Source organism: Streptomyces aquilus (assembly GCF_003955715.1).
Lineage (GTDB): Bacteria > Actinomycetota > Actinomycetes > Streptomycetales > Streptomycetaceae > Streptomyces > Streptomyces aquilus.
In genome coordinates this window covers 568025-683367 of record NZ_CP034463.1, presented here as the reverse complement: position 1 = coordinate 683367, position 115343 = coordinate 568025, and the positions used below count along the sequence as shown (strand labels likewise).

97 protein-coding genes and 7 pseudogenes (2 of these 104 running past the window's edge) are annotated in these 115343 nt (G+C 70.8%); 58 read left to right on the top strand and 46 right to left on the bottom strand.

Annotated elements, in window-relative coordinates; translation table 11 throughout:
* Positions 1-167 carry the 5' end (the start) of a catalase/peroxidase HPI gene (katG, locus tag EJC51_RS03295; protein WP_126269595.1) on the bottom strand. Its footprint begins 2026 nt before the window's first position, so 167 of the gene's 2193 nt are visible here — the first part of the coding sequence; the start codon lies at positions 165-167; the stop codon falls past the left edge of the window.
* A 134-nt stretch (positions 168-301) separates the two neighbouring features.
* Positions 302-952, bottom strand: coding sequence for a TetR/AcrR family transcriptional regulator (locus tag EJC51_RS03290; protein WP_126276785.1), 651 nt, complete (start codon positions 950-952; stop codon positions 302-304).
* Between the two features lie 183 nt (positions 953-1135).
* Between EJC51_RS03290 and EJC51_RS03285 the strand changes: the two genes are divergently transcribed.
* From EJC51_RS03285 to EJC51_RS03270, 4 genes are all read left to right on the top strand, one after another.
* The gene (locus tag EJC51_RS03285; RefSeq protein WP_126269594.1) at positions 1136-2596 is read left to right on the top strand and encodes an MFS transporter; all 1461 of its coding nucleotides are present in this window, start codon (positions 1136-1138) and stop codon (positions 2594-2596) included.
* Positions 2597-2679: 83 nt separating this feature from the next.
* Positions 2680-3324, top strand: a complete 645-nt coding sequence (locus EJC51_RS03280) for a TetR/AcrR family transcriptional regulator (RefSeq protein ID WP_126269593.1) — start codon at positions 2680-2682, stop codon at positions 3322-3324.
* Positions 3325-3331: 7 nt separating this feature from the next.
* On the top strand, positions 3332-4129 hold the full coding sequence (locus EJC51_RS03275) for an SDR family NAD(P)-dependent oxidoreductase (protein ID WP_126269592.1): 798 nt from the start codon (positions 3332-3334) through the stop codon (positions 4127-4129).
* Between the two features lie 19 nt (positions 4130-4148).
* Positions 4149-5189, top strand: coding sequence for an NAD(P)-dependent alcohol dehydrogenase (locus tag EJC51_RS03270; protein ID WP_126269591.1), 1041 nt, complete (start codon positions 4149-4151; stop codon positions 5187-5189).
* 42 nt (positions 5190-5231) lie between these two features.
* Here EJC51_RS03270 and EJC51_RS03265 read toward each other — a convergent pair whose 3' ends face one another.
* Positions 5232-5639: a RidA family protein gene (locus tag EJC51_RS03265; protein WP_126269590.1), complete on the bottom strand. Its 408-nt coding sequence runs from the start codon at positions 5637-5639 to the stop codon at positions 5232-5234.
* Between the two features lie 120 nt (positions 5640-5759).
* Between EJC51_RS03265 and EJC51_RS03260 the strand changes: the two genes are divergently transcribed.
* Both EJC51_RS03260 and EJC51_RS03255 read left to right on the top strand, forming a co-directional pair.
* Complete coding sequence (locus EJC51_RS03260; RefSeq protein WP_097259568.1) at positions 5760-6140, top strand: winged helix-turn-helix transcriptional regulator; 381 nt, start codon at positions 5760-5762, stop codon at positions 6138-6140.
* Positions 6141-6258: 118 nt separating this feature from the next.
* On the top strand, positions 6259-7770 hold the full coding sequence (locus EJC51_RS03255; protein ID WP_244363346.1) for an MFS transporter: 1512 nt from the start codon (positions 6259-6261) through the stop codon (positions 7768-7770).
* Positions 7771-7801: 31 nt separating this feature from the next.
* Here EJC51_RS03255 and EJC51_RS03250 read toward each other — a convergent pair whose 3' ends face one another.
* The 6 genes from EJC51_RS03250 to EJC51_RS03220 all read right to left on the bottom strand — a co-directional run bounded on the left by EJC51_RS03250 (position 7802) and on the right by EJC51_RS03220 (position 15004).
* Positions 7802-8602 carry an SDR family NAD(P)-dependent oxidoreductase gene (locus tag EJC51_RS03250; RefSeq protein ID WP_126269589.1) on the bottom strand — a complete coding sequence of 267 codons (801 nt, stop codon included), beginning with the start codon at positions 8600-8602 and terminating at the stop codon, positions 7802-7804.
* A gap of 58 nt (positions 8603-8660) precedes the next feature.
* A complete protein-coding gene (locus tag EJC51_RS03245) occupies positions 8661-9476 on the bottom strand; it encodes a GntR family transcriptional regulator (RefSeq protein WP_126269588.1) in 816 nt (271 codons plus the stop codon).
* Positions 9466-10464, bottom strand: a complete 999-nt coding sequence (locus tag EJC51_RS03240; protein ID WP_126269587.1) for a phosphotransferase enzyme family protein — start codon at positions 10462-10464, stop codon at positions 9466-9468. Before EJC51_RS03240 ends, EJC51_RS03245 begins: the two co-directional genes overlap by 11 nt.
* Positions 10457-11722 (bottom strand): class-III pyridoxal-phosphate-dependent aminotransferase, encoded by a 1266-nt coding sequence (locus EJC51_RS03235; RefSeq protein WP_244362450.1) that lies wholly within the window; start codon positions 11720-11722, stop codon positions 10457-10459. Before EJC51_RS03235 ends, EJC51_RS03240 begins: the two co-directional genes overlap by 8 nt.
* Positions 11723-12843: 1121 nt before the next feature.
* The gene (locus tag EJC51_RS03225) at positions 12844-14337 is read right to left on the bottom strand and encodes a sensor histidine kinase (protein ID WP_126269586.1); all 1494 of its coding nucleotides are present in this window, start codon (positions 14335-14337) and stop codon (positions 12844-12846) included.
* Positions 14324-15004 (bottom strand): response regulator transcription factor, encoded by a 681-nt coding sequence (locus EJC51_RS03220; RefSeq protein ID WP_126269585.1) that lies wholly within the window; start codon positions 15002-15004, stop codon positions 14324-14326. The genes EJC51_RS03225 and EJC51_RS03220 overlap by 14 nt, the downstream gene beginning before the upstream one ends.
* Positions 15005-15131: 127 nt before the next feature.
* Between EJC51_RS03220 and EJC51_RS03215 the strand changes: the two genes are divergently transcribed.
* Complete coding sequence (locus EJC51_RS03215) at positions 15132-16634, top strand: glycosyltransferase family 39 protein (protein ID WP_126269584.1); 1503 nt, start codon at positions 15132-15134, stop codon at positions 16632-16634.
* On the opposite strand, the gene EJC51_RS03210 is transcribed toward EJC51_RS03215, so the two are convergent.
* The 3 genes and pseudogenes from EJC51_RS03210 to EJC51_RS03200 form a co-directional block, all read right to left on the bottom strand.
* Positions 16631-17509 (bottom strand): LysR family transcriptional regulator, encoded by an 879-nt coding sequence (locus tag EJC51_RS03210; RefSeq protein WP_126269583.1) that lies wholly within the window; start codon positions 17507-17509, stop codon positions 16631-16633. The two genes, EJC51_RS03215 and EJC51_RS03210, sit on opposite strands and share 4 nt — an antisense overlap.
* 212 nt (positions 17510-17721) lie before the next feature.
* A complete protein-coding gene (locus EJC51_RS03205; protein WP_126269582.1) occupies positions 17722-18582 on the bottom strand; it encodes an NAD-dependent epimerase/dehydratase family protein in 861 nt (286 codons plus the stop codon).
* Between the two features lie 203 nt (positions 18583-18785).
* Positions 18786-19615: pseudogene (locus tag EJC51_RS03200) on the bottom strand (IS5 family transposase).
* Positions 19616-19770: 155 nt separating this feature from the next.
* On the opposite strand from EJC51_RS03200, the pseudogene EJC51_RS03195 reads away from it, so the two are divergent.
* Positions 19771-20129: pseudogene (locus EJC51_RS03195) on the top strand (site-specific integrase); the annotation flags it as partial.
* A gap of 54 nt (positions 20130-20183) precedes the next feature.
* On the opposite strand, the gene EJC51_RS03190 reads toward EJC51_RS03195, so the two are convergent.
* The 6 genes and pseudogenes from EJC51_RS03190 to EJC51_RS03165 form a co-directional block, all read right to left on the bottom strand.
* Entirely contained in the window at positions 20184-20528 is a 345-nt protein-coding gene (locus tag EJC51_RS03190; RefSeq protein WP_208870681.1) for a hypothetical protein, read from the bottom strand.
* Between the two features lie 26 nt (positions 20529-20554).
* Positions 20555-21073, bottom strand: a complete 519-nt coding sequence (locus EJC51_RS03185) for a GbsR/MarR family transcriptional regulator (protein ID WP_126269581.1) — start codon at positions 21071-21073, stop codon at positions 20555-20557.
* 133 nt (positions 21074-21206) lie between these two features.
* Positions 21207-21728: a hypothetical protein gene (locus EJC51_RS03180; protein WP_126269580.1), complete on the bottom strand. Its 522-nt coding sequence runs from the start codon at positions 21726-21728 to the stop codon at positions 21207-21209.
* A gap of 102 nt (positions 21729-21830) precedes the next feature.
* On the bottom strand, positions 21831-23792 hold the full coding sequence (locus EJC51_RS03175; RefSeq protein ID WP_126269579.1) for an APC family permease: 1962 nt from the start codon (positions 23790-23792) through the stop codon (positions 21831-21833).
* Between the two features lie 237 nt (positions 23793-24029).
* Positions 24030-24809 carry a GNAT family N-acetyltransferase gene (locus EJC51_RS03170; protein WP_126269578.1) on the bottom strand — a complete coding sequence of 260 codons (780 nt, stop codon included), beginning with the start codon at positions 24807-24809 and terminating at the stop codon, positions 24030-24032.
* A gap of 97 nt (positions 24810-24906) precedes the next feature.
* Positions 24907-25724, bottom strand: a pseudogene (locus tag EJC51_RS03165) (SDR family NAD(P)-dependent oxidoreductase).
* Positions 25725-26407: 683 nt separating this feature from the next.
* On the opposite strand from EJC51_RS03165, the gene EJC51_RS03160 reads away from it, so the two are divergent.
* Positions 26408-27808 carry a hypothetical protein gene (locus EJC51_RS03160; RefSeq protein WP_126269577.1) on the top strand — a complete coding sequence of 467 codons (1401 nt, stop codon included), beginning with the start codon at positions 26408-26410 and terminating at the stop codon, positions 27806-27808.
* 7 nt (positions 27809-27815) lie between these two features.
* On the opposite strand, the gene EJC51_RS03155 is transcribed toward EJC51_RS03160, so the two are convergent.
* Entirely contained in the window at positions 27816-29381 is a 1566-nt protein-coding gene (locus tag EJC51_RS03155) for a Na+/H+ antiporter (RefSeq protein ID WP_126276781.1), read from the bottom strand.
* A gap of 240 nt (positions 29382-29621) precedes the next feature.
* On the opposite strand from EJC51_RS03155, the gene EJC51_RS03150 reads away from it, so the two are divergent.
* Positions 29622-32129, top strand: a complete 2508-nt coding sequence (locus EJC51_RS03150; RefSeq protein ID WP_126269576.1) for a sensor histidine kinase — start codon at positions 29622-29624, stop codon at positions 32127-32129.
* A 10-nt stretch (positions 32130-32139) separates the two neighbouring features.
* Positions 32140-32886: a DUF4118 domain-containing protein gene (locus tag EJC51_RS03145; protein WP_244362448.1), complete on the top strand. Its 747-nt coding sequence runs from the start codon at positions 32140-32142 to the stop codon at positions 32884-32886.
* 12 nt (positions 32887-32898) lie between these two features.
* Here the strand turns inward: EJC51_RS03145 and EJC51_RS03140 are convergent, their stop codons facing one another.
* Positions 32899-33429, bottom strand: a complete 531-nt coding sequence (locus EJC51_RS03140) for a hypothetical protein (protein ID WP_126269575.1) — start codon at positions 33427-33429, stop codon at positions 32899-32901.
* A 222-nt stretch (positions 33430-33651) separates the two neighbouring features.
* Here EJC51_RS03140 and EJC51_RS03135 point away from each other — a divergent pair, with 222 nt between their 5' ends.
* The 7 genes from EJC51_RS03135 (at position 33652) to EJC51_RS03105 (ending at position 43626) form a co-directional block, all read left to right on the top strand.
* Positions 33652-35493, top strand: a complete 1842-nt coding sequence (locus tag EJC51_RS03135; protein ID WP_126269574.1) for an APC family permease — start codon at positions 33652-33654, stop codon at positions 35491-35493.
* Between the two features lie 225 nt (positions 35494-35718).
* Positions 35719-35808 (top strand): K(+)-transporting ATPase subunit F, encoded by a 90-nt coding sequence (gene kdpF / locus EJC51_RS03130; protein ID WP_016434100.1) that lies wholly within the window; start codon positions 35719-35721, stop codon positions 35806-35808.
* 8 nt (positions 35809-35816) lie between these two features.
* The gene (gene kdpA, locus EJC51_RS03125) at positions 35817-37481 is read left to right on the top strand and encodes a potassium-transporting ATPase subunit KdpA (protein WP_126269573.1); all 1665 of its coding nucleotides are present in this window, start codon (positions 35817-35819) and stop codon (positions 37479-37481) included.
* Positions 37478-39610 (top strand): potassium-transporting ATPase subunit KdpB, encoded by a 2133-nt coding sequence (gene kdpB / locus EJC51_RS03120; protein ID WP_208870680.1) that lies wholly within the window; start codon positions 37478-37480, stop codon positions 39608-39610. The genes kdpA and kdpB overlap by 4 nt, the downstream gene beginning before the upstream one ends.
* A gap of 5 nt (positions 39611-39615) precedes the next feature.
* Positions 39616-40284 (top strand): potassium-transporting ATPase subunit C, encoded by a 669-nt coding sequence (locus tag EJC51_RS03115; protein WP_126269572.1) that lies wholly within the window; start codon positions 39616-39618, stop codon positions 40282-40284.
* 112 nt (positions 40285-40396) lie between these two features.
* Positions 40397-41080: a response regulator gene (locus EJC51_RS03110; protein ID WP_126269571.1), complete on the top strand. Its 684-nt coding sequence runs from the start codon at positions 40397-40399 to the stop codon at positions 41078-41080.
* A gap of 2 nt (positions 41081-41082) precedes the next feature.
* The gene (locus EJC51_RS03105; RefSeq protein WP_126276778.1) at positions 41083-43626 is read left to right on the top strand and encodes a sensor histidine kinase; all 2544 of its coding nucleotides are present in this window, start codon (positions 41083-41085) and stop codon (positions 43624-43626) included.
* A gap of 205 nt (positions 43627-43831) precedes the next feature.
* Here the strand turns inward: EJC51_RS03105 and EJC51_RS03100 are convergent, their stop codons facing one another.
* Positions 43832-44401, bottom strand: a complete 570-nt coding sequence (locus EJC51_RS03100) for a universal stress protein (protein ID WP_126276777.1) — start codon at positions 44399-44401, stop codon at positions 43832-43834.
* Positions 44402-44669: 268 nt separating this feature from the next.
* Between EJC51_RS03100 and EJC51_RS03095 the strand changes: the two genes are divergently transcribed.
* The 3 genes from EJC51_RS03095 (at position 44670) to EJC51_RS03085 (ending at position 47840) form a co-directional block, all read left to right on the top strand.
* Positions 44670-45008, top strand: coding sequence for an SAV_915 family protein (locus EJC51_RS03095; RefSeq protein WP_126269570.1), 339 nt, complete (start codon positions 44670-44672; stop codon positions 45006-45008).
* A gap of 13 nt (positions 45009-45021) precedes the next feature.
* Positions 45022-46347, top strand: a complete 1326-nt coding sequence (lysA, locus tag EJC51_RS03090) for a diaminopimelate decarboxylase (RefSeq protein ID WP_126269569.1) — start codon at positions 45022-45024, stop codon at positions 46345-46347.
* A gap of 176 nt (positions 46348-46523) precedes the next feature.
* Positions 46524-47840, top strand: a complete 1317-nt coding sequence (locus tag EJC51_RS03085; RefSeq protein ID WP_126269568.1) for an aminotransferase class I/II-fold pyridoxal phosphate-dependent enzyme — start codon at positions 46524-46526, stop codon at positions 47838-47840.
* Between the two features lie 21 nt (positions 47841-47861).
* On the opposite strand, the gene EJC51_RS03080 is transcribed toward EJC51_RS03085, so the two are convergent.
* Together EJC51_RS03080 and EJC51_RS48565 are read right to left on the bottom strand one after the other, a co-directional pair.
* Positions 47862-48962: a magnesium and cobalt transport protein CorA gene (locus EJC51_RS03080; RefSeq protein ID WP_126269567.1), complete on the bottom strand. Its 1101-nt coding sequence runs from the start codon at positions 48960-48962 to the stop codon at positions 47862-47864.
* 77 nt (positions 48963-49039) lie between these two features.
* Positions 49040-50065 (bottom strand): annotated as a pseudogene (locus EJC51_RS48565) (magnesium and cobalt transport protein CorA).
* Positions 50066-50126: 61 nt separating this feature from the next.
* Between EJC51_RS48565 and EJC51_RS03065 the strand changes: the two are divergent.
* Positions 50127-50549 carry an ArsR/SmtB family transcription factor gene (locus tag EJC51_RS03065; RefSeq protein WP_126269564.1) on the top strand — a complete coding sequence of 141 codons (423 nt, stop codon included), beginning with the start codon at positions 50127-50129 and terminating at the stop codon, positions 50547-50549.
* Positions 50550-50587: 38 nt separating this feature from the next.
* Here the strand turns inward: EJC51_RS03065 and EJC51_RS03060 are convergent, their stop codons facing one another.
* From EJC51_RS03060 to EJC51_RS03045, 4 genes are all read right to left on the bottom strand, one after another.
* Positions 50588-51919, bottom strand: a complete 1332-nt coding sequence (locus EJC51_RS03060) for an ABC transporter ATP-binding protein (RefSeq protein WP_126269563.1) — start codon at positions 51917-51919, stop codon at positions 50588-50590.
* Between the two features lie 45 nt (positions 51920-51964).
* On the bottom strand, positions 51965-53725 hold the full coding sequence (locus EJC51_RS03055; RefSeq protein WP_126269562.1) for an ABC transporter permease: 1761 nt from the start codon (positions 53723-53725) through the stop codon (positions 51965-51967).
* A gap of 1072 nt (positions 53726-54797) precedes the next feature.
* Positions 54798-55613, bottom strand: coding sequence for a hypothetical protein (locus EJC51_RS03050; RefSeq protein ID WP_126269561.1), 816 nt, complete (start codon positions 55611-55613; stop codon positions 54798-54800).
* 5 nt (positions 55614-55618) lie between these two features.
* Complete coding sequence (locus EJC51_RS03045; RefSeq protein WP_126269560.1) at positions 55619-56008, bottom strand: hypothetical protein; 390 nt, start codon at positions 56006-56008, stop codon at positions 55619-55621.
* A 66-nt stretch (positions 56009-56074) separates the two neighbouring features.
* Here EJC51_RS03045 and EJC51_RS03040 point away from each other — a divergent pair, with 66 nt between their 5' ends.
* The 4 genes from EJC51_RS03040 to EJC51_RS03025 all read left to right on the top strand — a co-directional run bounded on the left by EJC51_RS03040 (position 56075) and on the right by EJC51_RS03025 (position 66315).
* A complete protein-coding gene (locus EJC51_RS03040; RefSeq protein WP_126269559.1) occupies positions 56075-60520 on the top strand; it encodes a CHAT domain-containing protein in 4446 nt (1481 codons plus the stop codon).
* A gap of 94 nt (positions 60521-60614) precedes the next feature.
* Positions 60615-61277: a DUF7019 family protein gene (locus EJC51_RS03035; protein ID WP_126269558.1), complete on the top strand. Its 663-nt coding sequence runs from the start codon at positions 60615-60617 to the stop codon at positions 61275-61277.
* Positions 61278-61282: 5 nt separating this feature from the next.
* Positions 61283-65602 (top strand): protein kinase domain-containing protein, encoded by a 4320-nt coding sequence (locus EJC51_RS03030; protein WP_126269557.1) that lies wholly within the window; start codon positions 61283-61285, stop codon positions 65600-65602.
* Positions 65599-66315: a hypothetical protein gene (locus EJC51_RS03025; protein WP_126269556.1), complete on the top strand. Its 717-nt coding sequence runs from the start codon at positions 65599-65601 to the stop codon at positions 66313-66315. The genes EJC51_RS03030 and EJC51_RS03025 overlap by 4 nt, the downstream gene beginning before the upstream one ends.
* Positions 66316-66398: 83 nt before the next feature.
* Here the strand turns inward: EJC51_RS03025 and EJC51_RS03020 are convergent, their stop codons facing one another.
* Entirely contained in the window at positions 66399-68639 is a 2241-nt protein-coding gene (locus EJC51_RS03020; protein ID WP_126269555.1) for a tetratricopeptide repeat protein, read from the bottom strand.
* Positions 68640-68951: 312 nt separating this feature from the next.
* Here EJC51_RS03020 and EJC51_RS03015 point away from each other — a divergent pair, with 312 nt between their 5' ends.
* The 6 genes and pseudogenes from EJC51_RS03015 to EJC51_RS02990 all read left to right on the top strand — a co-directional run bounded on the left by EJC51_RS03015 (position 68952) and on the right by EJC51_RS02990 (position 73830).
* A complete protein-coding gene (locus EJC51_RS03015; protein WP_126269554.1) occupies positions 68952-69665 on the top strand; it encodes a hypothetical protein in 714 nt (237 codons plus the stop codon).
* A 225-nt stretch (positions 69666-69890) separates the two neighbouring features.
* Complete coding sequence (locus EJC51_RS03010) at positions 69891-70493, top strand: sigma-70 family RNA polymerase sigma factor (protein ID WP_126269553.1); 603 nt, start codon at positions 69891-69893, stop codon at positions 70491-70493.
* Positions 70494-70643: 150 nt separating this feature from the next.
* Positions 70644-70807, top strand: a pseudogene (locus tag EJC51_RS03005) (AMP-binding enzyme); the annotation flags it as partial.
* A gap of 142 nt (positions 70808-70949) precedes the next feature.
* Positions 70950-71987, top strand: coding sequence for an ABC transporter substrate-binding protein (locus EJC51_RS03000; RefSeq protein ID WP_126269552.1), 1038 nt, complete (start codon positions 70950-70952; stop codon positions 71985-71987).
* 56 nt (positions 71988-72043) lie between these two features.
* Positions 72044-73009, top strand: coding sequence for a FecCD family ABC transporter permease (locus EJC51_RS02995; protein WP_126269551.1), 966 nt, complete (start codon positions 72044-72046; stop codon positions 73007-73009).
* Positions 73010-73014: 5 nt separating this feature from the next.
* A complete protein-coding gene (locus tag EJC51_RS02990) occupies positions 73015-73830 on the top strand; it encodes an ABC transporter ATP-binding protein (RefSeq protein WP_126269550.1) in 816 nt (271 codons plus the stop codon).
* A 114-nt stretch (positions 73831-73944) separates the two neighbouring features.
* On the opposite strand, the gene EJC51_RS02985 is transcribed toward EJC51_RS02990, so the two are convergent.
* Together EJC51_RS02985 and EJC51_RS02980 are read right to left on the bottom strand one after the other, a co-directional pair.
* Positions 73945-74478, bottom strand: coding sequence for a cupin domain-containing protein (locus tag EJC51_RS02985; protein ID WP_126269549.1), 534 nt, complete (start codon positions 74476-74478; stop codon positions 73945-73947).
* Positions 74479-74639: 161 nt separating this feature from the next.
* Positions 74640-75089: a GNAT family N-acetyltransferase gene (locus tag EJC51_RS02980; protein WP_126269548.1), complete on the bottom strand. Its 450-nt coding sequence runs from the start codon at positions 75087-75089 to the stop codon at positions 74640-74642.
* 205 nt (positions 75090-75294) lie between these two features.
* On the opposite strand from EJC51_RS02980, the gene EJC51_RS02975 reads away from it, so the two are divergent.
* Positions 75295-75687: an NUDIX hydrolase gene (locus EJC51_RS02975; RefSeq protein ID WP_126269547.1), complete on the top strand. Its 393-nt coding sequence runs from the start codon at positions 75295-75297 to the stop codon at positions 75685-75687.
* Between the two features lie 202 nt (positions 75688-75889).
* Here EJC51_RS02975 and EJC51_RS47615 read toward each other — a convergent pair whose 3' ends face one another.
* Complete coding sequence (locus EJC51_RS47615) at positions 75890-76726, bottom strand: SCO2400 family protein (RefSeq protein ID WP_425276779.1); 837 nt, start codon at positions 76724-76726, stop codon at positions 75890-75892.
* A gap of 549 nt (positions 76727-77275) precedes the next feature.
* On the opposite strand from EJC51_RS47615, the gene EJC51_RS02965 reads away from it, so the two are divergent.
* On the top strand, positions 77276-78511 hold the full coding sequence (locus tag EJC51_RS02965; protein WP_126269545.1) for a protein kinase domain-containing protein: 1236 nt from the start codon (positions 77276-77278) through the stop codon (positions 78509-78511).
* 32 nt (positions 78512-78543) lie between these two features.
* Here EJC51_RS02965 and EJC51_RS02960 read toward each other — a convergent pair whose 3' ends face one another.
* Both EJC51_RS02960 and EJC51_RS02955 read right to left on the bottom strand, forming a co-directional pair.
* Positions 78544-78954, bottom strand: a complete 411-nt coding sequence (locus tag EJC51_RS02960; protein ID WP_126269544.1) for a hypothetical protein — start codon at positions 78952-78954, stop codon at positions 78544-78546.
* A gap of 58 nt (positions 78955-79012) precedes the next feature.
* Positions 79013-80587: a carboxylesterase/lipase family protein gene (locus EJC51_RS02955; protein ID WP_166682815.1), complete on the bottom strand. Its 1575-nt coding sequence runs from the start codon at positions 80585-80587 to the stop codon at positions 79013-79015.
* Between the two features lie 147 nt (positions 80588-80734).
* On the opposite strand from EJC51_RS02955, the gene EJC51_RS02950 reads away from it, so the two are divergent.
* Positions 80735-81328 (top strand): TetR/AcrR family transcriptional regulator, encoded by a 594-nt coding sequence (locus EJC51_RS02950; RefSeq protein ID WP_126269542.1) that lies wholly within the window; start codon positions 80735-80737, stop codon positions 81326-81328.
* A gap of 55 nt (positions 81329-81383) precedes the next feature.
* Here EJC51_RS02950 and EJC51_RS02945 read toward each other — a convergent pair whose 3' ends face one another.
* Positions 81384-81845, bottom strand: coding sequence for a hypothetical protein (locus EJC51_RS02945; protein ID WP_126269541.1), 462 nt, complete (start codon positions 81843-81845; stop codon positions 81384-81386).
* Positions 81846-82241: 396 nt separating this feature from the next.
* Between EJC51_RS02945 and EJC51_RS02940 the strand changes: the two are divergent.
* The 13 genes and pseudogenes from EJC51_RS02940 to EJC51_RS02880 all read left to right on the top strand — a co-directional run.
* A pseudogene (locus EJC51_RS02940) lies at positions 82242-82985 on the top strand (class I SAM-dependent methyltransferase); the annotation flags it as partial.
* A gap of 249 nt (positions 82986-83234) precedes the next feature.
* Positions 83235-84509 carry an ArgE/DapE family deacylase gene (locus EJC51_RS02935; protein ID WP_425276835.1) on the top strand — a complete coding sequence of 425 codons (1275 nt, stop codon included), beginning with the start codon at positions 83235-83237 and terminating at the stop codon, positions 84507-84509.
* A 126-nt stretch (positions 84510-84635) separates the two neighbouring features.
* Positions 84636-85184, top strand: coding sequence for a hypothetical protein (locus EJC51_RS02930; protein ID WP_166682814.1), 549 nt, complete (start codon positions 84636-84638; stop codon positions 85182-85184).
* A gap of 154 nt (positions 85185-85338) precedes the next feature.
* Positions 85339-85644: an MSMEG_0570 family nitrogen starvation response protein gene (locus tag EJC51_RS02925; protein ID WP_126269539.1), complete on the top strand. Its 306-nt coding sequence runs from the start codon at positions 85339-85341 to the stop codon at positions 85642-85644.
* Positions 85641-86996 carry an MSMEG_0569 family flavin-dependent oxidoreductase gene (locus EJC51_RS02920; RefSeq protein ID WP_244362446.1) on the top strand — a complete coding sequence of 452 codons (1356 nt, stop codon included), beginning with the start codon at positions 85641-85643 and terminating at the stop codon, positions 86994-86996. Before EJC51_RS02925 ends, EJC51_RS02920 begins: the two co-directional genes overlap by 4 nt.
* A gap of 119 nt (positions 86997-87115) precedes the next feature.
* Positions 87116-87931 carry an amidohydrolase family protein gene (locus tag EJC51_RS02915; RefSeq protein WP_126269538.1) on the top strand — a complete coding sequence of 272 codons (816 nt, stop codon included), beginning with the start codon at positions 87116-87118 and terminating at the stop codon, positions 87929-87931.
* A gap of 51 nt (positions 87932-87982) precedes the next feature.
* Positions 87983-88513: an MSMEG_0572/Sll0783 family nitrogen starvation response protein gene (locus EJC51_RS02910; RefSeq protein WP_097259534.1), complete on the top strand. Its 531-nt coding sequence runs from the start codon at positions 87983-87985 to the stop codon at positions 88511-88513.
* 10 nt (positions 88514-88523) lie between these two features.
* Positions 88524-89615, top strand: a complete 1092-nt coding sequence (locus tag EJC51_RS02905; protein WP_244362443.1) for an MSMEG_0568 family radical SAM protein — start codon at positions 88524-88526, stop codon at positions 89613-89615.
* Entirely contained in the window at positions 89612-91051 is a 1440-nt protein-coding gene (locus EJC51_RS02900) for an MSMEG_0567/sll0787 family protein (RefSeq protein WP_244362440.1), read from the top strand. Before EJC51_RS02905 ends, EJC51_RS02900 begins: the two co-directional genes overlap by 4 nt.
* The gene (locus EJC51_RS02895; RefSeq protein ID WP_126269537.1) at positions 91048-91899 is read left to right on the top strand and encodes a carbon-nitrogen hydrolase family protein; all 852 of its coding nucleotides are present in this window, start codon (positions 91048-91050) and stop codon (positions 91897-91899) included. Before EJC51_RS02900 ends, EJC51_RS02895 begins: the two co-directional genes overlap by 4 nt.
* A complete protein-coding gene (locus EJC51_RS02890) occupies positions 91896-92732 on the top strand; it encodes a carbon-nitrogen hydrolase family protein (protein WP_126269536.1) in 837 nt (278 codons plus the stop codon). The genes EJC51_RS02895 and EJC51_RS02890 overlap by 4 nt, the downstream gene beginning before the upstream one ends.
* A complete protein-coding gene (locus EJC51_RS02885) occupies positions 92729-93841 on the top strand; it encodes an MSMEG_0565 family glycosyltransferase (protein WP_126269535.1) in 1113 nt (370 codons plus the stop codon). The genes EJC51_RS02890 and EJC51_RS02885 overlap by 4 nt, the downstream gene beginning before the upstream one ends.
* A 54-nt stretch (positions 93842-93895) precedes the next feature.
* Positions 93896-94285, top strand: a complete 390-nt coding sequence (locus EJC51_RS02880; protein WP_126269534.1) for a VOC family protein — start codon at positions 93896-93898, stop codon at positions 94283-94285.
* On the opposite strand, the gene EJC51_RS02875 is transcribed toward EJC51_RS02880, so the two are convergent.
* A complete protein-coding gene (locus tag EJC51_RS02875; protein WP_126269533.1) occupies positions 94227-95429 on the bottom strand; it encodes a sensor histidine kinase in 1203 nt (400 codons plus the stop codon). The genes EJC51_RS02880 and EJC51_RS02875 overlap by 59 nt on opposite strands.
* Positions 95430-95682: 253 nt before the next feature.
* On the opposite strand from EJC51_RS02875, the gene EJC51_RS02870 reads away from it, so the two are divergent.
* On the top strand, positions 95683-96024 hold the full coding sequence (locus tag EJC51_RS02870; protein ID WP_126269532.1) for an ArsR/SmtB family transcription factor: 342 nt from the start codon (positions 95683-95685) through the stop codon (positions 96022-96024).
* A 128-nt stretch (positions 96025-96152) separates the two neighbouring features.
* Here EJC51_RS02870 and EJC51_RS02865 read toward each other — a convergent pair whose 3' ends face one another.
* Positions 96153-96833 (bottom strand): NAD(P)H oxidoreductase, encoded by a 681-nt coding sequence (locus tag EJC51_RS02865; RefSeq protein ID WP_126269531.1) that lies wholly within the window; start codon positions 96831-96833, stop codon positions 96153-96155.
* A 112-nt stretch (positions 96834-96945) separates the two neighbouring features.
* Between EJC51_RS02865 and EJC51_RS02860 the strand changes: the two genes are divergently transcribed.
* The 5 genes and pseudogenes from EJC51_RS02860 (at position 96946) to EJC51_RS02840 (ending at position 101237) form a co-directional block, all read left to right on the top strand.
* Complete coding sequence (locus EJC51_RS02860; RefSeq protein WP_126269530.1) at positions 96946-97878, top strand: AraC family transcriptional regulator; 933 nt, start codon at positions 96946-96948, stop codon at positions 97876-97878.
* A gap of 160 nt (positions 97879-98038) precedes the next feature.
* A pseudogene (locus tag EJC51_RS02855) lies at positions 98039-98122 on the top strand (IS5/IS1182 family transposase); the annotation flags it as partial.
* A 221-nt stretch (positions 98123-98343) separates the two neighbouring features.
* The gene (locus tag EJC51_RS02850) at positions 98344-99297 is read left to right on the top strand and encodes an LLM class flavin-dependent oxidoreductase (protein ID WP_244362437.1); all 954 of its coding nucleotides are present in this window, start codon (positions 98344-98346) and stop codon (positions 99295-99297) included.
* 412 nt (positions 99298-99709) lie between these two features.
* Positions 99710-100219, top strand: a complete 510-nt coding sequence (locus EJC51_RS02845; RefSeq protein WP_244362434.1) for a hypothetical protein — start codon at positions 99710-99712, stop codon at positions 100217-100219.
* A gap of 166 nt (positions 100220-100385) precedes the next feature.
* Positions 100386-101237, top strand: coding sequence for an SCO6745 family protein (locus EJC51_RS02840; RefSeq protein WP_244362431.1), 852 nt, complete (start codon positions 100386-100388; stop codon positions 101235-101237).
* 322 nt (positions 101238-101559) lie between these two features.
* On the opposite strand, the gene EJC51_RS49525 is transcribed toward EJC51_RS02840, so the two are convergent.
* The 3 genes from EJC51_RS49525 to EJC51_RS02825 all read right to left on the bottom strand — a co-directional run bounded on the left by EJC51_RS49525 (position 101560) and on the right by EJC51_RS02825 (position 104174).
* Entirely contained in the window at positions 101560-102102 is a 543-nt protein-coding gene (locus tag EJC51_RS49525; RefSeq protein ID WP_126269529.1) for a helix-turn-helix domain-containing protein, read from the bottom strand.
* Positions 102103-102430: 328 nt separating this feature from the next.
* Complete coding sequence (locus tag EJC51_RS02830) at positions 102431-103312, bottom strand: helix-turn-helix transcriptional regulator (protein ID WP_126269528.1); 882 nt, start codon at positions 103310-103312, stop codon at positions 102431-102433.
* A 70-nt stretch (positions 103313-103382) separates the two neighbouring features.
* Positions 103383-104174 carry an SDR family NAD(P)-dependent oxidoreductase gene (locus tag EJC51_RS02825; RefSeq protein WP_126269527.1) on the bottom strand — a complete coding sequence of 264 codons (792 nt, stop codon included), beginning with the start codon at positions 104172-104174 and terminating at the stop codon, positions 103383-103385.
* A 304-nt stretch (positions 104175-104478) separates the two neighbouring features.
* Between EJC51_RS02825 and EJC51_RS02820 the strand changes: the two genes are divergently transcribed.
* On the top strand, positions 104479-105873 hold the full coding sequence (locus tag EJC51_RS02820) for a cytochrome P450 (RefSeq protein WP_126269526.1): 1395 nt from the start codon (positions 104479-104481) through the stop codon (positions 105871-105873).
* A gap of 718 nt (positions 105874-106591) precedes the next feature.
* Here EJC51_RS02820 and EJC51_RS02815 read toward each other — a convergent pair.
* A complete protein-coding gene (locus EJC51_RS02815) occupies positions 106592-107461 on the bottom strand; it encodes an MBL fold metallo-hydrolase (RefSeq protein WP_126269525.1) in 870 nt (289 codons plus the stop codon).
* A 222-nt stretch (positions 107462-107683) separates the two neighbouring features.
* Positions 107684-109177 carry an FG-GAP-like repeat-containing protein gene (locus EJC51_RS02810; protein WP_126269524.1) on the bottom strand — a complete coding sequence of 498 codons (1494 nt, stop codon included), beginning with the start codon at positions 109175-109177 and terminating at the stop codon, positions 107684-107686.
* A gap of 607 nt (positions 109178-109784) precedes the next feature.
* On the opposite strand from EJC51_RS02810, the gene EJC51_RS02805 reads away from it, so the two are divergent.
* Positions 109785-110423, top strand: coding sequence for a LysE family translocator (locus EJC51_RS02805; protein WP_208870804.1), 639 nt, complete (start codon positions 109785-109787; stop codon positions 110421-110423).
* Here the strand turns inward: EJC51_RS02805 and EJC51_RS49520 are convergent.
* A complete protein-coding gene (locus EJC51_RS49520; RefSeq protein WP_208870679.1) occupies positions 110392-110664 on the bottom strand; it encodes a hypothetical protein in 273 nt (90 codons plus the stop codon). The two genes, EJC51_RS02805 and EJC51_RS49520, sit on opposite strands and share 32 nt — an antisense overlap.
* A 124-nt stretch (positions 110665-110788) precedes the next feature.
* Positions 110789-111202 (bottom strand): VOC family protein, encoded by a 414-nt coding sequence (locus EJC51_RS02795; protein WP_126269523.1) that lies wholly within the window; start codon positions 111200-111202, stop codon positions 110789-110791.
* 53 nt (positions 111203-111255) lie between these two features.
* Between EJC51_RS02795 and EJC51_RS02790 the strand changes: the two genes are divergently transcribed.
* Entirely contained in the window at positions 111256-111867 is a 612-nt protein-coding gene (locus tag EJC51_RS02790) for a TetR/AcrR family transcriptional regulator (RefSeq protein WP_126269522.1), read from the top strand.
* A gap of 23 nt (positions 111868-111890) precedes the next feature.
* Here EJC51_RS02790 and EJC51_RS02785 read toward each other — a convergent pair.
* Positions 111891-112708, bottom strand: a protein-coding gene (locus EJC51_RS02785) for an IS5 family transposase (protein WP_126269521.1) whose coding sequence is annotated in 2 segments (ribosomal slippage) — positions 111891-112366 and positions 112366-112708 — 819 coding nt in all. Because the reading frame shifts where the segments join, the coding sequence is not laid out codon by codon here.
* 197 nt (positions 112709-112905) lie between these two features.
* Here EJC51_RS02785 and EJC51_RS02780 point away from each other — a divergent pair.
* Positions 112906-113046: an LPXTG cell wall anchor domain-containing protein gene (locus EJC51_RS02780; protein ID WP_244362428.1), complete on the top strand. Its 141-nt coding sequence runs from the start codon at positions 112906-112908 to the stop codon at positions 113044-113046.
* Between the two features lie 192 nt (positions 113047-113238).
* Here the strand turns inward: EJC51_RS02780 and EJC51_RS02775 are convergent, their stop codons facing one another.
* The gene (locus tag EJC51_RS02775) at positions 113239-113538 is read right to left on the bottom strand and encodes a hypothetical protein (RefSeq protein ID WP_244362425.1); all 300 of its coding nucleotides are present in this window, start codon (positions 113536-113538) and stop codon (positions 113239-113241) included.
* A gap of 432 nt (positions 113539-113970) precedes the next feature.
* On the bottom strand, positions 113971-115343 hold the 3' portion of the coding sequence (locus EJC51_RS02765; RefSeq protein ID WP_126269520.1) for a cellulase family glycosylhydrolase. The gene runs 382 nt beyond the window's last position; the window shows 1373 of its 1755 coding nt (coding positions 383-1755); its start codon lies beyond the right edge, outside the window; the stop codon is at positions 113971-113973.

Genomic DNA, 115343 nt, shown 5'->3' with positions numbered 1-115343 from the left:
TCCTTGGCGTAGTCGAAGCCCTCGTCCAGCGGGTTCGCTCGCTCGGAATGCTGATGGAGGACCTGAAGGTCCAGCTGATCCGGCCACCAGTCGCGGTTCGTCCGGGGCCGATGCGCCGTGGGGGTGGGGGAGGGGATCGCCGGGTTCTCGCTCTCGCTGGCGGACATGCGCGCAACCTGCTTCCTGGTCGGATGTGTCCTGTTGCTGCTTGTTCCTCCTGACGTTGTTCGCTTTACCGGAACGGGGCAATCCGACACGCACACGGACGGAGCCATGGCGCTCACAGGGGGGAAATCAGGCGTCAGGGAGTTTCCGCCTGGAGGCGCAGGCCCGCCAGGGTCAGTTCCAGCGCGGCGAGGAACTGGTCCCTGTCGTCGTGCTCGGCGAAGTCGTCGGCGATCTCGTGCACGAAGGGGAATTGCGCGGCATCCAGCTTCCGCCAGGTCTCGGCGTAGCGGCTGAGGTACTCCACGCGGTTCATCTCGCCGCTGAGCACCTCCTGCGGGAGTTCCGCGCCGAGGTCGGCGGCGGTGCCGACCACGACGCCCACGATCGCCGAGACGGCGTGGAAGCGCTGCCGTGGTGTGAGGTCGAGGCGCAGGGTCTGCTGGCCGAGCTTCTCGTACAGCCGCAGTGAGTGGCCCTGGACGTCGGTGTTGCGCATGAAGTAGGCCGCCAGCCAGGGCCGGTCCATCATCGCGTCGAACAGGGTGATGGCCATCTCGCGCAGATCGGCGATCGGGTCGTCGCTCAGCGGCTGTTCCTCGACGGCGGTCAGGATGGCGCCGACCGCGTGGTCGGTGGCGCGGTCGAGCAGTTCGTCCTTGCTGGAGACGTACCAGTAGATGGTCCCGACGCCCGTGCCGAGCCGGGCGGCGAGGGCGCGGAAGGTCAGGGCCGACTGGCCCGCCTCGTCGAGCAGGGCCACGGCCGCGGTGAGGACGGCCTCCAGGGAGTGTGAGGCCCGTTGGCGGCCCCGGGGCGAGGTCTCGGTGGCGGTACGCGGTCGCGGGCGTGGCATGCGGCCATCCAATCACAGACTTGCGTCTTCATCGAACGACGTTCTACTCTCGAACATCGTTCCAGTATCGAACGCCGTTCGTTAATCGAATCCCGTTCCGTCAGGAGGCCGGCCATGACCGCGACCACCACCACCGAGTCAGCTTCAACCCGTACCTACTCATCCCTGCGCGCGGCCTGGATTCCGCTGGCCGCGCTCTGCCTGGCCTTCTTCGTCGAGATGGTCGACAACACCCTGCTCTCGATCGCGCTGCCGACCATCGGCCGCGACCTCGGCGGCGGCACCACCGCCCTGCAGTGGGTCACCGGCGCCTACTCGCTCACGTTCGGCGGTCTCCTGCTGACGGCCGGCTCCCTGGCCGACCGCGCCGGACGCCGACGCGTGCTGCTGATCGGCCTCGCCGTGTTCGGCCTGCTGAGCCTGTGCGTCATCGCCGTCGACTCAGCCGGGCAGCTCATAGCCCTGCGTGCCGGACTCGGCGTTGCCGCCGCCGCCATGGCGCCCATCACCAACTCGCTCGTCTTCCGGCTGTTCGACGAGCAGGCGCTGCGGATGCGCGCGATGACCCTGATGATCGTCGTCGGCATGTCCGGGTTCGTGCTCGGACCGCTGCTGGGCGGTACGGCGCTCGCCCACGTGAGCTGGCAGTGGCTCCTGCTGATCAACGCGCCGATCGCGCTCATCGCCGCCATCGGAGTACGGCTCGGGGTCGCCGCCGACCGTCCTCAGGACCTGACGAACGACCGGCTCGACCTGCCGGGCGCCGTCCTGAGCGTCCTCGCCATCGGCCTGGCCTGCTACGCGCTGACCAGCGGCGTCGAGCACGGCTGGCTCTCCGCGATCACGCTCGCATCGATCGCCGGAGCCGTGGCCGCGGGCATCGGGTTCGTACGGCACGAGCGCCGCAGCGCGGCGCCCATGCTGGACCTCACCGTCTTCTCCAGCGGGACCGTCCGCGGCGCCGCCATCGCCCAGATCGGAACGTCCATCGCGATGGCCGGCGTGATGTTCGGGCTCATCCTCCACTTCCAGTACGCCTACGGTTGGAGCCCCGTACGAGCCGGCCTGGCGAACCTGCCGATCATCCTGACGATGATCGTCGCGACCCCCGTGTCGGAAGGGCTCGCCAAGAAGTTCGGCCACCGCATCGCCTGTCTGGTCGGCGCGGCCTGCCTGGCCGGTGCGCTCGCCGGGCTCGCCTGGGGCGTCGACCACGGGTACGCCGCCATCGCCGCGGCCATGGTCGTGATGACCATCGGGCTGCGCACCGTCATGACGATCTGCGCCATCGCGCTGGTCGACGCGATGCCGGACAACCGCACCTCGGTCGCCGCGGCGCTCAACGACACCGCCCAGGAAGTCGGCACCAGCGTCGGCACCGCTGTCGTCGGCACGTTGATCGCGGCCCTGGTCACCACCCAGCTGCCCGCGGGCACCTGGAGCAGCGACCTCGTGCGGTCCTTCTTCCACGGCGAGCGGATCATCTACGGCGTCCTGGCGGTCCTCGTCGGCCTGATCGCGGCAGCCGGCGCCCTCACCCTGACCGACTCGCACACGGTCGAGGAACCGGCCTGAGGCACCCCGGCCCAAGCTGCCGGACAGAGATGTCCCAATGGGTCAGATGTCCCATTGGGACATCAGGGTGTACCGTTGAGGACATGACTGAGGACCGGCGCCGACGCAAGGCACGACAGACCAGGAACGCCATGGCCGTCGCCGCCGTCGACCTGATCCTGGAACGCGGCCTCGCGCACACCACCGTCGAGGCGATCGCCGAGCGCGCGGACGTCACCCGCCGCACCTTCAGCCGGCATTTCACCGGCAAGGAGGACGCCGCCCTGGACTTCGTGCGCGGGGACGGCGACCGCATCAACGCGCTGCTGCGGGACCGCCCCGCGAGCGAGCCGCCCCTGCTGGCCTATCGGCGGGCCGTGCGCGCCTGGCTCGCCGACGAAGACAACCCGGCCCACCATCTGCGCCCCAGGATGCGCGCCCTGATGGCACTGGTCGACCGCGAGCCCGCCCTGTTCGCCGCGTACGAACGCATCCGCGTCGACGCCCAGGAGGACTCGATCCGCATCCTCGCCGAACGGCTCGGTACCGACGACGTGCGGGACCTGCGCCCCGCCGTCGTCGTCGACGCCGCCGCCGGCGTCCTCACGGCAGCGCTGCGTGTCTGGGCACGGCGCGCCGCCGACCCCGACTCGGGAGCCGCAGACCTCGCCGCCCTGGTGGAACAGGCCTACGACGCCCTGATCGCGGAGGCCGCGTCCGCGGCCCCCGACAGCACTGCCGAAGAGTGAGATCACCATGAGCACCACCACCGAAAACGCGACGGAGACCACGACCGACTACGCCGCGGAGTTCGCCGGGCGGACCGCCCTCGTCACCGGCGCCGCCTCCGGCATCGGCCTCGCGACCGCCCGCCGACTGGGCGCGGGCGGCGCCAACGTCGTCATCGCCGACTACAACGCCGAGGGCGCCGAGCAGGCCGCCGCCGCACTGCGCGCCGAGGGCATCAAGGCCGCCGCGGTCGAACTCGACGTCACCCGCCCGGACTCCGTCGAGGCGGCCGTCGCCTTCGTCGTCGAGACCTACGGCGGCCTCGACCTGGCCGTGAACAACGCCGGCATCGGCGGTCCGAGCGCCCCGACGGGCGCGTACGACATCGCCGCCTACGACCGCGTGGTCCGCACCAACCTCGACGGCGTCTTCTACTCCCTGCGCTACGAGCTCCCCGCGATCGAGTCCACGGGCCGCGGCGGCGCCATCGTCAACGTGGCCTCCATCCTCGGCTCGGTCGGCTTCGCCGGTTCCCCCGCCTACGTGGCCGCCAAGCACGGCGTGGTCGGCCTGACCAAGACCACCGCCGCCGAGTACGCCGCGAAGGGCATCCGCGTCAACGCGGTCGGCCCCGGCTTCATCGAGACTCCGCTGCTGACGGGCATGGACCAGGCCGCCTACGACGGACTCGTGGGCCTGCACCCGGCCGGCCGGCTGGGCCGCCCCGACGAGGTCGCAGAACTGATCGCCTTCCTGCTGTCCGACCGGGCCTCCTTCGTGGCCGGCAGCTACCACCTGGTCGACGGCGCCTACACGGCCGTCTGAGTCGCAGAGGAGTCCGGTCATGAAGGCACTTCAGTACCGCACCATCGGCGCACCGCCCGAGGTCGTCACCGTCCCCGACCCCGAACCCGGCCCCGGCCAGGTCCTGTTGAAGGTCACCGCCGCCGGTGTGTGCCACTCCGACATCGCCGTGATGAGCTGGCCCGCCGAAGGATTCCCCTACGAGCTTCCGCTCACCCTCGGCCACGAAGGCGTCGGTACCGTCGCCGCGCTCGGCGCGGGCGTCAGCGGCGTACGGGAGGGCGACTCGGTCGCCGTCTACGGGCCCTGGGGCTGCGGGACCTGCGCCAAGTGCGCCGAGGGCAAGGAGAACTACTGTCTGCGCGCCGACGAGCTGGGCATCCGCCCGCCCGGCCTCGGGGCGCCGGGCGCCATGGCGGAGTACCTGCTCGTGGACGACCCGCGCCACCTGGTACCGCTCGACGGGCTCGACCCCGTCGCCGCCGTGCCGCTGACCGACGCCGGGCTCACCCCGTACCACGCGATCAAGCGGTCGCTGCCCAAGCTGGTGCCGGGCTCGACGGCCGTGGTCATCGGTGCGGGCGGACTCGGGCATGTCGCCATCCAGCTGCTGCGCGCGCTGACGCCGGCCCGGGTGATCGCGCTCGATGTCGGCGACGACAAGCTGCGCCTCGCCCGTGAGGTCGGCGCGCACGAGGCGGTCCTGTCGGACGCCGGGGCCGCGGGCGCGGTCCGCCGGCTCACCGGAGGTCTCGGCGCGGAGGCGGTCTTCGACTTCGTCGGTGCCGAGCCGACCGTACGCACCGCGGGCGCCGTGGCCGCCGTGGAAGCCGACGTGACCATCGTCGGCATCGGCGGCGGGACGCTGCCCGTCGGGTTCGGACACCTGCCGTTCGAGGTGTCCGTCACCGCGCCCTACTGGGGCAGCCGCGGCGAACTCATCGAGGTCCTCGGGCTGGCCCGGGCCGGTGCGGTGTCGGTGCACACCGAGACGTTCTCGCTGGACGAGGCACCGCTGGCCTACGAGCGCCTGCACGCCGGGAAGATCAACGGACGGGCGGTGATCCTGCCGCACGGCTGACGCGGACGCAGGCTCCGGGCCGAGTGGGCGAAGGGCAGCCGTTCAGTCGAGGACCGCGGTGGCTTCGATCTCGACCAGATGGTCGGGGACGTCCAGGGCCGCGACACCCAGCAGCGTGGCCGGCGGGACCGGGGTGATGCCCAGCTTCGCGGACGCCCGGGAGATGCCCTCCAGGAGCGGGGGCATCTTGTCGGGGGTCCAGTCGACGACGTAGAAGGTCAGCTTCGCCACGTCGTCGAAGGAGCCGCCGGCCTCGGCCAGAGCGGTGCCGATATTGAGGTAGCACTGCTCGACCTGCGCGGCGAGGTCGCCTTCGCCGACGGTGATCCCTTCGGCGTCCCAGGCGACCTGGCCCGCGATGAAGACGAGCTTCGACCCCGTTGCGATGGACACCTGCCGGTAGACGTCGATCGTGGGCAAGCCGGTCGGGTTGACGAGGTTGATGGCCATGCTGCGTGTCTCCTGTCTTGGGCGCCCGCGGGTGCCGGCGCTCTCTTGTGGTTACTCAGAAACCGTAGGAGAGTGAACGCTGACATGGAAGAACGCACTTTTCAGTGACTGGGGAACCTCATGGTGACCAAACAGATCAAGGGCCCGAACGAGGACGCAGACCTCAGGCGCGCGGACTCGTTGGCGCGAGAGATCTTCTCCGAAGTTGCCAACAAGTGGGCGTTCCTGATCATCGAGACTCTCGGTGAACGCACCTTGCGCTTCAGCGAACTGCGGACTGAGATCGAGGGCATCAGCCACAAGATGCTCACCCAGAACCTGCGCATGCTGGAGCGCAACGGCCTGGTCGAGAGAGACGTGCACCCCACCGTCCCGCCGCGTGTCGAGTACACCCTCACCGAGCCGGGCCAGGGCCTACGCGCCACCGTCGACGGAATGTGCGACTGGACGCACCGCTACTTCGGCCACATCGAGGCCGCCCGCCACCGCTTCGACGCCTGAGCACGCAGTCTGGTGGGAACTGGCCGCCCACGACCGGCGGTCACCCGGGTGTGTGCGGGAGCGTGGGAGGGAACCCGTTCCCTGATCGTGGAGCGGTGGAAGGGGACCTGTGGCAGCGGTGTCGGAGTCGGATGCGAACGGACCGCGCGCAGGCGGTGACGAGACCGGGGACACCCCGGATCCGAACCGGTGGCATGCGCTGTGGGTGACCCTCGTCGCCGGATTCATGAGCCTGCTCGACGTGACGATCGTGGCGGTGGCCCTGCCCACCATCCAACGTGGTCTGGGCGCCACACCCGCCCAGGTGCAGTGGGTGGTCTCCGGTTACGCGCTGTCCTTCGCTCTGGCCCTGGTCACCGCCGGACGGCTCGGCGACGCGCTCGATCGACGCCGCATCTTCCTGCTGGCCCTGAGCGCGTTCACCCTCTTCAGCGCCGCATGCGGCGCGGCCCCCGACATTGCTCTGCTGGTGGCGGCCCGGCTGGCCCAGGGCCTGGCCGCCGGCTTCATGGCCCCGCAGAACTCCGCTCTCATCCAGCAGATGTTCCGCGGCGCCGAACGGGGCCGCGCCTTCGGCTTCTTCGGCGCCACCGTGGGCATCTCCTCCGCCGCCGGGCCCCTGACCGGCGGGGCCATCCTCGCTCTCGCCGGCTCGGCCGACGGCTGGCGGTGGATCTTCTTCGTCAACGTCCCGATCGGCGTCCTCGCCGTCCTGCTCGGTCTGCGCCTGCTGCCACGCGTCGAACGCTCCGGACGAGGATCGGTGGACGTCCCCGGCATCGTCCTGCTCGGCCTGGGAGTCCTGGCGGTCATGTACCCCCTGGTGCAGGCGGACGCCGGCGGTCTCGGGCGCCTGTGGTGGCTCTTTCCCGTGGGTGGGGTGTTCCTCGCGCTCTTCGTCCGGCGCCAGTTCCGCCTCGTCGCACGCGGCGCCCAGCCCCTCCTGGACCCGCGCCTGTTCTCCACCGTGCGCGGCTACGCCGTCGGCGCGGGCGTCGGCACGCTCTACTTCATCGGCTTCAGCGGGGTGTGGCTCGTCTTCGCCCTCTTCTTCCAGCGGGGGCTGGACTTCACCCCGCTGGAGTCCGGGCTGGCGGTCACTCCCTTCGCGCTCGGATCGGCCGCCGCCGCGGTGACGGCCGGCCGCCTCGTGGACCGCTTCGGGCGCCTGCTCACCGTGTGCGGGCTGAGCGCGGTCATCCTCGGTCTGGGCACCACCGCGCTGCTGCTGTGGCTCGTGTCGGACGACGCGGCGCGCTGGGCGGCCGCGCCGGCGCTCTTCGCCGCCGGCATCGGCGGAGGCTTCGTGGTCTCCCCGAACATCACCATGACCCTGCGCGAGGTCCCCGTCCGTATGGCCGGGGCGGCGGGCGGCGCCCTCCAGACCGGCCAGCGCCTCGGAGCCGCCGTGGGCACGGCGGCGCTACCGGGCATCTGTTACCTCGTCCTGGGCGACACCGACCACTACCGCACGGCCCTGCTGGCCGCCCTCGCGGTGGCCCTCGTCGGCATGACCGCCTCACTGGCGCTGGCCGTGACCGACTGGCTGCGTGATCGCGGCGCCGAGGCCTCGCGCCGCCGCTGCCCGGACGAAGTCGCCAACAGCCCGGTCCACTCCCGTCAGAGCTGAGCGGACGATGATCGCGGGCGTTGGCGAAGGCTCAGCCCCCCGCCCCCGTGACCGGCAGTACCGCCTCCGGTGACTCGGGCAACGTCTGACCGCCGTCCACGGTGACGACCTGTCCCGTGATGAACGACGCCCGTTCGCCGGCGAGGAACTCGACCGCGTCGGCGATCTCCTGGGGCCGCGCCAGGCGGCCGAGCGGGATCGTCGCCGTCATCTGCGCGAGGTACTCCTCGCCCATGCCGTCCAGCCCCTCGGTCGCCACGTTCCCGGGGGCCACCGCGTTGACGGTGATCCCGAAGGGGGCGAGTTCCAGGGCCGCCGTGCGCATGAAGCCCAACTGGGCGGCCTTGCTCGCGCCGTAGTGGCTCCAGCCCGGGAAGCCGGTGACGGGTCCGGTGATCGACGAGGTGAGGACGACCCGTCCCGCCGCCGACTCCCACAGCAGCGGCAGACACGCGGCGACGGCCAGCATCTGGCTCTCCACGTTCACCGCGAACACCTCACGGACATCGGCGTACGTCAGCTCCGCCAGCGGCTTGTTCGGGAAGATCCCGGCGTTGAGGCACAGCACGTCCAGGCCGCCGAGCAGCGAGGAGGCGGCCCCGGCGAGCCGCTCGGCCGAGTCCGGTGCGGCGGCGTCGAGGGCGAGCGCCTCGACGCGCTGGCCCTCCCGCGCCGCTTCGGTACGGAACTTCTCCAGGACGACCTGAGGGACGTTCCGACCGGTCAGCAGGACGTCGTGTCCGGCGCGGACGAAGGTGGAGGTGACGGCGGCGCCGATCCCGCGGGTGCCGCCGACGACGGCGACCTTCCTGGTCTGGGGCTGTGAGTTCATGTCGCTTCCTTGATCGGGGAGTTGGAGGGGGCCGGCCGTCACCGGGTGGTTCCGGATGTCATGGGAGTACCTCCGGGTGGTCCGGCGGGCGGTTCGTCGAGGAGACGTGGAGCTCGGTGCGGTCAGCCCGGAAGAGGTCGTAGGAGAACTCCAGTGGCTCGCCGTACTGGTCGTGGGACGTACGGGTGATCGCCAGCAGGGGCTGGCCGACCGACACGTCGAGGTGGTGGGTGTGGTGGCTCTCGGCGAGGCGGACGCGGATCCGCTCGGACACCTCGCACGCCGTGACGCCGTAGACGTCGCGGAACACCTGGGAGAGGGAGCCGGTCAGGTCCTGGTCCAGGAGGCGGGGGAAGCGTTCGGCCGACACGAACAGCCGCTCCCACGACAGCGGCACCCCGTCGGCGAGCCGCACCCGCTCGATCGCCACCGTGACCGCCCCCTCCCGCAGACCGAGCCCGGCGCAGACCTCCGGATCGCCGCGCCGCAGCCCGGTGGACACGACCCGGGTCGCTTCGGTGAAGTCCTGGTGACGCAGGAGCGCGGGGACGCTCACGTCGATGCCCGGCTGCCGCGCCACCAGCCGGTCGCGGCCGTGTGCGAGCCGACTCCAGCTGTACACGGGCCAGTTGGGGTTGGGGCGCAGCGCGAAGGTGCCGCCGGCCTTCCCGCGCACCCTGAGCACCTCGCCCTCCGCTTCGAGCCAGGCCAGCGCCCGCCGGACGGACTCCCGGCTGGCGCCGAAGATCTCCGTCAGCCGGCGCTCGGGAGGCAGCCGGCCTCCCATGCGCACCTCACCGCGCCCGATCATCGCCAGCACACCGGCCGCGACCCGGCCCGCGGCCGGGCCGAGCGGGCTCCGCTCAGTGGTCATGGGGTACGGCGGTGAGGTAGCCGTCGGCCAGGTAGTGGCGGGCGAGGTCGACGGACTGTGCCGCGAACGCGGGCCGGAGCGAGGCGGCGAAGGGCGTGTCCCCGCGCTTGTGCACCCAGGCGACGAGCATCAGCCGGCGCAGCATCACCAGCGCGGGAATGGCCCGTACGTCCTTCTCCCGCAGCGGCCGGCGCGCCTGGTAGCCGCGCAGCCACGCGGCCACCCAGTGCGCAGCCCGCGGATCGTGCTCGACGAACGACAGGGAGCACGCCAGGTCGTACAGGAACCAGCCGTGGCCGCAGTCGTCGAAGTCGATGAGCCGTACGGCGTCGGAGGCGACGAGGAGATTGGCGGCGCGCAGGTCGCCGTGGATGAGTCCGAACTCGGCCGCGCCGCTGCCGTAGGCGTCGAGTTCGCGGGTCAGTTTCTCCTCGGCCCGGGCGAGGACCTCGACGCCGCCCGGGGGCACATCGGGGTTGTCCCGCCAGCGACCCCACAGCGAGGCGGCGCCGATCAGGTTGTCGAGGTCCCAGTCGGGCCGGGTGAAGACGTCCGGTCGCTGCCATCGCGCCGCGTGCTCGTGCAGGGCCGCGGTCTCCCGCCCGACGACCTCCATGACGTTCGCGAAGTCGGTGGTGTCGGGTTCGGCGCCGGGCGCGAACTCGAAGAGCGCCGCGTGCTGGAGCGCCCCGCCCGCACCGGGGAAGCTCGCCGCGGCTTCGCCCGCCGGGGTCGGTACGACGGCGGGTGTGGCGACCGCGCCGTCCGCACGCAGCCGCTCGGTCCACATCAGCTCGCTGCGGATCTGCGGCAGCGTGCGGAACCCGGGCCGGTGCAGGCGCAGGACGAGCGGGGCGGGGGAGTCGGTGAAGGTGCAGAGGTAGGTGGCGTTCTCCGAGAGGCTCAGCAACCGGGCGCCGGACAGGGTGGTGGCACGGCCGTACGCGGTGAGCGCGGCGGTGATCTGCCCGTCCCAGGTGTCAGACATGGGAACCGGCCACCTTCCGTACGGCGTCCCGCAGGCGGGTGAGGATCTCGGCCGTCTCCTGCTCGGTGAGCAGCAGACCGGGCTTGAACTGGAGGACGGCCGGGTCGAGCGTGGAGAAGATCGCCCACACGCCCTGCCGGTAGAGCTCCGTCATGACCTGCTTCGCGCCGATGGCACCGAATTCCAGACCGATGACCAGGCCCTTCTGGCGGATCCCGGTGAGGGCGTGGGGCAGTTCGGCGCGCAGGTCCGCGAGGCCCTCGGTGACCTGGTCGATGCGCCGGTGGACGTTGGCACGGGTCTCGGGCCGCTGGGTGATCTCCAGGACCTTCGCGGCCACGGCACAGCCGAGTTCGGCGCCGCCGAAGGTCGCCATGTGGGCGAAGCCGTCGCGCTCCAGCCAGCCGCTCACCGCCGGGCCGAGGAGGGCGGCGCTGACCGGGTAGAGGCCGCCGCCGAGGCCCTTGCCGGTCACCAGGACGTCCGGGGTGACGCCTTCGCCGTACACGCCCCACAGCTCGCCGGTCCGGCCGAGGCCGGTCTGGACCTCGTCCGCGATGTAGAGGGTGCCGGTGTCCTCGCAGGCCTGTTTGACGGCGGCCAGATAGCCGGGCTCGGGCATCGGGAAGCCGTAGGTCGCCGGGATCGTCTCCATGATGACGGCGGCGGTGTCCTGGCCCGATAGGGTCGCCGTCATCGCGTCGAGGTCGTTGAACGGGACCTGGACGAACTCGGCGGGGTTGTCCGAGCGGAAGAGCTGCGAGAACCGCGAGTCGCCCGTGGCGACGGCCAGCCCGGTGTGCCCGTGGTACGCCTTCACGACCGACACGATCTTCCGCCGGCCGGTGGCGTACCGGGCGCTCTTCAACGCGACATCCACCGCTTCCCCGCCGCTGGACCCGAAGACGACCTTGTCCGCACCCGGCGTCGCCTCGACCAGCCGACGGGCCAGGGCGGCGCGGCCCGGGGTGGGGAAGTGGTGGTTGCCGATGTCGAGATGCCGGACGGCATGGGTGAGGGTGGCCACCAGTTCGGGGTTGCGATGCCCGAGGTTGTAGGTACCGCCGTTGAGATGGACGTCGATCACCTCGTGCCCGTCGACGTCGGTGAGGCGGTACCCGGACCGGTCCCCGACGACGAGCGGAACGCCCTCGTCCTGCCAGAACGTGGTCTTGTCCGGGTTCCAGTACCGCCGCGCGTCGGCGAGCACCTCCGCCTTCGACGCGTACCCGTACATGGACAACTGCTCGATCCCCAACGCCCGGCCTCCTCAAGAGCGGTTCTCCGTGAACGACTCCACGGTCGGCCGGGCTTTTTGCGTCCTGGTGTGGCGGCTGGATCGGACGCGTAACGCTTGAGGTCCGGTTGTGGTCCGCTGGACACCAGGCATGAATACAGGTGCCCGGGGTTCGTGGCTCAGGGATGGGTTCGTGACCATGTGTTCGAGGCCACGGGCAGCCCCAGCCGATGACCAGGTTGTAGTCGGCGAACGGGCGCAGCAGCAGCGCGGTGTGCAGGAAAGTGGCTGTCCGGGCGGAGGTGTCCTCGTGGTAGAGCCGGCCTCGTTCGCGCTCGAAGTTGTGGCGCTCGGCCATGAAACCGAGCGCTCCCCAGTCGGCGATGGGGATGTTGAGAGGGGCGAGCGATGCCTGGAGTTGCAGCACCCAGCCGACGTCGACGCGAATGATCGGGCGCGGCGGCCCGGTCGCGCAGCCGCGCCATTTCAGTTCGGCACGGCCTCGCCCCGGGCGCCGTGGTGTACGGGGCATCCGACGGGGGTAAGCAGCGGGCAACGGAGAGAGCTCAAGGGGGATTGCATGGCTGATGTGACGCCAACGGCGTCACCGGCATGCCGAACCCGGTGACAGCCACCCCGATCGGGGCCGAGTCGAGTGATCTCCTGACCGTAACGTCAGCGTCTCGCTCAGACGGCACGCCCCTCGGCACGCCCCTGGCTGGGTCTCGCGCGGACCTCGCCCCCCTGCGTTCCCGGAAGGCCGAGTGCCTGTGCTGCCCGTTCTCTCGGAGGCCCCTTCGTGGGCTGCCATCTGCCTCGTCGCCCTCACCACCCTCACCGGTGCGCTCGTTGCCGTGGCACGCCTCGTTGTCCGGGCGCTGCCGCAGGCATCGGCGGATCGGTTGGAGTGGTGGCGCGTCGTCCTCAACCACCGCCTCATGTCCCGTCAGTTGAAAGCCCGCCGCGGGCGGGGCCCAGCGCCGGCTGACCAGCAGCCGCCCGCAGTGCCTGGCGGTGTGGACCTCGGATTGGCAGCCATAGCGTCCGTGGAACGGGAGCGCGGAACCTCTGCTTCGGGCGCCAGGGGCAAGCGGTCGTACGCGGAGGCGTCCGAGCCGGGCGGGCTGTCGTGGTCGAGCGGGTCACTTCTCGGTCGGGGTGGGGGATCGGGGGAGGCGTAGCTCGAAGCAGGCCCCCAGGGTCCGCGGGGTGAGGGTGAGGGTGCCGTGGTGGCGGTGGGCCAGGTCGCGGGCGATGGCGAGGCCCAGGCCGGTGCCGCCGTGGTCTCGGGAGCGGGCGTCGTCGAGTCGGACGAAGCGTTCGAAGACGCGCTCGGTGTGCTCGGTGGGGATGCCGGGGCCGTCGTCGTGCACCGTGAGGACGACCCGGTCAGCCTCATCTCGGACGGTGATCTGGACGCGGTGCGTGGCGTGGCGGACGGCGTTGTCGACGAGGTTGCGCAGGAGGCGTTCGTATTCGTCGGGGTTTCCGCGTACGCAGGCGGGGGCGGTGCTGTCGCAGGTGAGGGTCAACGGCCGTTCGGCGAGGGGGTATTGCTCGGCCAGCCGGGAGGCGAGGGCTGTCAGGTCGACGGGGTCGAGGTCGGTCGTGGGGGTTCGGGTGTCGAGGCGGGCGAGGAGCAGCAGGTCTTCGGCGAGGGCCTGGAGGCGGCGGGTCTGTCGTGCGGCGGTGGTGGCCGCGGCGGGCCAGTCGGTGCGTTCCGGGTAGGCGAGCGCGACTTCCAGGCTGGTGAGGAGTGTGGTGAGGGGGCTGCGCAGTTCGTGGGCGGCGTCCGCGACGAAGCGGCGCTGCTGGGCTGCGGCGGTGTCGAGGCGTTGGAGGGTGGCGTTGATGGTGGTGGCCAGGGCGGAGATCTCGTGGCCGGTGGCGGGGACGGTGACGCGTTCGCGAGGGTCGTTCGGGGTGACCGAGGCGGTGAGGACGCGGATGGCCTCCACCGGCCGCAGCGCGATGCGGACGGTGAAGTATGCGGCGGCGGCGATCAGTACGAGGCCGATGAGCCCGGCGCGCAGCAGCAGGCCGTCGGTGGTCCGGGTGATGGCCTCGGCCGTGTCGGGAAGCACCACCACATAGGCCCGTAGCGTGGCGTCGGCGGAGACGCCCAGAGCGGCGGCTTTGTCACTGCTCAGTTCGGCGGCCCGGACATCGGCGTACAGGACCGGGTAGGTCCCGCCGGCCAGGTCGAATCCGCTCCCGGGGTCGTAGTCGCGGCGCACCGGTATGCGGAGGGGGCGGACCGTGTAGGACCAGGACGCGGTGTCGTCCGTCGGGGCGTAGGGACCGGATGGGGTCGGCAGCACATGGCGGGTGCCGGAAGCGAAGTCGTCCATGCCTCCGCCGGCGGCGACGGCGGAGCGTCGACCGGTCGCGACGACCTCGTACGGCACGGCGCTTCGGCGTACGGGAACCACCCCGTCGTTCAACTGGTCGACGAGGGCGAGGAGATGCTTGCGGGCTTGCTCCTCGGCGATCTGCGTGCTCTGGCGGTAGACCTCGCGGTGTACCCACCAGCCGATGCCGGTGAGGATCACGGCGGCGGTGACGGCGGCGGCCAGGGCCGCGCGGGCGCGTACCGAACGCGGCCACCAGCGACGCCGCGGCTCAGTCGCGTTCACGGTCGTCCACCAGCCGGTAACCGATACCGCGCACGGTCTGCAGGGACTGCCGGTGGAAGGCGGCGTCCACCTTCTTGCGCAGGGCGCTGACCCGCGCCTCCACCAGGTTGGGATCCCAGGCTTCGTCGGGCCACGCGTGGTACAGCAGATCCGCTTTGGAGACCGCCTGGCCCGCCCGGCGCGCCAGCAGTTCCAGCACGGCGAACTCCCGGGGGGTGAGTTCCACCCGGACTCCGGCCCGGCGACAGATCCGGCCGGCGACGTCCAGCGAGAGGTCGCCCACGGCGAGGACGGTCGGGGCGACCGTGGCGGCTCGTCTGACCAGGGCGCGCAGGCGTGCGACGAGCACCACGTAGGAGAAGGGTTTGGCCAGGTAGTCGTCGGCCCCCGTGTCCAGGGCCTCGGCCTGATCCCAGTCGCCGTCCTTGGCGGTCAGTACCAGGATGGGAGTGGAGTTGCCCTCCCGGCGCAGTTGGGCGCAGACCTTGTAGCCGTTGAGCCCGGGCAGCATCAAGTCCAGGACGACCAGGGCGTATTCGCCGGTGCGGGCCATCCACAGTCCCTGCCGGCCGTCATGTGCGAGGTCGACGCTGTAGCCCTCGGCGCTCAGGCCGGTGTGCAGGGTGTGGGCAAGGTCCACTTCGTCTTCGACGACCAGGATGCGCATGCCGTGCAGCCTCGCACAGCACCTGACCGCGTTCCTGATCGGCCGGTCAGGTTGGGTCAGCATCGCGTCAACGAGGTCCCTGCACGCTGACGGGGTTTTTCGCTCCCGCTGAAAGGACCCGTCGTCGATGTCCGTTGCCGCACGCGGCCCCGCCCTGGCCGGAACGGTTCCCCTTCCCGTACGTCGACCATCACCGAGCCGGGCCACAGCAGTTGTCGTCATCGCCCCGTTGTCACTGGCCATGGTGCTGGGGCTGTGGGGTGTCCGCAGGCAGAACACCCTGTGGGGGGACGAGGCCGTCACGTATCAGCTCGCGCACCGCGACCTTTCGCAGATCTGGCACACCGCCCAGCATGTCGACCTGGTCCACGCCGTCTATTACGCCGTCATGCACGAGGTCTTCGCTCTCTTCGGCGGTGGGCTGCTGACCCTGCGGCTGCCGTCCGTGCTGGCAACATGCCTCGCTGCGAGCGGAGTCGGGCTCGTGGGGCTACGCCTGGCGGGACCCCGCGTCGGGCTGCTGGCAGGGCTGGTGTTTCCGCTCCTTCCCCAGGTACAGAAGTACGCGCAGGAAGGCCGCTCCTATGCCATGGTCTGCGCCCTGGTCACCTGGGCCACCTATGCGCTGGTGACCGGCGTCGCGCACCGCACCCGGTGGCGGTGGGCGGTCTATGCCTTCACCATGGTCGTGGCCTGCCTGCTGCACGAGTTCGCGGTCCTCGCCCTGGCCGCACACGGCGTCACGCTCGTCGTCTCCCGCGTCCCACGGCCGGTGCTCGCGGCATGGAGCGTCGCGGCCGTCGGCGTGGTGGCCGGCCTGTTGCCGCTGGCGATGCGCAGCATGGGGCAGTCGGGGCAACTGTCCTGGATGGGCGGGCCGGTGCGGCCCGGCTACTTCCTGGTCGTCGCGGTCGTGGGCGTGGCGTGCACCCGGGCGCCGCTGGCGAGCAGAAGGCCGGTGCGGCTCTCGGCGCTGGCGGTGCCGATCCTTGTGCTTCCGGGCCTTGTGCTGCTGATCGCCTCGTTGGTCAAACCCCTTTTCGTCGACCGGTACGTGCTCTACGGCAACATCGGATTCGCCTTGCTGCTGGGTGCCTTGATCGACTGCTTCCACCGGCGTCAGCGGTTTCGTCGCACGGCGTGGATCGCGGCCGTTGCCGTACTGGTCGCGCTCGTCCCGCAGAGCCTGGCGCTGAGAACACCCCAGGCCCGGAGCAACGACGCCACCGCCGTCGCCGCCGCCGTACGCAAGGCAGGCCGCCCTGGCGACGGACTGCTCTACCTCTCCGGTCAACACCGGATCCTGACCGCGGCCCACCCCTCGGACACCCGTCACCTGACGGACCTGGCCCTCGCACAGGACCCTGTTTCGTCGAACACGCTGGCAGGTGTCGAGCTACCCGCTCAGGAGATCGAGGCGCGCATGCTGGAGTTCGACCGCATCGTCGCCATCCGCGGGACGGGTGCCCACTCGCCGACCAGCCCGCAGGAGGCAGCGAAGACAAGCACCCTGCGGCGCTACTTCCGCGAGTCCGGGACAACCCGGGTCAACGGGGCGCGGGTCACTGTGTATGTGCGTGACCAGGACGCGTCTGCGGAAAGGGGGGACTCGGCGTTCCGGGGCCGTTAGCGGGGTCGGGTTCGGCCCAGGGTTTTCGCGGCTGCCTCGGCGAAGTCGTGGATGAGCGGGGAGCGGCGTGACGCCACCCACGCCAGGGCCACTTCGTTCGGGCCGATGTCCTCCACGGGCAGCGCGATCACGTCGGGGCGGGTGTAGAACGTGGCGGTGGACAAGGGGAGTACGCAGATTCCGGCGCCGGAGGCGACCAGTTCCAGTTTCTCCTCCACCTGGTGGATCGCCGGGACCTCGGGGCGTCGCCTGTCACGCAGTTCCAGCGCCACGTCCCGCCACTCGGGTACGGCATCGGGGTCCTGGAGCAGGTGCTCGCCGGCGAGGTCGCGGACGGTCACCGACACCCGGTCCGCCAGACGGTGTTCCGCCGGCAGCATGACGAGCCGGGGCTCCGTGAAGAGGGGCCGCACCTGGAGGCCGTGCTGGTCGATGGGCAGTCGTACGACCCCGATGTCCGCCCGGCCGTCCAGCAGTACGTCCACCTGGTCGTCCCAACTCGTGCGCAGCAGGCGTACGTTGACGCCGGGTCGGACGGTGGAGAAGGCAGCCGTGGCCGGGGTGAGGGTGATGCCCGGCATGAAGCCGATGGTCAGCGTGGGGGTGTCCTGCCCTGCCGCCTTCGCCCGCCGCAGCAGCGCCCGCGCCGAGGCCAGCAGCGGGACGGCGTCCTGCAGCAACTGCTCACCGGCCGGGGTGAGCAGCGTGCCGCGCCGGTCACGGTCGAAGACCTCGACACCCAGCTCGTCCTCCAGGCTGCGGATCTGCCGGGACAGCACCGGCTGCGCGATGTGCAGCCGCTCGGCGGCGCGTCCGAAGTGGAGCTCCTCGGCGACGGCCACGAAGTACCGGAGCTTTCGCAGGTCAAGATCCACCCGGACTCACCGCTCCCTTCCTCTGCGTCTCCAGGGCGACGGCTCGCCGAGGGCGGCCCGCCGTCCTGGGACGACTTCTCCATCGCCCCTGCGGGACTGAAACGAGCATCGCCCCTGCGGGACCGTGAAACGAGCGGGGCAGTCGGCCACCAATCTACCGATATGGGCGCCCGTGGCCCGTCACCGCCGGCACCGCCCCTCTCCTTGCTCGCTCACTCGCCGCCGGCGAGGACGGCCAGCGGGTCGGTGTGCTCTGGGATCCACCCCAGCTCGGCCCCGGCGCGCGCCGGGGTGAGCTGCTGGTCCAGGGCGAAGGCGTCCGCGATCGGGCCCATCTGCTCACGGGCCCGCTCCAGCGTGAGGGAGACGACCTTGCCGTCGAGGCCGGCAGAGCGTGCGACGGCCAGCGAGCACTCCTTGGCGGTCGGGTTCACCCCGCCCACACCCACGTACACCGAGCCGGGCTTCGCCTTCAGAGCGGCGACGTACAGCGTCGCGATGTCGTCGACGTGCACCAGAGCCCAGCGATTGGCGCCGTCGTCGATGTAGGGGACGGCGCCGGCTGCCCTGCCCGGAACGCCGTAGAACATGTCGATCAGACGGTTCTCGCCGCCGTACAGCAGCCCGGGCCGCACCACGACCGGCCGGCCGCCCTCCCGCGCGCGTCGCAGTACGGCGTCCTCGACGGGCTTGCGCCAGGCGACCACGGGCGGGGGGTTCCAGGGGGCGGTCTCGTCCACGACCCCGTCGGTGTCGCCGTAGACCCAGGTGCCGCCGGTGTGCACATACGGGCCGGTGCCGATGCCGTCCTGCATGGCGGTGGCTGCCGCGAGGTCCTCGTCGCCGGTCCCGGCCTGCGCCAGGTGGATGACCGCTTCGGCGCGGGCCGCGGCCGCGTTCAGCACCCCGAGATCGGCCAACCCGCCGCGCACCGGCGTCGCCCCGAGGGAGCCGACGGTCTCGGCGGCCCGGTCGTTGCGGGCCAGCGCCTCCACGGTGTGGCCGTCGCGGAGCAGCGCGCTGAGTGTGGCCTTGCCGAGGTATCCGGACCCGCCGGTGAGGAAGATCTTCATGGTGGTGGCTCCTGTCATTCGTGGGCTGGCGCCTTCGCCGACCAGCCTGAATCCAGGAGCGGCTCCTCGTCCAAGACCTCTTTCGACGCCGCTGATACCCGAAGGGCATCAGCGAGCCCGGGCGCAGCAGGGGAACACCGATGGCGAAGGCGGTCTGGGAAAGTCACCCCGGAAGTGACGGCGCTAGGTTCTGTCGTCAAATGTCACGCCCACATCAGCAGGGCTGCGAGGGTGACGGCTGCCTGGAAGGACTCGGTGGTCTTGTCGTACCGGGTGGCGATGCCGCGCCACTGCTTCAGCTTGTTGAAGCATCGCTCCACCACGTTGCGTCGCTTGTAGGTATTGCGGTCGAAGGCCGGGGGCCGTCCACCGCGGCTGCCGCGGTTCCGCCGGTTGCGGACCTGGTCGGCTCGCTCGGGAATGGTGTGACTGATGCCGCGCCGACGCAGCCAGGTGCGGATAGCTCTGGAGCTGTAGCCCTTGTCACCGAGGACGTGCGAGGGCCGCACCCGGGGCCGTCCCGGGCCGGTGCGGGGCACGCGGATCGCCTCCATCACGGCGGTGAACTGGGTGCAGTCGTTGGTGTTGCCGCCCGTGACGATGAAGGCGAGCGGGCGGCCGGCACCGTCGCAGGCCAGGTGAATCTTGCTGGTCAGGCCGCCCCGGGAGCGTCCGAGAGCCGGGCTGCGGAGCCCCCTTTTCGAGCACCGGCGGCATGCTGGTGGGCGCGGACGATGGTGGAGTCGACCGACACCAGCCAGTCGATGTCGCCGGCTGCATCCGCACGGGACTGGGCGGCGCGGAGCATCCGATCGAACGTGCCGTCCGCCGCCCACCGGCGGAAACGGGTGTGCAGCGTGGCCCATGGCCCGTACCGCTCCGGCACATCCCGCCAGGCCGTCCCGGTACGGAACTTCCACACGATCCCGTTGAGGACCCTGCGGTCATCCAGCCGTTTGCGTCCACGCAACGACACTGGCAGCAACGGCCGGACGAACTCCCACTCGGCATCGGACAGTTCATGGCGACGTATCACCCGACCATGATCCACCACTCAAGATCATTTGAAGACACTGCCTAGGGCAACCGGATAGCTTCTGACCTGTGCATGCGTGAAGCGAGCGTTGGACGGAAGGCCGCCCCTGCAGGAGCACACGGGGGCAGGACTCAGCGGCGACCGAACAACTCAGCAACCCGTGCCGCATCGAGGGCGCCGGCAAGGAGGAGGCCGATGAGCGCCCCACGGCGACCATCGAGCAGGCCTTCGACCTGGCCGATGCCATGGGCCCGCGCGGCGTCTGATGGTCCCGCTGGGCGCCTTCGCCTCTCTCCGTCCGGAGGAGTCGGCCGAACTGCGCCGTCACGATGCCGATCTCGACGAAGGCTCCCTGCGCGTCACACACGCGTCTCCCGAGCTGACGAACGGGCGGTGCGTCACCGGTGATCCCAAGTCGCGTGCGGGCAAGCGCACTGTGCATCTACCCGACTTCCTGCTTCCGGCGCTGCGCCGCCACCTGCAATGGTTCGTGGAGAAGGAAGCGAGCGGCCGGACGTCGGTCCGCCGGGCGTGACCGTGTGGTCCGTGAGTGGTTTCGGTGAGGTCAGTCGCCGACGAGTTCCGCGAGCTGTTCGGCGGCCGTGGCGTTGCCCCGGTCCGCCAGCCGCCGTAGCTCCTCCAAGTTGTCCTGCTCGGTGGCCAGTTGGATCAACTCGTCGGTGGCTGTGGCGTTGCCGCCGTCGGAGAGCCGCCGGAGTTCTTGGAGGTCGCCCTGCTCCGAGGCGAGTTGGATGAGCTCGTCGGTGGCATCGGAGTTGCCCGTCGCCGCGAGGCGGCGCAGTTCGTCCACGTCACCGTGTTCCGCGGCGAGTTGGACGAGTTCGTCGGTGGCGTCGCTGTCACCGTTCCCGGCGCGTTCCCGCAGTTCGGACAAGTCGGGTTCGGACATGGTGGGCATCCTTTCCACGGTGATGGTCATGAGCCGGCCGACCCGGCTGTTCGCCTGGGCCGACCAAGTCGTCCCGAGGCGCGCAGGTCGTCACGGTGCGCGTGCCACTCGTCCACCAGCTTGGGCAGGCGTTCCGCCAGGAACTCGGCCAGCGCGATCATTTCCTCCAGCGCCGCACGGCGTTCCGGCGGAGCGTCGGAGAGGAGGGCCAGGCCCTCCCGGAACAGTGCGGCGTGTTCCTGGTGGACCGCCGCGTCGAAGTTCTGCGGCTGCTGGCTGTCCGGGTCCAGGCTCACCCGGTCCATGCGCTCACCGGCGGCGCGGGTGCGCCGGGCGATGCCGTAGTTCTCCAGCAGTTTGACCGCGCCGGTGATGGCACTGCGGCTGGCCAGCAGGGCCTCGGTCAGCTCGTCGATGGTCTGCTGGGGCGGATCGCACACGAGGAGGTGGCCGAGCAGCCGCCCGGCCATGGGCGGGAAGCCGTACTGCCGGGCGTAGAAGCGGCCCACGTGATCGGCGAAGAGTAGCTGCGCGTCGTTCGGCACAGCCCCAACCGTAGCAGTTTTAGCTGAGATAACGAATATTTCTGTCATCTCAGCCAAGTGTCATCTCAGCCAAGTGTTATCTCGGCCATGTGGAATCTCTTGCTCGGTCAGGATGGCGGGACAGGCGAACCAGTCAGGAAAGTCCAGACGCCCTGAGCACCGCCCGAGCGGTCTCGTCGTCGATGCCGTGGCCGAGCTGCTCCAGGACGTCCCCGCCGCGCAACAGGATGCCGCGTTCGACGGAACGCCGTACGCCGGTGTCGAGCTCGTGCCAGATGAGAGGATTGGCGGTGAGGACACGGGGGTCCAGTTCCAAGCGTTGTCCGTAGGCGTCCCGCAGGACCAGGAGGGACGAGACGCCGTCGTGGCACCGTACGGTCGTCAGCGCGTCCGTGCGCACCATCTGCCGCCGCCACGGGCCCCGCACCGCCAGCCAGCCGGTACCCGCCGTCACCCGGGGCGGTAGCAGGACGACGAACAGGGCGGCCGACAGGCCGAGCCACAGCACGGCGCGCAGGGGCGACAGGCTGTCCGCGTCCCAGTCGACCAGCAGGGACATGGCGCCGAACAGCGCGGCGCAGCCCGTCGCGAGCCTGGCGCCGCCACGCCAGTGGCGATCACCGGTCCGGGTCCACCGGTCGTAGGGACGTCGCATGTCGTTGACGCTAGGCGTCCCTGCGGGCTCCGCGGCTGTCACTGACGGGGTCCTGACGCCGTATGGGCGAATCCTGACGCGTTCCTTACGCGGGAATCGGATTCAGCCGGTGTGGACGCGGGGGCGGCGGGCCCGGTCCGGTTCCGCCTCGCGCAGGACCTCTCGGGTGACGGGGGCCACCTCGCCCTGGCCGAAGAGGAAGAAGCGGAGGAAGTTGGCGAAGGGGTTGCCCTCGGTCCACTCGAAGTACATGTGCGGCGTGCAGCCCGTTGTGTCGCGGGCGTGGAGGAGGAGGGCCGCCAGCGCGTTGGGGATGGAGGAGGACTCCAGGGTCAGCACGCGGTAGCGGTTGTGCAGGACCTCGCCGTGGACCGACAGGCTCGCCTCGAACTCGGACGGGTCGAGGACCGTGACCTCGACGAAGACGAAGTCCTCGCCGGGGATGTCGTTGTCCGCGCGGATCTGCTCGATCTTCTCGCGGTACTCGGCCTTGTCCCGCTTGTCGGGCTCGTTGGCGATGAAGCGGATCTTGCGGCTCGACATGTCCCGGATGAATCGTTCCGCCATGTCGTCGAGCGTCACGCTCGTCACGCGGAGCTCGAAGGCGCGGGCCAGCCGGGAGAGGAGGGAGACCAGGATGATGCCGGCGATGAAGCAGGCGCCGATCTTCACGCCGTCGGGGCGCTCGATGACGTTGACGACGGTGACGTAGAGCAGGACGGCCGAGATGGTCGCGAAGATGACGGTCCACTTGCCTTCCGACGCCCGGCGCGCGGCGATCGTCACCGCGATGGCCGCCGAGGACATCAGCACCAGGACACCAGTGGCGTACGCGCCGCCCTGGGCGTCGACGTCGGCGTCGAAGATCCAGGTGACCAGGAAGCCGATCAGGGTGAAGACGATGACCATGGGGCGTACGGCGCGGGCCCAGTGCGGGGCCATGCCGTAGCGGGGGAGGTAGCGCGGCATCAGGTTGAGCAGGCCAGCCATCGCGGAGGCGCCGGCGAACCACAGGATGGCGATGGTCGAGACGTCGTAGACCGTGCCGAAGGCACCGCCCAGGTAGTCGTGCGCCAGGTACGCCAGGGCGCGTCCGTTGGCCGGGCCGCCGGCCTCGAAGTCCTTCTCGGGGATCAGGAGAGTGGTGATGAAGCTGGTGGCGATCAGGAAGACGCTCATGATCAGGGCGGCCGTGGTGAGCAGCTTCTTGGTGTCCCGGATGCGGCCCTTGGGGCTCTCCTCGGTGTCTCCCGGGTCGCCCTTCACATGGGGCATCACCGCGACGCCGGTCTCGAAGCCGGACATGCCGAGCGCCAGCTTCGGGAAGACGATCAGGGACACGCCGATCATCACGAAGATGTTGCCGTGCTCGGCCGTGAGGGCGTTCGACCAGTCGGTGACGACATGGCCCTCGGTGACGACGTGCCAGAAGCCGACGATCACGACGACGACGTTGAGCGAGAGATAGACCACCACCAGGGCGACCGCGACCCCGATCGCCTCCAGGAAGCCCTTCAGGAACACCGCGCCGAGCAGCGCCACCAGGATCAGGGTGATCAGCATCTGCTTGTCGTGCAGGGCGCTGTTGAGGTGCGGGTTCTCGACGAGGTGGGTCGAGGCGTCCGCGGCGGACAGGGTGATGGTGATCAGGAAGTCGGTGGCCGCGAAGCCCAGCAGCGTGAGGACGAACAGCTTGCCCTTCCAGAAGGTGAGCAGCCGCTCCAGCATGGCGATCGAGCCCTCGCCGTGCGGGCTCTCCTCGGCCACACGGCGGTACACCGGCAGGGCGCCCGCCAGGGTGACGATCACCAGCACGATCGTCGCGATGGGGGAGAGGAGGCCGGCCGCGAGGGCCGCGATGCCCGGCTGGTAGCCGAGGGTCGAGAAGTAGTCGACGCCCGTCAGGCACATCACCCGGTACCAGGGCTGGCCCTCGTGCTCCAGCCTGGATTCCTGCGGCTGGGTCGGTCGGGCCGGCTGGCTGTGACCCTTGCCCATGTCGGACAGCCCCTCCAGCATCCAGGCGCGCAGGCGACTGGGCGGGGGATGTTCGGTCGTGGCCATCGAGGGCTCCAGGTGTGCGGCTCGGTGTGCGGTGCGGCGTGCGGTTCCGGCCGTCACACGGACGGCGGGATCAGGGTAAGCAGAGCGTCACGTCAGGGCCCACGGATGGCTCACACGACCGCGTCAAGCTTGCGTTAAGACGGGTCGTCGGAGCACTTGTGGCACATCAGGGTGTGCGTGCTTCGGCCGCACGGACACGGGTTGGGCCGTACGGGGGGCCGACCGCCTCGGTGCTTCCTACGCGCTGAGCCGGCGATCGCGCGCCATGGGGCTGCCGACCGCGTAGTGGACGTGCTCGCGGACCAGACGGAAGCCGGCTGTCCAGGCGAGGAGGCGACTGGCGCGGTTGTGGACCGAGCAGTTCCAGCTGGGGAGGTGGCCCCGGGCCGTGATGTCCGCACAGAGCGAGGTGACGCAGGCGAGGGCGAGGCGGTGGCGTCTGCGGCCGGGGACGGTGTGGACGGCCACGTCCTCGTGGCGGGTGCCGCGGAAGTAGGAGCATGCCACCGCGAGGATCCGGCCGGTCCGGCCGACGGCCGCCCACGCGTGTCCCGAGGCGGCGAGTCCGGCCGGGCCGCCCCAGCTCGCCGAGAGCCAGGAGGCGTCCGGGCCCAGCGCGTGCACCGCCTCGGTGTCCGCGGCCTCCAGGTGCCTCACGGTCACGCCCATGGGGAGCGTGGCGGTCAGCGGTCCGGCCTGGAGGGTCCAGGTGATGCGCTCCCACGGTGTGAGGCGTTCGAAGGCGGAGCCCAGCGCCGGGAGGAAGCGGGACGGTGCGTCGATGCGACAACCGGCCAGGGGCGCGAGCGTCTCGGGTGTCGGTGCGTCGGGTACGCCGCGCAGTACCACGTGACCGGTGCACGACACGGCGACGGAATGCGGCAGGACGGCTCGGTCGGCCCACCAGCGGCCGTTGCCCGTGGCCAGCACGTGTTCGCCGACCGTGCCGGGGCCGGGGGACCCCGTGGGGAAACACCGGCTGAGGGCGGGCAGGTCACGGGGGTCTATCTCGATCATCGACGCCTCAGGGGGAATCTCGGGGTGGAGTGGGGTGCGGGAGAGAGCGGGCGGACGAGGCTTGTCCCTCCTCGTCGCCCGCCCTGGTCGTGCTCGGTCAACGCTGTCCGGCCCTGCGGCCGACCAGCGGGTCGGCGAGCTTGTTGAGGCGCCGGACCGTGCGGTCCTCCGTGGCGGCCGGGGCCGGGTCCACGCGCTCGGCGCGGTCGTAGTAGGCGCCGTTGACGATCTCGACGGCCGGGTCGCACAGCCGGACCACGTGGGCCGCGCCGTCGGCGGGGGTGCCGCCTTCGTGGGAGTACAGCGGGAGCATGGCGGTGTCGCAGACTCCGGGATGCACGGAGACGGCGGTGACGCGCGGGTCGGCGGCGAAGACCGTCAGGGCCAGCTGGGACTGGGCGTACGCGGCGAGCCGGGAGTAGCGGCGGGCGCGGTTGGGGTCGGCCCAGGAGATCGACGCCGTGCGGTGCAGCGAGGAGGACACGTTGACCACCCGGCCGCCGGGATCGCTGGTGAGGGCCGGCTCCAGCAGACAGGTCAGCAGGTAGTGGGCGAGGAAGTTGACCTGGAAGGCGATCTCGTTGCCGTCGGCGTGACGGTGTGCCGCTCGGGCGCCGCCATGCCGGCGTTGTTGACGAGGACGTCCAGGCGCGGGTGCTCGCCGACGACCTTGTGGGCGAGGCTCTCCACCTCGTCCAGACGCGTGAAGTCCGCGCCGTACGTGCACAGTCGGTCGGCGTCGACGCCCGCCTCGGCGACGAGCCGGTCGGCGGCGGCGCGGGCCTCTTCGGCGGTGCGGCCGTGCAACAGGACCGTCGTGCCGCGCTCGGCGAGCTGCCGGGCGGTTTCGTAGCCGATGCCGGAGGTGGCGCCGGTGACCAGGACGGTACGGGAGGGGAGAGGTGAAGTGGGCATGGTTCCTTCAGAGTTGCGGGCACGCTGACGCGCGGCTCCTGCGCGGGGCGGCGCGGGCGTGCGAGGGCAAAGGACGAGGGGCGCCGGACGGGGATCACGGCGCCCCTCGGGTCGCGGAGCGCGCGTCAGCGGGACGCGGGTGCTTGCGGACAGCGCGGCGCACGACGGGGCGGCCGAGCAGGACTCGGCGGCCGGTCGAAGAGGAGCCAGGCGCTGTTCACGGGAACCATCGAAGCCGTCCCGCAGGGCCCGGGCAAGCTCAAGTCCCCTTCTCTGACGGGTCCCTGATGGGGGGATACGGGGCCTTGACACGGTGTATCCGGAGCCCAAGCGGGCGAGGCCGCACACGGACGCGGGTGGAATTCCGCGGCACCCGTACGGCCGTCGCGGCGACGCCGTCAGAGTCCCGTCAAACCGACCTGAGAAAGCGTCAGAGGAGCGTCAATACCGGCCGCCGGTGACCGAATCCCGCCGCAGACTGGCCGACAACGGGGGCGGGCGACCGTCCGTGGCGTGATGTTGGAGGAACCGTGACGATCACGGCCGGCACGGCGCAGACACCGCGGGAGCCTGACGCACGGCCGACAGCGGTGCCCCCGCCGGACGGCGGCTCCGGACCCGGGAGTGGGGGATCGCGGACGGGCGATCCGGGTCCGGGACGGCCGCACCCGAGACAGCAGGCCGTGGCCGCGCGGGCCGCTCTGCGCCGCCGCCCGCCGGCCACCGTGCCCGCGCGGCTGCGCCTTCTGCGTGCGGCCACGGTCCTGCTCACCGCCGCCCTCGCCGTGCTGCTCCTGCTGGCCGGACTCGCCGTGAACGGCACCTGGGACGGCGTCGCCGACCGGGACGCACCCCGCACCACCAGCGCCGCCGACCTCAGCCTCGCCCTCGACGACATGGACGCGCAGGCCGCCAACATGCTGCTGGCAAGCGGAGCCCGGTTGCGGACGCCGTACGCCAAGGCGGTCGGGTTCTACGGCGACGCCCGCCGCGACATCGGACACGAACTGCGTACGCTCGCCGTCGCCGCCCAAGGCGACCGCACCGACGAGAAGACGGTTGAGCAGCTCACGGACGACTTCGCCGAGTACCAGGAACTCATCGGCCGCGCCCTGGAGAACGACGGCCGCGAGGGCGGCAGGGCGGCGGCCGTGGCCGACTACCGGAAGGCGACGGACCTGTTGCGGACCCGGCTCCTGCCGGGGGCACGGAAGTTGGTGTCGTCGAACGACGCCGCGTTCGAGGCGCGATACACCGCCGCCCACTCCACCCTCTCCGCCCGGCTCAGCGCCGTCGTCGCGCTGGGTGTGCTGCTGCTCGCCGTGCTCGGCGCCCTCCAGTGGTACCTGGCCCGCCGCTTCCGCCGCGTCCTCAACCCCGGTGTCCTGGCCGCCACCGTCTGTGCCCTGATCGCCGTCGTCCTTGGTACGACGATGCTGTCCGCCTCCGCCGAGCACCTGCGCGGCGCCCGCCGCGACGCCTTCGACTCCGTCGTCGCCCTCTCCCGCGCCCGCGCCGTCGCCTACGACGCCAACGCCGACGAGAGCCGCTACCTCCTGGACCCAGAGCGGCGTGAGCAGTACGCGCGGTCGTTCCTCGCCAAGTCCCAGGAGCTGTACGGCATCGAGGGGGCGACCTTGTCGTCGTACGACTCCGAACTCGCCGCCACCTGGCAGGGGTACCGGGCGGACCGCGACGACCTGCGCTTCACCGGCGAGTTCCGCCGCGAGCTCGACAACATCACCTTCGCGGGGGAGCGGGACGCGGCGGAGCGGACGGTGGAGGCGTACGCCGTCTACCAGCGCGACGACCGCAGGATCCGGGCACTGGTCGCGGCGGGGAAGGAGCGCGCGGCCACCGAGTTCTGCATGGGCTGGGAACCCGGCACCTCCAACGCGCACTTCGGGGCCTGGATGTCCGCACTGGACAAGGTCACGGACATCAACCGGGCCCACTTCACCGCGTCCGTGCGGGCGGGCCGGTCGACGGTGAGCGGGCTGCTGCCGTGGGCGACGGGACTGCTGCTCGCGGCGGCGGTCCTCACCGCGCTCGGGCTGCGGCCGCGGCTGGCCGAGTTCCGCTGAGCGCCGCTCAGGCGTCGGCCAGCCGAGCCTCCTCCAGGTCCAGGGACCGCTGGAGTCTTCTGCGGGTGGTGTCGCTGATGGTGTGGTCGTCGTAGAGGCGTTGCAGTTCCGTCGCCTCTATGACGATCAGGTCGCGGCGCAGCCGGCGGTAGACGAGGTCGGCGGAGCCGGACGGGCCGGTGTCCTCGTTGAGGCGGTCGCGGGCGTCGTCGAGGCGGGCGGTGAGGCCGCGGCGGAGGCGGTCGAGGACGACGTCCGGTACAGCCTCCAGTTCGGCGAGTTCGTCCAGGCGCCGGATGCCCGCGTCGGCGAGGTGGCAGCGGGCGGCGGCTTCCTCGCGTTCCGTGTGGTCGGGTTCCAGGGCGATGCCGGAGCGGCGTACGACGGGAGCGAGGGTGAAGCCCTGGACGACGAGGGTGACGACCACGACGGACGTGGTCAGGACCAGGACGAGCGGACGGTCGGCCAGGGCGGCGCCCGCCTTCGTGGTCTCCGGTATGGACAGGGCCGCCGCCAGCGGCACGACACCCCGGGTGCCGGCCCAGGTCAGCACCAGCGGCACCCGCCAGTTCATCCGCTGGATGCCGCCCTTGCGCTGCACGAGCGCCGACAGCGGCGCCAGCCACAACAGCCGTACGGCGATCAGCGTGGCGGCGACCGCGAGGGCGTACAGCGGCCAGGCCCGGTCGCCGTCCTCCAGGGCCCGGACCTGCGCGGGCAGGGCCAGCCCGATCAGTGAGAACACGACGCTCTCCAGCAGGAACACCACCGTGCCGTACACGGCGTGCAGTTGGAGGCGGATACGGGCGTTGGTGAGCCGGTCGCCCCGGCCGCCGAGGACGACACCCGCGACCACGACCGAGGTGACGCCGGAGGTGTGGGCGGCCTCCGCGAGGACGTAGGCCGCGTACGGGGTGACCAGGGAGATCACCGTCTCCAGGACCGGGTCCTCGGTGCGCCTGCGGATCAGCGCGACCACCCCCGCGACCGCGGCACCGATGATTGTGCCGCCGCCCGCCAGCACCGCGAACTCACCGCCTGCCGTACCCCAGCCGGCCGCGGCCGACGCCACCGCCACGCTCGCCGCGACCCGGAACAGCACCAGTGAGGTCGCGTCGTTGAACAGGCTCTCCGCCTGCACGAGGACCTGCACCTTCGGCGGCAGAGAGAGGCGTCTGCCGAGCGCGGTCACGGCCACCGGGTCGGTGCTGGCCAGCACCGCGCCCAGCACGAACGCCATCTGCCACGACAGCGGCGTGATCAGGGACGCCACCCAGCCGACGGCCGCCGCCGAGGCCAGCACCAGGCCGATGGACAGGACACCGACCGGCTTCCACACGGCCTTCAGCTCACGCCACGACATGTCCTCGGCACTGGCGTACAGGAGCGGCGGCAGCACGACCAGGCCAATGATCTCCGGGCTGATCTCGATCTGAGGGGTGCCCGGCAGCAGCGCGACGGCGAGACCTGCGACGACGAGCAGGGAGGGTGCGGGGATGCGCCACCGGCGGGCGAAGGTCGCCACCAGGGTGGCCAGGACCACCAGTGCCAGAACCGTGCCTACGCTGCGCATGCCGACCGTCCCCCAGGGGGCCTCGAAGAGAGCCACCGTGGCTCCCCGGCCGACCAGACTTCCCGGCACACCGCCTTCACCCTATCCGGCCAGGGCACGTCAAGTCAGTGTCAAGGACCCCGGAACAGGCGCCAAGAAAGCGCTAACAAGCACCCCGGCCGCCCGGCGGACGCGCTTCGGTAGAAGAAGTAACCCGCCTCCTCAAGGAGTTGAGCCAGTGAGCGGAGCGCGTCGGCGGCGATGAGTGAAGACGTACGGCCCGGACGACTGAAGGTCTACCTCGGGGCGGCCCCAGGGGTGGGCAAGACCTACCGGATGCTCGACGAGGGGCGGCGCCGGGCCGCCCGTGGCGCCGATGTCGTGGTCGGCTTCGCCGAGTGCCACGGCCGGCCGTGCACCGAGGCCATGCTGGACGGTCTGGAGGTGGTTAGGCGCGCCCGCTGTGACTACCGCGGCGGGCGGTTCGAGGAGATGGACCTCGGCGCGGTGCTGGCCCGCCGCCCACAGGTGGCGATCGTCGACGAGTTCGCCCATACCAACGTCCCCGGCGGCGGCCGCAACGCCAAGCGCTGGCAGGACATCGAGGCGCTGCTCGCCGCGGGCATCGATGTGATCACCGCGCTGAACATCCAGCACCTGACCTCCCTCAACGACGTGGTCGAGAAGATCACCGGAGTGCCGCAGCACGAGACGGTGCCCGACGAGGTTGTGCGCCGGGCCCATCAGATCGAGCTCGTCGACATGCCGCCCGAGGGGCTGCGCCGGCGGATGGCGCACGGCAACATCTACGCGCCCGAGAAGGTCGACGCGGCCCTCGCCAACTACTTCCGGCCCGGCAACCTGACCGCCCTGCGGCAGCTGGCCCTGCTGTGGACGGCCGACCGGGTCGACGAGGCGCTCACCAGCTACCGCGCCGAGCACTCCATCGGCGGGGTGTGGGAGACCCGGGAGCGGGTCGTGGTCGCGCTGACCGGCGGTCCCGAGGGGGACACACTGATCCGGCGGGCCGCCCGGATCGCCGCCCGGTCGGCCGGGGGCGACCTCCTCGCCGTGCACGTGGCCCGCAGCGACGGGCTCGCCGCCGGGGTCTCGCACGCCTCGCTGGCCCGGCAGCGGCGGCTGGTGGAGGACCTCGGCGGCAGCTACCACTCCGTCGTCGGCGACGGCATTGCCACCGCCCTGGTCGACTTCGCCCGCGCCGAGAACGCCACCCAGCTCGTCCTCGGCACCAGCCGCCGGGGCCGTCTGGAACGGTTCCTGACCGGTCCGGGCACCGGGGAGACCGTCACCGAACTGTCCGGCGACATCGACGTCCACCGGGTCACCCACGAGCGCGCCGGACGCGGCACCCTGCTGCCGTCCCGCCGCCGGACCCTGTCGACCGGGCGGCTGGTCGCCGGCCCCGTGGCCGGGCTCGTCCTGCCGGTGCTGCTCACGCTCGTCCTGGACGGTCTGCGCGGCTCTCTCGACCTCACCAGCGAGGCGCTGCTGTTCCTGCTCACGGTGGTGGGCGTGGCCTGCATCGGCGGGGTCGCCTCCGCGCTGATCGCCTCCGTGACGGCGTCCCTGCTCCTGAACTACTGGTTCATCCCACCCATCGGCGCCTTCACCCTCGGCGACCCCAACGCCCTGATCGCGCTGGGGGTGTTCGCGGTGGTGGCCGGGACGGTGGCCGCCGTCGTCGACCGCTCCCTGCGGCTGTCCCGCCGTTCGGCCCGCGCCACCGCCGAGGCCGAGACCATGTCGTCGCTGGCGGGCAGCATCGTGCGCGGCGGCGCGACCATCCCCGCCCTGCTGGAACGCACCCGCGAGACCTTCGGCATGGATTCGGCGGAGCTCGTCGACGAACCGCCGGACGGCGACGGAGCCACCGCGGTGCCCGCCGGCCCGGACGCCTACCTGGTGCTGCGCGGACGCACGCTCCCCTCCTCCGAGCGACGCGTCCTCGCCGCGTTCGCCGCGCACGTGGGGTCCGCCGTCGAGCGGGCCCGGCTGGCCGAGGCAGCGGCCGAGGTGGAGCCCGTGAAGGCCGCCGACCGCATGCGTACGGCGCTACTGCGGGCCGTCGGCCACGACCTGCGCACCCCGCTCGCCGCCGGCTGGGCCGCCGTGACCTCGCTGCGCAGCCGGGACGTGGAGTTCTCCGCCGAGGACCGCGACGAACTCCTCGCCACCGCCGACGAGTCCATGGCCAAGCTCAGCCGCCTGGTGGAGAACCTCCTCGACCTCAGCCGCCTGGAGGCCGGCGTCCTCACCCTGAATCTGCGGGCCACGGCCCTGGAGGAGGTACTCTCGACGGCGCTCGCGGACACGCCGGAGGCCGAGGCCCGGGACCTGGAGGACATCCCCGCCGTCCTGGCGGATCCACCGCTGCTGGAACGGGTCGTCGCCAACCTGGTCGGCAACGCCGCCCGGCACACCCCTTCCGGACAGAAGGTGCTGGTCAGCGCCAGCGCCCTGGCGGGCCGGGTGGAACTGCGGGTCGTCGACCGGGGGCCCGGCCTGCCCCACGACGGGCGGGAGCGCCTCTTCGAGCCGTTCCAGCGGCTCGGCGACACCGACAACACCACTGGCCTCGGCCTCGGCCTCGCCCTGGCACGCGGTCTGACCGAGGCGATGAACGGCACGCTCACCCCGGAGGACACCCCGGGCGGCGGCCTGACGATGGTCGTGTCGCTGCCCTGCGCGGAACAGACCGGGACCGTACGCCCAGAAGAGGCCCCGCACCCTGTGGTGCGCCGAGCGTAGGAGGAGCCCGATGAGCACCGGAACCAGTACCTGGCGGATGCCCCATGAGATGTCGGCCTGGGCGGCGCGAGACGGCCTCGCCCTGGCGGCGGGCCTGCTGGCGCCCTTCCTGGTGGCGCTCGCCCTGGTGCCGGTCCGCACGGATCTGTCCCACACGAACGCGGCGCTGATCCTCGTGGTGGCTGTCGTCGCGGTCGCCGCGCTGGGCAGCCGTACGGCGGGCGTGGTGGCGGCGCTGTCAGCGGCGGCCTGGTACGACTTCTTTCTGACGCGGCCCTACGAGACCTTCGACATCTCCGCCACCGCGGACGTGGAGACCGCGATCCTGCTGCTGGTCGTAGGCGTGATCGTGTCCCAACTGGCGGCCCGAGCCCGCAGGTTGGAGGTGGTCGTCGTGACCGACGCGGCCTACCTCGCCCGGCTCCAGCGGACCGGCGATCTGGTCAGGTCGGCGGGCTCGGCGGATACCGTGGTCGACCATGTCCGGGGCGAACTCGTCCAGCTGCTGGGGCTGCGCGCCTGCCGCTTCGAGCACGGGACGCTGATGGGGAGGCCGGCGCGTCTGCTCAAGGACGGCAGCGTGACCGGCTGGGGCCCGGAGGAGGTCGAGCTGCGGGTCTACGGCAACGGCCGCTACCAGGGCCGTTTCATGCTCACCCCGGGCCCGGAGGCCCTGCCGCCGCTCCAGGCCCGGCTGGTCGCGGTGACATTGGCCGACCAGACGGGCGCGGCGCTGGACACAGCGGGCCCGGCATGATCCGCGACGGCGTCACTCCAGCCCCGAGGCCCTGAACACCGCCTGGGCGGTCTCGCGCTCGATACGCCGGGCGAGGTGGTCCAGCGCGGTGGCCCCGCACAGCAGCCTGCCGTCCGCCGCCGACCGCCGGGCCGCCGTCTCCACCCGGAGCCACAACTGGGGGTTCCGCACCAGCACTTCGGGGTCGATCTCCACCCGGCCGCCGGACGCGTCCCGCAGCACGAGCCGTGGGGAGAACCCGTCAAGGCAGCGCACGGACACCAACAGGTCGGTACGGACCCGGCGTTCGCGCAGCAGCCACCGGGACGACAGCCAGTCCGCACCGGCGCGGACACGGGGCGGGTACAGCGCCAGGAAGAGGAGGAGCGCCAGGGCGACCCAGAGGGCGCCGCGCCCGGGTGTGAGCCGGCCCGTGCCCCGGTCGAGCAGGAGGAGCAGCGCGAGGAGCACGCCCGCACAGCGCACCGAGTCCCGCACGTCCCGAGCCCAGCGGAGGTCGTGTGCCGTACCGGCGGTTTCGCACGCTGCGTCGCGGAGTGCCATGCCGGTGACGGTAGGGACGCGCGGGGACGGAAGGCACCCCTTTTGACGGGACTCTGATGCCTCTGTCACCCAGGTCGCCGCACCCCCGTCAAGGTCCCGTCAAAGTCGCCCGCCCCGGCGCGAAGAAGCCGCCAAGAGCGGTCGGCCGCCGCTGGAAACGGACACACCCTGAGTGCACCGCGCGCCCCTGTACGCGGCCCTTGAAAGAAGGAGTACGCACCGATGTCCGTCCTGACCACCGAGCCGGGTGCGACCCCCGCCGACGAGGAGCCGCCCGATACCGGCGAGCGGCATCGCCTCACCGCCGTCACGGGCCTGGCCGCCCTGTCCCTGGACGCGATGGCGTCGGTGGCGTACGGCCCCGAGGCGATCGTTCTGGTCCTGGCGGCGGCCGGAGCACACGGACTCGGCTTCACCCTCCCGGTGACGCTGGCCATCGCGGGTTTGCTCGCGGTGCTGGTCGCCTCCTATCGGCAGGTGATCGCGGCCTTCCCGGACGGCGGCGGTTCCTACGCCGTCGCCAAGACGCACGTGGGCGTGCGGACGAGCCTGGTGGCCGCGGCCTCCCTGGTCCTGGACTACGTCCTGAACGTGGCCGTCGCCGTCACGGCCGGCGTGGCCGCCCTGACCTCCGCCTTCCCGGCCCTCTACGACGACCGGCTGTGGCTCTGCCTCGGCGTGCTCATGCTGATCACCGCGGTGAACCTGCGGGGCATCGTCGAGTCGGCCCGGGTCTTCATCGTGCCGACCGTGGTGTTCGTCGGCTCGATCCTGGTGCTCATAGCGGTCGGTCTGTTCCGGTCCGGGCCAGTCAGCACGGTCACGGCGGACGGCCACGCCTCCGTGCTCGCAGACAACGCCACCACCGTGGGTGCCCTGCTCCTGCTGAAAGCTTTCGCCTCTGGGTGTGCCGCTCTCACCGGTGTCGAGGCCATCGCCAATGCCGTCCCCTCCTTCCGCGTCCCGCGCGTCAAGCGCGCCCAGCGCGCGGAGGTCGCCCTCGGAGCCGTCCTCGGGGTGATGCTGATCGGCCTGTCGGTCCTGATCGGCCGCTTCCACCTCCAGCCGGTCGAGGGCGTCACCGTCCTCGCTCAGCTCGCGGATGCCTCGCTCGGCCACAACTGGGCTTTCTACGTCATCCAGTTCGCGACGATGATCCTGCTCGCGCTCTCGGCCAACACGTCCTTCGGCGGGCTGCCGGTGCTGCTGAAGCTGCTCGCCCGCGACAACTACCTGCCGCACGTCTTCGCCCTGAAGGCCGACCGCCAGGTCCACCGGCACGGGGTGCTCGCCCTCGCGTTCGTCTCGGCCGCGCTGCTCGTCTTCTCCGGCGGCGACACCAACACCCTGGTTCCGCTCTTCGCCATCGGTGTCTTCGTCGGGTTCACCATCGCCCAGGTCGGCATGGTCCGGCACTGGCGTCTGGAGCAGGGGACCGGGTGGCGCGGGAAGGCCCTGCTGAACGGCTTCGGGGCCGTGCTCACCGGTGTCGCGACGGTCGTCGTCACGCTGGAGAAGTTCCAGGAGGGCGCCTGGCTGATCGTGATCGCGCTGCCGCTGCTGGTCGCGGCGTTCGTCGCCGTCCACCGCGCGTACGGCCGGATCGGCGAGCGGCTCGGTCTGGGCCGCATCCCCGAGCCCCCGCACCGCGAACGCTCACTGGTGATCGTGCCCGTCTCGTCCCTGTCCCGGCTCACCTCAGAGGCCCTGACGGCCGCCGCCTCCCTCGGCGACGAGGTCCGCGCGGTCACCGTCTGCTACCCCGACCCCGAGGACCGGGCCACCCTGCACGCACTGGAGCGTGCCTGGGCCGACTGGGACCCCGGGGTCTCCCTGGTGCGGCTGGCCTGCGAGCGGCGCTCCCTGGGCCGCCCCATCGCCGCCTACGTCCGTGAGGTCATGGCCGCCGAGCCGGCCACCCGGGTCACCGTGCTGATCCCGGAGGCCGAGCCGGAGCGGCTGTGGCAGCGGCTTCTGCAGAACCAGCGGGGCGCCGTCGTCGCGCACGCCGTACGACGGGAGACGGACGCCGTCATCTGCCGACTGCGCTTCCGCCTGCTGTGAGGGCCTTGGGGACGGGGCCGTAAGAGTCCCGTCAAAGGTGTGAGGGCCGCCGTAAGGGACTCGTCAACGGCCGGTCGATTCCGGCCAGAGCCAGGGTTTCCTCTATCTGTCCCTATCTCTTCCGAACCTCTTCTAGGAGTTCGCGATGGCCGATCTGGCCTTCGTCGTCACCACGATCGCGGTGTTCGCGCTGGTGGCTCTCGTCGCCAAGGGGGTGACGAAGCTGTGACCGCCGAGAACATCGTCGGCCTCGTCGTGGCCGTCGCCCTGCTGGGCTATCTCGTCCTCGCCCTGATCTTCCCGGAGAGGTTCTGAGAGTCGATATGGGTCCCGTACTCGCCGGCGTGCTCCAGCTGCTCGCCCTCATAGGGGCACTGGCGCTCGCCTACATCCCCCTCGGCACCTACATGGCCAGGGTCTACTCCTCCGACAAGCACTGGCGCGTCGAGAAGTGGATCTACAAGGGCATCGGTGCCAACCCCGACACGGAGATGCGCTGGCCCGCCTACCTGCGCGGCGTACTCGCCTTCTCCGCGGTGGGCGTGCTCTTCCTCTACGCCCTCCAGCGGCTCCAGGGCGTGCTGCCCGGCTCGCTCGGGTTCGCCTCCATCGACCCGGACCAGGCGTTCAACACCGCGGTCTCCTTCGTCACGAACACCAACTGGCAGTCGTACTACGGCGAACAGGCCATGGGGCATGTCGTGCAGACAGCCGGTCTGGCGGTGCAGAACTTCGTCTCAGCGGCCGTCGGGATCGCCGTCGCGGTGGCGCTCGTGCGCGGGTTCGCCCGCTCGCGGACCGGTGAACTCGGCAACTTCTGGTCCGACCTGGTGCGTGGCGTCGTACGCATCCTGGTGCCGCTGTCCGTGGTCGCCGCGATCGTCCTGGTGGCGTGCGGTGCCATCCAGAACTTCTCCGGCATCCACGAGGTCGGCCAGTTCATGGGCGGGCAGCAGCAGTGGAACGGCGGCGCGGTCGCCTCGCAGGAGGCCATCAAGGAGATCGGTACCAACGGCGGCGGCTACTTCAACGCCAACAGCGCCCACCCGTTCGAGAACCCGACCCCGTTCACGAACCTCTTCGAGATCTTCCTGCTGCTGGTCATCCCGTTCGCGCTGACCCGCACCTTCGGCATCATGGTCGGTTCCATCAAGCAGGGCTACGCGATCCTCGCGACCATGGGCACCATCTGGGTCGGCTTCATCGCGCTGATGATGTGGACCGAGTTCGCCCACCACGGCACGGCGTTCGAGATCGCCGGCGGGGCGATGGAGGGCAAGGAGACCCGCATCGGGGTCGGCGCCTCGTCGATCTTCGCGGTGTCGACCACCCTGACCTCGACCGGTGCCGTGGACTCCTTCCATTCCTCCTTCACCGGCCTCGGCGGCGGCATCACCATGCTGGGCATGCAGCTCGGCGAGATCGCGCCCGGCGGTACCGGCTCCGGCCTCTACGGCATGCTGATCATGGCGATCATCGCGGTGTTCATCGCCGGGCTCATGGTCGGCCGTACGCCCGAGTACCTGGGCAAGAAGATCGGCACCCGCGAGATCAAGCTGGCCGCCTGCTACATCCTCATCACCCCGGCGCTGGTGCTCATCTTCACCGCGGCGGCGATGGCCCTGCCCACGCCGGGCAACTCGATGACGAACTCGGGGGCCCACGGCTTCTCCGAGATCCTCTACGCCTACTCCTCGGCCGCGAACAACAACGGTTCGGCCTTCGCCGGGCTGAACGCGGACACGCAGTGGTTCAACTCGACGCTCGGCCTCGCCATGCTGCTGGGCCGCTTCCTGCCGATGGTGTTCGTGCTGGCGCTCGCCGGTTCGCTCGCCGAGCAGAAGCCGGTGCCGGCCACCGCGGGCACCCTGCGCACCGAGAAGCCGCTGTTCACCGGTCTGCTGGTGGGCGCGATCCTCATCATCACCGGGCTGACCTACTTCCCGGCCCTGGGGCTGGGGCCGCTGGCCGAGGGGCTGGCGTCATGACCACCCGTACAGAGAAGTCAGAGGACTCCATGTCCACAGCCACCCCGACCAGGGCGCCGCACAGCGACGTACCCACCGGGCACAAGTCCCCCGAGGGCCGTGTCGGCGCAGGCCTCTTCGACCCCAAGCAGCTCCTCAAGTCGCTGCCGGACGCCTTCCGCAAGCTCGACCCGCGGGTGATGGTCAAGTCGCCCGTGATGTTCGTGGTGTGGATCGGCTCGCTGCTGACCACCGTCTTCTCCTTCAAGGACCCGGGCGACTGGTTCGGCTGGACGATCAGCGCCTGGCTGTGGCTGACGGTCGTCTTCGCCAACCTGGCGGAGGCCGTCGCCGAGGGACGCGGCAAGGCGCAGGCCGACACGTTGCGCAAGGCCAAGACCGACACGGTGGCCCGGCGGCTCGTGGGCGACCGCGAGGAGCAAGTGCCGGGCACCGAGCTGAAGATCGGCGACCTGGTCGTCTGTGAGGCCGGCGACATCATCCCCGGCGACGGTGACGTCGTCGAGGGTGTGGCCTCGGTCGACGAGTCGGCGATCACCGGTGAGTCGGCGCCCGTCATCCGGGAGTCCGGCGGTGACCGGAGCGCCGTCACCGGCGGTACGAAGGTGCTCTCCGACCGGATCGTCATCAAGATCACGACGAAGCCCGGCGAGACCTTCATCGACCGGATGATCAACCTGGTCGAGGGCGCGGCCCGGCAGAAGACGCCGAACGAGATCGCGCTCAACATCCTGCTGGCCTCGCTGACGATCGTCTTCCTGCTCGCGGTGGCCACCCTGCCCCCGTTCGCGGACTACGCGGGCACCCACCTGACCATGGTCGTCCTGGTGGCGCTGCTGGTCTGCCTCATCCCGACGACCATCGGCGCCCTGCTCTCCGCGATCGGCATCGCCGGCATGGACCGGCTGGTGCAGCGCAACGTGCTCGCCATGTCCGGCAGGGCAGTTGAGGCAGCGGGTGACGTGTCGACGCTGCTGCTCGACAAGACCGGCACCATCACCCTCGGCAACCGCCAGGCGGCCGAGTTCGTGCCCGTGCGCGGCACGACCGAGGCCGAGGTCGCCGACGCCGCCCAGCTCTCCTCGCTGGCCGACGAGACGCCCGAGGGCCGCTCCGTCGTCGTCCTGGCGAAGGAGAGGTACGGTCTGCGCGAGCGGCACCAGGGTGAGCTCGTCGGAGCCGAGTGGATCGCGTTTACCGCGCAGACCCGGATGTCGGGTGTGGACGTCGACGGGCGCAGGATCCGCAAGGGCGCGGCCGGTTCGGTCATCACCTGGGTCAAGGAGCAGGGCGGCACGGTCGCCGAGGACGCGGACACCCAGTCCAACCGGATCTCCGAGGCCGGCGGCACCCCGCTGCTGGTCGCGGTCGAGGACGCCGAGGGCGCTCGCGTCCTGGGTGTCATCCATCTCAAGGACGTCGTCAAGGACGGCATGCGGGAGCGGTTCGAGGAACTGCGCCGCATGGGCATCAAGACCGTCATGATCACGGGTGACAACCCGTTGACCGCCAAGGCGATCGCCGAGGAGGCGGGCGTCGACGACTTCCTCGCGGAGGCCACTCCCGAGGACAAGATGGCGCTCATCAAGCGGGAGCAGGCCGGCGGCAAGCTGGTCGCGATGACCGGTGACGGTACGAACGACGCGCCCGCGCTGGCCCAGGCGGACGTCGGTGTCGCGATGAACACCGGTACGTCGGCCGCCAAGGAGGCCGGCAACATGGTCGACCTCGACTCCAACCCGACCAAGCTCATCGAGATCGTCGAGATCGGCAAGCAACTGCTGATCACCCGGGGCGCGTTGACCACGTTCTCCATCGCCAACGACGTCGCGAAGTACTTCGCGATCATCCCGGCGCTGTTCGCGGCCGTCTACCCGGGCCTGGACAAGCTCAACATCATGGGCCTGTCCTCGCCGGACTCCGCGATCCTGTCCGCGGTCATCTTCAACGCGCTGATCATCATCGCCCTGGTGCCGCTGTCCCTGAAGGGCGTGCAGTACCGGCCGGTCAGCGCCGACAAGCTGCTGCGCCGCAACCTCACCATCTACGGCATCGGTGGCCTGGTCGCCCCCTTCATCGGCATCAAACTCATCGACCTGCTCATCTCCCTCATCCCCGGGATCGGCTGAAGGCCATGAACAACTCGGTTACGAACACCGCCCGGTTGCTCGGGGCGGGCCTGCGCGCCCTCCTCGTGCTGACCCTGGTGACCGGCGTCATCTACCCGCTGGTCGTCACCGGCATCGCCCAGGCCCTGTTCAACGACAAGGCGAACGGCTCCGAGATCAAGGCGGACGGCAAGGTCGTCGGCTCCTCGCTCATCGGGCAGTCGTACAACCTGCCGCTGAAGAAGGGCGAGGAGACCGCGTCGCCCGACCTGAAGTGGTTCCAGGGCCGCCCGCAGAACGGCCTGGGCACTAACAGCGTCAACACCCAGTACAAGCTGATCCTGTCCGGCGCCACCAACCGCTCCGGTGACAACGCCGACCTGATCGCGTGGGTCAAGGCCGCCAAGGCCGCGGTCATCAAGGACAACTCGACCGCCGACTACAAGGTCAAGGCGTCCGAGGTGCCCGCCGACGCGGTCACCTCCTCCGGCTCCGGCCTGGACCCGGACATCTCCCCGGCCTACGCCGACCTCCAGGTCCACCGGATCGCCGAGAAGAACGGCCTGACCGTCGCCCAGGTGCAGAAGCTGGTCGACGAGCACACCACGGGCCGCACCCTCGGCTTCATCGGGGAGCCCCGGGTGAACGTCCTGGAGCTCAACATCGCGCTCAAGGCACTCACGGCCAAGAGCTGATGGCGTTATACGACCCACAGGGGAGTCGGCGGCCCGGACGACCGGGTGCGCCGACTCCCGCAGTCATGACACGGGCACGTCCCCACGACGTACGACAGGAAGGCGCACGCCGATGACACGGGTGCTGGTGGTGGAGGACGACCCGCAGCTCGTACGGGCCCTCATCATCAATCTCCAGGCACGCCGGTACGGGGTCGACGCGGCCCCCGACGGCGCCACCGCGCTGCGGCTCGCGGTCGCCCGGCAACCCGATGTCGTCATGCTCGACCTGGGCCTGCCCGACATGGACGGCGTCGAGGTCATCAAGGGCCTGCGCGGCTGGACCCGGGTGCCGATCCTGGTGCTGTCCGCCCGGCAGGCGTCCGAGGAGAAGGTCGCCGCGCTCGACGCGGGCGCCGACGACTACGTGACCAAGCCGTTCAGCATGGACGAGCTGATGGCCAGGCTGCGGGCCGCCGTACGACGCACCGAGGAGACCCCGCTCGCCACCGGGACGACGCTGGTCGAGACGGCGGACTTCAGCGTCGACCTGCTGGCCAGGAAAGTGCACAAGGACAGCCGCGACGTACGCCTCACGCCCACCGAGTGGCACCTGCTGGAGATCCTGATCACCAACCCGGGACGGCTGATCACGCAGAAGCATCTGCTCCAGGAGGTCTGGGGCGTCACCCAGGGCAACAAGACCAACTACCTGCGGGTCTACATGGCCCAGCTGCGGCGCAAACTGGAAGCGGACCCGTCCCATCCGCGCTACCTCATCACCGAGCCCGGCATGGGCTACCGCTTCGAAGGATGACCATGGTTCGCGGCAAACTCCGGATCTACCTCGGCGCGGCACCCGGCGTCGGCAAGACCTACGCGATGCTCTCCGAGGCACACCGCCGCGTGGAGCGGGGCACCGACTGCGTGGTCGCCTTCGTGGAGCACCACAACCGGCCGCGCACCGAGGTGATGCTGCACGGCCTGGAGCAGATTCCGCGCAAGGATCTGGAGTACCGGGACAGCTTCTTCACCGAGATGGACGTGGACGCAGTCCTGGCCCGCCGGCCCCAGGTCGCCCTGGTCGACGAACTGGCCCACACCAACGTCCCCGGCTCCCGCAACACCAAGCGCTGGCAGGACGTGGAGGAACTGCTGGCCGCGGGCATCGACGTCATCTCCACGGTCAACATCCAGCACCTGGAGTCCCTGGGGGACGTGGTCGAGTCGATCACCGGGGTACGGCAGCGCGAGACGGTCCCCGACGAGGTCGTGCGCCGCGCCGACCAGATCGAGCTCGTCGACATGTCCCCGCCGGCGTTGCGGCGGCGGATGGCACACGGCAACATCTATAAGCCGGACAAGGTCGACGCGGCCCTGTCCAACTACTTCCGCCCCGGAAACCTCACCGCCCTGCGGGAGTTGGCCCTGCTGTGGGTGGCCGACCGGGTGGACGCCTATCTGACCGAGTACCGCAGCGAACACCAGGTCTCCACCATCTGGGGTTCGCGCGAGCGGATCGTCGTCGGCCTGACCGGTGGTCCGGAGGGACGGACGCTGATACGCCGGGCCGCCCGGCTCGCGGAGAAGGGCGCCGGCGGCGAGGTGCTGGCCGTGTACATCTCCCGCAGCGACGGCCTCACCGCCGCCTCTCCGAAGGAACTGGCCGTCCAGCGCACGCTGGTCGAGGACCTGGGCGGCACCTTCCACCACGTCGTCGGCGAGGACATCCCGGTCGCGCTGCTCGACTTCTCGCGCGGGGTCAATGCCACCCAGATCGTGCTCGGTGTCTCCCGTCGCAAGGGCTGGCAGTACGTCTTCGGCCCCGGCGTCGGCGCGACGGTCGCCCGGGACTCCGGACCCGACCTCGACGTGCACCTGATCACCCACGACGAGGCCGGCAAGGGGCGCGGACTCCCGGTCAACCGGGGTGCGCGGCTGGGCCGTTCCCGCATGATCTGGGGCTGGCTGGTCGGCCTCGGCGGCCCGGTGCTGCTGACCTGGCTGCTGAGCGGTGTGGCTCCCGACGTCGGGCTCGCCAACGACATGCTGCTGTTCCTGACGCTGACGGTGGCGGCCGCCCTGCTCGGCGGGCTCTTCCCCGCCCTGGCCTCGGCGGCGGCCGGCTCCCTGCTGCTGAACTGGTACTTCACCCCGCCGGTCCACACCTTCACGATCGCCGACCCGAAGAACATCGTCGCCATCGCGATCTTCGTCGGGGTCGCTGTGTCGGTGGCCTCGGTGGTTGACCTCGCGGCCCGCCGCACCCACCAGGCCGCCCGGCTGCGCGCCGAGTCGGAGATTCTCTCCTTCCTGGCTGGGAACGTGCTGCGCGGCGAGACCAGCCTGGAGGAGCTGCTGGAACGGGTCCGTGAGACCTTCGGCATGGAGTCCGTGGCGCTGCTGGAACGCGAGAGCGAGGTGCTGCCCTGGACCTGTGCCGGGAGCGTGGGCTCGCGTCCCTGTGCGGTTCCCGACGACGCGGACGTCGACGTACCGGTCGGCGACCACATGGCGCTCGCGCTGACGGGACGGGTGCTGCCGGCCGAGGACCGCAGGGTCCTGGCGGCCTTCGCCGCACAGGCCGTCGTGGTCCTGGACCGGCGGCGCCTCCAGGAGGAGGCCGACCAGGCCCGCACACTCGCCGAGGGCAACCGCATCCGGACAGCTCTCCTGGCCGCCGTGTCGCACGACCTGCGCACCCCGCTGGCCGGCATCAAGGCCGCGGTCACGTCCCTGCGTTCGGACGATGTCGAGTGGTCGGAGGAAGATCAGGCGGAACTGCTGGAGTCCATCGAGGAGGGCGCCGACCGCCTCGACCACCTGGTCGGCAACCTCCTCGACATGTCCCGCCTCCAGACCGGCACCGTCACCCCGATCATCCGCGAGACCGACCTTGACGAGGTCATCCCGATGGCGCTCGGCGGCGTCCCCGAGGACAGCGTCGAGCTCGACGTCCCCGAGACTCTTCCCATGGTCGCCGTCGACCGGGGGCTGCTGGAACGGGCCGTCGCCAACGTCGTCGAGAACGCCGTCAAGTACAGCCCGCCGGGCGAGACGGTCCTGGTGTCCGCGAGCGCCCTCGCCGACCGCGTCGAGGTGCGCGTGGTCGACCGTGGTCCGGGCGTCCCCGACGAGGCCAAGGACCGCATCTTCGAACCGTTCCAGCGCTACGGCGACTCCCCGCGCGGCGCCGGCGTCGGCCTCGGCCTCGCGGTCGCTCGGGGCTTCACCGAGGCGATGGGCGGCACGATCCACGCAGAGGACACTCCGGGCGGCGGCCTCACGATGGTGCTGACCGTACGCACGGCCCCCGAGCGCCGACCCGAACAGCCGGATGTGTCGGCGGCGGCCACGTCCTGAGGTGGGGGAGACCGCCGGTCACGGCCGTGCTGTGGGCCTGGTGGCGTCCTGGCAGTGGCTGAGTCCTGGCTGAAGCCGCATTCGGGCCGGCGGTGGATCCTGGGGGTGCCGTCGTGGCGCCCCGACCGTCGGGCGGCAGCCTTGGGGTGGCCGGTCCATCCGATGCGGGCCCTCGTGCTGAACGGCGGCGCGGCGTCGCATGCCGTCAGGCGTCGTGCGGCACCCGTGCGAACTCCCTCTCCATCCGCCCCGTGTCCAGCCGCAGCCGCCATGCGTTGCGCCGGTGTGCGGCTGCCAGCGCGGGCTGGAGCGGAGAGGGCGGCAGCACGAGGACGGGACAGCCGGCATGGGTGAGGCAGTAGCGGCCGACCGACGGCCACAGCGCGCGGTGCGCCAGACTGCGCCGTCCGGCACCGAGTACGAGGAGGTCGTCCTCCTGGTCGGCCGTCGCGACCAGCGCCCGGCCCGGCGTAGCGCGTGCGAGCACGGCGTGGAGGGGGAGCCCGGGGCCTTCCTTGCCGAACACCTCCCGCAGGGCGTCGAGCAGCCGATCCCGCGCCATCCGCTCCCAGTCCTCGACCAGGACGGCCGCTGCCGCGGACCGACGCGCGGCGAGCTCCCCACCGGGCGGCTCCCAGGCCAGCACAGGCCAGAGCACGGCACTGCGGCGTCTGGCCTCGACGGCCGCGCGACGCAGCGCGACGAGGCTCCCGGGAGAGCCGCTCACCCCCACGACCACACGGGCGGCGGCTGAGGACGGACCGGACTCGGACATCGCTTCCACGGCCCCATCACACCTCCGCGCCGAGGCGTTCGCCCAGCCCCCGCGCGATTCCCTGACACACCTCTGACGACCCGTTCGGGGCCCTTCACCCCGGTGCGTCAGCGTCCCGTCAAAGTCGTCCGGCTGGTCGTCAGCGTCCCGTCAGGACCCGTCCGACCCCCGGGCACCCCGGGCATAACGTCGATCGCAAGCCCCGGTCCGCCTCCCCGCGTCCGGGGCGCTCCGGACCACCCGACCAGCGCATTCCAGGAGGCCCTTCATGGCGGAACTCCTCTACGACGACGACCCCGAGCCCTCCGATCCGTCCCCGGCCGGACCCCTGTACGTCCCGGTCCGGCCGGGCTCCTCCGGCTGTGCGGCCCGGCTCTTCCGCACCCCGCTCGGTGACCGTACGGCCGTCGGCTTCACCTCCGAGCGCCGGCTGACCGGCACCCTCGGCCCGGACCAGCCGTGGATCCGCCTCGCCGAGCCCGCCCTGCGTGCGCTGACCGCCCCGCTGGGCGTCACGACTCTCACGGTGGACCCGCGCTTCACCGCCCCGGCCCCGATGCCGGCCGCCCAGGCGCCTTCCGAGCCGCCCGTACTGCGAACCGTCTGAAGGGGAGACGACGATGACCACGGTTCACGAACCCACCACGACCGCCGAGTTGTCGGTGTGGCCGGCCACGACCACCGAACCCGTACCCGGCGGCCCGGCCGTCGGCGGCGTACCGCTCGCCGAGATCGCCGACCGCTTCGGCACCCCCGTCTACGTCCTCGACGAGGCCGAGGTCCGCGACCGCTGCCGTACCTACCGGGACGCCTTCCCCGACGCCGAAGTCCTGTACGCGGCCAAGGCGTTCCTGTGCCGGGCCATGGTGCACTGGGTCGAGGAGGAGGGCCTCGGCCTGGACGTCTGCTCGGCCGGCGAACTGGAACTCGCCGTCACCACCGGCTTCCCGCCGGAGCGGATCACGCTGCACGGCAACGCCAAGACACCCCGCGACCTGGAGACCGCCCTGCGCCTGGGAGTCGGCCGGATCGTCATCGACAGCCCCTCGGAGATCGCGCGCCTGGCCGCGGCCGTGGGCCCGGGCGGTCACCAGAAGGTGATGGTCCGGGTCGTCCCCGGCATCAGCGCCGGTGGCCACGAGAAGATCCGCACCGGCACCGACGACCAGAAGTTCGGCCTGTCCATCGCCGACGGCTACGCCCAGCACGCCATCGCCCGCATACTCGACCAGCCGCAGCTCGAACTCACCGGCCTGCACTGCCACCTGGGATCGCAGATCACCAGCGTCAAGCCGTATCTGGCGGCGGTACGGCGGATCGTGGGACTGATGGCACGGCTGCACGAACAGCACGGCCTGGTCCTGCGCGAACTCGATCTCGGCGGCGGCCACGGCATCGCCTACCGCCCCGGCGAGGCGGCCCTGGACCTGACGTCACTGGCCCGCAAGGTCCGCACCGAACTCAGCGACGCCTGCGGCGCGTCCGGACTCCCCGTGCCTCGCCTGATCATCGAACCGGGACGGGCGATCGCGGGCCCGGCGGGCGTCGCGCTCTACCGTGTGCTGTCCGTCAAGCACACCGGCTCGCACACCTACGTCGCCGTGGACGGGGGCATGAGCGACAACCCCCGCCCCGCCCTGTACGGCGTCCGCTACGCCCCCCGCCTGATCGGCCGCCACAGCGCCGCGGCCCCGGCCTCGGTGACCGTCGTGGGCCGCCACTGCGAGGCCGGCGACATCCTGGCCGCCGACGCCGAACTCCCCGCCGACGTGCGCCCCGGCGACCTGCTCGCCGTACCGGTGGCCGGCGCGTATCACCTGTCCATGGCCTCCGCCTACAACCTGGTCGGGCGCCCGCCGGTGACCGCCGTACGCGACGGCATCGCCCGTCTCCTGGTCCGTCGCGAGTCCCTGGAGGACATCCGCAGCCGAGACGTGGGCCTGTAGCGGTCCGACGGACGGCAGGCGTCAGAAGGGCGTCAGAGATGCCTAACGGAAGATCAAAAATACGTATATAGAAGGAAGTTAGGTCGAATTCCGGTCGTAATCTCGTCGTGCAGCCCCTGATCGGGGCACCCCCCACAACGGGCTCCACCAGGCCCGCTCCGAGGAGACGACGACCCATGACCACCACCGTTCCCGGGCATCTCGACACCCGCCGTACGGACGCCCGGAAGAAGGACATCATGCGGTTCCGCACGGTGTCCGGGCCCGATCTGACCACCCGCAACGACGCCTACCTCGCCTGGCAGCGCGACCGCGAACAGTCCGACCTGTGGCCGTACTTCCGCCGCTACGAGACCTCCGCCCTCACTCCCCGCGCCACCGTCGTGTCCGACACCGGCGTAATCACCCGGGGCCCCAACTTCGGCGGCCAGGACTACCTCTCCCTGACCAGGCATCCCGCCGTCCTCGAAGCCGCCCACCAGGCGTTGCGCGACTACGGCCCGCTCACCGCCGGTTCGCCCGCCCTGGGCGGCGCCACCCCGCTGAGCAAGGCCCTGGAGGCCGGCCTCGCCGAGGCGCTGCGCACCGAGCACGTCATGCTCTTCCCGACCGGCTGGGCCTCCGGCTTCGGCACCATACGGGCGCTCATGCACCGCCGCGACCACATCCTCCTCGACAAGCTCTCCCACGACTCCCTGCGCCAGGGCGCCGCCGCGAGCGGCGCCACGGTCGAGTTCTTCCGCCACCTCGACAACGACGCCGTCCGCCGCCACCTCACCGGCATCCGCGCCACCGACACCAAGAACGCCGTCCTCGTCGTCACCGAGGGCGTCTTCTCCATGGACTCCGACACCCCGCAGCTGGCCGAACTCCTGTCAATCTGCCGGGAGTTCGGCGCCCAGCTCATGGTCGACGTGGCCCATGACTTCGGCGCCATGGGCGAACACGGCGGCGGCCAGCCGGAGGTGCACGGCATCCTCGGCCAAGTCGACTTCGTCGTCGGCGCGTTCTCCAAAACCTTCGCGACGACCGGCGGCTTCCTGGCCACGCCGTCCGCCTCCGCACGGGAGTTCGTGCGGATGTTCGGCGGGCCGCAGACCTTCTCCAGCGCCATCACGCCCGTGCAGACGGCGGTGGCCCTGGCGGCCCTGGGAGTCGTCACCTCACTCGAGGGCGCCGACCGCCGCGCGGCGGTCAGGTCGGTCGCGACCCGGCTGCGCGAGGGCCTGACGGCCCGCGGTCTGGAGGTCATGGGCGACGTGGTGTGCCCGGTCGTCCCCGTCCTCATCGGCGACACCCCGACCGGCCGCACCGCCTCCGGCCTCATCGCCCGCGCCGGCCTGGTCGCCCACCTCGTCGAACAGCCCGCGGTGGCCTCGGACGCGTCCCGCTTCCGCATGCAGGCGATGGCGGACCACACCGACGAGGACATCGCCACCGCGATCGGCATCCTCGACACCTGCATCCGTGAAGCCCGCCTGACGGCTCACTGACGCCCGTGGTCGCACCGCCTGTCAGAGCCACCCGTTGCGCTTGAAACCGCGGTGGATGACGAAGCAGGCGGTCGCGATCACCGCGAGGACCATCGGGTAGCCGAAACGCCAGCGCAGTTCCGGCATGTGGTCGAAGTTCATGCCGTAGACACCGCAGACCATGGTGGGTACGGCGATGATGGCGGCCCAGGCGGTGATCTTCCGCATGTCCTCGTTCTGCGCGACGGTCACCTGGGCGAGGTGCGCCTGGAGGATCGAGTCGAGGAGCCCGTCGAAGGCGGTGATCTGCTCGGTGACGCGGGCGAGATGGTCGGCGACGTCCCGGAAGTAGGCCCGTATCCCGGGGTCCACGGCGGGGCACGGCTCGGTGGCGAGCCAGGCCAGGGGGCGGCCGAGCGGGATCACCGCCCGCTTGAGTTCGAGGAGTTCGCGCTTGAGCTGGTAGATGCGGCCGGCGTCGGCACTGCGCGCGCTGCGCGGGGAGAAGACGTCGGACTCGACGGCGTCGATGTCGTTCTGGACGGCGTCGGTGACGCTCAGGTAGTCGTCGACGACGTGGTCGGCGATCGCGTGCAGGACGGCCGAGGGCCCCTTGGCCAGCTGTTGCGGTTCGGCTTCCAGGTCCTCGCGCAGCGGGCCGAGGGAGCCGTGCCGGCCATGGCGGACGGTGATGGCGAAGTCCGGGCCGGTGAAGACCATCAGCTCGCCGGTGTCGACGACCTCGCTGGTGGCGGTGAGCTGCTCGTGCTCGACGTAGGTGACCGTCTTGAAGACCGCGAACAGGACGTCGCCGTACTGTTCGACCTTCGGCCGCTGATGGGCGTGGACGGCGTCCTCGACGGCGAGGGGGTGCAGTCCGAACAGCTCGGTGACCCGCGCGAACTCCGTCTCGCTCGGCTCGTGCAGGCCCAGCCAGAGAAAGGCGTCGCCGCGTGTCTTGCGGACCCGGGCGACCGACTCCTCGACCGTGGGGGACGCCTCCTGGCGGATGCCGTCCCGGTAGATCACGCAGTTGACGACACTGGAGCCGAGCGGGGAACGGCCCGGGTGGCTGAGGTCCACGCGACGGCGGGCGCGTCGCGCCAGGTTCGCGACTTTGCGCAGGTTGCCGACCATGGACATGTGCAGTCCCTTTCTTCCCGGCCCACTGGGTCCGGACAGTGTGCCAGGCCGTCGTAAAGCGGGTGTCAGAGCGGGTGTCAGAGCCACTTCTTGCGACGGAAGACCAGGTAGACGACGGTGACGAGGGTGGCGGTCGAGACGAGCATCAGCGGGTAGCCGAAGACCCAGCGCAGCTCGGGCATGTGGTCGAAGTTCATGCCGTAGACGCCCGCGATCGCGACCGGGACGGCGATCAGCGCCGCCGCGGCGCTGATGCGGCGCATGTCGTGGTTCTGCTGGATGCTCGTCTGGGCGAGGGCCATGGTCAGAGCGTTGTCGACGAGTTCGGTCAGGACGGTGACGCGCTCGGCGGCCTGGGCGAGGTGGTCGGCGACATCGCGGAAGTAGGCGGCCAGCTCCTTGTCCACGCCGGGGACGCGGCGCTCGGCGAGATCGCGCAGGGGCGCGGCCAGGGGGACGACGGTGCGACGGAGTTCGACGAGTTCACGCTTGAGCTGGTACATCCGGCCGACCTCCTGGCCGACCGCCGGGGAGAAGGCGTCGTTCTCGACGTCCTCGGCGTCCGCCTCCAGGGCGGTGACGACGTCCAGGTACCGGTCGACGACCGAGTCGGCGATCGCGTGCAGGACGGCGACCGGACCGTGGGCGAGCCGTTCGGGGTCGGCTTCGAGGCGGCTGCGGACCGGGCCCAGGTGCTAGGAGGGGTCGTGGCGGACGACGACGATGAAGTCACGGCCCACGAACGCCATGATCTCGCCGATGCCGACGATGTCGGTGGTCGGGGTCAGCTGCTCGTGTTCCAGGTAGACGGCGGTGCGCAGGACGAGGAAGAGCGTGTCGTCGTAGCGTTCGAGCTTGGGGCGCTGGTGGGCTTCCAGGGCGTCCTCGACGGCGAGCGGATGCAGGCCGAAGGCACGGGCGACGACCTGGAGTTGGCCGGCGGTCGGCGCGTGCAGGCCGACCCAGACGAAGCCGCCGGGGGTGGCGCGGGCGGCGCTCAGGGCCTTGTCGAGCGGAAGATGCCCCGGCCGGCGGCGGCCGTACTCATAGAGGGCGCAGTCGACGACGGGGACGGGCTGCGGCGAGGTGTCGTGGGCCGTCATGGGTGTCCTTCCCTGGTGACGGGCACGGCCCGGCGGTGTGGGCCGCCGGTACCATAGTTGCATGGATACGCAAGAACAGGCGTGGGACGAGGAGGCTGCGGAACGGGCCGTGGCGGTACTCAAGGCCGTGGCCGACCCTTCGCGGTACCGGTTGCTGTGGGCGCTGAGCGGCGGTCGGGAACTGCCGGTGAGTGAGCTGGCCGAACTTCTCGGCGCCCATGTGGCCGCGACTTCGCAGCACCTGGCGAGGCTGCGGACCGCAGGGCTGGTGACCACCCGGCGGGAGGGCACGCGGATCTACTACCGGGCGGCGGACGTGCGCGGGTTGCTGGAGGAGGCCCAGCTCGCCGCGGAGGCCGGTGACGGCGGCACCGGTCCCGGCGGGGGCGCGGGAGCTCAGGACGCGGTGGCGGTCGTACGGGAGCGCGCCACCGCGGCCCGTCCGGCACCGGTACGACGGCCCGCGCTGGGCCAGGCCCAGTAGAGCCGTCGGGACCGTCACGCGAGAGCCGTCAGGAATCGTCACGCGTGCGCGTGCTCGTCGTCCCGGTCGAGCCGGTACTCCTGCGGCTCGGCGTCGTACGAGTACAGCTCGGCGTACCGGCCCCAGTCGGTGGCCGTCTCCAGCTGGGCGGTGACCTGTTCGCTGGTGAAGTGGTGGGCGAGCAGGTCGCGGAAGAAGCCGGCGCGCAGGGTGCCGCCGGGGTTCTGGCCCAGGCTGCGGGTGATCAGCTGGACCAGCGGGGCCCGCAGGACCGCCTCGGCGAAGATCTTCTTCGACTCCTGGACGTCGGCGCCCGCGAAGGCCGTGCCGGTGTCGGTCAGCAGGAGGTCATCGCCGCTGAGGGTGGTGAAGCCGAGCAGGTCGAGGGCGTCGACCTGGGGGAGGAGGTCGTCGATCTCCAGGCCGAGGTCGTCGGCGAGGTCTGCCAGGTCGCAGCGCTCGCCGCGGTGCAGGACCATCTCCGCGAGGCCGGACAGTCCGTCCACGCTGGCCTGGGGGAGAGGGGTGTTCGCGGGGGTGCGCTTGTCCAGCTCGACGGCCTCGGTACGGCCGGGTGTGCGGCCTTCCTTGTGGCGGCCGGTCATGGTCCGGTACACGCGGTCGATGAGGTCCTCGAAGGCGGGCGAGTCGCGGTCGCGGGGGCGGTCCAGGCCGACTTCGAAGACCTCGCGGATCGTGCCGTAGGGCCGGGCGCCGAGTACGACGATCCGGTCGGCCATCAGCACGGCCTCCTCGATGTTGTGGGTGACGAGGACGATCGCGCGGGTCGGGAACTGGCCCGACTCCCACAGCTCCATCAGCTCGCCGCGCAGGTTCTCCGCGGTGAGGACGTCGAGGGCCGAGAACGGCTCGTCCATCATCAGCACGTCCGGCTCGACGACCAACGCCCGCGCGAAGCCGACGCGTTGGCGCATGCCGCCGGACAGCTCCTTCGGGTACGCCGACTCGAAGCCGTCCAGACCGATGAGGTCGATGGCCTGTCGGGCGGCCTCGGCACGCTCGGCGGCGCCGACTCCCTTGGCCTCCAGGCCGAGTTCCACGTTCTGCTGCACGGTCAGCCAGGGCAGCAGGGCGAAGGTCTGGAACACCATGGCGGTGCCCGGGTTGGCGCCGGTGAGCGGGGTGTTCTTGTAGGTGACGGTGCCGGAACTGGCGGGCACGAGTCCGGCCAGGCAGCGCAGCAACGTGGACTTGCCGGAGCCCGACTTGCCGAGCAGGGCGACGACTTCGCCCGCGCGGACCTGCAGGTCGATGCCGGACAGGACGGGGAGTTCGCCGTCGGCGCCGGCGTAGGACTTGGTCAGGCCGACGGTCTCCAGGAGGAGTTCGCCGTTGGTGAGAGTGGTCATAACAGGTCCTCTGCGTAAGGAGGTTCGAGGAACTCGGAGGGAGGCTCAGAGGGAGTAGCGCGACTCGGCCAGCCGGTACAGGCGGCGCCAGAAGAAGCGGTTGAGGGAGACGACATACAGGCTCATCACCGCGACGCCCGCAAGGAGTTCGGGGTAGTTCCCGGCCTCGGTGGCCTTGGCGATGTAGGCGCCCAGGCCGGTGGCGGTGAGGGTCGTGCCGCCGAAGGTGACGACCTCGGAGACGATCGAGGCGTTCCAGGCGCCGCCGGAGGCGGTGATGCCGCCGGTGACGTACGCGGGGAAGATCCCCGGGATGATCAGCCGCTTCCAACGCTGCCAGCCGGTCACGCCCAGGTCGTCCATGGCTTCGCGCAGGTCGGTGGGGATGGCCATGGCGCCGGCGATGGAGTTGAAGAGGATGTACCACTGCGCGCCGAGCGCCATGAGAAGCATGCCGCCGATGTCGATGCTCAGTCCGGTCCTGAGGAAGAACCAGACGGCGAGCGGGAAGAGGAAGTTGGCGGGGAAGGAGGCCAGGACCTGCACGACGGGCTGGGCGATCCGCGTCAGTCGTGGCGAGAAGCCGATCCGCACGCCGACCGGCACCCAGACCAGGGTGGCGACGGCGACCAGGACGACGACCCGGGCGAGGGTGGCGAGACCGAGCAGGAGCGGTTCGCCGAAGACGCCGAGGCCGGTGCGGTCGTAGAGGTAACGGCCGAGGTCGACGAGACCCCACAGGATCAGCCCGCCCGCCACGACCGTGAACACCAGATCCCCCGTCAGCTGCCGGGCGCGGTCGACGGTCAGCGGCCGGTCGTCGACGCCGAGGACGCGGCCCGCCCGGCCGAGGGCGCGTCCGACGGGACGCAGGGCCCGGCCCAGCAGCTGGGGCCAGTGGGAACGCCGCAGGAAGTCCAGGACGTACGACCGCTGCACCTCGCTCGCTTCGGACTGCTCGTTCTTGAAGCGCTCGGCCCAGGCGGTCAGCGGGCGCCAGAACAGGAAGTTCACGCCGATGACCATGACGGCCATGGTGAGGATGGCCCAGCCGACCTTGCCGAGGTCGCCGTCGGCGATGGCGGCGCCGGCGTAACTGCCCACGCCGGGCAGGGCGTAGTCGGTGTTGCCGAGGGTGACGGCCTCGGAGGCGACGAGGAAGAACCAGCCGCCGCCGAAGCTCATCATGCCGTTCCAGACCAGGCCGATCATGCCGGAGGGCAGTTCCACCTTCCAGAACCGCATCCAGCGGGTGACGCCGAACGACCGTGACAGCTCGTCGAGTTCACGGGGCAGGGAGGTGAGGGAGTGGTAGAAGCTGAACGTCATGTTCCACGCCTGCGAGGTGAAGATCGCGAAGATCGCCGCGCACTCCAGGCCCAGCATCGAGCCGGGGAACAGGGCGACGAACCCGGTCACGGCCACCGTCAGGAAGGCGAGGACGGGGACGGACTGGAGGATGTCCAGCGCCGGGATGAGGATGCGCTCCATGCGGCGGGACTTCGCGGCCGTATAGGCGTAGACGAAGGTGAAGACGGTGGACAGGGCCAGCGCGACGAACATGCGCAGCAGGGAGCGGGCCGCGTCGTAGGGGAGCTGTCCGACGCTCGTGTCCACGTGCGCGGACCGGCTGGTGGAGAAGGAGACCGTGGTCCCCTCCCCGACCCTGAGGGTGAGGTAGAGCAGCACCAGCACGGCGGCGGCGACCACCACGTCCACCCAGGAGAAAAGGGACAGACGGCCCGCGAAACGGGCGGAGTGCGACGACCGCGTGGCCGGCGGGGGCGTGCTCGTCCGGAACGACATCAGAGGAACCTCCAACCGCACGGCATGGCATGGCGGAACAGGGCAGCAGCATGCGCGCGGAGAGCAAGCGGATGGTGAGAGCAGGGGAGGGAGGGCTGCGGGCCGGGGCGCGGGTGGGCTTCCGCGGGGGCAGCGGGTCCGTCACGGCCGTATGAGCGCTTGGGCTTCGGGGGCCGTCATGGACGGACGTGAATCACTGACTGCCGAGGAGGCAGCGGCAGGGACTGGGTGGGTCGATGTCCATGGGTGCCTCCCTTCGGGTGCGTGGTTCCGGCGGTGGACAGGCGGTGCCGACAGGTAGTGTGCTCCTTGTTGCGTCAATACGCAAATATGGCCTCCGGCCTGTCCTGATCCCTCGGCGGTGATGCGGTGCGACCAGAGCGACGTGGCTGACAGGATCCGGCGCCAGGCGCGGGACCGCACGGAGCGGCTCCGGGTGAAATCCACCCTTGCTGTGCGCCTACCGGTGGCCGCGCTTCTCGGTGACGCCTCGGCTGGCCCCGCGCCGACCTGACGGCCACCCTCGTCATTGCTGCCGTGAACTGCGGCTTTGTGTGGGCGACTCCCGGTGGAGCGCGCAGCCTTGTGGTGCAGATCGCGGGGGTTGTGTCTCATGAGACGGGATGATCGGCCGTCAGATCTCGTGGGTGACCTCGGGTGACCCGTCCGGCGCGCTTGCTTCTGGCGACTTGGGGCATCGAACCCGCGCTCTCAGCTTGGGAAGGTGAGGGGCTTCCTTGCCGATGTTGAGCGCGTTGAGCAGGATGTCGAGCGCGCCCTCGGTATCAGCTACGGTGACAGGCCCGCGACAGCCGGAAGGCTCCCGCCGCGTACTCCCACATGCTCGCTTGCAGGGCTGGGTTGCGCTTTCCGCCCTGGTATTCCGGCGCCCGCTCCCAGTCCGGTTCCGGCCCAGGGACCGCAAGCTCCGCCATGTGTCGTCCTCCCCACCCCCGATGTCCTGCCGCGACACCTCACTCTAGAAGTGCGCCTCCTCGGGTGCCGGAATGGGGCTCTGCCGTACGTGCCGCGGTCAGAACGACTGATACGCGCCGTCGTTGCCACCCCTCCCTCATGGCTGAGCAGGCGGAGGCTGCGTCCCCCTCAGAGTGAACGCGGCCTCCGTCGTCCGGCACAACGCCTCCACCGCGTGCCGCAGCGTGCGCCATGACGCCAGGCCCAGCAGGACGCCGACCGGCGCCGCGGGCCACCACCACGCGCCGAGGACCGTGAACGCCGCGCTCCACACGAGGGCCTCGCAGGCCGCGTCGTAGGCGTCGCGGGCCTCGGCCAGGGCGGCGCGGGGCGGGTCCTGGGCGCCGAGGAGGAGGGCGGTCCAGCCGGTGCCGAGGTCCTCGCCCTGCTGTCTGATCGTCTCCTCGGTGCGGTGGAACCGGTCGCCGGACCAGGTGGGTGACCCGGGCCGCCCGTTCTCGACGGCGGCGGCCCTGCGCACGTCGAGCCGGGCGGCCCGCAGCGCGTTGCCGTCGGCACTCGCCCGTACGGATCTCCTGGCCAGCTCGTCGGGCTCCACCCAGCGGTGCCGCCGCCACCTGGTCACGAGATCGCCCACCGGCATCAGCCACCACGGCCAGGCCCCGGCGGCCAACGCCCCTATCCCGGAGGCGAGATAGGGCACCGCGAACGCCGACGCGACCACCGGCACCGCGAAGAGCACGAGCGAGGCGACGGTGTCCGCGGACAGGCCGCCGCCCGTCCGCAGCGCGTCGGCGATCTTCTCCCGTGCGAGGGACACGTCGTTCCAGTGGGCGTGCCCCAGCTCGCCGCCGCCGACGACCGCGACCACGAAGAACAGCACGGCGGGCAGCAGCCGTCGCAGGAACCAGCCGTCGGGTATGCGCCTCTGCAACTCGATGAGAAGCCCCATCGCCGTCAGCCGCCCACCGGACGCATCTCGGCGCCGCCCAACGCACACGTCGGGGTCGGGGTCGCGGCCCCGTTGCGCAACTCGACGCGGCCACAACGGTTCTGCTTGGGACACACCCAGCCGGACGCCCGCGGTACCCGGCGGCCGGGCCAGTCGCCCACGCCCATCACCGCGGGCAGCCCGAGCCCGTTCGGGACACCGCCCGCCTCGACGGCCTCGTGCAGCTCGCGCACTGCGTTCCGCCAGGCGTCACCGGCCGGGTCGGCGTCCCGCACGAGCGGCACCGCCGCCTCCCACACGGCGTCGGGGATCAGTGGTCGCAGCTCCTCCGTGTGACGGCACAGGTATTCCACCGCGTCCTCGTACAGCTTGCGCGCGTTCGCCCCGTCCCCCACGGCGCCTCCCTCAACGTACGGAGAATCACTGCCCTCTGACTTTCAGTCAGACTAATGTAACGATCTATGACCGAGCTTCGCGGCCGAGTGGTCTCTCGCCTTGTCACGGCTCAGAACACCCGCGATCCCGCGCTGTTGAGGGATCCGGAGGCGGTGGCCGACGCGCTGGCCCTGCTGCGGCAGGCCGCGCCCGCGCCGGAGGCGCCGGTCGACCTGGAGTCGGTCGTCCAGGTCTTCTGGACCTTCTGGTTCCGGCACCTGGGCGACGAGGACCCCGAGGCGGAGCAGAACCTGTCCGTCATCTTCGGCACCTTCGTGCACCTGTGCCCGCGACTGCCTCCGGAAGCCGGGCTCCCGGAGATCCTCGTGGAACGCTTCGATCCCGCCGACCCGTCCAACGAGGCGAGCTTCGCCTACCTGGTCAGCAGGGCGCACACCGATGCCGCGGTCACCGGCCCGCAGGAGGAGCGGCCCGCCGCGCTCGCCGCCGCGATCGCCTGGTCGGAAGCGGCGTTCGAGTCCGTGCTCGACGAAGACCACGCCGGATTCCTGGAGTTGACGGTCCACGCCCTCGAACTCCACGTCGAGCGCTTCAAACTCATGGTGGACCCGGACGCGCTGCTGGCGGCCGTGCGCTACGCCCGTGCGGTGTGTACGCGGCTGCGTGCCGCGGACCTCGACCCCGCTCTCGTGCAGGCCGCCGCGGCGCCCGCCCTGCGCACCCTGGTCGACACCTGCCGGCTGCTGGGCACGCCCCCGCTCGCCGTCGTCGAGGAGCTGATCGCGGCGCTCCCGCAGGACGCCCTCCTGCCGGAGACCGCCGAAGGGCTGGGCCAGCTGCGCCACCTCCACACCCTGCCGGTCGCCTGGCCCGGCGAGTTCGACCTGCGGGTGGGCTCGGCCCTCGCCGACGCCGGCGTCTCCGAGGACGACCTGGGCCGTGTCGCCTGTGCCGTACGGCGGCTGCGCGCGTCCCTGGCCGCCACACCCGGCCTGCACCCCGCGCACCCCCAGGTCGTCACCGCCCTCGGCCGGGCCCTCGCAGCCCTCGCGGCGGCCCGCCAGGACGGCGCGACGGCCAGGGAGGCAGCCGAACTCCTCGCCTCCGTCGGTGCCTTGGACGACCGGCACCGGGACCTGCTGGACGCCTATCGGCAATGGCAGGAGGTGAGCGTCGACACCGCCACCCCCGAGGACCTGGAGCGGATGCTCCCGCTCCTGGACGGCCTCGCCCTGAGCGACGGGCAGCGGGAGATGTTCGCCGACTTCCGGGAGCTGCAGGAGGCGAGCCGGAGCGAGGACCCGGCCGACCTGGAGCGGGCCGCCCCCCTCATCCGGCGGCTGGCCGAACGGGCCCGGGAGCAGGCCCTGCTCGACGGCGCCCCCGTCGACATCGACATCGAACTGGCCTTCCTGCCCACCGGGTTCGAGCCCGACGACAGCGGCGACGAGCACATCGCCCGCTACCGCACCGCCCTCGCCGCCCTCCCCGCCGACCGGCCGCACCGGCACGCCTACGTCGCCGTCCTGGCCGCGCTCACCGGGATGCGGGCCGAGGCACTGCGCGACAGCGCGCCCGCGCGGGCCGGGCTGTTCGAGGCCGAGTGCCGGGAGCTGACCGAGGAGGCGGTCGCCGCCGCCCCGGCCGGGTCCCCCGTGTCGGAGCTGCTGCGCCAGGGCCGCTTCGAGGTCGCGCTGCCGGTCGCCGTGGCCTCGACCGAGACGGGGGGCGTGCCGGACGGCGAACTGGGCCGCATGCTCGAAGTGTTGACCCGCATGGGCGAGGTCCGGCTCGAAGGCCCCGAGACCCTCGACGCCGACATCGCGGCCATCCGGGAACTGCGCGACCTCACGCCCGAGGGCGACGAGATGCGCCCCTACCTCTCCGCCGTGCTCGGCAGCGCCCTGTCCGCCCAGAACACCCGGGCACCGGACTACGCCGCCCTCGAAGAGATCGTGGCGCTGCTGCGCGAGAGCCGCGAGCACGGGGTCGACCTCCCGGGCGGCTTCGACCGGATGCTCGCGAACGCCCTCACGGTCCTGTCCTTCCGCGGCTTCGACGCGGAAGGCGCCCGGGAGGCGGCGGCCCTGCTCGCCTCCAACCCGGGGGCACCCTTCGGGCCGGAGGTCCTGGAGGAACTGCGGCCGGGCGACCCGGTGCCGACCGAGACCGACAGCGAGCTGATGGGCGCCCGCACCGAGTTCCACAATGCCCTGCAGAACTACCTCTTCGGCCATGAACCCGCCCAGCTGGAGCGGGCCCGGCAGATCGCCCGCCGGATGCGGGACGTCATCGAGGCCGCGCCCGCCACCGCCGAGCGGCCCTGGTACGACCTGATGGGCGACGTCTACGTCAACCTTGCCGACACCGTGGGCCCGGCGGGCGGCCGCCGCCCCGACCTCGACGACACCGTGGTCGAGGAGTGCCGGGCGACCTTCGCACGGTGCGGCCCGGGACACCCGATGCGCGTGATGGCCGCGACGACCCTCGCCCGGGCGCTCGCGCAACGTGCCGTCGAGCTCCGGGCCACCGAACCGGCGCGTGCGCAGGAGCTGTTCGCCGAGGCGGACGAGGTGAGCCGGGCGCTCTCGACGGAGGAACTGCCCGAGGGCGCCCCGTTCGACCTGGCCGCCGTGATGCGGTCGGCCCTCGACTTCTTCGTCCGGGGACGCCTGCCCGACATGACCCCCGGCGCGGACGGCACTCCGCAGGACTTCCTCGCCGCCCGCCTCGCGCCCGTCCTGGGCCGGGTCGACGGCACCGCGGGACCCGAGGCGGTGCGCGACACGGGCGTCCCGGTGTGGCTGCGGGCGCACGGCGAGATCGGCGCCGCGGCCGGCGCGCTGGGCCGGCAGCAGATCGGTCAGGCCCTGGACCATCTCGAAGAGGCCATCGAGGCCATGGCCACCCTCACCGACCGGGGCGCCGACCAGGCCTCGGCCGAGCACGGTCTGTCGCAGTTCGAGGGCGACATCAGAACGATCGTCGAGCTGATCCTGTGCAATGTCGAACTGCGTGACGTCGCCCCTCGCCTCCCGGAATATCTGAAGGCCGCGCAGGAGTCGTTACGGGAACTGCAAGCGGGGCGGCTCCCGGGCGAACTCCCCGCCGTCGACCGCCGCCTCGTGGGCCCCGACGTCGACCGCGCCGCCGAACTCCTGGAGCGGGGCCGAGGGTTGCTGCTGACCCGGCGGATCGAGGCCCGCGCCGACCTCGGCGAACTGCGCTCCCAACATCCCGGGCTGGCCGACGAGTTCGAGCGGCTGACGGCACAGATCGAGGCGCGGCCGCGGACGTCCGCCCCCGGTGACGCCGAGTGGGCCCGGCTGGCGGGCCTGCGTGCCTCCCACGCGCTCGACGACCTCGTCCGGGACATCCGCACCCGGCCCGGCTTCGAGGGCTTCCTGCGGCCGCTCACCGCGCAGGAGTTGAAGGGGCTCGCCGCTGACGGCCCGGTGGTCGTCCTCAACCACGGCGGCAAGCGCTACTGCCACGCCCTGGTCGTCACCGACCGGACGATCACCACCCTGCCCCTCGAAGCCTCTGTCGAGGAGGTCGCCGACACATCCCGTCAGCTGCGGGAAGCGGTCGACGCCATCAACACGCAAGGCGGGTCGAGACCGTCCCCGCTCCAGCTCGTCGCCGCAGGCAACACGGTTCGCCAGACGCTGGACTGGACCTGGCACAAGATCGTGCGCCCGGTGCTGGAGGCGGTCGGCTGCGCGGGCGCCGTCCCCGCCGATGCCGAGTGGCCGCGCATCTGGTGGGTGCCGACGGGAGCCTTCGGCGCCCTGCCGCTGCACGCGGCCGAGTGCCGGTCGCCCGACTGCGCGCCCGACGGCTGCGGCGCCGCGCTCGACGCGGTGGTGTCGTCGTACGTGCCGGGGCTCCAGACCCTGGCGTACACCCGGGCCCGCGCGCGGCAGCGCGGCACCGTCGAGCAGGGCAGGGCCCTGCTGGTCGCCGCGGCCGAGGACGACCTGCCCGGGGTCGCGGGCGCCGCCGGCTACGCCGCCGGACTTCTCGGCGCGCACCGGACGCTGATCGGCCCGCAGGCCACCCGGGACGTCGTGCTCGGGGCGCTGCACGAGGCCTCCTGGGCGCACTTCGGCTGCCATGCGGCGACGGACCCCTCGGAGCCTTCGGGCGCCCTGCTCCACCTGCCCAGCGGCGAACAGGTCTCGGTCCGGGAGATCTGTCAGGTCCGCCCGCGCGCGGCCCAGCTCGCGTTCCTGGCGGCCTGCGGCACCGCACGCACCACCGAGCGCCTCTCCGACGAGACCATCCACATCACGAGCTCGTTCCTGCTCGCCGGCTTCCCCACCGCGGTCGGCACCCTGTGGAAGATCGACAGCTCCCACGCGGACCAGGTCACCCGCGACTTCTACCGTCGTACGACGGCACCCGGCACCCCCGGTCCCGCCCGCGCCCTGCACGACACGATCCGCGAACTGCGCGAGCGCGTCCCGCACCCGCACATCTGGGCCGCGTACGTCCACGCGGGACCGTAGCCGCACCGTTCAACTCCCTTCGCCCGCACATCCCATGGCTTACAACTGGTCGTGATCGATACCCTGGGAAGGTCGAGACGGGGAGGATCCGGCAGTGTCGCCGAGTTACTACGTGTACATCTCCGACAGCAAGGTCGACATGCTGTTGCCGCAGATCGACCCCGGGTTCGGGGCCAAGCGTCAGACGGAGGTGGGCGTGAACCTCTCCGTGCTGTCGGCGAAGCGCACCACCGAGGGTCCGCCGAACGACCGGATCACCCGTCTCGAGGCGGTCGTCCGTCACCTCCACGACCACGGTGACCTCGGCACGGTGGATGAACCCGGCCAGTACTTCTGGGGATCGCTGCCGATGCGCTGGGGCGCGTTCCGCGACGACCCCGCGTCTTCCCTGGTGTTCTTCGGCGGGCGCACCGAGGACACCGTCCTCGCCCTGGGCGGCTCGTACCGGCACGTGTTCGACCACGTTCCGGACGCCGAGGCGCACGGCGTGGGGCGCTCGATGATGTCCTCCATGCTCGACGGCCTCGGGATCACCTCCGACCTGGAGGACGAGTACGTCGCCGACGCGGTGGACGGCGACCTCGACCACGTCGATCGCGCGGCACTGGGCCGCGTTCAGCGGGCTGTTGAGCGACTGCGCTGGCCGGCGCAGCACGTCGAGTTCGTGGCGAAGCGGCTGCTGCACGGCGAGAGCCCGGACGGCAGCGGCAGGTCGGTGCTGCTCGGAACACCCCTGTACGCCGCCGTGGTGGACTGACGCCGATGGCCACCTGGCGCCGCGGGGACGTCATCCTGGACCTGTACGAGGTCCTGGACGTGGTGCGTACCGGCGGCCTGGGACTGGTGCACCGGGTCCACCACCGAGGCTGGGACATCGATCTGGCGGTGAAGACCCCGCGCCCGGCCGTCGTCCGCTCGCCGGAGGGGCTCGGGGACTTCGAGCGGGAGGCGGAGGTGTGGGTGGGGCTGGGCCTGCACCCGCACATCGCCAACTGCGTCTACGTGCGCACCCTGGAGGACGTGCCAAGGGTCTTCGCCGAGTGGGCCGACGGCGGCAGCCTCGCGGAAGCCGTCCGCGATCGGACCCTGTACGGCGACGATCCCTTGGCGACGCTGTTGGATGTCGCGATCCAGTCCGCCTGGGGCCTGGACCACGCGCACGACAACGGCGTCGTGCACCAGGACGTCAAGCCCGCCAACGTGATGCTGACCCAGGACGGCACGGTCAAGGTCACCGACTTCGGCCTGGCACGGGCCCGCACGGTCGGGGACGCGGAGCCGTTCGTCAGCCGGGGCGGCCTGGACCCCGCGTACTGCTCGCCCGAGCAGGCACGCTCGCCGTCCGGGCTCACCCCGGCCACGGACGTGTGGTCCTGGGCGGTCACCGTGTTCGAAATGCTCCTGGGCAGTCCGCCGGTGCGGGACGGGACGACCGCGGGCGACGCCTTCGAGGGCTACATCCGGTCCCGGGCGCCGGGCGCGATCCAGCGGGTGCCGGACGAGATACTGGACGTCCTGCGCGAGTGCTTCGCGCAGGACCCCACCGCCCGCCCCTCCCGGCTCGGCCCGCTCGCCGAGCGGCTGGTCGAGGTGCACTGGCGCGAGGTGGGCCCCTATCCCCGCCGCGCCCCGTCCGCGGCCACCCTGCTCGCCGACAGCCTCTCCAACCACGCGCTGTCCATGCTGGACCTCGGCCGCCGCGACAGCGCCGAGGAGCTGTGGACCCGCGCCCTGCGGGCCGATCCCCACCACCCGCACGCCCGCTACAACCGCGGACTGCACCGCTGGCGGACGGGTGTGATCACCGACGCCGAACTGGTGGACGAGCTGGAGTCCGTGCGGTTCGGCGACCCCGACGACGGCACCTACCTGCTGGCGCTGGTGCACCGCGAGCGGGGCGACGCGCCCGCCGCTGCCGAACTGCTGCGGGACGCGTCCGCCCGGATGCCCGACGCCCCGCAGATCGCCGCCGCCCTCGCCTCGGTGCAGGAGGCGCCCGCCCCGGCCCAGGTGGTGCTGCCCGGGGAACACGACGACTGGATCACCGCCCTCGCCGTGACCCCGGACGGCACGACGGGAATCTCGGCGGACGGTTCCGGCGGACTGCGGATCTGGGACCTGGACGCGGGGGAGTGCCGCCAGGAACTGCACCTGGACACCTATCGCGCCTCGGCACTCGCGGTCAGCGACGACGGACGCGTCCTGGTCGTCGGCGGCGACACCCGGCGCGCCCTGGTGCTCGACTTCGAGACCGCCACCGGGTTCGAACTCCCCGGCCACCCCAGCTGGGTGCTCTCGGTCGCGCTGACGGAGGATCAGCGGCACGCGGTCACCAGCGGGTACGAGGGAGAAGTCGTCACCTGGGACCTGGAGACCGGCGAACCCGTGGAGGTCCGGCAGTTCGAGAGCAGGGTCGACTTCCTGGGCGCCCGGGGCACTCTGTGCTGCCTCGTCGACCACACACGCCGGACGACCTCGGTGCACGACGTCCGCACGGGCGCACTGGTGCGCCGGTTCGACCACGCCTGCCTGAGCGTGCGGTTCACCGACGACGGCCGACGCGTCGCCGTCACCGGCGGAAGCCCCGACGTCCGCCTGGCCGACCTAGGCTCCCCTGATGCCCCACGGGTGCTCAAGACCCGGTACGGCCGGCCAGCCCTGAACACGGACGGCACGGTCGGCTTCTCCAGCGGCGGACGCGACGAGCCGTCACGGGTGTGGGACCTCGCCACGGGCCGCTGCCGCCTCTCCCTGGAGGCCACACCCGACACCAAGGAGGTCGCGCTGAGCGCGACCGGACACCGCGCGCTCACCGCCGAGGCCAAGACCGTACGCGCCTGGCACCTGCCGCCCGCCGGACCGCCGGCCCCCTGGAGCTACGTCCGCCCCCACCAGGCCGGGGACCTCACCGCCGCTGCCGCCCGAGCGGCCGAACTGCTGGACCAGGCGGCCACGCATGGCGCGGCCGGACGGCTGGAGGAGGCGGCCGAACTGATCCGCGCCGCCCGCGCACTGCCCGGCCATCGGCGCCACACCGAGCCCGTACGCCTGTGGCGCCGACTCGGTGCGCTCGGCCGCCGTACCGCACTCGTCGACGCCTGGTCCGCGGGCCGGATCACCCCCGACGACGACCGGTCCTGGGCCCTGGCACTCAGCGGGCGCAGCCCCACCGCGCTCGCCCGGGCGGGCAACTCCGAAGCCTGGGTCTTCGACGTGGAGACCGGGCAGCTGCTGCACACGCTCAGCCTGCACACCGGACACCTCGGCGCCCTGGCGATGACCGCCGACGGCCGGCTCGCGGTGTCCGGGGGCGAGGACGGCCGGGTCGTCGCCTGGCAGCCCCGCGACCGGCGCATCGTCCAGCTGTTCACCAGCCCCCGCGACCGCGTGTACTACGTCGCGGTCAGCGAGGACGGACAGGTGGCCCTCTCCGGGACCGCCGACGGCGTCGTCGCCGCCTGGGACATCCCCAGCGGCCGGTCCCTCGGACGCTGGGAGGCCCACCCCGGAGCCGTGCTGGACGTGGCCGTCAGCGCCGACCACCGTTACGGGCTCTCCCGCGGCCAGGACGTCACCGTGAAGATCTGGGACCTGCACGCGGGCGAACTGCGGTGGGTGCTGGGCGGACACGCAGAGTGGATCGGCGCCGCACGGCTGAGCGAGGACGGCCGCTACGTCGTCACCGGCGGCGCCGACGCGACCGTACGCGTCTGGCGGACCGCCGACGGAGAGTGCGAGGCCGTGCTCACCGGCCACACCGACGCCGTGGTCGACGTCCTGCCCGGCGCGGACGGCCGGCACCTGCTGTCCTGCTCCGCAGACGGCACCATCCGCTTGTGGGACGTCGCCGCCGCCCGCTGCGTCCATGTGCTCACCGGACACACCGCCGCCGTGCGCAGCCTCGCCGTCACGCCGGACTTCCTCCTCGCGGCCTCGGGCGGCGAGGACCGCCAGGCCCGCCTGTGGGACCTGACGGCCGGCCGGGAACTGCGGGCCTTCACCGGCTTCTCCGGCGCGGTCACCGACATCGCGCTGGCCCCCGACGGCGCCCTGCTCCTGGCCGGCGACGAAGGCGGCCGCCTGTTGACCTGGGCTCTGGACTGGGAGTACGACTTCGGCTCGGCGACCGGTGTGCTGTGCGCGGAGTCCGAGCCCGTGATCGAGGAACTGCGGGCCGAGGTCGCCGTCGAGCTGCCGTCCCGTGACGACAGTCGCCCCGCGCTCATCGAGGCGATGGCCCGCATCGGCGAGCGGCAGCGGCACGCTGTCACCCGCACCCTGGAACTCGCCGCGGAACTGGACAAGGTCCCGTCCCGCGACGACACGGGCTACCGCCTCTACATGCATTCCGTGGCCGAGGACCTGGCGAGCCGGGAGCCCGACAGGACACCGGGCACGGCCGAGGCGCTCACGCTGCTGCTGAGACCGGAGGAAGAACTCAACCGGTCCGAGACCTTCTGGGCCAACCACTTCGCCCTCCAGCTCCAGGACGACCTCGACACGCTCGCCGAGGCCGCCCAGCTCCTGTACCGCGAGGGCGATGCGGTCGCGGCCGAGCGGACCTGGCAGCTCGTCGTCGACGTGCGCTCCCACCTGTGGGACGCCGGGTACGTCGAGACGCAGCGCGCGATGCTCGGCTGGGCCGCGGTACTGAGTGACCTCGGCCGGCAGATGGAAGCCCTGGCCCTGATCCGGGCGGTGACCGCGGAACGCGAACGGGACCTGGGGCCGGACCATCCGGCCACCCTGGAGGCGGTCGCGGCACTCGCGTCCCTGCTCACCGACAAGGGCGAACTGGACGAGGCCGAGCGGCTGTACGACAGGCTGGTGCCCCAGCTCGTGCGGCGCTACGGCCGCGACGGCCTCCAAACCCTGGAGGCCCGGGTGGGGTTGGCCCGGGTGCACCGCCGGCTCGGACGGCACGGTGACGCGGCACAGGCCCTGCGGGAAGTGTGGGCGAAACGGCGGCTGCGTCTGGGCGAGCACCACCCGGACACCCTCGCCGTCCAGACCGAACTGGACAGTCTGCCCGGCCCGGTGCCGCCCGGGCCGACGCGGAGGGGATGGAGGAGACGGCGATGATTCCGGACGGGTCCAGCATCGGCGCCCTGATCACCGGCAAGGCGTTCATGGCGGACGTCGGGGCCTACTTCCCCCTCAGCGTCGCCCTGCGCGGTGACGTGTTCGAGGCCGTGTTCATGATGCGGGAGGGCGACCTCGGGCACCGCACCAGCGGGCCCTACTCGCCGGAGCGGCTCCCGTCCGACGCGATGAACTGGGTCCAGCTGCGGACGGGGATGGGCATGGCGGGCCGCTTCCCCTCCTTCCGGATCGAGGCCGGCGGACACTGGCCGCGTATCCATGTCGCCCTGTCGGGCACCTCCGTCCGCGGCCTGATCGTGATGCCGGAAGAGGTGACCGCGGAGATGGTGAACGCGCCCTACCTCGGCAAGTGGCAGGACCAGGCCTGCGCCGACATCCGGATCGGGCTGGACTTCCTCGCCCAGTGGCTGGGTTCCTGCCACCACGAGGGGGGCGGCCCGGAACCGTCGATCGATCTCGACCTGGTCTACCGGCCGTTCGACTACGAGGCGAGCCTCGCCGGCTACGACGAGCGGATACGCGACATCATCCCTCCGGTGCGCCCGGTCCTCGAACTGCGCTGGCGCTCGGCGACCCCGGCCCAGCGCAGGGCCTTCGTGAAGCGCCTGAAGGGCGCCCGGAAGAGCGGTTCCCGGTCCGACCGGCGCTGGAACTACCCCATCGGCGGCATCGAGGTGGAAGTCCCGCGCTGACACCGCCGGTGCACCCGCCAGACACCCGCCCGACCCTGGCCACCCGCACAGAGCGGCACGCCGATGTCGACTCCGGGCGGTGGTCACCAGTCGGGGGGCAGGTAGTAGGCCGTTGTGGAGCCCGGGCCTTCGGCTGTCTGGCGGGTGCACAGTCCGGCGAGCGGATGGCCGTCCGGCAGCACGGAGAGAAGCCTCGTGAAGATGGCTCGTGCGGTGCCGGGGTCTCCGGAGAGAGCGGTCCACAGGGCGAGTTGGTAGGCGGCGCAGTGGGTGAGTTCGTGGTTCTGCCCCACGACGCGAGCGCAGTCCTCGCGAGCGGCGGTGGCTGTGATGAGGGCCTCGTCAGCGCGGCCGGCGTGGCCGAGCATGGCGGCGAGCTGGACGGTGCGCGTGAGGGTACGCGGGTGGTCGGCACCGTAGAGGGCGGCGGCGCCTTCGACGACTGCCTTCTGCAGGCGAAGTCCGGTCTCCGGGTCACCGTTTCGGGTAACCCAGCCGGCCAAGTTCCAGCGGGCGTCGTTGGTGAGGGCGTGGCGGTCACCGAGCAGACGGGAGGCGTCGTCGTCGAGTTCGCGCCAGGCGCGCTCGGCGGCCTGCGGTCCGTCGGCTTCCGCCCAGCCGGCCACTTCGAATCGCAGACCCAACACCTCAGGGTGCTCCGGTCCCCAGAGGGTCTGTCCGGCATCGAGGAGTTCCCTGGCCATCGCGAGGGCATCGGCAGCCGATCCGATGTGGCCCGTCCAGCGAATCAGGTTCCGTCTGGCTCGGATCGTGGCCGGGTGGATCCCTCCGTGGAGCTCCAGGAAACCTTCGTACGCTTCGGAAGCGAGCGAAACCGCCCGGTCGAGGTCCCCGGACTGCCCCGTCCACCAGGCCAGTTGAAGGGTGAGTTCGAGCAGGTCGTCCGGAGCGGTGTCCGGCGGCGCGGACCGCAGCACGGTGGTGAGGACGTCGACGGCCTCGGAATACCGGGCGGCGTTGCCGGATATCTCGGCCAGGCCGCTCGCGCCCATGAGGGCGCCTCCGTCGAGTGCCTTGCGGAAGGCGGATGTCGCGGCGTCCCATTGGGTCCGACGCCGGGCGGTCCAGCCCAGGTCGATACAGGTCGCTGCGTCGGCGTGAGCGATGAGCGTGTCCCAGACCGGCTGGGGGATTTCCTGGGTCCCGCGTTCGGCGTCGATCACTTCGGGCAGGTAGTCGAAGACGCGGTAGCCGGTGCCGTCGTGATGAGGGAGCAGGAGGCTGCTGGTGGCGAAGATCGGTTTTGTCGCCCAGGCCAGCGCGGACTCCCAAGGCTCAGGATGAGCACGGGCGCCCCCGAGGTCGAGCAGGTGGTGTTCGTGGAGGTCGCGCAGCACGGGAACTGGGACGTGCGTGGTCCAGCCCGCACAGAAGGCGTCGGCTGCGGCGGCCACCAGCGCCGCCCCACGGGAGTGATTCCCCTCGGGGGAACGGGCGTCCCTCCAGGTCGCGAGAAGCCACGGACCGGCCGCCAGGTACTCGGCGATTCCGTAGGTGCCGGATGACTCGATCGCGCGGGCGATGCGCTCGTCCGCCTTGTGTTCGGACGCCCGGCGCAGCTCTGCGGTGCTCCACCGGCGGTCGAGCCGGATCTCGTGGGCCAGGCCGAACACGGCCGCCGTCCCCTCGGGAACGGGGGATGCCTCGATCCCACGGAAGCGGGCCCGTTCGTGGGCGCGGATGGTGGCCACCACCAGCACCCCCGGTCTCCCCATGATCACGTTCCTGATCAGATGCGGGAGTGTGCTTCCCGAGGTCAGGTAGCGTTCCAGATCGTCCAGCCAGATCACCGACGGCCGTACGGACTCGGCCGTCTCGAAGGCGGCCGCCAGGTTCGCCCCACTTTCGGGATCCGGGATGAGCAGACGGTGACTCGGGTATGTCTCACGCAGCGCCTCGAACGCCGCACGTGACTTTCCCGCGGTCGAGTCCCCGACGAGCAGGACGAACCGATGCGAGGCCAGGGCCGCCTCGATCTCGCCGCTTTTGTCCCTCGGGATGAACGCGGGGAACGCGTCACCACCCGCACCATGGACGCGTACGACTGACAGATCGTCGATGTCGCGGACGCGGGGAATCCTGCCGCGCCGAGCCACGACCAGCCCGCGCTCACGCGCCGTCGGCGCCTCCAGCAGCCGGCTGCCCCGCCAGGACGCCACACCGGCCGCGGCCCCCACCGCGGCGACGAAGACCGCACCCACTCCGGCGGGAAGCTCCGACTTGGCGAACGCCGCCACCGACGTCGCCACGGCCGCGCCGACGATGAGCCACCAGCCCTTGACGTAACCTCTCCGCCACACCATGACATGAGACCAAACCGCGTCGTCTCCGCGATAGGGCCGATCCACCGATGTTCCTTCGGCATACGGCAGTTGAGTGCGCCCGCGGTCATGAACCGTCGTGCTGGGGTGGAGGTCACGTGACCGTGCCGGTGCCCTCGGGCGGGCGACGCTCGGGTGATCGCGTGCCCCCCACCCTGGAGTTGCGGCGCAGCGGGCCGGTGAAGGCGCCGGCCGTTGTGAGCCGTGTCACCTTCCGGGACGTGAGTCAGGGGACGGGGTTTCCCGCGTACCCCCTGACGACGACCGGACGCCGGGTGCGAGGATGGGCGGGTCATGACTGTCCGAGGGGGATGCCGCGCGACGCGGGCCGGTGTTTTCGCCGCCGTCTGCGTGCTGCTCGCTGCCCTCGGTCACGCGATGATGTCGGGAACCCCCGTCCCGTGGTGGGCGATGGGCGCCGGTGCGGCGGCGACCGGTGCGGCCGGCTGGCTGCTGGCCGGGCGTGAGCGCGGCCGCACACTGATCGTCGCCGTCGTCACGGCCGTCCAAGCGGTGCTGCACGAGACCTTCTCCCTGGCGCAGACACTCTCCCCGACGGCCGCGCCCAAGCCCCGCATCGGCGCGGGCGCGATGCCCATGGGCGCGATGGACATGGGCTCCATGGGCGCGATGGACATGGGCTTCATGGGCGGGATGGACATGGGGTCCGCCGCTCACCTCGGGCACGGCGCGGTCGGCATGGACCACATGCACGGCATGGGCGGCACGAGCGGTGCCGCCACGGTCGGCATGTTCGCCGCGCACCTGGTGGCCGCGGTCCTGTGCGGACTGTGGCTGGCCTACGGTGAGCGCGCCGTCTTCCGGCTCCTGCGGGCGGCGGCGGCCTGGCTGGCGGCGCCCCTGCGGCTGCTGCTGGCGTTGCCCGTGCCGTCGGGTCCTCCGCGTGTGCGCCGGTGGCGTGGTGCCGCCTGCCCGGCACCGGTGCGCCTGCTGCTGTGCTCTGCCCTCACCTTCCGTGGTCCGCCCACGGGTGCCGCTGTCATCTGAGACAGCCGGATCCACCGGAGCCCCTCCGCCTCCCTGACCTGCGGCGCACTCGCGCGCGGGCCTCTGGCAGGCCCCTCGCCCCAGCGTGCACGCGCTGCCATGAGCGGCCCATTCGTCCCGGGCTCCGGACCCCGCCGTACCTCTCGCGTACGGCCGCACCCATGTGCCGGTGAGCCGCGCCCTCCTGCGGGCCTGGCGCCGGAAGACCCGAGAAGGACACACGTGATGATCTCTGTCCTCCCTGTTCCCTGCGCGGACCGCGCCACCGCCGACGCCTCGGCGACCGCCTGGGCGCTGGCCGCCCGTGCCGGAGACCCCGAGGCGGCCGACCACTTCGTCCGCGCCCTCCACGGTGACGTCCTCCGATACGTCACCCACCTCAGCGGAGACCCCCAGACCGCCCACGACCTGACCCAGGACACCTTCGCGCGGGCGTTCAGCAGCCTGCACCGCTACGAGGGCCGGGCTTCGGCCCGCACCTGGCTGCTGTCGATCGCCCGGCGCGCGGTCGTCGACAACCTGCGCCGTGCCGCCGTACGTCCCCGCATCGCCGACACCACCGACTGGCAGACGGCGGCGGAGCGCAACCAGCCGTGCGGTCTGCCGGGGTTCGACGAAGGCGTGGCCCTGCTCGACCTGTTGCAGACGCTGCCCGAGGAACGCAGGGAGGCGTTCTTGCTGACCCAGGTGGTCGGGCTGTCCTACGAGGAGGCGGCCGGCTTCGTCGGCTGTCCCGTCGGCACCGTCCGCTCCCGGGTGTCCCGCGCCCGCGTGAGCCTGGACCGGCTGCTCCTGGACTCCGAGACGCCGAGCACCGAGGCGGGCTGACCGCGTGTGAACACCGCTCCTGGCGGCGCCGCCCCCGCACCGGGCGGCGCCGTCAGGAGCGCGGCGGCCCGGGGTGAGAGTTGACTGTGAGATTCAACTTCCTTTCGCCTCGGGTGAATTGGCGGAACATCGCGGGAACTCCCCGGCCACGACGGTTACCTCGTCATCCGCGATCGCATCAAGGACGCCATCCTCGTCGCCGGGAGAACGTCTACCCGGCCGAGATCGAGAACGTACTGGGACACCCCGGAGTGGGTGAGGCGGTCGTGGTCGGGATTCCCGACGAGCGCTGGGGCGAGAAGGTGCACGCCTTCACGGACCACGTCCCGCGCGGGCGCGGAGACCAGGTGCCGGCGAAATAGTCCCCAACGGCCGGGAACTCATGGCTATTTCACCCCGACTACTGCAACAGAACCCGTCGGACCAGGGGGTTCAACGCTCAATCAAGGAGCCCGAATGTCGATCAACCGGCCGGTGGCCATCGCCCTGGCCGCAGCCTGCTGTCTCCTCACGGCGGCCTGTGGGTCGTCGTCCGACGACAAGGCGAGCGACCAGAGCACCGAGGCCGCGGCCCCGAAGGCCGGCTATCCGGTGACTCTCGACAACTGCGGCCGGAGGGAGACCTTCGAGAAGGCGCCCAGCCGGGTCGTGGTCATGAACGGCGCCTCCGTCGCAGAGGTCTCCACCCTTCTCGCCCTCGGCCTCGGCGACAAGATCGTCGCCAACCAGCAGACCTACGGCACGTCCGAGGTCGCGGGCCGGGCCGATGCCATCAAGAAGCTGCCCACCGGTGACGTCGAACTCAACGACGCCTACGACATCCCCCGCGAGGCCATGCTCGGCCTGCGCCCGGACCTGGTGCTGTCCACCACCTCCTACGGCTTCGACGAGAAGAACGGCTTCGCCACCCGCGACCAGCTGAAGAACGTCGGCGCGAACAGCTATGTCTCGCCACAGGGATGCGACCAGGACACCTCCGAGATGACCATCGCCGACAGCTACCAACTGCTGCGCGACATGGGCAAGGTCTTCCACGTCGGTGACCGGGCCGAGAAGCTGATCGCCGCCTCCGAGAAGCACATCGCGGCCGTCTCGGAGAAGGTGAAGGGGGAGAAGGCACCGAACGTCATGGTGCTCTTCTCCAACATGTCCATGGGCGGCAACGACTTCAGCTCGGTCGTCGCCAAGGGCATCTACAACGACATCCTCGCCGAGGCGGGCGGCACCAACGCCTTCGAGAACGCCTCCAAGACCTCCTTCGCCGACCTGAGCAAGGAGAAGGTCGCCGCCACCGACGTCGACGCCCTCGTCGTCATCGCCTACAACGACCCCGACCCGGCGGCGTACGCCAAGAAGCTGCTCAAGGAGTTCCCCCAGTGGCCGGCCGCCAAGAACAACGCGTACGTGACGCTGTCCGATTCGATGTACCTCGGCCCCAGCAACGACCTGGCCGTCGAGAAGATCGCGAAGACCCTGCACCCGGACGCCTTCTGACCCGGCTGAGGGTCCCGCTGGCGTTCACGCTGCTGACCGTCGCGCTGCTCGGCACGATGACCGTGGCGATCAGTATCGGCGCGGTCAACGTCCCCCTAGCAGACGTGTGGTCGATCGTCCTCCACCACGTCACCGGCGCCGGAGCCGCGCCCTCCGACCGCGCGCTCGATCAGATCGTCTGGAACTTCCGCACCCCGCGGGTGCTCCTGGCGGCGCTGGTCGGCGCGGGCCTGGCGGTGACGGGTGCGGTGCTCCAGACGGTGGTGTCCAACCCGCTGGCCGACCCCATCGTGCTGGGCTTCTCCTACGGCGCCACACTCGGCGCGGTCCTCGTCATCACCCTCGGCGGCGGCGCCGCGCTCGCCGGGCTGGGGGTGTCGGCGGCGGCCTTCGTCGGCGCGGTCGCGGCGGGCGCCCTGGTCTTCGCGCTCGGCCGACGCCAAGGGCGGCTGGCCCCGACCCGGCTGGTATTGGCGGGTGTTGCCATCGGCTACGTCTTCCTCTCGGCGACCAGCTTCGTCCAACTCCAGGCGACCCCCACCGAGTTGCGGACGGTGATGTTCTGGATGCTGGGCAGCGTGGCGGGCGCCCGATGGGACCAGATCCCCACCGTCACCGTGGTCGTGCTCGTCACCACCGTCCTGTTGTCGCTGTTCGGCCGCCGCCTCAACGTGCTGCTGGCCGGCGACGAGTCGGCCACCGCGCTCGGCGTGGACGTGAACCGACTTCGGGCCGTCCTGCTCGTCCTCAGCGCACTGCTGACCGGCACCGTCATCGCCGTCGCGGGCAGCATCGGCTTCGTCGGCCTGATGATCCCGCACCTCGTGCGCCTCACCATCGGCGCCGACCACCGCCGACTGCTGCCGCTGACAGCGCTGCTGGGCGCCGTCTACCTGGTCCTCGTCGACCTGCTCTCCCGCACCCTGAACCGCCCCAACGAACTGCCGCTGGGCATCCTCACCGCCCTGCTCGGCGCCCCCTTCTTCCTGTGGCTGCTGCGCCGCAACAAGGGCCTGGACTGACACTCATGAAACTGACCGTCGACCAGCTCCACGTCACCCTGGACCACGCCCCGATCCTGCGGGACGTGAGCCTTGAGGCCCGCAAGGGCGAGATCGTCGGCCTTGTCGGCCCCAACGGCAGCGGCAAGTCCACCCTGCTGCGCACCGTCTACCGCTCTCTCCGTCCGGCGGACGGGGTGGTCAAGGTCGGCGAGGACGACGTGTGGGAACTGTCCCCACGGGCGGCGGCCCGCCGTACGGCGGCGGTTCTCCAAGACGCCGGGGGCAACACCACCGGGCTGACCGTGGAGGAGATCGTCGCGCTGGGCCGTGCCCCGCACCATGGCCTGCTGGGCCGCGACGGGGCCGAGGACGGAGCCGCCGTCTCCGACGCCATCGACCGCTGCGGCGTACGCCCCTTCGCCGACCGCGACTACGCCTCGCTGTCCGGGGGAGAGCGTCAACGCGTCCTGCTGGCGAGGGCGTTGGCTCAGAACCCCCAGCTCCTCGTCCTGGACGAGCTCACCAACCACCTCGACATCCGGGCCCGGTTCGAACTCCTCGACCTGATCCGCCTGACCGGCGTCACCACCCTCGCGGTGCTCCACGACCTCGACCTCGCCGCGCGCCTCTGTGACCACCTGGTCGTCCTGCACGGCGGTGCCGTGGCAGCGGCGGGCCCGGTCCTCGAGGTGCTCACCCCGGAGCTCCTCGCCGACGTCTTCGGCGTCCGCGCGAGAACAGAACGGCATGCCGACGGCGTCGTCCGCATCACCTACGCGGCCCGGCCCCTCGCGCAGAGCGAGACCGCCGACCGCCTCACCGAGACGGCCGACCGCTGAAGCGAGCGTGAACGGAGGAAGAGACGATGGGGGAGACGATGGGGGAGGCGATGGGGGAGGCCCAGCACCCGAGCAGCCTCCCACACGGACTCACCGCGTCGAGTCTTGACACCGTCAAGTGGTCTCTTCCGCGGGCGGCTGGAAACGCATCGGCGTGATCTGCTTGACGTCGTAGCGGCTGCGCATGCGCTCCACCGCCTCCGGGTCCACGGACCTGCCGGTCGACCAGATGTCCGCGATCTCCTCGAAGTACAGCTCGTGCTCGGGCGACGGGAAGCACTGGAACAGCATGCGCACCGGCTGGTCCGTGGCGTTCCGGAAGGCGTGCGGGGTGTTCGGCGGAACGAACATGGTGCTGCCCGCGCTCGCGCGGACGAGGCGGTCGCCGTCGGCCGACTCCCAGTCGAGCCAGTCGTCGTCCGTGCGCTCGGCCGGCTCGAACGCCATCAGTTCCAGCTCGCCCTCCAGGATGTAGAAGAACTCCTGCGAACGCTCGTGGAAGTGGGCGCCGGTGTCGAAACCGGGCGGTACGACCACCTCGAAGACCGACACGGAGGAGCCCTGCGCTCCGGTGGCTTTGAAGGTGACTTCCTGCGCCTTGGTGACCAGTTTGCGTCCCTGTCCCGGCAGCACGATGAGATCGCTCATGCGGTCAACTCCTCGATGTGTAGTCGGTCGACACGTATTGCAGAGGATCAGCTCTTGCAATCCATATGCAATAAGGTCACGCTAGGTTTTTGATCTCGAGAGTTGCTTGAGAGCGCGTCCAGGGATACGGGAGACCTGTCGCATCGGGCGGGACGGGGGCTTCAGTCGATGGCGAACCGCAACTCCGGCCGTGCCCAGGAGACTTTCGGTGGTGAGGGGGCGAGTGTGCCCACCCGTACGGCGCCGAGGCGTCGGTAGAACGCTTCGGCAGGCGGATGGGAGACCACCCGCACCTCGCTCAGGCCGGCCGCTCTGGCCTGACCGAGCATGTGCTCGATGAGGAGCCGGCCGACTCCGCCGCCCTGGACGGCGTCCGCCACGAATGCCAGGTCCAGCTCCGGGGGTTCCAGCGTCAGGGCGTAGAAGCCCTGAAGTTGTTCGGCGGCATCGACGGCGACGAAGACTTGGTGACGGGTGATGTAGTCGGAGGTGACCCGGTAGCCGGAGATGATCGAGGCGTACGTTCCCCGGTAGGCGCCGGAGGCCTGGATCAGGTGGGTGAGGCGGTCGGCGTCCTGCGCGACGGCCCGCCTGATCGTCGTGGACTGCATCTGCTTACTCCTCGGCTTCCACAGTGGTCGGCTTCTTCCCGTCGAGAGCGCGGTCGCACCAGTGGTGCCAGTGGTGCAGGAGGTTGGGCGGCAGGATCGCGCCGTCGAGGTCTCCGGCATGGACCTCGGCCCCTTATTGATGAGCTAAGGCTGTTGCATACTAATCGCAACAAGAGCTGCCCGGGGCAAGGCGGATGGGGGAGAGATGCTGATCGTCGTGGCGGCCGCCGTCGTACGGGCCGGGCGGCTTCTGGTGGTGAGCAAGCGGGCGGCCCCGGAGGTCTTCTATCTGCCCGGAGGCAAGCCCGATCCGGGCGAGATGCCGCTGGAGGCCCTGGCGCGCGAGCTGGACGAGGAACTCGGCGTCCGGCCAGTCGAGCCGCGCCTGCTGGCCGAGGTCGAGGCCATGGCGGCCCTTGAAAAGGTGCCGATGAGGATGACGGTGTACGAGGCCGAGGTCAGCCGGACGCCTCGTCCCGCTGCCGAACTGGCGGAGCTGCGCTGGATCTCCGGCGCGGAGGAGGACGTCGAGCTGGCTCCCGCGGTCAGGGACCACGTTGTGCCGCTGTTGGGGGAACGGGGCCTGTTGGGCTGCTGAGTGGACGGACTGGCCGGGCAGGCCCAGGACGCGGCGGAGCCTGAAGATGCCGGGAACTGGTCAGGTCCCGGTCCATGACGCCGCCGCGCCGGCACCCCGGCACGTCTCGGTCGGCCGACAGCACCGGTAGACGCCACTCAATGCCGTTCTCTTTGGTGTCCGATGGCCGCCCGTCCGGGCCTCGGCCGTACTACCGGCAGGGTCACCCGATACACAGCACGAGCAGGCACACCTGCGCCGGCGACGTCGCTGCCGGGGTGGAACCGGAACCGGTCTGGGAGGTGCCCGGGTCCGTGCTGTTGGTGGGTGCGGGTGCCGAGGGCTGCTCCGCTGACGTACCGGTGGGGTCGTTGTCGCCGGAGGCGGAGGGGGTGTTGGTCGGCTGGGGAACCGATGTCGTAGCCGGTGCGGGAGGCGCGGCGGCGTCCGGCTGCGCGATCGGCGGTGTGGTGCGGGGCGAGGCCGCGAGGGTCTGCTGCCTGGGGGCGCCGGAGGCCGGAGAGTCTGTCGCGGAAGTGTCAGACGACCGGTGGGGGGTGGGCGGCGCGGATGCCGGGCGGGCGTATGCGGGCGTGTGTTCCTTCACGCCGCCCATGCTCTGCTCGTCCGGTGCTGTGGCCGCCCTTGCCTGGTCGGGGGAGTTCCGGTCCATCGCGGTGAGGGTCAGGCCGCCTCCGACGAGTGCGACGGCCGTAGCGACCGCTGCCCGTCGTTTGTTCTTCTTCCAGCGCGCCAGCTGGCGTCGCCGGGCGGCTCGCCCTTCGCGCGCTATGGGTACGTCCCCGACATCGGTGGATGCGGCGCTGTCGGAGGTGTCCCAGGCGGCGCCGTCCTCCTCGCCCGGCAACGCGCCGTCGTGCCATGTGTCGAAGGCCAACGGATCGTGGAGCGCATGTGCGGGCGGCGTGCCGTCGATGCTCGCCGACTGCGAACTGACACGGCCTGTTGCCGGCGGAGCGATGTCCGGGGCGTAGGCACCGCACCCGGGACACACCAGGGCGCCGTTGAGATGGCGTCGACACTTGGAGCAGTAGTGCATCTGTGGTGTTCCGGTCTTTCTGGGTCGGCGGTGCCGTCGGCCCGCTTGGCCACCGGCCGGTGCGCGTTCGCACGGGAGGTTGGCCAGTCACGGTAGCCAGGGATGCGATCACCTGTGTGCAGCCTGTGTGATGCTCCTGCGCGGATTCTTCGGGCATCGCCCGCGGACCACCACTCCGCAGCCGCCCGCGCGGCCCGTCCGGTGTCGGCGGCAGTGCGCGCGGCCCCCTGAACGCGGCCTGACGAGGCGGGTATTGCAAAGCCCGGAGTGCTGTCAGGCGCGGCCGAGGCGTGCCGCGATTCCGTGGCCGATCAGCAAATACATGACGGCGAGGAGGCCGTAATCGAGGAGAACGCGTAGCCCCTCCACGTCTCCGTTGAAGTAGGCAGGCTGTGACGGCCCCGGGCTCAGGTGCGCTGGAGAAGATGGACCCAAGAACCAGGGGTCTCGCGTAGCCCGCTCGCCCCCAGCGCAACGAGCAGTAGGCTTGCCCCCGCGACCCGAATGGCCACAAAACATGCCAATCGGATCGGCAAGGGTACGAGCAGCATGGCGATCGGGGTGGGTGTGCAGGAGCTGCTGGCAGGCCGTTATCAACTGCGGGAGCTGCTGGGACGCGGTGCGATGGGCGAGGTGTGGCGGGCGTCCGACCAGGTCCTCGGACGTCTCGTGGCGGTCAAACTCCTGCGCGCCGAAGAGGCGGCGGACGCCGAGCGCTTCCGCCTCGAGGCGCAGACCGCGGCCCGGCTCAACCACCCCAACGTCGTGGGGATGTACGACTTCGGCTCCCACCATGACCAGCTCTACCTGGTCATGGAACTCGTCGACGGCTGGAGCCTGGCCCAGGAACGTGCGCTGCGCGGCGTCCTCCCCCCGGCGGAAGCCGCGGCCGTCGCCGCCCAGGCAGCCGCCGGACTCTCAGCGGCACACCAGCAGGGTGTGATCCACCGGGACATCAAACCCGCGAACCTGATGCTCGCCACCGACCGCACCGTGAAGGTCGCCGACTTCGGGATTGCGCGCTTCGCCACCGCCGACAGCACGCTGACCGCCACGGGCAAGATCCTGGGCACCGCCGACTACCTGGCGCCCGAACGGGCCCTGGGCCGCTCCGCCCAGCCCGCCTCCGACGTCTACTCCCTCGGCTGCGTGCTGTACGAACTCCTCACCGGACGCCCTCCGTTCAGTGGCGGGACCTCGCTGTCCGTGGTGCAGCAGCACGTCAGTGCCACCCCGCCGCCGCCCAGCCGACTGCGCCCCGAGATACCGCAGCAGCTCTCCGAGCTTGTGCTGCACCTGCTCGCGAAAGATTCGGCCAACCGGCCCACCGCCGAGCAGGCAGCCGATCAGCTTGCCGGACAGGACCGGACACCGCGGAGGCACGTGACGGACGGCACCGCCCTGATGTCCGTCCCACCCACCCCGGCGGCCCCCGTGCCGTTGACCCGCGAAGCCCACACCACCACCAGGCACTCCCGCCCCCGCCGCGGCCGCAAACTGGCCTCGAAAGCAGCCTTCTACGGCACCGGCCTCGCCGTGTTCAGCGCGGCCATGGCTCTCGGAGCATCACTGAATTCAGGCGACGACGACCCAGCCCCGTCCCCGTCTCCCACCCCTGTGGCCGCCACTTCAGCACCCCCGGCCGACGCAGCCTCGACGTCGACGTCTCCGGCTGCCGCTCCGTCCACGACGACGCCGTTGCGTGAACGCGATGACGAAGAGCGCCACGAGCGCCCGGGCAAGAACGACAAAGGAAAGGGCAAGGGGCGGCACGCAGGCCACTGACCGCTTGCGAACACCTCGGCGGTGCCGGCGCCTCAGCCGCGGCGCCACTGCGCGATGCGTTGCGCCCAGGCCCGGTCGTCCGTGGTCTCCAGGAAGCCGCGGTGGTTGATGAGCAGGTACACCTCGTCGGCCGATGCGTGGGTGGTGGTGAGGATGAGGGGCTGGCCGGCGTTGAGCAGGTCGCCGAGGAAACGGCCGTAGAGGTGCGTGAAGCGCGTTTCTGCCGCGGTGATGTCTGCGCGGGTGAGGGTGAGATCGTCGTTGTCGGACCAGCCGGTGAGGACGAGCAGGTCGGGGCGGAGGATGATCCGGCCGCGGCGCTGGAAAAGAGTCTTCTGGCTGATGCCGGCGGCGACCTTCGCCCCAGCTCGCTTCTCGCTCAACTCGCGGGCGGTGGCGCCGAGGTAGTCGGCTTCGGCGAGCGGAGTGCCGGTTTCGGTCATGGGGATCCTCCGGAAGGGGGCGTTCGTACGGTCCACGGGGGTGTGCGGATCTCGAGCGTCAGGAGCTGCGCGACCAGAACGCGCAGCGGTGTTCGGCCGCCGCGTCCACCCCGGAGAACGCGCTCCGGGAAAGCCGGCGGGTGTGGGGGAAGGGCGGCCAGTCGTCGCCGGGCGCGCCGGTTCTGGCGAACGACGTCCAGGCGGCGATCATGCGTCGGGAGAGGGCGGCCTGCCCGTCGTCGAGGCGGAGGTCGCCCATGCCGAACAGGTAGGGCAGCTCCGCGCTGTGGTAGGCGCCCAGCGGAAAGTCGGGGCGGAGGTCGGGCGCGGGTGGCTGGCGGTCGGCGAACTCGTAGCTGTAGACCGGAACATGCTCGGCCAGCAGCCGGTCGGCGGCCAGGGTGGGGCACACCCAGCTGCGGTCGGTGCCGACCTTGGCCCAGGCGAGTGCCGGTGTGGGACCGGGCGGGTACGCGCGGGCGATGCGGGCCGCTTGCCGGCGGCCGTAGGTCTCGGTGAGCAGGCGGCGGTAGTCCGCTGCGGTCATCGGCCCGTCCAGCGTGAACAGGGCGGTGAACAGCCGGTGTTCGTCACGGGTGTTGCCCTGCAGGACGGGCACGCGGTGGAAGTCGCCGGCGGCGAGCGCGCGGGCCGGCGAGTCGGGCAGGACACTCGTCCCGTAGGCGGGCTGGTGGAAGCGCCCGTTGAGGGACAGCACGTCCTTGACGGGCTTGGCACGCAGGCACTTCAGACTGCGGCAGCCCAGCGCGCCGCGGCCCTTTGCGGCCAACTCGCTCTGGCGGGCGAAATAGGTGGCGGCGGGGTCGCCGGGCGCGAGCGTGTTCTTGGGCCAGTTCTGCAGGCAGGAGCCGCTTTGGACGACCGCGCGGTGGAACAGGCCGGCGGCCTTGGGCGAGGTGAGTTGGGCGCACACGCTCGCGCCTCCGGAGGACTCGCCCATGAGCGTGACATTGCCGGGATCACCGCCGAACGCACCGGCGTTGTCCCGTACCCAGCGCAGAGCCGCCTGCTGGTCCTGCAGGCCGAAGGCCCCGGAGTCCGGCAGGTCCGGATGGGCGAAGAAGCCCAGGGCGCCCAGGCGTGAGTTGACGGTTACGACGGTGACGTCGCCCTGCCGGGCCATCCGGGTGGCGTCGTACTGATCCCCGGAGCCGGAGCTGAAGGCCCCGCCGTGCAGCCACACCACGACCGGCCGCGGGGCCGCGCGGTCCGCTTCAGCGGCGGGCGTGGTGACGTTGAGGTAGAGGCAGTCCTCCGCGGAGTCCGGCACCTCGGGCTGCGCGCAGGCCGGTCCGGGCTCGGCCGCCGTCCGCGTGCCGGTCCAGGTGGGAGGCGCGGCCGGGGGTTGCCAGCGCAGCGGGCCGACCGGTGGCGCCGCGTAGGGGATGCCCTGATAGGTGGTGACGCCCTCGGCGGTCACCCCCTGTAGGCGGCCCTGACGGGTCAGGACGGTGTCCGACCGGGCCTCGGGTAACTGGCCTAGGGCACGCTGCCTGTGCGGGTGCTGCACGGCCGCCGCCGACGGACTCGGCACCGTATCGGCTGTGGCCATCACCGCCACGAGGAGGGCCGCGCCCAGCGCGGCGCCGGTGGTGGAGCGTCGCTTCGGCATGGTCCGGCCCGTCCTCTCCCTCTTGCTGCTGCGGCGCCCCTGAGGCCCGCCCCTCGTTGCGATACATTCGTATCGTAAAAACGACATTAGGCTGAGCCGCCCACGAAGGCAAGCACGGGGAAGGTCGGAAGGAAGGTGCCCGTCGACGTGCCGCGACAGGTAGACCACAAGGCTCGCCGGGACCAGATCGCCGAGGCGCTGCTGGACATCGTCGCCGACCAAGGACTGGAAGCGATCTCCGTGAGGGCCGTGGCGGCGCGGGCGGGCGTCTCAGCCGGGCGCATCCAGCACTACTTCGCCAACAAGGACGAACTGCTCGCCTACGCGATCGAGTACCAGGACTGGCTGGTCCAGCAGCGGTGGAACGAGCAGACATGGCCCGAGGGCGAGCCCACCCCCCGGGAGGCGCTGCGGTGGGTGCTGCTGGAGACGATCCCCAGGGACGACCGGCGCCGCCGCGAGTGGCTCGTCGGCGTCGCCTACCTCATCCGCATGCTGGCCAACCCCAAACTGCGAGCCCTCTACGTCGATGGGCTGCCCCGCCTCTACCAACTCCTCGCCGGCCTCGTCCGCATGGCCCAGGAAGCCGGCGACATCGCGCCGGACCGCGACCCCGACATCGAAGCAGAACTCCTCTTCGGCCTCGCCGACTCGCAGGGCCCGCCCGTCGTCCTGGGCCTGCGCACCCCCGAACAGGCAACCGCTGCCATCGACTATTACCTCGACCATCTGTTCCGGTAGCCACCGACGCCGGGGCATCTGCGGCGAGTTGGTGTTGGCCTGGTGCGAGGCGGTCTCAGCAGGCGATGACGTACCAGACCGGCGTCCAGTACACGTCGTTCCTGTCGGGAGCGTCGCTGGAGAACATCCACGCGCCGTTCACGTCGTAGAAGTGTGCTCTGGTGCCCGGCGTCTGGTTGTTGTGGAGGGAGCCCCAGCCCACGAGATTGGGCAGGGTGTAGGTCGTGTTGCACGTGGTGTAGTCGAATCTGTTGCCGTTCGCACCCTTCCCGCATATGTAGTAGTACGCGCAGTTCAGCGAGTCGGCCGCCCAGCTGGACCGGGTCGCCTCGGGGGTGACGGCGTTCCTCATCTGGGCCGCCGTCAGTGGCGGTTGCCGGAAGCGCTCGGAGGTGAGGAGGCCGGTGTGGCGGAGCTCGCCGCCGGTGTGGGCGGCGGCCGTACCGTCGAGCGTGAGTGCCGAGGTCACGATGGCGGCCGCGGCAAACAGCGACGCGGCCAGCTTGCGCGGTGTCATGAGAAGTACCCTCCTGATTCCCCGTCAACTCGCCCACGCGGCAGCGCCGTTGGCGGTTCTTCACTTTCGGGCACGGGGGCATGTCAGACAACCCCCGGAACGCCAGAGGCGGCGCGGACGAAGCCTTCCGGTCCGCTACGTGCGCGTGTCCACTTCATCCCCCGGCGGCTCGGCGAATGCGAACTCGTGGAGAAAGGCTGCCAGGCGTGGGCGTAGAGGGGCGCTTCCCGGCGCTGGAGGCGTGCTTGGACGGACGCCGGGGGCGGGGTTCGGGAAGGGTCCTGCCGGTTTCCTGTCAGGCCGGCAGATGCCCCGTCCAGGCGTCGCGAAATCCGCATGACCTGGCCCTTTGTTCTCTGCGCTTCTACGATCGCATGCGGTCGAGAGGAGGACCGGGTGGACCGGACCGTGCGCACCGTCGAGGACGTTCTCTCACTCCTGGACGGGTTGTTCGCATCCCCGTCCCAAGGCCGCCGATTGGCGACCGGCGACGGCCAGGATTTCTGGGACCGCTTCTATGCCGACCGGTCAAAGCCGGTCCCGTTCTTCGTGGCGAAGCCGGACGAGAACCTGGCCGCCTATCTGGAGCAGGGCCTGGTCACTCCCGGCCGGGCCCTGGACCTGGGCTGCGGAGCGGGTCGCAACGCTCTCTTCCTCGCCTCACGCGGCTTCACGGTGGACGCGGTCGACCTCTCCCCGGTGGCCGTTGCCTGGGGCGAGGAACGGGCTCACGAGGAGGGCGTCGATGTCCGCTTCCTCTGCGGCGATGCCTTCACCCTCTGCACGACCGAGCTGATCGGCCCGTATGACCTGGTCGTCGACTCCGGATGCTTCCACCATCTGCCGCCGCACCGCCGGGTCAGCTACTTGAGCCTCCTCGACCGCGTCCTGGCCCCCGGCGGCCATCTCGCCCTGACTGCCTTCGCTGCGGGCGAAGCAGGCGCGGGCTCGGAACTCGCCGACGCCGACCTCTACCGCGAGCGCGACCTGCAAGGCGGCCTCGCTTACACGCCCGACTCGCTGCGCTGGATCTTCTCCGACCTGGCAGAAGTCGAACTGCGCCGCATGCGGCAGGAGTCGCCCGACTCGGCACTCTTCGGCGTGACGTTCCTCTGGACCGCGCTGTTCCGGCGGGAGGCAGCCCCTGACATGACGAGGAAGAGCGGAACCAGGGTGGGGCTGGCGGACGCCGACCTCGACGCCGGCAGTGGTCCCACGGTGCCGATCACGCACGAGGCCGGTTCAACAGCCGGGAGAGCACGACGTGGCCCGCGCGTCGTGCAGTACGTACCGGATGATCGATTGATCGATGGCGTGCGATTGCCTGCGTTGTCCGCCGAACATAGTCTCCGGCTTGTCCTGACGTCACGTGCCGAAAGCAGTGGTGAGATGACAGCAAGCCTGAGCGATGTGGAAGCCTCGGCCCTGGCCGCGGTGGACGAGGCGGCCATCGCCCGGTTGCTGCTGGAACTCCTCGCTGTTCCGAGCGTGACGGGGAGCGCCGCGGAGTCAGAGATTCAGCACGTCCTTGCCCGGCATCTGAAGCGCATGGACCTCGATGTCGACCTGTGGTCCATGAACCTGCCCGAGCTACGTGACCATCCCCGTTTTCCCGGCACCGAGGCCCCGCGCACCGAGGCGTGGGGCCTGGTGGGCGGCACCGTGTCCCGAGGCGACGGGCCGACCCTGATCCTCCAGGGGCACGTCGACGTCGTCCCTCCCGGAGACCTGGCGCGTTGGGACGGCGACCCCTTCCGTCCCCGGGTCACCGGGGACGTGGTGCACGCACGAGGAGCGTGCGACATGAAGGCGGGGGTGGTGGCGATACTCGCCGCCCTGGCCGCGATACGGGAGGCGGGCGCAAGGCTCCGCGGCCAGGTGTCCGCGCACTTCGTCGTCAGCGAAGAGGACGGAGGGCTCGGGGCGTTCGGCACCCTCCAACGCGGCCACACCGGCGACGCCTGCATCATCACCGAACCGACCAGCGGCGCGCTCATGACGGCGAACGCCGGCGCCCTGACCTTCCGCATCCACGTACCCGGCCGGGCCACCCACGGCAGCACCAGATACGTGGGAGTGAGCGCCATCGACGCATACCTGCCCATCCACCACGCGCTCGCGCGCCTGGAAGCCCGCCGCAACGTCGGCGCCGACCCGCTCATGTCCGAATACCCCATCCCCTACCCGCTGTCCGTCGGCACCGTCCACTCCGGCGACTGGGCCAGCAGCGTGCCCGACCTTTTGGTGGCCGAGGGAAGACTGGGCGTCCGGCTGGGCGAGGACCCGGCCCAGGCCCGCACCGAACTGGAGGCGTGCGTGGCCGAAGCCTGCGCGGCCGACCCCTGGCTGCGCTCCCACCCCGCCACGGTCACGTGGCCCGGCGGACAGTTCGCCAGCGGGCGGCTGCCGGCCGGGCATCCGCTCGCGGCGCAGGTCGCCGACGCGCACGCCGACGTCACCGGCGGCCCGCGACCTTCCGAGCGAGGCGCCCCCTACGGCAGCGACCTGCGCCTGTACACCGGGGCCGGCATCCCCACACTGCAGTACGGCCCCGGCGACGTACGCCTCGCACACGGTCCACAGGAACAGGTCAGCGTGACCGACACCGTCACCGTCACCCGGGCACTGGTGCTCGCCACACTGCGCACGGTCGGCACCAAGTAGGAGCCCCCAGTCGCCCGGTGACCGTGACTGTTGCGGCGAGTCGGAGGCGGTCAGAGGGGTGGCCGACGGCGGTTCCGACCCAACGGCGTGCCTCGCTGACGCATGATGAAGGCGCATGATGAGAACGTGCGTGCTCAACTTTCGTACCAGCCCCAGGACGAGCGCCAGGCCTCGTCCCTCGCCGCCGCCCTGGCGCGGGCCGGTGCCGATGTCGTGCCAACCGCCGATGCCGATGCCGATGCCGACGCCGGCGCAGACGCTGCCGGGACGGACGCCGTCGTCCTGCTGTGGTCGTACGCCGCCCAGGCCGCCGGGGTCACCGCCCCGGCGGGAGGCGAACGCGTCGTACCCGTCCGCCTCGACGACTGCTCTCTGCCACCCCTGCTGAGTCACCTGCCCCAAGTACGCCTGGCCGTCGGCGTGACGGACGCGGCAGCGGCCGCGATCGCGCGCCTCGCCCTGACCGACCCGCCCGTCGGCGACAAGGGGGTTGAACCCGAACTCCCTGTGGTCATCAGCGACTTCGGTCCCCTGGGTCAGTACGAGACGTGTCCGCGGTGCGGTGTCGGCAGTGACCGGCTGCGCCCCTACGTCACTGTCGATCACCACGACGACCGTGCCCTGCGTCTCGTGATCTGCGGTTCGTGCGGCTGGCAGGACCACGGCGACCTCTGACCGCTGAGGGGCACGGAATTTCCGGTGCGCCGGCGTGAGGGTTTGGCAACTCCCCTTTATTCCGGATGACTTGGTTCGGTAATCCCCGAGGGCTGGAGTTGTTCTCCACGGACAGCGGCGAGGTAAGACCTCGGCGCCCGGCATGGAGGATGTCATGCCCGAGATGTATTTTCATGTGCGCTGGCCCGATGGCATGACCCAGCGCTGCTATTCCCCCTCCACGGTGGTCGAGGACTATTTCGTTCCCGGCAGCCAGTACGCACTTGGTGATTTCGTAGAACGCAGCCGGACGGCACTCGGTATCGCCGGGGAGCGCGTGAAGGAGAAGTTCGGCTTCTTCTGTACCGGTGCCTCCGACCAGCTCGCGCAGATCGAGCGGACCGCCGCCGCGTACGCCACCGTCAGCGATGCCAGGGTCACGGTCGAAGCCCTGACCGGCATCGACGGGAGCACGCGGTGAGCTCGGCCGCGGCGATACGGCCGGTCGGCGCCCTCCCTGACAGCCTGACGGACGGGGGGAGTTCTCCGATCCCGGTGGTCGTGGTCGGCGGTGGTCAGGCGGGGCTGTCGATGAGCTACTGCCTCGGTCGGCGTGGTGTCGAGCACGTCGTCATCGAGGCGAACCGGGTCGGGCACGAGTGGCGTGAGCGCCGCTGGGACTCCTTCTGCCTGGTGACCCCCAACTGGCAGTGCAGGCTGCCCGGTTATCCGTACCAGGGCGATGACCCGGACGGGTTCATGGTCCGTGACGAGATCGTCCGCTACCTGGAGGACTATGTCTCCTTCTTCCGGCCGCCACTGGTGGAGGGTGTGACGGTCACCCGGCTGCGCCGCTCGCCGAGCGGTGTCTTCGAACTCTCCACCACCGCCGGGGACTTCACCGCCGAGCAGGTGGTGGTCGCCACCGGCCCCTACCACACGCCGTCCGTCCCGCCGATGGCCCAGCGCCTGCCCGACGCCATCACCCAGGTCCACTCCTCCCGCTACCGCAGTCCCGACCAGCTCCCCGAGGGAGCGGTCCTGGTGGTCGGCACCGGCCAGTCCGGCTGCCAGATCGCCGAGGACCTTCACCTCGCCGGGCGCCAGGTGCATTTGGCCGTCGGCAGTGCCCCTCGTGTGGCCCGCCGCTACCGCGGCCGCGACTGCGTGGCCTGGCTCGACGACATGGGTCACTACGACAGGTCCATCGACGAGTTCGGCGACGCCGGCGCCGTGCGCATGCGGGTCAACCACTACGTGACCGGACGCGACGGCGGCCGCGACATCGACCTGCGCGGCTTCGCCCGCGACGGCATGCGGCTGTACGGGCGGCTCACCGCAATCACCGGTACCGATCTGGAGTTCGCCGACGACCTGAAGGTGAACCTGGACCACGCCGACGCGGTCGCCGAGGGCATCAAGGACGCCATCGACGCCCACATCACCGCGCACGGCATCGCCGTCCCGACTGAGCCCAGGTACGTCCCCGTCTGGGAGCCGCACGAGCAGCCGCGCGCACTGAATCTGGAGGCCGCCGGCATCACCTCGGTGATCTGGTCGACCGGCTTCCGGCGCGATCACCGGTGGATCGAGGCCCCGGTCTTCGACGGTCGCGGCTACCCGATGCACTGGCGCGGCGCCACCAGCACACCCGGCCTGCACTTCCTCGGTCTGCCCTGGCAGTACTCGTGGGGCTCGGGCCGCTTCGAGGCGGTGGGCCGGGACGCCGAGTTCCTCGCGGACCACATCGACGCCTCGCGCCGCCTGGCCGACGTGTGCGGCACGCTCACCGGAGCCCCCAGCGAACTCGCCTCCGCCCTCCCGATCGGCTGAGGAACCACACCATCCGGCTGAGGAACCCACACCATCCGGCTCAGGAACCACACCATCCGGCTCAGGGGACCCACACCATCCGGCTCAGGAACCACACCACGCGGTTGAGGAACCACACCATGGTCCACGACGCACACCGCCACATCGGCGTCCTGCCCGCCTATCCCTTCTACGGCGGCCCACCCGTCAACCCGGACACCACCGCCCGCGCCACCGTCAAGCAGCTCATCGCCGACCTGGACGCGGAGGGCACCGAACGGGCCCTGGTCATCCCCAACTACGGCGTCCCGGACCCCGCGATCGCCTTCTCCTTCAACGAACTGGCGCTGGAAGCCGCACAGAGCGACGACCGCATCCGCGCCGGACTGTGGGTCTCCCCGCGCCCCGAGGACGCCCAACGCACCGAGAAAGCCCTCCAGTTGGCGGGCGAGCCCGGAGTCAAGGCCCTCAAGCTGAGCTTCCTGCTGGGCGGCCGCCCCACGGACCCCGCCTGCCGCCCCCAGCTCGACCGCATCTTCGCCGAAGCCGCCCGACACCACCTCGTCGTCCACGTCCACACCTCTCCCGGCGCCGCCTCCGACATCGACGAGATCGGCCATCTCGTCGACTGGTACGCCGGCCAAGTGCCCGTCCACCTCGTGCACTTCGGCGGCGGGATGAGCGGCCACATCAAGCTCGTCGGCTCCCGGTTCTTCGACTGGATCAGCGCCGGCAAGCGCGTCTACACCGATCTCTCCTGGGCCATCGGCTTCACTCCCCGCTGGCTGGCCCAGGAGATCGAGCGCCGCGGCATCGGCCACGACCGGGTGCTCTTCGCCAGCGACCAGCCGTGGGGTGACTTCACCGGCGAGTACGCCCGCCTCGCCGAAGCCACCGGCGGCGGCGAACTCGGCGACCTGGTCTTCCGGGACACGTTCGCCGCGCTCTACGACTGACCGACCCCACACTCCAACACCCTCCCTTCCGGTACGCACAAGGAGACCGCCATGTCCGAATCCGCCGTCACCGCCGAACTCTCCGACGTCGAGCAGAAGTCCCTCGACGAGATCCCGCACCCCTCGCTCCCCGAGGGCACCAGCATCTACGGCTCCACCAAGGTCTTCCCCGACTACCAGGCCGAGAACGGCGAGACCTACTTCACCCTCGTCCACGGCATCGCCCACGAGTCCTCGGTCTCCTTCGTCGCCGTCCTCCAGGCCACCCGCGCCCTGCGCAAGGGCTTCGAGACCGCCATCTACTTCTACGGGCCCGGCTCCCTCAACTGCCTCGCCACCCGCGGCTTCCCGACCACCGGCAACTCCGCCTTCCCCGGCGAGCACAACATCAACAACCAGCTCAAGACGTTCATCGCCGAGGGCGGCAAGGTCTACTGCTGCCGCTTCGGTCTGTCCCTGCACGGCGCCCGCGAGGAGGACCTGATCGAGGGCGTGATCCCCACCCACCCCCTGGACGTCCAGGACGCGCTGATCCACTACGCGCGCAAGGGCGCCATCATCAACTCCACCTACCAGCTGTAGGGAGAACGGCGTGAGCGTTGGCACCGGGAACAGCGGTACGGCGGTGGACGTGCGGATCATGACCCGCGCCGAACTCGCCCTGCGCGGAGTCGCGTCGGACGCGCCCGTGCGGCGGCCGGACGGCGCGGGGCCCAGCGACGACGGACACGTCCTCGTCGACGGTGCCAACGCCGCGCTCCCGCTCAACCCCCACAGTCCCTACTCCGTGCGGGACGGCAAGGTGTGGCTCGGCGACGAGGACACCGGAATCTCCCTCACTCCTGTCCGGCGACCGAAGTTCTACGACCTGACCACGTCCGACGGCATCCGCTACGAGCAGATCGCCCGCCTGCACGGCTCGGACGTCCTGGCCACCACCGTCGTACAGACCTGCATCCGCTACGCCGAGTCCGACCGCTGCCGCTTCTGCACCATCGAGGAGTCCCTGCGCTCGGGTGCCACCGTGGCCGCCAAGACCCCCGCGCAGCTCGCCGAGGTCGCCGAGGCCGCCGTACGGCTCGACGGCGTACGGCAGATGGTGATGACCACCGGCACCACCACCGGACCCGACCGCGGCGCCCGCACCCTCGTACGGTCGGTCCGGGCCGTACTGGCGGCCGTGCCCGGTCTGCCGATCCAGGTGCAGTGCGAACCGCCCGGCGACCTCACCTGGATCCGCGCCCTGCACGACGCAGGCGCCACCGCCATCGGCATCCATGTCGAGTCCCTCGACGACGAGGTACGCCGACGCTGGATGCCCGGCAAGTCGACGGTCCCGCTGGCCGAGTACGAGGCGGCGTGGGACGAGGCGGTGCGCGTCTTCGGACCGAACCGGGTCTCCACCTACCTCCTTGTCGGACTGGGGGAGGATCCCGACGAACTCGTCGCCGGGGCGGGCAGGTTGATCGAGCGGGGGGTGTACCCGTTCGTCGTCCCGTTCCGCCCGATGAGCGGCACCCTCGCCGCCCGCGACGGCGTCGGGGCACCCCGCGCGGAACTCCTGACGTACGTCACCGAGGGCGTCGCCGCGAAGCTGCGCGCCGCCGGAATGAGCGGCGCCGACCAGAAGGCCGGCTGCGCGGCCTGCGGCGCTTGCAGTGTGCTCCAGGCAGCGGGCGGGTGAGCGCCGTGAACCTCGACGGCTCCGTCGCGCTGCCGACCGTGGACGATCCGCAGGACATCCTGGCCCTGCTGGGCGACCGCAGCACGCTCGCCCGCCGGCCCGCCTTCCGCATCGAGGAGGCGGAGGGCACGGCGGACATGGCCGCCTACCGGGAGCTGCGCCGCGCCGCCTTCGTCCAGGAGCAGGGGCTCTTCGCCCATCACGACCTGGACGACCACGACACCGACCCCCGGACCGTCGTCCTGGTCGCGAAGGACCCGGAGGGCACCGTGGTGGGCGGTGTGCGCCTGTGCCCGGTCGACGACGGCCCCGACCTCGGCTGGTGGCAGGGCGGGCGTCTGGTCGTCGCCCGCCGGGCCCGCGGCCCGCACGGCATCGGCGCCGCGCTCGTCCGGGCCGCCTGCGCCCGCGCCGAGGCGGAGGGCGTGCTGCGGTTCGACGCGACCGTCCAGGCGCGCAACGAGGTGCTGTTCCGGCGCCTTGGCTGGCAGCGGGTGCGGAACACGACGGTGGCGGGCGTGCCGCACGTCCTGATGCGCTGGCCGATCGGCCGCGTCGCCGCCCTCGCGGCGGCCACGAAGTCCCCCCTCGGACCACTCCTCACCGCGCTGGCCCCACCCCAGGGCTTCGTCGGTGACGACGGCGCCCCCGTCCCCGGCACCGACCTGATCGCGGCGTGCGACGCGATCGTGCCGTCCATGGTCGAACGGGACCCCGACTGGGCGGGCTGGTGCGCGGTCCTCGTGAATGTCAACGACCTCGCGGCGATGGGCGCCGCACCGCTCGGGCTGCTGGACGCGGTCGGCGCCCGCGACGCCGCGCACGCCGCCCGGATCCTGGCCGGACTGACCCGGGCGGCACAGGCGTACGACATTCCGGTGCTCGGCGGCCACACCCAGCTCGGCGTGCCGGCCGCGCTGTCGGTGACCGCGCTCGGCCGCACGGACCGGCCGGTGCCCGGTGGCGGCGGCCGCCCCGGGCACGCCGTACGCCTCACCGCCGACCTCGGCGGGAACTGGCGCCCGGGCTACCGGGGCCGCCAATGGGACTCGACCAGCCACCGCCGTAGCGACGAACTGCGCACCATGACCGGCGCGGTGGCCGCCGCGCGGCCCGCCGCCGCCAAGGACGTGTCCATGGCGGGCATCGCCGGCACCCTCGGCATGCTCACCGAGGCGAGCGGCTGCCGCGCGGTGCTCGACGTGGCCGCCGTGCCCCGGCCGGGAGCGGCGACGGTGGGGGACTGGTTCACCTGTTTCCCGGGCTTCGCCATGCTCACGGCCGACGAACCGGGCGCACCGCCCCTGCCCGCCGGACCCGCCACGGGCGCGGTGTGCGGGGAGCTCACCGAAGGAGAAGGCGTCGGGCTGCGCTGGCCCGACGGAGAGATCACCGAAGCGGTCATGTCCACCGTGACCGGGATGGGGACAGCATGACCACCCTGCGCATGGCCGCCGTCGCCGCCGAGTTCGGCCGCGACCTGGAGGAGGACTTCCAGATCGCCGAACGGCTGATCAAGGAAGCCCGGGAGGAGGGCGTCCGCCTGCTGGCGCTGCCCGAGGCGTGCCTCGGCGGGTATCTGCTCAGCCTCGACGATTCCACCGAACTCGACGAGGGCCCGCCCGCGCTGGCCCTCGACGGCCCCGAGATCCGCCGACTGGCCTCCCTGGCAGGGGAGATGACGGTCGTCGCCGGCTACTGCGAAGCGGCCGGGGAAGCCCGCTACAACAGCGTCGTCTGCGTCACCGGCGACGGCGTCCTCGGCAACCACCGCAAGGTCCACCAGCCCCTCAGCGAGGACGCCAGCTACGCCTCCGGGGACCGCTTCCACGCCTTCGACACCCCGGTCGGGCGGATCGGCATGATGATCTGCTACGACAAGGCCTTCCCGGAGTCCGCCCGCGCGCTCGCCCTCGACGGCGCCGAGATCGGCGTCTGTGTCTCCGCCTGGCCCGGATCCCGGACGAACGCGGCCGCCAGCCTCGAAGAGGACCGCTGGAAACGCCGCTTCGACCTGTTCGACCGGGCCCGCGCGCTGGAGAACCAGATCGTGTGGCTGTCGGCCAACCAGGCGGGCACGTTCGGGTCGCTACGCTTCGTCGGCAGCGCCAAGGTCGTCGACCCCGGCGGCGAGATCCTCGCCGACACGGGCGTCGCCGCCGGCGTCGCCGTCGCCGAACTGGACGTCGCACAGGCACTGGAGACCGCCCGCCGGTCGATGGGACACCTGCGCGACCGGCGGCCCGAGACCTACGACATACCCACGGGAGCAGTCAGCGCATGAGCACGATCCGGATCGCGGCCGCGGCCGCCCACTTCGGCCGCGACCTGGAGTTCGACCTGGCCCGCATCGCCAAGCTCATCGACGACGCGCGCGCCTCCGGCGCCGGTCTGCTGGTCCTGCCCGACGCCGCGCTCGGCGGCTACCTCGCCGACCTGCGCCACCCCGACCCGGACGCCCTGCCGCCGGCCCTGAAGCCGGACGACCCGCTGATCCTCCAAGTCGCCCGCCTGGCCGCCGAGATGGTGGTCTGCCTCGGCTACTGCGAGGACGGCGGCGACGAGCGCTACAACGCCGCGGTCTGCGTCAGCGGCGACGGTGTCCTCGGCCGCCACCGCAAGGTCCACCTGCCGGCCGGTGAGGTCGCCGCCTACGCGCCCGGTGACCGCTTCGACGCCTTCGACACCCCCGTGGGCCGCGTCGGCATGCTCATCGACTACGACAAGACGTTCCCCGAGTCGGCCCGCTCGCTGGCCCTGGACGGCGCCGAGATCCTCGCCTGCCTCTCCGCCTGGCCCACGTCCCTCACCAACCGCGCCCCGCGCATGGCCCAGGACCGGCAGGCCAAGCTCTTCGACCTGTACGACCAGGCCCGCGCCGCCGAGAACCAGGTCGTCCTCGCCTCCTCCAACCAGACCGGTGCCATGGGCGGCATGCGGTTCCTCGGTCAGTCCAAGGTGGTCGGTCCCGGCGGTGACATCCTCGCCCGCACCTGGTCCAAGGCCGGCCTGGCGGTCGCCGAGATCGACGTCGCCGAGGAGATCGACCGCGCCCGCCGCATCCTGCGCCACCTCGACGAACGCCGGCCCGACGCCTACCGGGAGAACCCGTCGTGAAGATCGCTCTGCTGAGCTACTCCACCAAGCCGCGCGGCGGCGTCGTCCACACCCTCGCCCTCGCCGAGGCGCTTGCCGCGGCCGGGCAGGACGTCACGGTGTGGACGCTGGGCCGCGGCGGCGACGCGGGATTCTTCCGGCCGGTCGACCCCGCCGTACGGCTGCGGATCGTGCCGTTCCCGGACAGCCCGCCCGAGGAGTCGGTCGGCGAACGAATCCTGCGCTCCATCGCCGTCCTGGGTACGGCTTTCGAGCCCTTCGCGGCGGCGTACGACATCGTCCACGCCCAGGACTGCATCAGCGCCAACGCGGTCGGTGGCCGCTGCGTCCGCACGGTCCACCACATCGACCACTTCACCACCCCCGAACTGGCCGCCTGCCACGAGCGGGCCATCGTCGAGCCGTACGCGCACATCTGCGTGTCGGCGGCCGTCGCCACGGAACTGGCCGACGGCTGGGGCCTCAAGGCGGCGGTCATCCCCAACGGAGTGGCCTACGACCGCTTCGCCACCACCGATCCGGCCGCCCGCGCCAACTGGCGGGCCCGTCTGGGCCGTTACGTCCTCACCGTCGGCGGCATCGAACCCCGCAAGGGTTCGCTGGACCTGCTGGAGGCGTACGCCCTCCTGCGCTCCGCACACCCGGACGTACGGTTGGTGATCGCGGGCGGCGAGACCCTCTTCGACTACCGCGACTACCGAGCGCGCTGGGAGGCACGCGCAGCCGAACTGAGCGTCGAACCGGTCGTGTTGGGCCAGGTCGCCGAGGACGAGCTGCCGCCCCTGGTGGCCGCCGCCTCAGCTTTCGCCTTCCCCTCCGTCAAGGAGGGCTTCGGACTGGCCGCAATGGAGGCACTCGCCGCGGGAGTTCCGCTGGTCGTACGCGATCTGCCCGTCCTGCGCGAGGTGTTCGACAGCGCGGCCCGTTTCGCGACCACCCACCAGGACCTCGCCGCAGAACTCGGCGCCGCGCTCACGGACGACACCTCCGCGCGCCGGGAGAGGGGTCGCCGACTCGCCGCCCGCCACACCTGGACCACCGCCGCGGAAAGCCATCTGGCGTTCTACGGCTCTCAGCTGAGGGGCGGCGAGGATCCCGGGCGCACCTGACGGGGAGTTCGCGTCCGCGGCCGCCGCTGAATCCGCGTTTGAGAGGATCGAGGCATGGCGGACTCATCCATGCAGATCAATGCCCTCATCGTCGACGCCGCGGACCCCGAACGGCTCGCTGCTTTCTGGTCCGAGCTGCTCGGTCGGCCGGTCGTGGGCCGCACGGGCCCCTATGTGTGGCTGCGGCGGGAGAACGAGCTGGGACTGGGCTTTCAGCGGACTGCCGAACCCAAGTCGGGCAAGAACCGGATGCACTTCGACGTCACCTCTCCCGATCCCGCCGCCGAGCAGCAACGGATCGAGACCCTCGGCGGGCGCAGGCTGGAGCAGTACGCGGACGGCGGGTTCCTGGTGATGGCGGACCCCGAGGGCAATGAGTTCTGCGTCATCCCGGAGGGCCCCTTCGAACTCGACGACGAGGGGCGCGCGCACTACCTCGGCTGATGGTGGAACGTTGATGGCGGTGGAGTTCGGACCGGAGGGCATCGGCGTCAAGCCCCTCGCTCCTCGGTGAGGACCCGACTCCGGTCATCGGCCAGGTCCGAGGCGTGGTGACAGGCTCGGTGGCGGAGCGGAAGACGGGGCTCTTGCGGCGGTGCGGCTCGGAAGGACCGCTGTCGGTGATGTCGACGACCACCTCCTCGGTGCGGTACTCGACGCGGAGAGTGGCCTGGGTCGGCCCGGCATGGCGTACGACGTTGGTGAGGGCCTCCTGGGCGATGCGATACGCCGACAGGTCCACCGCGGCGGGGAGCGGGCGGGCCGTACCGCGGATGTCGAGGCTCAGGTCGACGCCGGCACTGCGGATCTGGCCGGCCAGCGCGGCCGCGTCGGCCAGCCCGGGGGTGGGAGTGAGCGCAGGGTCGACAGCGTGCTCGTGGCGCAGTACCTCGACGAGCAACCGCATCTCGTGGAGGGCCTGGCGGGTGGTGGTCTCGACGATGCGGAGGGTCTCCACCACCTGGGCCGGATCGCTGTTCATGACCATGCGCGCGACCCCGGCGCGCACCGCGATGAGGCTCATCGAGTGCGCGACGATGTCGTGCAGTTCGCGGGCGATGACCAGCCGCTCGTCGATGGCGGCCTGACGGATCCGGGCGGCGTGCTGCCGTTCGCGTTCGGCCTCTTGCTCGGCAGCGGCGATGATCCTGTCCCGGCGCTCCCGGACGGCAAGGCCGGCGAACCAGCCGACACAGATGATCGCGACGTTGGCGACGAGCACGGCCAGCCAGCTCGAGTTGACCCGCCCGATGCCGACCCCGGCGGCCATCAGCACGCCGGCGACACCGGGGGGAACCCACCAGAACACGTATTCCGCCGACTTCGCGGTGGTGTAGGCGGTGAGGGCGACGCAGACCGACACCTGCGGTGCGCCGCCGAGCGCGGCGACCATGAAGGCACACAGCGAGGCCACGGCGAACGACAAGCGCGGGCAAAACCGTCGGGCGGCAACGGCGAGAGCGGCGAGGACTATGCCCGCGGTCCGCAGCGCGGCCTCGTCGTCGGCGGCGTGGCGGGCGCCGCTACGGGCGTCGGCCCAGAGCAGACCGACGCACAGCAGGGCGGCGAGCGCAACGTCGAGGAGCACCAGGGGCTGCGGTCGCCTGGTGAGAAATCGCTGAACCTGCCGCGCTGGAGCGGTGCCGGACACGCCCTCAGGCTACTGATGAGCAGGGGCTGATTCGTCAGCCCACAGTCGTGTTCACCGCGTGCATCGCCCGTTGTACGCCGTCGGGCAGTACACCTGTGGTCGTACTCGACGGCATCCCGATCAACGCGGTCATCCGTCTGTCGGCCTGACCGCAATCGATCAAGATCACCGTCGACTTGAACCTGACGCCGTGACCGAGTCCGAGAGGCCGCCGCTCCTGCCGGAGCCGCCCGTTGATGCGCTACGGCTCGAGGTCGTGTTGGGTGCGCTCGCCGACCCGCTGCGCATGTCCGTGGCGCGCAAACTCCTGCTGGACTCCGATGAGTTCGACCACCCCTGCGGCTGGTTCGGCTTCGACCGCCCGAAGTCCAGCCTCACTCACCACTTCAAGGTCCTCCGCGAAGCCGGTGTGATTCACCAGAGGCAGTACGGACTGGAGCGGCGCAGCCGCCTTCGGATCGACGACCTCAACCGACGTTTCCCCGGCCTGCTCGATCTCATCGCCTCAACAGGCCAGGATCGACGCCACTGAAACGCTTCCCGGCGCGCTCGGAACCAGCACGGGGTGATGCTGCCGCGACTGCGGCCGGCGGACGTTGTACCGGTTCGTGGACGTCGTACATCAGTCCAGGTGGCCAGGTGGCTGGGTGGCTACAAGCCTCAGGCCGCCGCCAGTTCCGCTGCAAGGAACTCTTCCACGGCCTTCTGGGCGCGGCGGTCGAACTCGGCGTACTGCGCCTCGCGCTCGGCTCCCGCAACCGCGTCGCCGACCAGCAGATTGCCGTCGGCATCGATGCGCTGCGGGCGTTCCTCGGCGTCGGGGAGCAGGGCGACGGAGGAGTAGGAGAATCCGCAGTAATAGGCGATGCCCTCGCTGAGGTTGGTCTCCAGCAGGGCCTGCATTCCCTCGGCGACGGGGTCGTCGGAGGTGGCGCCGGCCAGGCCCAGCCACAGCACGCGCTTGCCCGCCAGGCGCGGCTTGCTGCGGCCGTAGGCGAAGCCGTAGTTCCACACGCGATCGATCCAGCCCTTGAGGAGGGCGGGCACGCTCTGCCAGTACACGGGGAACACGGCGACGACGACGTCGGCGTCGAGAACGCGCTGCATATGGGCCTGGACTTCGTCCGAGTACGTCTTCTCACGGTTGCCCCAGTCCGGTTGGTCCGCCACGTTCATCCGCGGGTCGAACCCTTCGGCGTGCAGGTCGAGCAGGTCGACGCGGTATCCGGCGCCCTCGAGTTGCGCGGCGGTACGGCGGGCGGTGTGCGCGGTGAGGGAATCGGCCCGATGGTGTGCGACGACCACAAGTGCGGTCCTGGCAGCGCTGCTGCGGTGCGACACGTCTCCTCCTGGCTGGTCTCGGTCAGTTCGACCAGTCCAGTACAGCCGTGATCCATTAGACGATCCATAGTGGAAACGCTCTACTGCATAGGAGTTCGTCTACGATGGCGTCGTGGATCCCTTGAGTGAGCTGCTCAGTGGCATCCGGGCCGAGGGCTCGGTCGTATGCCACGCCGTGCTGGAGGCGCCCTGGATCATCCGCTTCGTCGACCGCGCCCCGCTCACGATGGTCAGCGTGCTGCGGGGCGGTGGCATCCTGCTGCTGCCCGACGGTGCCGAACAGGCGGTCGGCGTCGGGGACACGGTCATCGTGCGCGGCCCCGACACGTTCTATCTCGTGGACCAGTCGGCCCCCCTCGACCGCCCACGCGTCGAGTACGAAATCGCGTGCTTCGTAGCGGATGCCGAATGCACTGTCCAAGATCTCGGCGGTATCCGTTGGGGCAGCGAACCGGAGGGGGCAACCGCGCTGATCGTGGGCGCCTACCGCGCCTCGGGCCATCGCCATGAACGACTGCTCCGCGCGTTGCCGCCCGTGCTCGTGATCAACGAGGACACAGAGGTCTGCGGCTGGCTGGAGACGGCCGCCGCCGACGCCGCCCTGCGCACAGCCGGCTCCCAGGCTCTGATGGACCGACTACTGGACTGGGCCCTGGTGTGCACGCTGCGTACCTGGTTCGAGCAGGCGGGCTCGGAAGCCCCCGCCTGGTATCGCAGCCTGTCCGACCCGATCCTCGCCCCCGCTCTCGAGGCCTTCCACGCCCGGCCCTCCAGGAGATGGACGGTAGAGGCGCTCGCCACCGAAGCCGGTGTCTCCCGAGCGCTGTTCGCCAAACGCTTCACCAAGGTGATGGGTTGTCCGCCACTGACCTACCTCACCGAATGCCGTATGGCCGAGGCCGAGGCGCTCCTGTCCGACACCGACTCCCCGATCGCCCAGATCGCCAAGTCGGTCGGCTATGCAGACGCCTTCGGCTTCAGCGCCGCCTTCAAACGCCATCGGGGCGTGAGCCCCAGCGCGTTCCGCGCCCGTAAAGCCGCCTGAAGGGCAATGACCGGCACTGTCGAAACGCGCCCTCGCACCGTGCCGGTGGAGGGCCGGGGTCGGCCGCACATCCACAGCCACGATGAACACGTCATCCCCTACGAGATCATGCGCTGGTTCATGGATTGGGTGGCCGACCAGATGAAGCTGGGGGCGCTTCTGCGGCGGGGGGGATGCGGTCCGCACGGGGTGGCCGTGGGGAGTTTCGTTGGAGGACCGGGCGCTGCTGGTGGTCGGGTACTGGAGCGCGGCTCGATTCTCCGTGGCTGTCGCCGCGAAACGTCGTGCCATGGAGGCCGATTTATCCACCCGGACAGGTGTTGACCGAAGGGTGGTTCATATCTACCTTATTTGAAGTCAAACGATTTGAGGGGTGTGGCCTTGGCGCGTCGCCGCCCTCCTCTTGGCCGGAGCCTGGTCCGTGGTGGCGGGCTCCGACCGGGCGTTGAGAAGAGGCAACCGGACATGACACTCCACCCCCGCACCACCCCCCGTATGCTGCTCGTCCTCAGTGAGAACTGGACCCTGACCGGCGGCCGGGCCGACCTGCCCGCTGCCGTCCGCTGGGCCCGCGAGGCGGAGGACGCCGGCTTCGACGCCGTGATGGTCAGCGAGCACATCGTTCTCGGCCCCGACTCGGCAGTTGACGGGATCATGGGCAATCCGCGCGAGTACGCGCTCCCGGGCAACCAGGATCCCTACACACCCTGGCCCGGCTCCTTGCTCCTGTTGGCGGCGATCGCCTCGGTCACCGAGCGCATCCGGCTGGCCGCCGCGGCCGTCCTCGCACCCCTGCGCCACCCGCTGGCACTCGCACGCGAACTCGGCACCCTCGACCTCATCAGCGAGGGCAGGCTGGTGGTGCAGCCCACGGTGAGTTGGAGCAGGGACGAATACGCAGCCCTCGGGGTGCCGTTCGGCCGCCGCGGCAAGCTGCTCGACGAGCACCTGGAGGTCTGGGCGAAGGTGTGGGGCCCCTCGCCCCTCTCGCACGAAGGTCCCGACTACCCCTTTGAAGACGTCTACTTCGAACCCAAGGCGTACCGTCCCGAAGGCCCTCGGCTGTGGTTCGGCGGCCAGCGCCTGCACGGCCCGGTGCTGCGACGGCTCGTGCGCTACGGACACGGCTTCCACCCGCTGGGCCGGCCCACCCCCGAGGATCTCCAGACACTCAAGGACGCCCTGGCCGAGGCGGGCCGGGACATCGCCGACCTGGAGATGATCGGCGGCACGCAGGCGGTGTTTCCCGACGACCGCGGACCGGCCGACCTCGGTCAGGCCCTCGCCTCGATCCCCGAGCAGCTGGAGAGCGGCTTCACGACCTTCTGCATCAAGCCGAACCAGTTCATCGACGCGCCGGACGAGGTCGGGAAGTTCTGCCGTGAGGTCATGCGGCGCGTGGAGGCGCTGACCGCCTGACCTCGCGAGGCTGCGCCCGGCTCCGGACGGCTCGCCGTCGCGCTGCACCCGTTCGACTTCACCGCTCCACGACTTCACCGCTCCACGACGTCGCCGCTCCACGACCGTGCTGCGCGACGGCCGCGTGGCTCACCCGTCGCCGGTGGCGGGACTCTCGCGCGGCGAACTGGTCGCGGCCGTCGGGGGCGCCGCCCCAAGAGGAGCCCGCGGCCCGCACCGGTTCCGGCACGTTCCTCCACGCCACCCCGCCTTGTCGTAGTCGGCCTGCACGGGCCCGGCTTCGGCCCCGTGAGCTTCACCGTCAGCAGCCCGGACACCTCTGGTGTCCGGGACGGACGCGTCGTTGGCGTAACGACGCTTGTGACACCAGTGACAGGACCGCGACAAAGAAGCCCACAACTGTCAGTAGGCCATGCCGGTCTCACTCTGCGTGGACGGCAACGACCGGCCGTCCCGCCACACCATCACCAGGGGGAACACCATGAAGTCGATCCGCCACAAGGCAGTCACCGCCGGCGCCCTCGCCGTCCTGGCACTGGGCGGCACGCTCGCCGCGACGGCTCCGGCCTCGGCCTCCACCGCCGGCGCCTACAACGGAGCGTGCGGCACGGGGTACGAGGTCTTCATGTCGACTCCGATCAACTCTTCGCGGACCACCGTGGCAGCCACCACTTACGTGGCCTACAGCTCCGCGGACAAGCAGTGGTGCGCCGTGACCGTACGCAACAAGCCCGGCGCCCGCGTGTTCATGGAGGTCACGCTGGACACCTGGCCGACCAGCAACTCCACGGCGAGGGACGCCGGCTCTTACACGACCTACGCCGGCCCGGTGTACAAGGACCTCCCCGAGCCGGGCCAGTGCATGACCTGGAGCGGTTCGATCGACATCTACTACAACTCCGACCGTGGCCTGTGCCCGTGACCTGACGGCTGTGGGCGTGGCGGGAAGGTTCCCCGCCGCGCCATCCGGCACAGGGACTCTGCTCCGATCGGTCGCCGCGCGCGCGGCGAGAGCGCCCTGGGTCACCGATGAGTTTGGGTGTACGGCACGGTCCAAGTCGGCACACCTGACAATCAAGGAGAACCCGATGGGTAAGGCGCGCGTGGACTCGACGACTCACATCGCCCGTCGCATGTACGAGCTCTGGGAGCCGATCTGCCTGGTCACCTACTTCGCTGACGAGTGCAACGAGGAACTGGCCGCGCTCGGCCACCGCACCTACTGGGACGGCTACTTCGCCAGCCGCGCAGCGCCGCTGGGACGGGTGCCGGCCGAGGTAGTGCACGCCGCCTTCTACAGCTTCGCCGACGGGGAAGCCGCACGGCACATCCCCAGCGCCTGGGAGACGATCCCGCCCGAGGCATCCCTCGCGGCACGGGAACGGGGCAGCGCGGCCTCGCTGCGGCGGATCCTCGGCGATGAGCTGGCGAAATCCCCGGGGCTGGTGCGCGCGGCCGATCTACTCACTGTGGCCGCGACGAGCGCGCCCACGGAAGGCCGGGTGATGTACGCCGGGATGCGCACCGTCGCGGTGCCGAGCGACCCCGTCGCACGGCTGTGGCACAGCGCGACGATGCTGCGCGAGCACCGCGGTGACGGGCACATCGCCGCGCTCGTCGGGGCACGCATCGGCGGCACACAGGCCCACGTCCTCTCCGCGCTGGACATGGGCATTCATCCGCCGCAGTCGTTCGGGCGCATCCATCACCTGCCGAACAAGCGCCTGGCCGCGGTCATGAACGACCTGCGCGAACGCGGACTCATCGACGCCGACGACCACTTCACCGACGCGGGCCGCGAGACCAAGCAACGCATCGAAACCCTCACGGACGAGCTGGCCGCCGCGCCCTACGACTGCCTGACCCCGGCCGAACTCGACGAACTGATCACCGAGCTCGAACCCATCACCGCCAGGCTGGTGGCCACGGGCTCACAGTGATCCGCCGCAATGGCCGCGGCTGCCAAGGAAGACAGATCCCGAGGAGCGGGCGGTGCTGCACGGAAGGCGCATGGTTGCCGTGCAACCTGGGCCGCTGCTGTCGGAGTGTGAGAGGGTGCCGCGTTCAGCGGTCCCGGTTCGACATCTCTCTGGAGGAGACAGTGCGTAAAGCAGTGCTTGCTGTGTTCGTCGCTTTGGTGACCGTGCTCGCGGTGGCGCCGTTCGCCGACGCGGACCAGACCCAGACCGTCGCCTGCTGCGGCGGCACCGGGGGCTTCTGACTGAGGCAGACGGTGGCCGTCCGCACGGTGCGGGGCGCTGCTCACTGTCCGTGGACGTGTTCCGAGCGCCTCTGCACAGGTGTACGCCTGCGGGACCCTGAGTGGTCGGGTCCGGAAATCCTTCGGGGGTTGATCAAGCTGCCGGCGCGGCGGAGGATTCCTCTTGGCCATCGGCGGGTGTGTCTCGGTCGAGCCGGGCCAGCAGATCGTCCAGGTCGGAGGTGGTGACTTCCACGGGAACGGCTGTGCCGTGGCGTTGTACCGGTCTTCGAATGCTCGGAGCTGGTCCCGGATCTGGGTGAGGTCGGTGAAGTCAGTTCGGCGGCCAGCTCCGGGTACGACCAGCGCGACAACGGCACGCCGGTCTCGGCGGGTAGCCGGCAGGCCAGCGCCTTGGCTTCGGCGACCTGCAAGGCATTGAAGCGGGTGGGGCGCCCTGAGCGCTTGTGGTCGGCCAGGGCCCATGGCCCGCCGTGGGCGAACCGGCCGCGCCAGGCGCGAACCGGGTCCAGGTTGCAGGCCTGTCTCGTGTGCGATGTGCGCGTTGGAGCGCCCCCGCGCCGCGTGCGGGACGATCTGCGCACGGACCCGCAGCCGGTGCTCGGTCTTGTGGCCGAAGGCCATCTTCTTCAACCGCTTGCGCTCGGTGACGGTCGGGACTACCGGGTAGGCCGGGGCAACGGGCATGACAGGCGGGCCGATCGGGAGAAGTGGATCACTCCACCCTGTCGTCTGCTGCACCCGCCTCGGCGGGCAAGGTTCGTCACGCGGCACGGATGGGTGCGTGGATATCCGCCGGGACCGTGCTCGGCGGTCTGCGGTGCTCTGTTCGTCGATCTGCTGGTGAGGACATTGACCGATGACGCGTCTGACGCAGGTGGGGGCCGCCGACGGCAGGGACTGCCCGGAAGGTCAGCGTGCGCGGTCGTCGGCCGGCATGGGGGAAGGGGCCTCAGTGGCCCAGGCCAGCAGCATCCGCAGGGCGTCGTGCGATGCGCTGCCAGGCTCGGCGGCATACGTGATCAGCGCCTGCTCGGGGTCATCCGCTGGGCGCAGGGTTTCGTAGGCCAGTTCCAGATCGCCGACCACCGGATGGTGGAATCGCTTGGTTCCCGACGTCTTGTCCTGTACTGGGTGTTCGGCCCACCAGCGGCGGAAGTCCTCGCTCTTCATCGACAGTTCGCCGATCAGGCTCGCCAACCGGGGGTCCTCGGGGTGCCGCCCTGCGTCCAGGTGGAGGTAGGCCACGTTCTCGCGGGCACAGGAGGTCCATTCCGCGTACAGCTCGCGGGACGTCTCGTCGAGGAAGGTGATGCGGGCGATGTTGCGCTCGGCTCGGTCCAAGGCCGCGTAGTCGCCGAACAGGGCGCAGGCTGCCGTATTCCAGGCCAGGATGTCCATGCGTCGGCCCATCACTAGTGCGGGTGTGCCCACCAGATCGTCCAGCAGTCGCTGGAGCATCGGGCGCACGCGTTGCGGCCGGGCTTGGGGCGGGGGAACGTGCCGGGTGGCGGACTGCGGTCGGGCGAGGCGGTGCAGGTGCCGGGCGGCATCCTCGTCGAGCTGCAGTGCGCGGGCGAGGGCGTCGAGTACCGCGCCTGAGGGGTTGGGCACGCGGCCCTGTTCCATCCGGGTGTAGTAGTCGACGCTCACTCCGGCGAGCTGGGCGATCTCCTCGCGGCGCAGGCCCGCGACCCGGCGTTGGCCTCCGAAATCCGGCAGGGCGACGTCTTCGGGGTGCAGGAGGGAGCGGCGGGTGCGGAGGAACCCGCCCAGGTTGATCGCTGTGCTCATACGACGATTGTGGCCGGTCGCGGATGGTGGTTGCCTGGCCCTGACAGGGCCAGGCAACCACCATCCGCTGTCAGGAGGCGGTGATGGCGGTCACCAGCCCCCCGTCGACGGCGATGTCCTGGGCGGTGATGTACGAGGACCGAGGGGAGAGGAGGAAGGCCACGGTCTCGGCGATGTCCTCGGCCCTGCCGAGCCGCCCCAGCGGCACTTGGGAGCGGATGGCATCGTGCGAGGCAGGGTCCGGGTTGGCGGCATCGAACATCTCGGTGACGATGTAGCCCGGGCTGATCGAGTTGACCCGGATGCCGCGCCCGGCGAGATCACTGCCCAGCGTGCGGGCCAGATTGTGGACTGCAGCCTTGGTGGCCGCATACACCGGTGCGACGGCCAGGCCCCGGTGCAGTGTCCACGAGGCGTTGATCACGATGGAACCGCCACCCGCCGCATCGAGCAGCGGCAGAACCTTCTGGACCGTGAAGAACACCCCTTTGAAGTTGACGTCGACACTGAGGTCGAAGTCCTGCGCAGTGACCTCGCCACTGCGCTGGAACACTCCGATCCCGGCATTGGCAAACACCCCGTCCAGACGTCCATGGCGTTCACGGATCAGGGCAGCCAACCGGTCGAGATCAGTGAGGCTCGCGGAGTCGGCCCGGACCGTGAACAGACGGGCACCCTGGTCGGACGACTCGCCCAATTGTTCGGCTGCGCGGTCGAGGCGGGCATCGTCGCGGCCGGTGATGACGATATGGGCGCCGGCTTCCAGGAGTAGACGCGCGGTGGCCAGGCCCATTCCGCTGGTTCCGCCGGTGATCAGGACAACACGGTCGTGGAAGCCGGTCACATTGTTGCTGTCGGTCATGACCACAGCTTCGCCACCAGCCTGCGGGCCAGCCAGGGCCAGATCAACCTGGGTCTCCCAGGGCCCCCTTCTGCGGGCAGCCGAGACAGCCTCCGCCACACCGTCCTGGACGTCCAACGATGCGACACGCACCGCTGGCCCCACGTCAACCTCCGAAGGATTTCCGGATCCGACCGCTAAGTGACTCAAGCCGGTTGAAGCAGGGTCCCGCGGAACTGACGCAAAGATCACTCCAGGCATTTCGCCGGCGGATGTTGGGAAGACACTCGCCCGCATCGACGTCCACACGAGGAGTGCTCAGGCTGTGAATGCCTCCGCCGCCGTACCCGCCCCTGTCCCGACCGCTCCTGGCGGGCTTCCGTTGATCGGTCACGCCCATCATCTGGTGCGCACCCCGCTGCCGTTCATCTCATCGCTGCGCGATCACGGCAGCGTCGTCCGAATACGTCTGGGGCCGACCCCCGCCTACGTCGTCACGGATCCGGTGCTCACCCGCACCGTACTGGTCACCGAGGCAGCGCACTTCGCCAAGGGTGGAAAGATCTTCGACGTCCTGCGGGATGTCTTCGGCGACGGTCTGGCCACGATCGGCGACGGCGACACCCATCTGCGCAACCGCCGGCTGATGCAGCCCATGTTCAACAAGGCGCACATCGCCACCCGCCGCACCGCGATGATCGAGCAGGCCAGGTCCATGGTCGAGGGGTGGGAGGAAGGCCAACTCCGAGACGTGTTCGCGGACATGAACGACGTCACGCTCGCCGCCTTCCTCGTCGCGCTCTTCGGTGCGGACCTCCCCGCGAACTTGCAGAGGGAGTTCACCACCCTCATGCCCGCGCTGATGAAGGGGGCGATCCGGCAGACCGTGCTGCCGCCGTGGGTGACCCGACTCCCGCTCCCCGCGAACCGCGCCCAGGCCCGCGGGATCGCCCGGCTGCGCGCCCTCATGGACCAGGCCATCGACCACGGGTCCACCCGGTCGGCGGACACGCCTGTGGACATGGCCGAGCCGGCGGGATGCCCGCATCAGGCGGCCGCCGATGCCGAACGGCCAGGGCTGTTCGAGACCCTGCGGGCGGCCGAGGACCAGTTCACGCGCGAGCAACTCCAGGACGAGGCCATCACCTTGATGAACGCGGCGATCGAAACGACCGCCACCGCCCTCGCCTGGACCCTGTACGAGCTCACTCGGCACCCCGAGATCGAAGAACGGCTGCGCGCCGAACTGGCCGCGGTCTGCGGCGGGCGGCCCCTGCGCGAGGAAGATCTCGACCAGCTCTCCTACGCCCGGCAGGTCCTCCAGGAAGGTGTCCGCAAATACGGGCCGGCCTGGATGGTGACCCGGACGGCCACCCGGGACGTCGACCTGGGCGGGCACCGCATCCCGCAGGGCGCCGACGTCGTGTGGAGCCCGTACCTCCACCAGAACGACCCCGCCCACTTCCCCGACCCCGACGCCTTCGACCCCGACCGCTGGGCCGACGGCCGTGCGCCCTCGACCCGCGATTCCTTCTTCGCCTTCGGGGACGGCCGCCGCAAGTGCATCGGAGAGAACTTCGCCTGGGTCGAGATGCAGATCATCCTCGCGACCGTCCTGGAAGCCTGGCCCCGCTTCCGTCTCGCCTCCCGCCCGCCCCGCCCCGAGACGGCCATCACCGTCAAGCCGGACCGACTGGCCATGGCCTTCGGAGCTTCCTGAGCGGGAACATCAAAGATCTCGCCGGACCTGACCGCTCCGGCGAGATCTTTCCTGCGGCGCTTACCTGCCCACATGATCCGGCTCTGGCACCCGGCGCCGTGCCCTCACGATGCGGGAGAACGAAGAAGCGACCCAGCGGCAAAGGACCAACGGTAGAGGCACAGCTGGCGTGCAACCTGGGCTGCTGCTGTCGGAGTGTGAAGGGGTGCCGCGTTGAGCGGCACCGGATTCCGGCCGTGAGGAGGAGACAGTGCGTAAAGCCGTACTCGGATTGTTCGTGGCACTGGCGGCGGTACTCGCCGTAGTGCCACTTGACGGCGCCGACCAGAGCGAGACCGTCGCCTGCTGCGGCAAGCCACCCGGCCAGCCGTAACGGGTGCGCTCCGTGAGTACAAAGCCATTGAGGTGAGCTTCCGAAAGGCTCCGAACCGCTATGCGCTCCACCTCGGAGACGTCGTCCGACGACATCGCTGAACAGCTCTTTTCCTTGGCGACATCCTTGGCGTCCTAGGCTCCCTGACCAGGCGGAGGTTCCCGGCCGGCCGTCTTCGCTCTGATCCGGCGGACACCGATCGCCGCGGCCTCGACCAGCCAGACCGCCGCCCCCGGTCCCATCGGCAGGAACTGGGCCTCGGTCGGGTTCGTCGGTTTCGGCGTGTGCTCGGCGGGCCGAATGTTGGGGTGTCCTCGCGGCCTGGCCGGCGTCGGAGGGCCGCGATCACGCAGAGACGAACGGCTGCGTCAGATGCGGCGTCGCCAGGTGCAGCGTGGTGGCGGTTTCACGGCTGAGCATGCGCTTCCTCGAGTGCCTGGCTTCCTCAGGATCGTTCTCGTGCACATAGGCGAGTTCGGGGTTGAGTAGTTGGAGTGCGTGGACGAGGAGGTCTCCGGTGATGAGTACCTGTTCGGGGCCGTCGGTGACCAGCACGCTCTGGTGGCCAGGGGTGTGGCCGGGTGTGGCGACCGCGCGCCCAGCGCGCAGCGGCGTGTCGCCGTCGAGGAGCCGGAGCCGGCCGGCCGCGGTGAGCGGGTCGGTCAGGGTCTCGCGAAGCTGTGGGTTGAGGGCGTCGAGGGCGTCGAACTCGGCCCGTTGGAGCAGGTATTCGGCGTTCGGGAAGTAGGGGCGGCGGGCACTGGTCGTACTGCCTGTCGAAGCGTTGGCGTCCACAGCGGCGCTCGCTGATGGGGCGGCCGCCTCAGTGACGACTGCCCACCCGACGTGGTCGGTGTGCAGATGCGTGAGCACCACCGTGTCGACCTCCGCTGGGTCGATGCCCGCGGCGGCCAGCGACTGGGGGAGCGCACCGGGCACGGGTGCCCACGAGCTGGCCGGGCTGTCGGCCGGACCGATCCCGGCGTCCACGACGGTGACGCCCTTGTCGCTGCGGATCGCATACGCACGGAACTGGAGCCACCAGCGGCCCTCCGCATCGACCGCGCCCGGGTCGTGTCGGTCGGCCTCGGCCCACTGAGCGGCGGTGGCCTCGGGGAAGGCCTCGGCACGCGGGGAGAAGAACGGGCCCTCTCCGTCGTTGAGCGCGATGATCTCGATCGAGCCGATGTGGAGGCGGGGAACGCGGAGGGGCATGGCCGCGATCCTGCCATGCCTGTATCCACACCCAACCGCGTTCTCAGAAATGACCGTCGAACAGTTCGACTGCCCGGCCTCCTCGCGCATCACCGTGCGCCGTGCTGGACGACGACGGGAAGTGCCTTTCGCGTCGGTGCGGGGCCACGGCTCGCCGGGTCTCACTGCACGTCAGTGAGCGGCGTACCCGTGCGGGCAACCGGACGGTCCAAGCACCATGGCCTATTGGTCGAAGCCGCTGCCGAGGTGGCTGGTTGTGGTGCCCAGGCCCAGTGCCGGCGGGCCGAAGGCGGCGGAACCGGTGCCGGTCGGCAGGGGCGAGGCGCCCTTGAGTACCCAGACCCCGCCCGCCGGGCTGTTCTCGCCCGGGGCTCCGATCCAGAGCTCGGCGCGGCCATCACCGGTCGTGTCCGCCAGATGTACGGCCGCTCCGAATGCGTCAGACCGCTCCGCGGTGCCGGGCACCGATGCGCTGTTCTGCGTGAACGTCTTCGCGCCGGAGGCGGTGATCCCGGAGGGGCTGCCGTGCAGGAGGGTCACCGCGCCGGCGTCCGAGGCGCTGCCTACGTCCTCGCCCGGTGTTCCAACGGCGAGGTCGAGGCGGCCGTCGCCGTCGACGTCGCCGAGACAGACCAAGCCGCCCCAGTCGTCGCCGTACTCGCCGGTGCCCGGGACGCCGACGGTGTCCTGGTCGAAGCGGACGCGGGGAACGGTGGTGTCGGGGCCCGAAGGGCCGCCGCGCACGATCTCGACGGCGCCGCCCACGGCGTTGACATCGTCGGTGCCCTGCATGTCCTCGTCGCCGGGGCGTCCGAGGACGATGTCGGCGCGGCCGTCGCGGTCGAGATCGCCGACGGCGACGTCGCGGCCGCCGTCGATGGTCTGGCCGGTGGCCGCATCGCGCAGCGTCTGCCCGGTTGTGAGGCCGTGCGTGGAGCCGGGGAACCAGTTGACCAGACGGGGACCGTGGTAGGGCAGTTCATCCTGGCCGTGGGAGATGACGGCGACGACGTCGTCGAGGCCGTCGCCGTTCACGTCCCCCGCGGCCAACACGGGCGGGTTCCACAACTCTTCCGGGTCACCGCCCACGCGGGCGTCCATCGCCTCGGTCCGGGCCGGGCCAGTGGTGCGGCCGAAGGGGCCGTACGCGACGGTGGTACCGGTGGCGAGGTCGCGATGGCCGTCGCCGTCGAAGTCCCCTGCGGTCAGGGCGACGCCCAGCCGCTCGAACGGGGCGCCCTTGATGACCGTGCCCCCGGTCAGACCGCCCTTGGCGCCCCACAACACGGTCAGCGTGCCCGCCTGGTTGTCGGTGTCGCCGACCGCCTCGCCAGGGGTGCCGACGACGAGGTCGGTGAAGCCGTCGCCGTCGAGGTCGGCGGCGGTCAGAGTGGAGCCGAAGGTGTCGTCGCTCTCCGCGGAACCCGGCACCCCGGGGGTGTTCTGGCTGTAGACGCGGCGGGTCTGGTCTTTGAGGGCCTTCGTGCGGCTGCCGTACGTCACCGCGACGTACCCGGCGCGCTCCTGGCCGCCGACGGTGGCGAGGGACGCGGCTGCGGCGGTGTCGGCCACGCCGTCTCCGTTGAAGTCGGCCCGGGTCGGGCCGGTGGCCTGCTCGGCGGCGGCCGGCCCAGCCAGGGCAGTGGGGGAGAGGGCGGCGGTCGCGGCCAGGACCACCCAGACGGCCGTCGAAGTGCGAAGGGTGCGGGTACGCACAGAACCTCCTGCTCACAAATGCACTGATGCGGCAGACCCCTGTATCGGTCCGCGCACCAGCTCAAGACCCCGCGCGTCACCGGATGGTTGTACAAGATCCACCGGCAGTTCGCCGGGGCGGGCGCCGGGTGATGTGCAGATCCCGCTCCCCTGTGTGCGCCGCCCGCTACGCCGGTGATCATGGGCAGCGCCTTTCGTATCGCGCGGTCCGGCCCGGCGTCGCGGCCTGAGCGGGCTGCCTGCAAACCACCCCACCTTCGGCACCCCTCGTAGATACGACGATCGTGGAAGATGCGCCGAGTGACTGGCACTGCCGGGGTGACTGTGGAGCTTGTCGAGAGCGTTCCGACACACGCGCTTGTCGGCCGCGCAGGCGTCCCGAATGTGTCCGAGGCGGCAAGGGCGTATTCCGCCGGGGTGGTATCGGCCTCCCCGCCTACCGGGAGGGCCCCTTCTGGCCGCCTGCCTCGGTCGCCGACCCAGGGACCGTTCGGTATCTGCCCTACACGGAAGCGGCCTTCGTCCGAACATGTCTGCACTCTCGGTCTCCGTCTTTGATGAGGAAAACAGCTGGATGGGCGAGCCTCCCCGTGCTTGTATGACCTTCATGGTGTCTGCTGACCGTTTGCTCGCCTTTGCGGCCATGTCGTTCCTGCTGATCGTGATTCCCGGGCCGAGCGTGCTGTTCGTGATCGGGCGGGCGTTGGCGCAGGGGCGCCGTGCCGCGTTGACCACGGTGGTGGGCAACACGGTCGGCGCTTATGTGCTGATCGTGGCCGTGGCATTCGGGGTGGGGGCGGTGGTGGAACGCTCGGTTCTCGTGTTCACGCTGCTCAAGTTGGTGGGTGCCGCCTACTTGGTGTTTCTCGGCATCAAGGCCTGGCGTGAGCGTGCGTCGTTGCACGCCGTCGTCACCGGAGCGGGGGCCGCGCAGGGTGGTCTGCGAACGTTTTGGGAGGGGTTCGCCGTCGGCGTGACCAATCCCAAGACCATCGTGTTCTTCGCCGCGGTGCTGCCGCAGTTCGTCGACCGTGGTCAGGGACATGTGGCGGTGCAGATGCTGCTGCTGGGCCTGGTGTTCAACGTCATCGCTGTGGCGTCCGACATGGTGTGGGGCCTCGCAGCGGCCACTGCCCGGGACTGGTTCGCGCGCTCGCCGCAGCGGCTTTCCCTGGTCGGCGGGATCGGCGGGCTCACCATGATCGGCCTGGGTGTCACCGTCGCCGCGACAGGCCGCAAGGACTGATGCGCCCCAGCGGGTCGTCGGCCGCGCCGAGGAGAGGCGGGGCGAGTCGCAGCCTTGCTACGCACACCAGTCGCCCAGTGCGTACGACGGAGATGTCGCCGCGGCCCACCGCGACGCCGTGCTCCTCGGCCGTCGCGGTCGGGTGCTCCTCGTTGAGCGCGAAGCCAACGGTCAACTCGCCGTCCTCACCGACCACTTGGTCGCCGTCAAGGACTCCGCGGCCGGTGGCGCGCGACGTCATGTGCTCGATGCCCCTCGCCGGTCATGGCGCATGTGGCCACTCTTCTCCGCGCGGCGGCACCTGACGCCCGCACGCCCCCATCCTCTGTTGGGGCTCCGTGATGCGACGCCCCAACCCGCCCTGCTCAGTTCGTCTCGATCAGCTCCAGCAGATTGCCCTCGGGGTCGGCGACGTACGCGTACCGCATACCGGCACTGGCGCCGGGCGCCGGCGGCGACACTGAAGCTGCACCGCAGTCCTGTGTCAGACGGGCGAACGTGCCGTCGAGATCGGGGACTTGCAGGGCCAGGTGGGTGAAGGTCTGCATGGCGGTGGCGGCGAACGCGTCGGAATGCGACACGGGGCGCGAGCCGGATCGCTCGACGAACTCCACTCGCAGGCCCGCCGTGTCGCTCAGCACGACGGTGCGGACTCCGGCTTCGGGTATCTCCAGGCGCTCCTCGACGTGCGTGAGTCCGAAGGCGTCGGCGTACCAGGCTTCCTGCGCGGCGAGGTCCGCGACCGAGAGGTTGACGTGGTGGAAGCGAGCAATGGACATGATGACTCCTTGGTTAATGCCATTTACCTGGTAAGCGATGTTAACCTATCGGCATGTCTCCTCCCACTGCTCGTCGTCCGGTCGGCCACCATCACGGCAACCTGCGCAACGCCCTCCTGGAGGCTTCCTTGGAACTGGTCGGCGAGCGAGGCCCGCACGGCTTCACCCTGGCCGAGGCGAGCCGCCGGGCCGGAGTGAGTGTCGCGGCGCCGTACAAGCACTTCGCCGACCGCGACGCGCTGCTGGCGCAACTCGCCACACGGGGCTACCACGAGCAGCGGACTCGCTTCGCCGCGGTCATGAATCCCAGCGAGGACCCCGTCGAGCAGCTGGCGTCCTTTGCGGCTGCGTACGTCAGATTCGCTGCCGAGGAACCCGCTCTGTTCGATGTCACCTTCAACGCGGGACTCGACAAATCCAGGTTCGCCGAACTGGCCTCGGCGGGCGACGAGGTGGCCGGCCTCCTGTTGCCGGTGGCCCGGCAGCTCGCTCCGGCCCCGGATGCCGCGTTCGACCTGCTGCTGCGGATCGCCGCCGCCGCGCACGGCCTGGCGGTGTTCCTGAGGCAGGGCTTGTTCGGCATGGGAAGCGCAGCCCTCTCGGACACCGAGGCGAAGGCTGCCCGCACGGCCCGGGAGATCATGGGACAGAACGCCAGACCGTGATCGCCAAAGACTTAGACCGTGTCCTACGTGGTGAGGCGGACGAGCCGCTTGTAGCAGCAGATGGCTGCGGCGAGCCCGAGGAAGGCCAGGTAGTTACGGGGATTTCGCTCGTAGCGGGGGCTGAGTCTGCGGTAGCCGGACAGCCACGACATGGTGCGCTCGATCACCCACCTGCGCCGCCCTAATCGTTCGCTGGACTCGATGCCTTTGCGGGCGATGCGCACGCCTATGCGTTTCCATCGGAGCCATCTGCGCAGGTCGGCACGGTCGTAAGCTTTGTCTGCGTGTAGACGCTGGGGCTTGAAGTACCGGCCGTTGCAGGGGTCGTGTCTCGTTTGGTGACCCTCGATCATGGGCTTCAGCCCTTCGCTGTCGTGGGTGTTGCCGGCTGAGATGCCGACGAGAAGGGGCAGTCCGTTCGCGTCCGACAGGACGTGCATCTTGGAACCCGGTTTGCCTCGGTCCACGGGGCTCGGACCTGTGTGTTCGCCCCCTTTTTAGCCCTGACGTGGGCCGTGTCGAGGACGACGCGGGTGACGTCGATGAGGCCGGCGTCGTCGAGGCGGTGCAGTACGGCTTCGTGCAGGCGGCCCCAGACGCCGGCTCTCGACCAGATCAGGAACCGGCGGTGGGCGGTCGACTTCGATATGCCGAAGCAGGGCGGCAGTTGGCGCCAGGCGCAGCCGCTGACCAGGACGTAGACGATCGCCGCGAACAGTGTCTCGTCAGGCGTGTCCTGCGTTCCGCCGCCCTGCGGCCGCACCCGTGACGGAGGGATCAGTGGCTTTGCGATCTCCCACAGCCCGTCCGGAACAATCCAACTCCATGTACCCCGCCCCATGAACGAATCAACGTCCGCCTGACCACGTAGGACACGGTCTTAGAGCCGCAAAAGGACCACGGTCGTGAGACTGATCCGCCGGGACTCGAAGTGAGACACAGGCCGAAGTCTCGCGTCATGACAGGGCTGTAGGACTGGGACGAGACGGACGTCGTCCGGTCTGCGCCGATCGAGCGGCGGGGTGGCGGCCCGGACGCATGATCTCCTCCATCCGAGCCGGGACCGGTTCGAGCGCATCGGCCGGGTCGACAGCCGCAGGCGCGGCCGCGGTCATCGCCTTGGGCGCCGCGGCCTTCTACGGCATCCGCCGCCGCGCCCGGCGCTCCTGCCCCAGCTAACCGAAGGCGCCGAAGGCGCCTCCATGCGGTGAGCCATTGAGGAAGCTTCGCCCCGGGTCCGGGTAAGGGATACCCACCCGGCCGCTCAGGACACGGGTTCGGGGCGAAGCTGCCGTTGCGGTGCCGACCGTTCGCGGCGCCGGTGGTTTCTCAGACGGCGCCGACCTCGTCTCATGCGGCGCCGACCCCTTCTCATGCCGCGCCGGTAACTCCCGGTGCGATGAATCGCCGGTACAGGGGGCTGAAGCCGGTCTCCGGCGCGCCGCTGATGCCGGCCTTCTCGATCGCGGGGGCCAGACGGTCGGCGAAGAAGGTCAGGAAGGCCTGCTCCGACTCCCAGACGTCGATGACATGGAGTCCCTGCGCGTCGAACCAGGCCACATGGACCTCGCCGCCGACCGGCGCGGACTCCTCCCAGCCGACCGTCTCCCTCACCACGTCGTACTGCTCGGGCGTGACCCCGACCCAGTTCATCGCCATCACTACGGACATGTCCCACCCCTTGTTCGCTGTTCCCCGCATCGTCCCGCGTGACCGGACGCGGGACGAAGAGCGTGCGGAAGCATGACGGAGCGGTCCGCTGCCCCCGCGCGCGGTCTGAAGGGCAGGTGTTTCACCACTTTTGACGCGGACCGCTGTCGGCAAGGCCGCCGACGCCGAGCGGGCGGGTGTACTCGACGGGCTCCTCCGCCTCGAGTCGGGGCGGCGCGCGGCACGCAGGACGACGGACGGCAGAGCGGCGCGTACCGGGTGGGTCAGGCGCAGCCAGGTCGGCGCGTGCACAGCCGTACGCGGCCGCTTAAGGCCTGCACCCCGTCGAAACAGTAGCCGCCCCACTGGTCAGAAGAGCGCACGCGTCCGCCGAAGGGCTGACGGGGGAAAGAGAGCCCCGGATGCCAGACGGCACCCGGGGGCGGGGAAGGGTCAGGCGACGGTTCCGGTCACCGAGCCGGAGGTCTTTGTCACGTGGTACGTCACGGTGGCACCGCTCCAGAAGTGGAAGACGAGCGTCGCCTGAGTGTCCTCACGCAGTGAGTTGACGAACTTGGAGGTGAGGAGAAGACCGTTGCCCGGGTAGTCGGGAGAGAAGGCCTCGTTGAACTCCTGGTAGGGAGTCCAGTTGGTCGGGCCGGCGTTGCTGCCGTCGGCGTACGTGGCCTCCATGGTGGCCAGTTGGTCACCGCGGTACTGGGTGGGGATGGTGAGTCCGCCGGCGTCACCGGTCGCGTCGGAGAGCACCGGCCTGTCGTACGTGGTCACGTGGATCTTCCAGGGCAGGCCCCGGGAGAAGCGGGCCTCGATCGTCGCGTTGACCCCGTAGGCGCGGTCGCCGGCGAGCCGGGTCAGTGCGGTGGCTGTGAGCGTGAGCTGGTTGCCGGAGACGGTGTAGTCCCGCCCCCGGACGAGCTGTTTGCCGCCCTGCCACACGCCGCGGAAGCTGGTGCCGTTCGGGTTCAGCGTGAGCGTCCTGGTGGTGATCGCACTCGACTTCGCCAGGAAGACACGGTCCGAGGAGGCGGTGCCCGAGCGGGTGGTCCAGCTCGACTTGATCAGGTTGATCAGCTCGGGGTCACGCCATTGCAGCGTGGAGCGGTTCAGGAAGTTGTAGGCGTCCCACAGGGCCGTGGTCACCCCGGAGACGCGGGCCTCGTATCCGAACATCTCGAAGTACTTCAGCGCCTCGCCACGTTCGACACGCGGCGCGGGTTGGAAGTGGTCGGGGTAGGACAACAGGCCGTACTCGCCCAGGTAGACGGGGATTCCCTTGGAGACAAGGGTGTCGCGGAGCCGGGCGAAGTTGTCGGTGAGGTCCTTCTGGGCGGTGGCGTCGAACTGGGTGCCGCCGGCGATGTTCACGCTGAACGGGTACCAGCTGTAGTAGTGCACGGTGGCCACCAGGTTGGGGTCGTTCAGCGACTTCATCTCGCTCACCAGGGCGTCCAGGAAATCCTGGCCGGAATTGGTGTGCAGGGTGGGCAGGACGAGCAGACGGGTCGCGTTGTTGCCGCCGGACTGGCGCACCACGCTGTGGAACGCGGTGTTCAGTTCGTCGTTGTACTGGATGCCCTGGGCGTCGGTGGTGTCGTTGAACTGCGGCTCGTTGTTGCTCTCGAAGAGCAGGCTGCTCGGGGAGTCCTTGAACGTGGCGGCGATCTGCGTCCAGGAGGCCTTGAAACGGGCCAGGACGTTGTCGTGGTCGGTGGGCATGTCCGCGATCCACTGCCACGAGTCGTGATGGACGTTGACCACGACGTAGAGACCGTCGGACAGGGCCCAGTCGACCACCTGCTTGACGC

Excerpts from the sequence above, each read along its gene's own strand:
- EJC51_RS03285 (WP_126269594.1), top strand. The coding sequence starts at position 1,136 with ATGACCGCGACCACCACCACCGAGTCAGCTTCAACCCGTACCTACTCA.
- EJC51_RS03280 (WP_126269593.1), top strand. The coding sequence starts at position 2,680 with ATGACTGAGGACCGGCGCCGACGCAAGGCACGACAGACCAGGAACGCC.
- EJC51_RS03275 (WP_126269592.1), top strand. The coding sequence starts at position 3,332 with ATGAGCACCACCACCGAAAACGCGACGGAGACCACGACCGACTACGCC.
- EJC51_RS03270 (WP_126269591.1), top strand. The coding sequence starts at position 4,149 with ATGAAGGCACTTCAGTACCGCACCATCGGCGCACCGCCCGAGGTCGTC.
- EJC51_RS03265 (WP_126269590.1), bottom strand. The coding sequence starts at position 5,639 with ATGGCCATCAACCTCGTCAACCCGACCGGCTTGCCCACGATCGACGTC.
- EJC51_RS03260 (WP_097259568.1), top strand. The coding sequence starts at position 5,760 with ATGGTGACCAAACAGATCAAGGGCCCGAACGAGGACGCAGACCTCAGG.
- EJC51_RS03250 (WP_126269589.1), bottom strand. The coding sequence starts at position 8,602 with ATGAACTCACAGCCCCAGACCAGGAAGGTCGCCGTCGTCGGCGGCACC.
- EJC51_RS03245 (WP_126269588.1), bottom strand. The coding sequence starts at position 9,476 with ATGACCACTGAGCGGAGCCCGCTCGGCCCGGCCGCGGGCCGGGTCGCG.
- EJC51_RS03240 (WP_126269587.1), bottom strand. The coding sequence starts at position 10,464 with ATGTCTGACACCTGGGACGGGCAGATCACCGCCGCGCTCACCGCGTAC.
- EJC51_RS03220 (WP_126269585.1), bottom strand. The coding sequence starts at position 15,004 with ATGCGCATCCTGGTCGTCGAAGACGAAGTGGACCTTGCCCACACCCTG.
- EJC51_RS03215 (WP_126269584.1), top strand. The coding sequence starts at position 15,132 with ATGTCCGTTGCCGCACGCGGCCCCGCCCTGGCCGGAACGGTTCCCCTT.
- EJC51_RS03205 (WP_126269582.1), bottom strand. The coding sequence starts at position 18,582 with ATGAAGATCTTCCTCACCGGCGGGTCCGGATACCTCGGCAAGGCCACA.
- EJC51_RS03190 (WP_208870681.1), bottom strand. The coding sequence starts at position 20,528 with ATGTCCGAACCCGACTTGTCCGAACTGCGGGAACGCGCCGGGAACGGT.
- EJC51_RS03180 (WP_126269580.1), bottom strand. The coding sequence starts at position 21,728 with ATGCGACGTCCCTACGACCGGTGGACCCGGACCGGTGATCGCCACTGG.
- EJC51_RS03175 (WP_126269579.1), bottom strand. The coding sequence starts at position 23,792 with ATGGCCACGACCGAACATCCCCCGCCCAGTCGCCTGCGCGCCTGGATG.
- EJC51_RS03170 (WP_126269578.1), bottom strand. The coding sequence starts at position 24,809 with ATGATCGAGATAGACCCCCGTGACCTGCCCGCCCTCAGCCGGTGTTTC.
- EJC51_RS03155 (WP_126276781.1), bottom strand. The coding sequence starts at position 29,381 with ATGCGCAGCGTAGGCACGGTTCTGGCACTGGTGGTCCTGGCCACCCTG.
- EJC51_RS03150 (WP_126269576.1), top strand. The coding sequence starts at position 29,622 with ATGAGTGAAGACGTACGGCCCGGACGACTGAAGGTCTACCTCGGGGCG.
- EJC51_RS03145 (WP_244362448.1), top strand. The coding sequence starts at position 32,140 with ATGAGCACCGGAACCAGTACCTGGCGGATGCCCCATGAGATGTCGGCC.
- EJC51_RS03140 (WP_126269575.1), bottom strand. The coding sequence starts at position 33,429 with ATGGCACTCCGCGACGCAGCGTGCGAAACCGCCGGTACGGCACACGAC.
- EJC51_RS03135 (WP_126269574.1), top strand. The coding sequence starts at position 33,652 with ATGTCCGTCCTGACCACCGAGCCGGGTGCGACCCCCGCCGACGAGGAG.
- kdpA (WP_126269573.1), top strand. The coding sequence starts at position 35,817 with ATGGGTCCCGTACTCGCCGGCGTGCTCCAGCTGCTCGCCCTCATAGGG.
- kdpB (WP_208870680.1), top strand. The coding sequence starts at position 37,478 with ATGACCACCCGTACAGAGAAGTCAGAGGACTCCATGTCCACAGCCACC.
- EJC51_RS03115 (WP_126269572.1), top strand. The coding sequence starts at position 39,616 with ATGAACAACTCGGTTACGAACACCGCCCGGTTGCTCGGGGCGGGCCTG.
- EJC51_RS03110 (WP_126269571.1), top strand. The coding sequence starts at position 40,397 with ATGACACGGGTGCTGGTGGTGGAGGACGACCCGCAGCTCGTACGGGCC.
- EJC51_RS03105 (WP_126276778.1), top strand. The coding sequence starts at position 41,083 with ATGGTTCGCGGCAAACTCCGGATCTACCTCGGCGCGGCACCCGGCGTC.
- EJC51_RS03100 (WP_126276777.1), bottom strand. The coding sequence starts at position 44,401 with ATGTCCGAGTCCGGTCCGTCCTCAGCCGCCGCCCGTGTGGTCGTGGGG.
- EJC51_RS03095 (WP_126269570.1), top strand. The coding sequence starts at position 44,670 with ATGGCGGAACTCCTCTACGACGACGACCCCGAGCCCTCCGATCCGTCC.
- lysA (WP_126269569.1), top strand. The coding sequence starts at position 45,022 with ATGACCACGGTTCACGAACCCACCACGACCGCCGAGTTGTCGGTGTGG.
- EJC51_RS03085 (WP_126269568.1), top strand. The coding sequence starts at position 46,524 with ATGACCACCACCGTTCCCGGGCATCTCGACACCCGCCGTACGGACGCC.
- EJC51_RS03080 (WP_126269567.1), bottom strand. The coding sequence starts at position 48,962 with ATGTCCATGGTCGGCAACCTGCGCAAAGTCGCGAACCTGGCGCGACGC.
- EJC51_RS03065 (WP_126269564.1), top strand. The coding sequence starts at position 50,127 with ATGGATACGCAAGAACAGGCGTGGGACGAGGAGGCTGCGGAACGGGCC.
- EJC51_RS03060 (WP_126269563.1), bottom strand. The coding sequence starts at position 51,919 with ATGACCACTCTCACCAACGGCGAACTCCTCCTGGAGACCGTCGGCCTG.
- EJC51_RS03055 (WP_126269562.1), bottom strand. The coding sequence starts at position 53,725 with ATGTCGTTCCGGACGAGCACGCCCCCGCCGGCCACGCGGTCGTCGCAC.
- EJC51_RS03050 (WP_126269561.1), bottom strand. The coding sequence starts at position 55,613 with ATGGGGCTTCTCATCGAGTTGCAGAGGCGCATACCCGACGGCTGGTTC.
- EJC51_RS03040 (WP_126269559.1), top strand. The coding sequence starts at position 56,075 with ATGACCGAGCTTCGCGGCCGAGTGGTCTCTCGCCTTGTCACGGCTCAG.
- EJC51_RS03030 (WP_126269557.1), top strand. The coding sequence starts at position 61,283 with ATGGCCACCTGGCGCCGCGGGGACGTCATCCTGGACCTGTACGAGGTC.
- EJC51_RS03025 (WP_126269556.1), top strand. The coding sequence starts at position 65,599 with ATGATTCCGGACGGGTCCAGCATCGGCGCCCTGATCACCGGCAAGGCG.
- EJC51_RS03020 (WP_126269555.1), bottom strand. The coding sequence starts at position 68,639 with ATGGTGTGGCGGAGAGGTTACGTCAAGGGCTGGTGGCTCATCGTCGGC.
- EJC51_RS03015 (WP_126269554.1), top strand. The coding sequence starts at position 68,952 with ATGACTGTCCGAGGGGGATGCCGCGCGACGCGGGCCGGTGTTTTCGCC.
- EJC51_RS03010 (WP_126269553.1), top strand. The coding sequence starts at position 69,891 with ATGATCTCTGTCCTCCCTGTTCCCTGCGCGGACCGCGCCACCGCCGAC.
- EJC51_RS03000 (WP_126269552.1), top strand. The coding sequence starts at position 70,950 with ATGTCGATCAACCGGCCGGTGGCCATCGCCCTGGCCGCAGCCTGCTGT.
- EJC51_RS02995 (WP_126269551.1), top strand. The coding sequence starts at position 72,044 with ATGACCGTGGCGATCAGTATCGGCGCGGTCAACGTCCCCCTAGCAGAC.
- EJC51_RS02990 (WP_126269550.1), top strand. The coding sequence starts at position 73,015 with ATGAAACTGACCGTCGACCAGCTCCACGTCACCCTGGACCACGCCCCG.
- EJC51_RS02985 (WP_126269549.1), bottom strand. The coding sequence starts at position 74,478 with ATGAGCGATCTCATCGTGCTGCCGGGACAGGGACGCAAACTGGTCACC.
- EJC51_RS02980 (WP_126269548.1), bottom strand. The coding sequence starts at position 75,089 with ATGCAGTCCACGACGATCAGGCGGGCCGTCGCGCAGGACGCCGACCGC.
- EJC51_RS02975 (WP_126269547.1), top strand. The coding sequence starts at position 75,295 with ATGCTGATCGTCGTGGCGGCCGCCGTCGTACGGGCCGGGCGGCTTCTG.
- EJC51_RS47615 (WP_425276779.1), bottom strand. The coding sequence starts at position 76,726 with ATGCACTACTGCTCCAAGTGTCGACGCCATCTCAACGGCGCCCTGGTG.
- EJC51_RS02965 (WP_126269545.1), top strand. The coding sequence starts at position 77,276 with ATGGCGATCGGGGTGGGTGTGCAGGAGCTGCTGGCAGGCCGTTATCAA.
- EJC51_RS02960 (WP_126269544.1), bottom strand. The coding sequence starts at position 78,954 with ATGACCGAAACCGGCACTCCGCTCGCCGAAGCCGACTACCTCGGCGCC.
- EJC51_RS02955 (WP_166682815.1), bottom strand. The coding sequence starts at position 80,587 with ATGCCGAAGCGACGCTCCACCACCGGCGCCGCGCTGGGCGCGGCCCTC.
- EJC51_RS02945 (WP_126269541.1), bottom strand. The coding sequence starts at position 81,845 with ATGACACCGCGCAAGCTGGCCGCGTCGCTGTTTGCCGCGGCCGCCATC.
- EJC51_RS02935 (WP_425276835.1), top strand. The coding sequence starts at position 83,235 with ATGACAGCAAGCCTGAGCGATGTGGAAGCCTCGGCCCTGGCCGCGGTG.
- EJC51_RS02925 (WP_126269539.1), top strand. The coding sequence starts at position 85,339 with ATGCCCGAGATGTATTTTCATGTGCGCTGGCCCGATGGCATGACCCAG.
- EJC51_RS02915 (WP_126269538.1), top strand. The coding sequence starts at position 87,116 with ATGGTCCACGACGCACACCGCCACATCGGCGTCCTGCCCGCCTATCCC.
- EJC51_RS02910 (WP_097259534.1), top strand. The coding sequence starts at position 87,983 with ATGTCCGAATCCGCCGTCACCGCCGAACTCTCCGACGTCGAGCAGAAG.
- EJC51_RS02895 (WP_126269537.1), top strand. The coding sequence starts at position 91,048 with ATGACCACCCTGCGCATGGCCGCCGTCGCCGCCGAGTTCGGCCGCGAC.
- EJC51_RS02890 (WP_126269536.1), top strand. The coding sequence starts at position 91,896 with ATGAGCACGATCCGGATCGCGGCCGCGGCCGCCCACTTCGGCCGCGAC.
- EJC51_RS02880 (WP_126269534.1), top strand. The coding sequence starts at position 93,896 with ATGGCGGACTCATCCATGCAGATCAATGCCCTCATCGTCGACGCCGCG.
- EJC51_RS02850 (WP_244362437.1), top strand. The coding sequence starts at position 98,344 with ATGACACTCCACCCCCGCACCACCCCCCGTATGCTGCTCGTCCTCAGT.
- EJC51_RS02845 (WP_244362434.1), top strand. The coding sequence starts at position 99,710 with ATGCCGGTCTCACTCTGCGTGGACGGCAACGACCGGCCGTCCCGCCAC.
- EJC51_RS02840 (WP_244362431.1), top strand. The coding sequence starts at position 100,386 with ATGGGTAAGGCGCGCGTGGACTCGACGACTCACATCGCCCGTCGCATG.
- EJC51_RS02830 (WP_126269528.1), bottom strand. The coding sequence starts at position 103,312 with ATGAGCACAGCGATCAACCTGGGCGGGTTCCTCCGCACCCGCCGCTCC.
- EJC51_RS02825 (WP_126269527.1), bottom strand. The coding sequence starts at position 104,174 with ATGACCGACAGCAACAATGTGACCGGCTTCCACGACCGTGTTGTCCTG.
- EJC51_RS02815 (WP_126269525.1), bottom strand. The coding sequence starts at position 107,461 with ATGCCCCTCCGCGTTCCCCGCCTCCACATCGGCTCGATCGAGATCATC.
- EJC51_RS02805 (WP_208870804.1), top strand. The coding sequence starts at position 109,785 with ATGGTGTCTGCTGACCGTTTGCTCGCCTTTGCGGCCATGTCGTTCCTG.
- EJC51_RS49520 (WP_208870679.1), bottom strand. The coding sequence starts at position 110,664 with ATGACGTCGCGCGCCACCGGCCGCGGAGTCCTTGACGGCGACCAAGTG.
- EJC51_RS02795 (WP_126269523.1), bottom strand. The coding sequence starts at position 111,202 with ATGTCCATTGCTCGCTTCCACCACGTCAACCTCTCGGTCGCGGACCTC.
- EJC51_RS02790 (WP_126269522.1), top strand. The coding sequence starts at position 111,256 with ATGTCTCCTCCCACTGCTCGTCGTCCGGTCGGCCACCATCACGGCAAC.
- EJC51_RS02780 (WP_244362428.1), top strand. The coding sequence starts at position 112,906 with ATGATCTCCTCCATCCGAGCCGGGACCGGTTCGAGCGCATCGGCCGGG.
- EJC51_RS02775 (WP_244362425.1), bottom strand. The coding sequence starts at position 113,538 with ATGTCCGTAGTGATGGCGATGAACTGGGTCGGGGTCACGCCCGAGCAG.